This window comes from Arenibacter palladensis, assembly GCF_900129275.1.
GTDB classification, from domain to species: domain Bacteria; phylum Bacteroidota; class Bacteroidia; order Flavobacteriales; family Flavobacteriaceae; genus Arenibacter; species Arenibacter palladensis.
The window spans coordinates 176,808-292,150 of the sequence record NZ_FQUX01000002.1 but is presented as its reverse complement, the minus strand read 5'-3'; the positions used below and the strand labels follow the sequence as shown (position 1 = coordinate 292,150).

General features: G+C 39.0%; 88 protein-coding genes (1 of these 88 only partly in view). 32 read left to right on the top strand and 56 right to left on the bottom strand.

What is annotated here, in order from left to right; all coding sequences use genetic code 11:
* Both BUA60_RS07235 and BUA60_RS07230 read right to left on the bottom strand, forming a co-directional pair.
* Window positions 1-129, bottom strand: partial view of a PaaI family thioesterase gene (locus tag BUA60_RS07235; protein WP_072861092.1) — the 5' portion only. 381 nt of this gene lie to the left of the window's left edge; only the first 129 of its 510 coding nucleotides appear in the window; its start codon is at window positions 127-129; the stop codon falls past the left edge of the window.
* A gap of 103 nt (window positions 130-232) precedes the next feature.
* Window positions 233-829, bottom strand: a complete 597-nt coding sequence (locus tag BUA60_RS07230) for a TetR/AcrR family transcriptional regulator (RefSeq protein ID WP_072861600.1) — start codon at window positions 827-829, stop codon at window positions 233-235.
* Between the two features lie 238 nt (window positions 830-1,067).
* Between BUA60_RS07230 and BUA60_RS07225 the strand changes: the two genes are divergently transcribed.
* Entirely contained in the window at window positions 1,068-2,300 is a 1,233-nt protein-coding gene (locus tag BUA60_RS07225) for an amidohydrolase family protein (protein WP_178346977.1), read from the top strand.
* A 143-nt stretch (window positions 2,301-2,443) separates the two neighbouring features.
* Here BUA60_RS07225 and BUA60_RS07220 read toward each other — a convergent pair whose 3' ends face one another.
* The 3 genes from BUA60_RS07220 to BUA60_RS07210 form a co-directional block, all read right to left on the bottom strand.
* The gene (locus BUA60_RS07220) at window positions 2,444-2,914 is read right to left on the bottom strand and encodes a GNAT family N-acetyltransferase (RefSeq protein WP_072861091.1); all 471 of its coding nucleotides are present in this window, start codon (window positions 2,912-2,914) and stop codon (window positions 2,444-2,446) included.
* 67 nt (window positions 2,915-2,981) lie between these two features.
* A complete protein-coding gene (locus BUA60_RS07215; RefSeq protein ID WP_072861090.1) occupies window positions 2,982-3,878 on the bottom strand; it encodes a PhzF family phenazine biosynthesis protein in 897 nt (298 codons plus the stop codon).
* Between the two features lie 206 nt (window positions 3,879-4,084).
* Window positions 4,085-4,975, bottom strand: a complete 891-nt coding sequence (locus BUA60_RS07210; RefSeq protein ID WP_072861089.1) for a LysR family transcriptional regulator — start codon at window positions 4,973-4,975, stop codon at window positions 4,085-4,087.
* 167 nt (window positions 4,976-5,142) lie between these two features.
* Here BUA60_RS07210 and BUA60_RS07200 point away from each other — a divergent pair, with 167 nt between their 5' ends.
* Window positions 5,143-5,580 (top strand): ester cyclase, encoded by a 438-nt coding sequence (locus tag BUA60_RS07200; RefSeq protein WP_072861087.1) that lies wholly within the window; start codon window positions 5,143-5,145, stop codon window positions 5,578-5,580.
* Window positions 5,581-5,883: 303 nt separating this feature from the next.
* The gene (locus BUA60_RS07195; RefSeq protein ID WP_072861086.1) at window positions 5,884-6,786 is read left to right on the top strand and encodes a helix-turn-helix domain-containing protein; all 903 of its coding nucleotides are present in this window, start codon (window positions 5,884-5,886) and stop codon (window positions 6,784-6,786) included.
* Between the two features lie 75 nt (window positions 6,787-6,861).
* Here the strand turns inward: BUA60_RS07195 and BUA60_RS07190 are convergent, their stop codons facing one another.
* From BUA60_RS07190 to BUA60_RS07165, 6 genes are all read right to left on the bottom strand, one after another.
* A complete protein-coding gene (locus BUA60_RS07190) occupies window positions 6,862-8,010 on the bottom strand; it encodes an MFS transporter (RefSeq protein WP_072861085.1) in 1,149 nt (382 codons plus the stop codon).
* Window positions 8,011-8,145: 135 nt separating this feature from the next.
* Window positions 8,146-8,712 (bottom strand): cysteine hydrolase family protein, encoded by a 567-nt coding sequence (locus tag BUA60_RS07185; RefSeq protein WP_072861084.1) that lies wholly within the window; start codon window positions 8,710-8,712, stop codon window positions 8,146-8,148.
* Between the two features lie 253 nt (window positions 8,713-8,965).
* The gene (locus BUA60_RS07180; protein WP_218587910.1) at window positions 8,966-9,604 is read right to left on the bottom strand and encodes a hypothetical protein; all 639 of its coding nucleotides are present in this window, start codon (window positions 9,602-9,604) and stop codon (window positions 8,966-8,968) included.
* A complete protein-coding gene (locus tag BUA60_RS07175; protein ID WP_218587909.1) occupies window positions 9,594-10,145 on the bottom strand; it encodes a hypothetical protein in 552 nt (183 codons plus the stop codon). Before BUA60_RS07175 ends, BUA60_RS07180 begins: the two co-directional genes overlap by 11 nt.
* A gap of 36 nt (window positions 10,146-10,181) precedes the next feature.
* Complete coding sequence (locus tag BUA60_RS07170) at window positions 10,182-10,763, bottom strand: hypothetical protein (RefSeq protein ID WP_072861082.1); 582 nt, start codon at window positions 10,761-10,763, stop codon at window positions 10,182-10,184.
* Window positions 10,764-11,339: 576 nt separating this feature from the next.
* A complete protein-coding gene (locus tag BUA60_RS07165; RefSeq protein ID WP_072861081.1) occupies window positions 11,340-11,888 on the bottom strand; it encodes a hypothetical protein in 549 nt (182 codons plus the stop codon).
* A gap of 347 nt (window positions 11,889-12,235) precedes the next feature.
* Here BUA60_RS07165 and BUA60_RS07160 point away from each other — a divergent pair, with 347 nt between their 5' ends.
* The 6 genes from BUA60_RS07160 (at window position 12,236) to BUA60_RS07135 (ending at window position 24,200) form a co-directional block, all read left to right on the top strand.
* Window positions 12,236-16,987, top strand: coding sequence for a PAS domain-containing protein (locus BUA60_RS07160; protein WP_072861080.1), 4,752 nt, complete (start codon window positions 12,236-12,238; stop codon window positions 16,985-16,987).
* Window positions 16,988-17,070: 83 nt separating this feature from the next.
* Window positions 17,071-17,505, top strand: a complete 435-nt coding sequence (locus BUA60_RS07155; RefSeq protein WP_072861079.1) for a response regulator — start codon at window positions 17,071-17,073, stop codon at window positions 17,503-17,505.
* Between the two features lie 4 nt (window positions 17,506-17,509).
* Window positions 17,510-18,541: a response regulator gene (locus BUA60_RS07150; protein WP_072861078.1), complete on the top strand. Its 1,032-nt coding sequence runs from the start codon at window positions 17,510-17,512 to the stop codon at window positions 18,539-18,541.
* Entirely contained in the window at window positions 18,531-18,929 is a 399-nt protein-coding gene (locus BUA60_RS07145) for a response regulator (protein ID WP_072861077.1), read from the top strand. The genes BUA60_RS07150 and BUA60_RS07145 overlap by 11 nt, the downstream gene beginning before the upstream one ends.
* Before the next feature lie 466 nt (window positions 18,930-19,395).
* A complete protein-coding gene (locus BUA60_RS07140; RefSeq protein WP_072861076.1) occupies window positions 19,396-19,803 on the top strand; it encodes a response regulator in 408 nt (135 codons plus the stop codon).
* Between the two features lie 308 nt (window positions 19,804-20,111).
* Window positions 20,112-24,200, top strand: coding sequence for a PAS domain S-box protein (locus tag BUA60_RS07135; RefSeq protein WP_084532522.1), 4,089 nt, complete (start codon window positions 20,112-20,114; stop codon window positions 24,198-24,200).
* Between the two features lie 492 nt (window positions 24,201-24,692).
* Here the strand turns inward: BUA60_RS07135 and metE are convergent, their stop codons facing one another.
* Complete coding sequence (gene metE, locus BUA60_RS07130; protein ID WP_072861074.1) at window positions 24,693-27,020, bottom strand: 5-methyltetrahydropteroyltriglutamate--homocysteine S-methyltransferase; 2,328 nt, start codon at window positions 27,018-27,020, stop codon at window positions 24,693-24,695.
* Window positions 27,021-27,177: 157 nt separating this feature from the next.
* Here metE and BUA60_RS07125 point away from each other — a divergent pair, with 157 nt between their 5' ends.
* A complete protein-coding gene (locus BUA60_RS07125) occupies window positions 27,178-27,639 on the top strand; it encodes an Lrp/AsnC family transcriptional regulator (RefSeq protein WP_072861073.1) in 462 nt (153 codons plus the stop codon).
* A 481-nt stretch (window positions 27,640-28,120) separates the two neighbouring features.
* On the opposite strand, the gene BUA60_RS07120 is transcribed toward BUA60_RS07125, so the two are convergent.
* Window positions 28,121-28,744 carry an FMN-dependent NADH-azoreductase gene (locus BUA60_RS07120; RefSeq protein WP_072861072.1) on the bottom strand — a complete coding sequence of 208 codons (624 nt, stop codon included), beginning with the start codon at window positions 28,742-28,744 and terminating at the stop codon, window positions 28,121-28,123.
* A 63-nt stretch (window positions 28,745-28,807) separates the two neighbouring features.
* Window positions 28,808-29,389, bottom strand: coding sequence for a Crp/Fnr family transcriptional regulator (locus tag BUA60_RS07115; protein WP_072861071.1), 582 nt, complete (start codon window positions 29,387-29,389; stop codon window positions 28,808-28,810).
* 522 nt (window positions 29,390-29,911) lie between these two features.
* On the opposite strand from BUA60_RS07115, the gene BUA60_RS07110 reads away from it, so the two are divergent.
* Complete coding sequence (locus BUA60_RS07110) at window positions 29,912-30,985, top strand: alkene reductase (protein WP_072861070.1); 1,074 nt, start codon at window positions 29,912-29,914, stop codon at window positions 30,983-30,985.
* Between the two features lie 266 nt (window positions 30,986-31,251).
* Here the strand turns inward: BUA60_RS07110 and BUA60_RS07105 are convergent, their stop codons facing one another.
* From BUA60_RS07105 to BUA60_RS07060, 10 genes are all read right to left on the bottom strand, one after another.
* Window positions 31,252-32,502, bottom strand: a complete 1,251-nt coding sequence (locus tag BUA60_RS07105) for a spondin domain-containing protein (RefSeq protein ID WP_072861069.1) — start codon at window positions 32,500-32,502, stop codon at window positions 31,252-31,254.
* 295 nt (window positions 32,503-32,797) lie between these two features.
* On the bottom strand, window positions 32,798-33,823 hold the full coding sequence (locus BUA60_RS07100; protein ID WP_072861068.1) for a T9SS type B sorting domain-containing protein: 1,026 nt from the start codon (window positions 33,821-33,823) through the stop codon (window positions 32,798-32,800).
* A 115-nt stretch (window positions 33,824-33,938) separates the two neighbouring features.
* Window positions 33,939-34,856 (bottom strand): pyridoxamine 5'-phosphate oxidase family protein, encoded by a 918-nt coding sequence (locus BUA60_RS07095; protein ID WP_072861067.1) that lies wholly within the window; start codon window positions 34,854-34,856, stop codon window positions 33,939-33,941.
* A gap of 88 nt (window positions 34,857-34,944) precedes the next feature.
* Window positions 34,945-35,310 (bottom strand): DsrE family protein, encoded by a 366-nt coding sequence (locus tag BUA60_RS07090; RefSeq protein WP_072861066.1) that lies wholly within the window; start codon window positions 35,308-35,310, stop codon window positions 34,945-34,947.
* Between the two features lie 24 nt (window positions 35,311-35,334).
* The gene (locus BUA60_RS07085; protein WP_072861065.1) at window positions 35,335-35,712 is read right to left on the bottom strand and encodes a DUF302 domain-containing protein; all 378 of its coding nucleotides are present in this window, start codon (window positions 35,710-35,712) and stop codon (window positions 35,335-35,337) included.
* A gap of 65 nt (window positions 35,713-35,777) precedes the next feature.
* On the bottom strand, window positions 35,778-36,659 hold the full coding sequence (locus tag BUA60_RS07080) for a helix-turn-helix domain-containing protein (protein WP_072861064.1): 882 nt from the start codon (window positions 36,657-36,659) through the stop codon (window positions 35,778-35,780).
* A 9-nt stretch (window positions 36,660-36,668) separates the two neighbouring features.
* Entirely contained in the window at window positions 36,669-37,088 is a 420-nt protein-coding gene (locus BUA60_RS07075; RefSeq protein WP_072861597.1) for a nuclear transport factor 2 family protein, read from the bottom strand.
* Window positions 37,089-37,153: 65 nt separating this feature from the next.
* Complete coding sequence (locus BUA60_RS07070; RefSeq protein WP_072861063.1) at window positions 37,154-37,621, bottom strand: YHS domain-containing (seleno)protein; 468 nt, start codon at window positions 37,619-37,621, stop codon at window positions 37,154-37,156.
* 27 nt (window positions 37,622-37,648) lie between these two features.
* On the bottom strand, window positions 37,649-38,197 hold the full coding sequence (locus tag BUA60_RS07065; protein ID WP_072861596.1) for a carboxymuconolactone decarboxylase family protein: 549 nt from the start codon (window positions 38,195-38,197) through the stop codon (window positions 37,649-37,651).
* A 230-nt stretch (window positions 38,198-38,427) separates the two neighbouring features.
* Complete coding sequence (locus BUA60_RS07060) at window positions 38,428-39,165, bottom strand: cysteine hydrolase family protein (RefSeq protein WP_072861062.1); 738 nt, start codon at window positions 39,163-39,165, stop codon at window positions 38,428-38,430.
* 401 nt (window positions 39,166-39,566) lie between these two features.
* On the opposite strand from BUA60_RS07060, the gene BUA60_RS22835 reads away from it, so the two are divergent.
* From BUA60_RS22835 to gap, 3 genes are all read left to right on the top strand, one after another.
* A complete protein-coding gene (locus BUA60_RS22835) occupies window positions 39,567-39,740 on the top strand; it encodes a hypothetical protein (RefSeq protein WP_178346976.1) in 174 nt (57 codons plus the stop codon).
* 95 nt (window positions 39,741-39,835) lie between these two features.
* On the top strand, window positions 39,836-40,717 hold the full coding sequence (locus BUA60_RS07050; protein ID WP_072861060.1) for a PhzF family phenazine biosynthesis protein: 882 nt from the start codon (window positions 39,836-39,838) through the stop codon (window positions 40,715-40,717).
* A gap of 395 nt (window positions 40,718-41,112) precedes the next feature.
* Entirely contained in the window at window positions 41,113-42,102 is a 990-nt protein-coding gene (gene gap, locus BUA60_RS07045; protein WP_072861059.1) for a type I glyceraldehyde-3-phosphate dehydrogenase, read from the top strand.
* Between the two features lie 638 nt (window positions 42,103-42,740).
* Here the strand turns inward: gap and BUA60_RS07040 are convergent.
* The 8 genes from BUA60_RS07040 to BUA60_RS07005 all read right to left on the bottom strand — a co-directional run bounded on the left by BUA60_RS07040 (window position 42,741) and on the right by BUA60_RS07005 (window position 51,513).
* Window positions 42,741-46,328 (bottom strand): ShlB/FhaC/HecB family hemolysin secretion/activation protein, encoded by a 3,588-nt coding sequence (locus BUA60_RS07040; protein WP_143153140.1) that lies wholly within the window; start codon window positions 46,326-46,328, stop codon window positions 42,741-42,743.
* Between the two features lie 123 nt (window positions 46,329-46,451).
* Window positions 46,452-46,937 carry a YHS domain-containing (seleno)protein gene (locus tag BUA60_RS07035; protein ID WP_072861057.1) on the bottom strand — a complete coding sequence of 162 codons (486 nt, stop codon included), beginning with the start codon at window positions 46,935-46,937 and terminating at the stop codon, window positions 46,452-46,454.
* Between the two features lie 184 nt (window positions 46,938-47,121).
* Window positions 47,122-47,535, bottom strand: coding sequence for a nuclear transport factor 2 family protein (locus BUA60_RS07030; RefSeq protein ID WP_072861056.1), 414 nt, complete (start codon window positions 47,533-47,535; stop codon window positions 47,122-47,124).
* Window positions 47,536-47,665: 130 nt separating this feature from the next.
* Window positions 47,666-48,232, bottom strand: a complete 567-nt coding sequence (locus tag BUA60_RS07025) for an RNA polymerase sigma factor (RefSeq protein WP_072861055.1) — start codon at window positions 48,230-48,232, stop codon at window positions 47,666-47,668.
* Between the two features lie 31 nt (window positions 48,233-48,263).
* Complete coding sequence (locus tag BUA60_RS07020; RefSeq protein ID WP_072861054.1) at window positions 48,264-48,608, bottom strand: N-acetyltransferase; 345 nt, start codon at window positions 48,606-48,608, stop codon at window positions 48,264-48,266.
* A gap of 149 nt (window positions 48,609-48,757) precedes the next feature.
* A complete protein-coding gene (locus BUA60_RS07015; protein ID WP_072861053.1) occupies window positions 48,758-49,627 on the bottom strand; it encodes a sulfite exporter TauE/SafE family protein in 870 nt (289 codons plus the stop codon).
* A 114-nt stretch (window positions 49,628-49,741) separates the two neighbouring features.
* Window positions 49,742-50,470, bottom strand: coding sequence for a cysteine hydrolase family protein (locus BUA60_RS07010; protein WP_072861052.1), 729 nt, complete (start codon window positions 50,468-50,470; stop codon window positions 49,742-49,744).
* A gap of 401 nt (window positions 50,471-50,871) precedes the next feature.
* Complete coding sequence (locus BUA60_RS07005; RefSeq protein ID WP_072861051.1) at window positions 50,872-51,513, bottom strand: peroxiredoxin; 642 nt, start codon at window positions 51,511-51,513, stop codon at window positions 50,872-50,874.
* Between the two features lie 20 nt (window positions 51,514-51,533).
* Between BUA60_RS07005 and BUA60_RS07000 the strand changes: the two genes are divergently transcribed.
* Window positions 51,534-52,358, top strand: coding sequence for a LytR/AlgR family response regulator transcription factor (locus BUA60_RS07000; protein ID WP_084532519.1), 825 nt, complete (start codon window positions 51,534-51,536; stop codon window positions 52,356-52,358).
* Here the strand turns inward: BUA60_RS07000 and BUA60_RS06995 are convergent.
* The gene (locus BUA60_RS06995) at window positions 52,350-53,396 is read right to left on the bottom strand and encodes a response regulator (protein WP_072861050.1); all 1,047 of its coding nucleotides are present in this window, start codon (window positions 53,394-53,396) and stop codon (window positions 52,350-52,352) included. The two genes, BUA60_RS07000 and BUA60_RS06995, sit on opposite strands and share 9 nt — an antisense overlap.
* Entirely contained in the window at window positions 53,386-59,163 is a 5,778-nt protein-coding gene (locus BUA60_RS06990; protein WP_072861049.1) for an ATP-binding protein, read from the bottom strand. Before BUA60_RS06990 ends, BUA60_RS06995 begins: the two co-directional genes overlap by 11 nt.
* A 410-nt stretch (window positions 59,164-59,573) precedes the next feature.
* On the opposite strand from BUA60_RS06990, the gene BUA60_RS06985 reads away from it, so the two are divergent.
* From BUA60_RS06985 to BUA60_RS06980, 3 genes are all read left to right on the top strand, one after another.
* The gene (locus BUA60_RS06985) at window positions 59,574-60,356 is read left to right on the top strand and encodes a helix-turn-helix domain-containing protein (RefSeq protein ID WP_072861048.1); all 783 of its coding nucleotides are present in this window, start codon (window positions 59,574-59,576) and stop codon (window positions 60,354-60,356) included.
* A 130-nt stretch (window positions 60,357-60,486) separates the two neighbouring features.
* Window positions 60,487-60,639: a hypothetical protein gene (locus tag BUA60_RS23000; RefSeq protein WP_178346975.1), complete on the top strand. Its 153-nt coding sequence runs from the start codon at window positions 60,487-60,489 to the stop codon at window positions 60,637-60,639.
* Between the two features lie 107 nt (window positions 60,640-60,746).
* Window positions 60,747-61,481, top strand: coding sequence for a cysteine hydrolase family protein (locus tag BUA60_RS06980; protein WP_084532518.1), 735 nt, complete (start codon window positions 60,747-60,749; stop codon window positions 61,479-61,481).
* A gap of 577 nt (window positions 61,482-62,058) precedes the next feature.
* On the opposite strand, the gene BUA60_RS22995 is transcribed toward BUA60_RS06980, so the two are convergent.
* The 6 genes from BUA60_RS22995 to BUA60_RS06955 form a co-directional block, all read right to left on the bottom strand.
* Window positions 62,059-62,217, bottom strand: coding sequence for a hypothetical protein (locus tag BUA60_RS22995; RefSeq protein WP_178346974.1), 159 nt, complete (start codon window positions 62,215-62,217; stop codon window positions 62,059-62,061).
* 11 nt (window positions 62,218-62,228) lie between these two features.
* Complete coding sequence (gene trxA / locus BUA60_RS06975) at window positions 62,229-62,546, bottom strand: thioredoxin (protein ID WP_072861047.1); 318 nt, start codon at window positions 62,544-62,546, stop codon at window positions 62,229-62,231.
* Between the two features lie 550 nt (window positions 62,547-63,096).
* Window positions 63,097-64,587: a S10 family peptidase gene (locus BUA60_RS06970; protein ID WP_072861593.1), complete on the bottom strand. Its 1,491-nt coding sequence runs from the start codon at window positions 64,585-64,587 to the stop codon at window positions 63,097-63,099.
* A gap of 186 nt (window positions 64,588-64,773) precedes the next feature.
* Window positions 64,774-65,181, bottom strand: a complete 408-nt coding sequence (locus BUA60_RS06965; RefSeq protein ID WP_072861046.1) for a DUF1398 domain-containing protein — start codon at window positions 65,179-65,181, stop codon at window positions 64,774-64,776.
* Window positions 65,182-65,252: 71 nt separating this feature from the next.
* On the bottom strand, window positions 65,253-66,065 hold the full coding sequence (locus tag BUA60_RS06960; protein WP_218587908.1) for a helix-turn-helix domain-containing protein: 813 nt from the start codon (window positions 66,063-66,065) through the stop codon (window positions 65,253-65,255).
* Window positions 66,066-66,379: 314 nt separating this feature from the next.
* A complete protein-coding gene (locus BUA60_RS06955) occupies window positions 66,380-66,973 on the bottom strand; it encodes a YceI family protein (protein WP_245802506.1) in 594 nt (197 codons plus the stop codon).
* A gap of 373 nt (window positions 66,974-67,346) precedes the next feature.
* On the opposite strand from BUA60_RS06955, the gene BUA60_RS06950 reads away from it, so the two are divergent.
* The 6 genes from BUA60_RS06950 to BUA60_RS06925 all read left to right on the top strand — a co-directional run bounded on the left by BUA60_RS06950 (window position 67,347) and on the right by BUA60_RS06925 (window position 74,487).
* Window positions 67,347-68,039 (top strand): LytR/AlgR family response regulator transcription factor, encoded by a 693-nt coding sequence (locus BUA60_RS06950; protein WP_072861045.1) that lies wholly within the window; start codon window positions 67,347-67,349, stop codon window positions 68,037-68,039.
* 818 nt (window positions 68,040-68,857) lie between these two features.
* Window positions 68,858-71,287 carry a phosphoenolpyruvate synthase gene (gene ppsA / locus BUA60_RS06940; RefSeq protein WP_072861044.1) on the top strand — a complete coding sequence of 810 codons (2,430 nt, stop codon included), beginning with the start codon at window positions 68,858-68,860 and terminating at the stop codon, window positions 71,285-71,287.
* Window positions 71,288-71,290: 3 nt separating this feature from the next.
* Window positions 71,291-71,446, top strand: coding sequence for a hypothetical protein (locus BUA60_RS22990; protein ID WP_178346973.1), 156 nt, complete (start codon window positions 71,291-71,293; stop codon window positions 71,444-71,446).
* A gap of 238 nt (window positions 71,447-71,684) precedes the next feature.
* Complete coding sequence (locus tag BUA60_RS06935; RefSeq protein ID WP_072861043.1) at window positions 71,685-72,296, top strand: flavin reductase; 612 nt, start codon at window positions 71,685-71,687, stop codon at window positions 72,294-72,296.
* Complete coding sequence (locus BUA60_RS06930) at window positions 72,293-73,465, top strand: M20 family metallopeptidase (RefSeq protein ID WP_072861042.1); 1,173 nt, start codon at window positions 72,293-72,295, stop codon at window positions 73,463-73,465. The genes BUA60_RS06935 and BUA60_RS06930 overlap by 4 nt, the downstream gene beginning before the upstream one ends.
* Before the next feature lie 2 nt (window positions 73,466-73,467).
* The gene (locus BUA60_RS06925) at window positions 73,468-74,487 is read left to right on the top strand and encodes a hypothetical protein (protein ID WP_072861041.1); all 1,020 of its coding nucleotides are present in this window, start codon (window positions 73,468-73,470) and stop codon (window positions 74,485-74,487) included.
* A gap of 79 nt (window positions 74,488-74,566) precedes the next feature.
* On the opposite strand, the gene BUA60_RS06920 is transcribed toward BUA60_RS06925, so the two are convergent.
* Complete coding sequence (locus BUA60_RS06920) at window positions 74,567-75,523, bottom strand: helix-turn-helix transcriptional regulator (RefSeq protein WP_072861590.1); 957 nt, start codon at window positions 75,521-75,523, stop codon at window positions 74,567-74,569.
* Window positions 75,524-75,847: 324 nt separating this feature from the next.
* On the opposite strand from BUA60_RS06920, the gene BUA60_RS06915 reads away from it, so the two are divergent.
* A complete protein-coding gene (locus BUA60_RS06915) occupies window positions 75,848-76,336 on the top strand; it encodes a DinB family protein (RefSeq protein WP_072861040.1) in 489 nt (162 codons plus the stop codon).
* 12 nt (window positions 76,337-76,348) lie between these two features.
* A complete protein-coding gene (locus BUA60_RS06910) occupies window positions 76,349-76,567 on the top strand; it encodes a hypothetical protein (protein ID WP_072861039.1) in 219 nt (72 codons plus the stop codon).
* Window positions 76,568-76,870: 303 nt separating this feature from the next.
* On the opposite strand, the gene BUA60_RS06905 is transcribed toward BUA60_RS06910, so the two are convergent.
* From BUA60_RS06905 to BUA60_RS06890, 4 genes are all read right to left on the bottom strand, one after another.
* Window positions 76,871-78,469 (bottom strand): amidase, encoded by a 1,599-nt coding sequence (locus tag BUA60_RS06905; RefSeq protein WP_143153139.1) that lies wholly within the window; start codon window positions 78,467-78,469, stop codon window positions 76,871-76,873.
* Between the two features lie 418 nt (window positions 78,470-78,887).
* Window positions 78,888-80,567 (bottom strand): sulfatase family protein, encoded by a 1,680-nt coding sequence (locus BUA60_RS06900; protein WP_072861037.1) that lies wholly within the window; start codon window positions 80,565-80,567, stop codon window positions 78,888-78,890.
* A 287-nt stretch (window positions 80,568-80,854) separates the two neighbouring features.
* The gene (locus BUA60_RS06895; protein ID WP_072861036.1) at window positions 80,855-81,853 is read right to left on the bottom strand and encodes a PorP/SprF family type IX secretion system membrane protein; all 999 of its coding nucleotides are present in this window, start codon (window positions 81,851-81,853) and stop codon (window positions 80,855-80,857) included.
* Window positions 81,854-81,855: 2 nt separating this feature from the next.
* On the bottom strand, window positions 81,856-89,388 hold the full coding sequence (locus BUA60_RS06890) for a T9SS type B sorting domain-containing protein (protein WP_072861035.1): 7,533 nt from the start codon (window positions 89,386-89,388) through the stop codon (window positions 81,856-81,858).
* 330 nt (window positions 89,389-89,718) lie between these two features.
* Here BUA60_RS06890 and BUA60_RS06885 point away from each other — a divergent pair, with 330 nt between their 5' ends.
* Window positions 89,719-91,371, top strand: coding sequence for an ArnT family glycosyltransferase (locus BUA60_RS06885; protein WP_072861034.1), 1,653 nt, complete (start codon window positions 89,719-89,721; stop codon window positions 91,369-91,371).
* A gap of 138 nt (window positions 91,372-91,509) precedes the next feature.
* Here BUA60_RS06885 and BUA60_RS06880 read toward each other — a convergent pair whose 3' ends face one another.
* The 6 genes from BUA60_RS06880 to cobA form a co-directional block, all read right to left on the bottom strand.
* Window positions 91,510-92,946, bottom strand: coding sequence for a rubredoxin (locus BUA60_RS06880; protein WP_072861033.1), 1,437 nt, complete (start codon window positions 92,944-92,946; stop codon window positions 91,510-91,512).
* Window positions 92,947-92,957: 11 nt separating this feature from the next.
* Window positions 92,958-96,491 (bottom strand): nitrate reductase, encoded by a 3,534-nt coding sequence (locus BUA60_RS06875; RefSeq protein ID WP_072861032.1) that lies wholly within the window; start codon window positions 96,489-96,491, stop codon window positions 92,958-92,960.
* A gap of 207 nt (window positions 96,492-96,698) precedes the next feature.
* The gene (locus BUA60_RS06870) at window positions 96,699-97,370 is read right to left on the bottom strand and encodes a response regulator transcription factor (RefSeq protein WP_072861031.1); all 672 of its coding nucleotides are present in this window, start codon (window positions 97,368-97,370) and stop codon (window positions 96,699-96,701) included.
* Between the two features lie 274 nt (window positions 97,371-97,644).
* Window positions 97,645-98,928 carry an alginate export family protein gene (locus BUA60_RS06865; RefSeq protein ID WP_072861030.1) on the bottom strand — a complete coding sequence of 428 codons (1,284 nt, stop codon included), beginning with the start codon at window positions 98,926-98,928 and terminating at the stop codon, window positions 97,645-97,647.
* 224 nt (window positions 98,929-99,152) lie between these two features.
* A complete protein-coding gene (locus tag BUA60_RS06860; protein WP_072861029.1) occupies window positions 99,153-100,571 on the bottom strand; it encodes an MFS transporter in 1,419 nt (472 codons plus the stop codon).
* Between the two features lie 206 nt (window positions 100,572-100,777).
* Complete coding sequence (gene cobA, locus BUA60_RS06855; RefSeq protein ID WP_072861028.1) at window positions 100,778-101,545, bottom strand: uroporphyrinogen-III C-methyltransferase; 768 nt, start codon at window positions 101,543-101,545, stop codon at window positions 100,778-100,780.
* Window positions 101,546-101,671: 126 nt separating this feature from the next.
* Between cobA and nirB the strand changes: the two genes are divergently transcribed.
* The 5 genes from nirB (at window position 101,672) to BUA60_RS06830 (ending at window position 107,622) form a co-directional block, all read left to right on the top strand.
* Window positions 101,672-104,188 (top strand): nitrite reductase large subunit NirB, encoded by a 2,517-nt coding sequence (nirB, locus tag BUA60_RS06850; RefSeq protein WP_072861027.1) that lies wholly within the window; start codon window positions 101,672-101,674, stop codon window positions 104,186-104,188.
* A 91-nt stretch (window positions 104,189-104,279) separates the two neighbouring features.
* Window positions 104,280-104,657, top strand: a complete 378-nt coding sequence (nirD, locus tag BUA60_RS06845; RefSeq protein ID WP_072861026.1) for a nitrite reductase small subunit NirD — start codon at window positions 104,280-104,282, stop codon at window positions 104,655-104,657.
* A 24-nt stretch (window positions 104,658-104,681) separates the two neighbouring features.
* Window positions 104,682-105,269: a DUF4202 domain-containing protein gene (locus tag BUA60_RS06840; protein WP_072861025.1), complete on the top strand. Its 588-nt coding sequence runs from the start codon at window positions 104,682-104,684 to the stop codon at window positions 105,267-105,269.
* 30 nt (window positions 105,270-105,299) lie between these two features.
* Window positions 105,300-107,147, top strand: a complete 1,848-nt coding sequence (locus tag BUA60_RS06835) for a sensor histidine kinase (protein ID WP_072861024.1) — start codon at window positions 105,300-105,302, stop codon at window positions 107,145-107,147.
* Between the two features lie 100 nt (window positions 107,148-107,247).
* Window positions 107,248-107,622 carry a DUF7009 family protein gene (locus BUA60_RS06830; RefSeq protein ID WP_072861023.1) on the top strand — a complete coding sequence of 125 codons (375 nt, stop codon included), beginning with the start codon at window positions 107,248-107,250 and terminating at the stop codon, window positions 107,620-107,622.
* A gap of 140 nt (window positions 107,623-107,762) precedes the next feature.
* Here BUA60_RS06830 and BUA60_RS06825 read toward each other — a convergent pair whose 3' ends face one another.
* From BUA60_RS06825 to BUA60_RS06805, 5 genes are all read right to left on the bottom strand, one after another.
* Window positions 107,763-109,226 (bottom strand): potassium/proton antiporter, encoded by a 1,464-nt coding sequence (locus BUA60_RS06825; RefSeq protein ID WP_072861022.1) that lies wholly within the window; start codon window positions 109,224-109,226, stop codon window positions 107,763-107,765.
* A gap of 175 nt (window positions 109,227-109,401) precedes the next feature.
* Entirely contained in the window at window positions 109,402-112,743 is a 3,342-nt protein-coding gene (locus tag BUA60_RS06820) for a PVC-type heme-binding CxxCH protein (protein ID WP_084532517.1), read from the bottom strand.
* 79 nt (window positions 112,744-112,822) lie between these two features.
* Window positions 112,823-113,233 carry a cupin domain-containing protein gene (locus tag BUA60_RS06815; RefSeq protein WP_072861020.1) on the bottom strand — a complete coding sequence of 137 codons (411 nt, stop codon included), beginning with the start codon at window positions 113,231-113,233 and terminating at the stop codon, window positions 112,823-112,825.
* A 7-nt stretch (window positions 113,234-113,240) separates the two neighbouring features.
* The gene (locus tag BUA60_RS06810; RefSeq protein ID WP_072861019.1) at window positions 113,241-114,101 is read right to left on the bottom strand and encodes a phosphoenolpyruvate hydrolase family protein; all 861 of its coding nucleotides are present in this window, start codon (window positions 114,099-114,101) and stop codon (window positions 113,241-113,243) included.
* A gap of 41 nt (window positions 114,102-114,142) precedes the next feature.
* On the bottom strand, window positions 114,143-115,282 hold the full coding sequence (locus BUA60_RS06805) for a glycerate kinase (protein WP_072861018.1): 1,140 nt from the start codon (window positions 115,280-115,282) through the stop codon (window positions 114,143-114,145).
* Window positions 115,283-115,343 lie beyond the last annotated feature (61 nt).

Below are 115,343 nucleotides of genomic sequence, written 5' to 3'. Positions count from 1 at the left end.
TTGATATTGAAATACAAGATTTCCTTTTTTCGCACTAATAATAGTTGGATTCAGCCAGCGCATTAATGGTGAGGGTGAAACCCTGAATTCTTGGCCAATGAAAGATTTTAGCAATTCTAATTGACTCATAATTTCCAGTATTAAATCTTATTAATTAATTTACAATTATTTCTATGTTTTTATGAGAATAGTATCAAAAATATACATATAGGTATATTTTTAGACAAAAAAATTATAACATTATCTCATTTTCAATTATCGTTTCTATCCTTTTAAAGGCAACATTTAAATAGTCACGATTGTCCATGGTCTTAGCCAATAGTATACCGCCCTCAATTAGTATGACCATAGTTGAAGCCAAGTGCTTAACGTTCAAATCTTCTTTAAATACTTTTTCAGCCATACCTTCCAAGATAATGCTCTCGAACATTTTGAAAAATCCCATAAATGACCTTCTTACGTCTACAACCAACTTGGGCAAAGTGTCATCGACCTCTGTAGCCGCATTTAACAATGGGCAACCTCCTGCCTTTCTAAAATCTTCCCAGTTGTCCCTATAATAATCCAATATTCCAATAAGCTTTTCTTTGGCCCCTCCTTCAGTAATTCTGGAAGCATTTAATAACTGATTTCCTATATTTTTGGCATTATACCGGTATACTGCCTGCGCCACTTCCTCCTTATTTTCAAAATTGCCATATATACTACCCTTGGTCAATCCTGTCAATTCTGTAATATCTCTCAAGGAAGTCCCAGTATAACCCTTTTTATTAAAGTGTTCTGCGGACTTTTTAATAATATATCTCTTGGTTCTTTCAGCTTTTGACATTATAAGTTCGTTTTTTTTGGCAAATATAATAAAATAATACCTATGTGTATAAAAAGAAGGTTTTTTTATACTTTTGTTAATAGTGTTATCAAAACCCATTAATATTTAAGTTTCTTTTAATTGGCTTATAATGTATCACATAAGGTTTAGTATTATAGCTGTGGTCATACTGAATTGTTCAATTTCCAATGGGCAATTTTCAGGTGATTTGTGTATTGACAAAGTTAATGTAATCTCCATGTCGAAGGATACAGTATTGTACGACCATCGTGTATGGGTGGAAGACGGTAAAATTGTGTCAATTGAAAAGGCCTCCACTCCTATTGGAAATAAGGAAATTTTTATCATTGATGGGTCCGGTCAGTTCCTTATTCCTGGTCTGGCCGAAATGCATTATCATTATCGAAATGATGATATTGTAAGCGATTTTAAGCTTTTCATAGCCAATGGTATAACCACCGTTAGAAATATGGGCCAATTTTTAGGTCATGATCATATAGACTATAGAAATAGGACTAAATCCGGGAAACTTCTTGTTCCGAATTATTTCACAACAGGGCCTTATTTGACCCAATCAGACCTTAACACGAAATCGGACGTAAACAAGGTTGTGAGCGAGCATGTTATAAAGGGCTTTGATTTTTTAAAAATTGCAGATAATTTGTCTGATAGCATTTATACTAAATTATTAGAGGAGGCACAAAATCATAGATTGCCGATAGTAGGTCATGCACAGCGCCATCTACCATTGGAGTATTCCTTGAGAATGAAATCAATCGAACATATTGAGGAGTTTATTTACCTCAATGACGATATGGATGGAAAACCGCTAATAGAAAAAAATGAATCCGAGCTTCAAGACGTTGCCCGACAAATCCAACAAAGCGGAATTTACTTGGGAACGACATTGGCAGTATTTGAATTTATTAATAATTGTTTGAACGATCAAAAGTTTGAGGCATATAAGACCGACAGATTAACAAAATATATATCTAGAGACCAACGGGAAAATTTTCTAACAGAAAGAAATGATTATAGAAAACTTAAGAGCCGATCATTCAACGGAATAAGTGCACCCAAACTTTTCGAAGATTATAATACTTGGATGACAAACTTTGTAAAAGTTTTGTCCAATAATGGTGTACCATTAATTGCCGGTAGTGATACATATGGAATGGTTGTAGTTGGATTTTCCCTTCATAGGGAATTGGAACTTTTACAACAAGCTGGAATGAGGCCATATGAAATTTTATTGAGTAGCACTGTGAGTCCGGCGCGTTACCTGAATACAATTTCCACAGAGGGTACGATATCGATTGGTAAAAATGCCAATATGGTATTGTTGGATAAGAATCCTTTAGAGGATATAAACCATACCAAAACTATTAATGGCGTAATTGTAAGGGGAAAATGGTTCAGTAAGCAAAGACTAAAGGGAATGTTGGAGGATGTAGCACGGGAATTTAATTAATCGGCGGACTTGTACCACTTGAAATGGTTGATATTCAACTTTTAATGCTGAGATGGATATTATTAAGGTGTAAAAAACCAATTTAAGAATTTCTCACAAAATGGTAACCGAATGAAATGGAACCTAAATAATTTCGGAGTTTTTTATATTAAAGAGATACCCATTTTGATATTTGCTCTTTGATACATACCATCCTCTGAGGGAAGTTCAATAAAGCCCAACTTCCTGTACAATTCCAATGCACGTTCAAGACGGGTGTTGGAATAAAGAATAATTTTTTTAAAGTTCATTTTTTTGGCTTCCGAAATGGCACTGCTGCATAATAGCCTCCCTGCACCCAGTCCTTGCCATTTTCTCCCGACTGCCATTTTTGTTAATTCAACAATTTCATCACTAATCTTCATCAGTGCAACTGTTCCAATTATAGAGCCGTCCAATTCTGCGAACAATATTTTTCCTCCACTCATTATGATGGCCTCTTCAGGATTTTCAAGTACATATTTATCCTTCGGTTCCAAGGAAAAGTCTTTTTCAATCCATTCCTTGTTATATTCTTCAAAATAATGACTATAATCGTGCTTATAATTAAGAATATTTATTTTTTTAGTGTTCATGCTTCAAAATTTATTCAAATATGTGTCATGGAATCTAAAACGCTTATAATTTTGGTTCTGATTGGTTTTAATCATTATTTATCGCCAGGCTAATTTGCTTCTCCATTTTAAGGACTCCTTTTCCACCCGCCATAAGACTTTTTATAATGCCGTTGTCAGTTTCCAAATCTACAATTATCAAACTAGGGGATGGCACTTGCATAAACTCACCCTGTTGGATAAAATATTTATTTTTTTTAATACCTAGAATATCATGGAGGTAGCAGGCCAATGGTCCAGCTGCCATCCCGGTACCTGCCTCCTCAAATATATTGTATCTAGGACCGAACATTCTTGAACTGGCATCCTTACCATTGTTATCGTCATTAAGGGTAAAAGGATATACTCCAATCAAATCGAATTCGTCACTGATTTCTGTAATTAATCCCATATCTGGTTTTAGTTTACCCAATATTGCTCTATTTTTAACTGGGATGAGAATAAAAGAATTGCCTGTATTGACTAGGGTTATTGGAGCATTTTCCATTAGGTCGTTTTTCTCTATGCCCAAGGACTTCAAGATCGTGTTTTCTCTTTTTTTAACATCTATATACTTTGGGGCCAATTGTTCCATAAAGGCCAATTCTCCTTGTATTTTTATTTTTCGAATACCATCAATTGTCTCCTTTGTAACAGTGTCATTATTTAGGATATTCAATTGCCTTAAATATGAAAAAGTAGCTACGGTGGCATGGCCGCAATGGGCTATTTGCCTGTTAGGAGAAAAGAAATCCAGCTTATAGTCCGCAATATTTGATTGCGAAACAAATGCTGTTTCAGAAAAGCCAATTTTGGCAGCTATCTCCTGTTTCGTTTTGTTCGATAGTCCATCGGCATCGAATACGACCCCGGCAGGATTCCCACCTTTATCGTTATCCGTAAATGCATTAAGAATTTGGACTTTAACCAGGTTTTCTTTACTCATCGGTTATATTCTTTTGAGTGGTTGTTAATAAAGTAATATACATGCCATGCCAGATCACGACATTGGGTAAACAATAATGGATAACTTCAATAGTTTCCAGGCTTTTTATCCTCTACATATTGGTTATGTTAATGTTTCTCATTCAAATTGAAAGAATGAACTTCGTGATATTAGGAGCCATGTGTTAAAGGTCCCCATCAACAAAGTCAGTCATAACAGAACTCCTCCTCAAAATTGGATATAAAATCGTTGATGTATTTTTTTTGCCTATCACTCTTTCGAACGGTCAAGAAATGACTTCGTTTTAACCCATGCTCCCCAATGGGTTTTACAACTATGTCCTTAAAGTCTTTAAAGGGTTCCAATGCCCATTTAGGCTTACACATTACTCCCATGTTGGCATTTACCATTTCCAAAGCAATTTCCGTTAAAGGAATGGCTGTAATATTTTCCGGTTCAACGTAATTGGGTTTTAATAAATGCTTATAAATAAAAACGGAGTCCAGGGGGTAGGAATGTATTATAAGATGTGCCTGCCTAAATTGTTCCACTGAGACATACGCCTTGGTATTAAAGAAATGGTCTTTGTGTACAAATGCAAATATTTCGTCTTCAAATAACTCTTTGCAAAATAATACTTCCTCTTTTGGTTTTTCGTGCACTATGGCAATATCAAGCTCATTTTCCAGTATTTTTTTTAACGGATGATTGTCTGGATCAAGAATAATATTAACCTCAATTTCAGGATACAGAACATCCATTTTCTTAATAAAAGTTAGTAGTCGCTGATAGAAAAAATAACACTCCGTACCTATTCTTATAGCACCTTTGGTTCCATTTTTGATATAATCAATTTTTTCAAACCCTTCATTGATGGCATCCAAAACCTTAACTGCCAATGCATGAAGCTCCTGTCCCTCATCGGTTAGTTGCCAAACATTGCGTTTTCGGTAAAACACTTTAAAGCCCAACCTTTCTTCCAATTCACGCAACTGGTGGCTTAAGGCCGACTGAGTTAAAAACAAGCGCCTAGAAGAATTGGCCATATTGCCTTCTTCCGCAATAGTTCTAATGAGTCTAAAGTACTTGATTTCCATAGGTACAAAGATAAAACATATCATATATAATTGAATTTGAAATATTTTCAATGGTCATTGAGGAGGATTCAACTTCAAAATGAATTTTAGCCGAAAACATCATGTAATTTTGATTAACAAAGGTATTTGGGACTATTGTCCCATGATTGCCATAAAATTTTAAAATCATGGAAAAAAGCAACAATACACCACAAGAATTAGTGACTCAATTTTTTGAGAGTGTTTGGCACTCTCCTCATGATTTGGATGCAATAGACAATTTCATGACCGAGGATTATAGGATTACTACTGCCGGAAGTTTAATCAGTGGCAGGGAGAATTTTAAAAATTGGGTTAAAGGTTTTCAACAACTGTTACTGGATGCAAAGACTGAAAGCATAGATTTGATTTTCGACCCGTCCCAATCTAAAGTAGTATCCCGTTGGGTTTGTACAGGTAGAAATAATGGACTATTTGCTCTTAAACCTGATTACAAATTTGTATCATTTACAGGAATCGCAATTTGGACTATACGGGATAATAAACTTGCCGAATGCTGGGTGGAGCGAAGTGCCTATGAACTATTTCAACAATTAAAGGAAAATTCCCAAAATCAATTCGTTTAGATCAAAGGGTATATAATTGGGTTTAATTACTCCCTATTTTAAGGATTCCAGTGAGTACTATAGATCAAAAAATTATCTATTTGGTCTATAGACTAATATTAATTTAAATGGACCAAGGGGCAGATTAAGAAAGTTTGGATGGCCGACCGTTTTAACGGATTGTTAATAAAATACCTTTCCCTTTTTCTTATATAAAGATTATAGGTCAAATAATAATCCATTTAATTTATTGGGTTGAATAATTGACAAATGACTTTGTAGAGAGTGCCTTCGGTTCAATCTTCTAGCCGTAACTGTTTCACCATGATAGTCTCAAAAAAATTTCCGAGCCAGGACATTAAAAATAAGTTGAGGAACTTTGATAAAGACCCCAAGTCCAAGAATATCGTTTGGCCAGATATAACAATTCATACAAAAACCAATAGATATTTTTCAAATGTTAGTGAAAGTTCCTTTTCCGTATTATCAGTAAATGGTGATGGTTTGGCAAATATTACATTGAATAATAAGGAATTAAAAATATGTAAGGATACATTTTTAATCTTAAGTCCTTTCCAAAAATTCGACTATATAATTGACCATGACTCTCCAGTAGAAGTTTTAAATTTTCATCTTGGAATTCAATCTTATCAAGATGCAATAGCTGCATTGTCATTTAGTCAAGAAAAATTACTAAACAATGCCAGGGATCCATCTTACGATTACGATATAATAGGCAATATACATTTTAAGCCTGAATCATTCGGACGTTTATTAAACAATTACGATCAATTAGAGGACGAACTGTATATATTGAATGTTGTACATTATTCTTTAAGTTTAAATGCAGAAGGGAACAAATTGATTAATAATATTCCAGGTACTAGAAATAGTACAAAAAAGGAATTGTTTAAAAGAATGGCCTTAGCAAAGGATTTAATATATAGCCAATATAACCACCCCGAAATGAACCTAGATTATTTAAGTAGGGAGGTATATATGTCGAAGTTCCATTTTCTTCGCGTCTTCAGGCAAACATTTGGAAAAACACCCTATCAAATGATTAGGGATGTAAGGATAAACAAAATATTTCAAATGGTATTGAAGAAAGAATTTGACATTGCAAATATAGCTATGATGACTGGAGTTAGTGAGCCAAATACGGTTTATTCGTTATATAAAGAGGCCTTAGCTCGTCAAAATAATGCTCCTATTTTCAGCAATTAATCATGCCCGTTTTTCATTATTTAATGGGTATAAATACTTTATTCTCCTTATTAACGATCTCCCCGAATTTCTTAATTAATCCAACAATACGCTTCGGGCTTTAGTTTTATAAAGCACCGGAAGCGCAAAGGACATTATGCCATAAATTAAAAAGACCCACATAAATGCAGATTGAAAATTTATGATCATTTTACCGATTAATAGTGACCCCAAACCTATTCCGATTTCCATAAAAATGTATAAAGTGGATAAAGCCTTTCCATCCGCTCCGGAATTTCTGCTTAACACCCACAGATTTAGACTGGGGATAAAAATACCCATTGCTGCGCCGTATAATAGTGAGCCAAGTATAAAGGAAATTTTATGGTTCCAAATAGAAAATGCTACGGAAGCGAAAATTAGCAATATAGTTCCGTAGATTAACAAATGTTTCAATGGCAATGCGTCTATTTTATTTTTAATAATTAGACGAATAAGTATAGTGCTAATGGTGAATAATATAAAGAATATCCCATTGTTTTGAAATCCTAAGGATATTGATTGCAATGACGATGACACCAACAATATTCCAAATCCAAGAAATATCCAGAACATGATCAAAGATTGTCGCCAAATACCAATATCAATCCATGATTTTGAATTTGGAATCGTGTTTATGTCTTGCTTTCTTTTTTCATTTATAGGTAATATTAATAATAATGCCAGCAATCCCATGTAGGCTCCTGCATAAAATACATAGTCCATTCCAAATTCAGCATGGATCCAACTACTAAACATGGGGCCAACAGCCATCCCTGCAGAGTAGAAAGCCGTTTGGATACTTATTGCCTTCCCTAGATTTTTAAAATTGCTCTTCACAAAAAAAGTATAACCTGTTGGAGCAAAACCAGTAGAAAACCCATGGACAAACCGCAATATTAGGAATCCTGATACGAAAGTTACCCATGGGTATAGTAAATTAACCAAAAGTGTAACGGACAGTCCAATATAAATGGTGAATTTGCCCCCTTTTGAATCGCTTAATCTTCCACTTAGAGGTCTAGCCAAAAGAGCCGATAAAGTAAATAGAAAGATGATGAAACCTAAATAGGACTCCCCACCAATACCAATAAGGTATACAGGAAGTTCAGGTAGTAAAATGTTATAACTTGCAGAAAATAGCAGAGAGGATACGCTCAAAAGCCATAAACTATTATTGTTGTTTTTCAATTTGATGATTTCCATTTAGATAAAATACAAGAAGTAATATAGCGTGTACTTAAAGAGATTCTGGACTAAGGGTGAATGGTGGTAGGTCTATAATTATGAATAGGCATCAATTAGAATTTAATAACCTCCATTGTTGGGTGGTTTCCAATTTTATAACTCGCTCATTAATTTCTGACAATTCCAAACAGTGGTAAATTCGCCATTTAGGTTTGCTAAACTGGTAAAGTGTATAAGTTCGGAATCATACTTTTCCCCATTTACCCCAACTCTATCAAACGCCGCCGTTGCATCTGAAATGACATAAGTTTCGTAGCCATAATTACCTGCCATACGGGTTGTGGTTGAAACACAATGGTTTGTTGTAATACCAATGATTACAAGGGTATTAATATTTTCATCGTCCAATTGTTTTTTTAAATCTGTTCCGATAAAGGCACTATTTACGTTTTTCGTAATTATTGGTTCTAGTCCATTGGGCTTTACTTCATCATTAAATTCAAATCCTTCATTTAAATTATATAGCAACGATTTGGGATTCGATGATCTGTGCCTAATATGAAATACGGGTAGTTTTAGATCTCTCCATTTATGTAAGATTGTACCTGCTACCGATTCAGCATTTTTATTGTTCCTATTCCCGCCCCAATAGGCGTCATTTAAAAAAGCCTTTTGAATGTCTACCAATATCAAAGCAGGTTTTTTTTCCCTAAGTGTCATGTTCTAATGATATTTTAATTAAATATAAGTTAAAAACTAATCGTATTTTCTAGTTCAATCAAGTAATACAATTTGAATCAAAGTAATATATAATGAGTCTGTAAATTCTTGATAGAGTGGTTTTATTCTAAGCTTCTTGAACCTTTGAATTAGGAAACGTTCTTAAACCATGACCTACCCAAAGTATTTAAAAAAAGCGTTCATTTTTTTGCAGTTAATATCAAACTAGATTTATCTTCCTTGCTAATCAATATTAGTTTTTTTGTCCGGCCTTTATTGGTTCTTCTGGCTCCAGATTATATGCATAATCTATTAATGTTACACACTCTTTGTTTTTGTCGAATTTAAACCTGAGCCATCCATAATGGCTTGCCTGGTCATTGGAATGTTTAATCGCTACTATCTCTTCCGTTTCATATTGCAAATTCCCTTCATACCAAATAGAACAATTACTTTCTGAATGTCTTAAGACTAGCGTGTTTCTCCCTGGAGTCCATATTTGGTCTTTTTTGAGGTCACAATTGATTAGGTCGAGAAATGTTTCAGATTGAATAAACCCCATATCCAAGTAATAGTTCTCATTGGGAGGACTACTTTTTATCATATTATTTCCTATGGGCTTGATACCGAAATATAAATGATCACCATCTTCATCGGCATAAAGGACTGTAAAGGTCAAATAATCAAGAATACCATCATTATTGATATCCAATTCTATTTGCTCGGGATTACCTGTACATACACTACGACCGTCTACTTTATAATAAATATTATCTGTTATGGGTTGAATATGAATATCTTCATTTTTTTCACATGCTAATAGTCCTATGCATAGAAGCACGCTGAATATTGTTCCAAATTTTATCATGGCTTTTTTTATTTTATTGTTCAAGCTTAAGTTCATTGATCCATCTGCTAGCTAGGATCGGATTATGAAAATAGGCTTCATTGTCTTTTTCAAAAAAAAATTGATACTTGTTAATTTTAGACTTGTCCTGATGTACATGTGCGGCACCCAGGCACCTAATGCCTCTCGTATAAGATAATTTCAAATCGTTCGCCTCTTCGAACAGGTCTAGATATCCTACTCTCCATCCATACTTGGATAGAGTTACTGGGATTATATTTCTAAATTTTTTGTGTGTTTCAACATCCTTTGCCTTAAGTCCGAAAAGGTTTACATATATTTTAAATATGTCGTTATCTTGGATTTCTAACAACGCCTGGTTAAGGGAATTTTCCCACTTTAAGACATCTGACAAATTGACTCTTCCTGAAATGCGAGTAACAAGTAGTTTTTTGCTGTCAAACCATTTACTACTTAAATTACCAATTTTGTTTACTTTGATATATGTTATTGGGATATTCATAGAAGTATATTTTAATTCTATTATTATTTGATGATGCCAACTCCAATATCTATTAATAGACATTTAAAAGTATGTCTGAGCCCCCAAAAGAAGGGCCTCCTAATCAATAGTGGTCGTAAGGGAAGTTGGTGGTGGCACAACATTTTCGATGGGCTTCGTGCTTTTTAAATAGTCAAATATTGCCCTAAGATCATCTTCTTTCAGATCTTTATAAGCTTGCCAAGGCATTGGTGGCAATAATGGTCGTCCATTCTCCAATCCTTTGTATTTTCCTTGAGTAATAGCTCTTTTGAATTGTTCAAATGACCAATTGCCAATTCCAGTTTCATCTGATGAAATGTTGGCAGTATATGAAATTCCCCAAGGACCCACGGCAGCCGTCATATCCCCGCTAAAAAGTACCCATCTTTTAGATGTCTCCAATTCATCGACACTTAATTGTGGGATTTCATTTGTGGAATTAAAACCGGAAAATAAGCGATCATTATCCAAAACCGGTCCATTAGGAGTGAACAACTTTGGAGTATGGCAGGCAGCGCAATCCATTATTCCAACAAGGTATTCTCCCCTTTCGATCGATTCTTGATTGTTGTCATTTTTAGAAATTTCGGTCTCATTGACACCTTTACAAGCACTAAAGAAGGTGGATAATATTAACCCACTAATAATAAATGTTTTCATTTGTATGTTTTAAGTTAATTTATTGATCGACTCCAGATACAAGACCAAATTCAAATTTTCAAGGTCTCTGTTGTAAGTGCAATTGATCTTTCGTTTTTATATTCTCGTTCTAATCTTAGCTAGGGGTATTATTTCTTTGAACTCCTTAACAGCTTAGAACTATGCAAAGAAATAATGGGAATTCTACATACGATTATTCAAAATTGCTATTTTCAGTTTCCAATTAATTCGATACAGGCGTAGCCCTTTGGAATTGGAATATTTATTGGAGTCATGTTTGAAGGTTTAATAAATGAAATTGGACAAAATGAATGTCTGTACTGGCACTAATATTTAGACGGTTCTAGGATATAAATTAGAATGGTTCTATGATGACTTTTGCATTGTAATTACATTGATTAACAATATTGTCATGGGTTTCAAAAATGTCACACCTTTGTCAAAATTTTAATTGGTTAGCGATTATCTTATTGGTGATACAAAAAAAAGTACCCGCCAGAGCATTTCTCTGTCGGGTACTAAAACTAACGAACTGTTCTACTGATTTGAAATTGGAAAAATTGAATCAAATAGTTTTTATTGGCAGCTTACTTTTGGATTCCAATCATAGAATGTCCCTTTTGGATTTTCCAGTTCAGTCCATGCATGTAATGCCCAAATCTGCTGATCTTCATTTTTATGAAATTTTTTAAAAAATAATTCAGGAGCTTCTGCGGTGGAAGGTAGAATGGTGAATGGGACTATATACTCCACTCCTACCAATTGGAGCCCTTCATTGTTTGAACTTGATGCAAATAAAAGTACTTGAGGCTCCTTATGATTAATCCTTCCATCCATATAGTCCATATTTGCAATATGATATCCCATACCTCCTTCGGTTGGATGTTCCACACAATCCGAGAGTTTATTATTCCAACCCAACTTTTCTGCTGACTCTATGGTAGTCAAACTCGAAGTTACCTTTCGAACTTCCTTCAGCATAGTATTGATTTTTTCCTCTTGTGTTGGAGTGTCGTCATTATTACACGAAACCGATAAAAATGCAATAGAAGTAATTCCGAATGTTAATAATACAATTAGATTTTTACGAAAACTGATAATTGATTTTAGCTTAATAATATTCATAATGGTTTATTTTTTCTGCAAAGAAATATGGATCCAACATTATGTGTTCATTGAAAATTGCTAATTTGATTTTATATAGTGATTATTCGTAATCATTGAGAATTAGTTAATGTATTATATTAAGTTTCTTCAATCAGAAGTTGTGGGATTGTAGGTGCGTAAATCGGTGCGTGCCATTCGTTAAATTAATAATTCCAGGACAGCGATTACGAACCCTTGAAATTGCTATTATTGTCATCTGTAATTTGGGGTTGAAGAATCCATAAATTGGAAGAATTATGGGAGATTCCATATTTTTTGAAAGAAATACCTTAACTTTTGGTAATCATTCATAGTGATATTTATATATGAATTCAGTTAAAAAGGAAACCCTACCTGGAAATTCCCCAAATCAAAATAATGGGACCAATAGTTTTATTATTGATAATGATGGAAAAATGTTTTCCATTTTTGATTATAGTCCTATACCCGTTTTGATCTATGATCAGGATACACTAAAATTTGTTCATGTAAACCAGACAGCAATTGACACTTATGGGTACAATTTGGAAGAGTTTTTAAATCTTGGGATCGGGAAAATTCTACCCCAAAATAATGTCAAAAGTTTTATGGAGACCAATGAGGAAATAAGGAATTCTTCAGGGCCCATAAAAGTAGGTGTCCGCTCCCTTATCACGAAGGACGGTTCTATACTGCAAATGGAACTTACGGCTCAGAAAATTCCTGTCAACAATACTCCCTGTGTTTTGGTATCGGGAACAGATGTTACTGAAAAAGAACAAATTAACGCATTGGACAGGCTGGAGCGTGACATTATGGAACGTTCCATGGATCTGGACTATGTACTAACCGATCTTTTATACGATTTCACCAAAGGATTGGAAGATATATTTCCAGGTATGAGAGCTTCGATACTTAAAGTTGATGGCCACAAGGTTTATAACTATGCTTCACCTTCCCTGCCCAAAGTTTTTGTCAAGGCCATTAATGGAGAGGAAATTGGACCAACTGTGGGATCATGTGGGACTGCAGCATTTTTGAAAAAACGAGTGGTGGTAACGGATATTGATAATGACCCGCTTTGGGTGGACTATAGGACTTTGGCAATTCCCAATAATTTAAGGGCCTGTTGGTCAGAACCTATATTTGATGCAAATAAGGAGGTTGTGGCGACTTTCGCCAATTATTATGAAGAAGTCAAGGAACCTACCAAGACCGAATTGAAATTATTTTCCCGTTCCGCATCCCTATTAGGGATCATTCTGGAGAATCGCCGTAAAAGCATGGACCTGATGGCCAGTAATGAACGTTATAATTATGTAAACAAGGCTACGAATGATGCTACGTTTGATTGGGACATTGCCACCGATCAAATTCGATGGGGCCATAGTTTTGCAAGGTTGTTCGGATATACCCAAGAAAGCCAACCAGCCAAACTTAATGATAGGTTAAGGTTGATCCATGGTCTGGACCGTAAACGGATACGTGGTACGATCAAGGATTTATTGACCAATAGTAAGGAGAGCCGACTTAATGTGCAGTACCGCTTTAAAAATTCAAATGGAACTTATCGCTTCGTTGAGGACAAAGCATTTGTAATCAGGGATAGTAAAGGAAAGGGAATGAGAATGATTGGTGTGATAAATGATGTTACCCAACAGGAAACGGAATCCATTTTAATTAAATTAAGAGCGACCATATACCAAATACTTGGGGAGAATTATACCATGACCAAATCCCTTAAGAAAATTGCCAAGTTATTGGCGACCACGGGAAATTATAGCACAACTGAAATTTGGCTCGTGGATATGGATAAATCAAAATTGAACTTTGTTGCCCATTATGGAAACGATCAGCCCGGTAAGACTTTTTATAAAGAAAGTGCTTCAATTAAAAACATGAACTATGCGGAAGGTTTGCCCGGAATAGTATGGAAGACCAAGAAAAATATTTTTTGGAAATCCGTTGCGGAACAGAAAGAATTTAAAAGAGGCGAGGCGGCGATAAAATCTCAAGTCGTTGATATGATCGGTCTACCATTGATCCAGAACAATGACATCATTGGAGTATTGGTATTGGGTACTAGCAAATCAAAAAACAATTTTAAGGAATTACCGGATATAATAGGTGATTTTACCACTCTGCTGGCTACTGAAATTAAAAGAAAACAGGTAGAAATTGAGCTTCAACAGCTTGTCGATACGGCTCCGGATATTATATGTCAATTGGACTTTACTGGAACCTTCAAACGAATGAACGCGGCCGGTTGCAAACTGTTGGGATATAGTGAAGAAGAGCTTCTTCAAATTAAACCCAATGCATTGCTGCATGCGGATGATTTTAATAAGGCTCAAGAATGCCTTATAAAATTGAAAAATGAGAATAGGATTTTGACCACACAAAACAGATATGTCACAAAATCTGGAAATATTTTATGGCTCTCATGGACATATAACCCTTCTAAAGAGGAAGGCCTGATCTATGGAGTTGCCAAAAATATTACAGAGGAAAAATCCCTTGCCAACCTCTTGGACATGGCCACGGAAATGGCAAGAATCGGAAGTTGGGAAATTGATTTGGAAAGTAATAAAGTGTATTGGTCAAAAATAACAAAGGAAATTCACGAGGTAGAGGAAAATTATGAGCCGAACCTAGAAAAGGGAATAAATTTTTATAGGAATGATGCTCGTCCCGTTATAAAAAACCATATTGAAAATAGTATTAAAAACGGAACACCTTGGGATCTTGAATTGCCAATTATTACGGCCAAAGGAAATGAAGTTTGGGTAAGGGCTATAGGTAAAGCGGAATTTAATAATGGTAAGTGTACCAGAATTCATGGTAGTTTCCAGGATATAGATTCTCGTAAAACTATTGAATTGCGTTTGAAGGCCATTTCCAACAACCTTCCAGGTGTAATATTTAAGTACAATTTATTTCCGGATGGAACTGACAAACTAAGCTTTGTAAGTGATGGTTCCTTTGAGGTTTGGGGTTTGTCGCCAGAGGAATGTATGGCCAGTACGGCGAAAATATGGGAGCGAATCGAGGCTGCTGGTGACCTCGAATTGTTAAAACAATCCATTCTTGATTCTGCCGAATACCTTACGCCATGGCAATGTACGTGGCGACATAGAACGGATGATGGTTTAATCCGTTGGAACGAAGGGAAAGGAAAACCCACCAAACTGGCTGACGGAACCGTAGTGTGGGATTCCCTTATAATAGATATTACGGATAGGAAGGTGCTGGAACAAGGCTTGGAACGCGCCACCAACCTGGCTAGGATAGGGAGTTGGGAAATAGATACCGATTTGGATAATACCATTATGTGTTCTCCTATGACGAGGGAATTATTGGAGGTGGATGATCAATATGTGCTGACCTTTCAAAATGTCCTTTCATTTTACCAAGGTTCCGATAGTTCGGAATTTGAAATGGTTTTAAGGGATCTGGTCAAATTTGGAAAAAAGTTTGATTTGGAAGTAGAGATCAAGACTGGGAAAGGAAATATTAAGTGGATCAGGGTCATTGGGGAGGCGGAATACTTGCATGGCAAGACCCATAAGGTTTTTGGTAGTATCCAAGATATACATATTTTAAAGGAAAGTGAACTTCAACTTAAAAGTACACTCAAGGAAAAAAGTGAAATATTGGAAAGAATCGGCGATGGATTTTTTGCGGTGGATAATGATTGGCAGGTCAAATATTGGAATAGGGCCGCTGAGCAATTGACAGAAGTCAGAAAGGACGATATAATTGGGAAAAATTTATGGGATATTTTTTCCGATGCCTTGGATACAAGAATCCATGAGCAATATATTCGGGCTAAGGAAACAGGGATGGCAGTGCATTTTGAAGATTATTTTCAACCACTGGATAAATGGTTCGAAATTTCCGCCCATCCCTCTATTACAGGGCTCTCGGTCTATTTTAAGGATGTAAGCGATCGGAAATTAGCAGATCTTGAGATAAAGAAAGGCTATGAGCGATTTGAAAAGGTAACACAAGCTACCAGCGATGCTATCTGGGATTGGGATATGGTGGAGAATACCCTGTATTGGGGAAAGGGATTTACTACCTTATTCGGATATAATACTGAAAAGGGAAGTCCAACATTGGAATCATGGAGTTCCCATTTGCATCCTGATGATCGGGAAAGGGTCATTGCCAGCTTGGAAAAAATGTTGGTAAGTAAAGAAAACAATCATTGGCATGAGGAATATCGATATTTAAAAGGGGATGGAAACTATAGTGAGGTCATTGATAAAGGAATATTGATTCGGGACGAAAATGGGAAGCCAAACAGAATGGTCGGTGCCATGTCCGATATAACTGCACAAAAGCTTTACGAAAAGTCCTTAAAAGAAATAAACCAAAAATTGGAACAACATGCCAAAAAATTGGCTATCTCGAATGAGGAGTTGGAACAATTTGCCTATATGGCCTCGCATGATTTACAAGAACCCTTGCGAATGGTCACCAGTTTTCTTACACAGCTGGAAAGGAAGTATAGTGACAAACTAGACGAAAAAGCCCATCAATATATCTATTTCGCTGTAGACGGAGCCAAAAGAATGCGAAATATAATTCTGGATTTACTTGAATATTCAAGGGTCGGTAAAGATATACAAAACTTGGAACGGATAGATTTGAACGAAGTGGTAAGTGGCGTCCTCTTTGCCCAACAGCAAGTCATTAACGAAAATCAAATCGAAGTGAAAGTAGCGGAATTACCCACCATACAGGGTTTTAACGCTCCACTTGTTCAAGTTTTTCATAACTTGATAAGTAATGCCATTAAATTCAGGAAAAAGGATATTCCCGCAAAAATAGAAATTGGCTACAAGGAGTTCAATGGGCACTGGGAATTTACAGTTCAGGATAATGGTATAGGTATCGATAAGAATTACTTTCCGAAAATATTCCTTATTTTTCAGAGATTGCACAGTCGTGAGGATTATTCAGGGACCGGTATCGGCCTGTCCATTGTCAAGAAAATAGTGGATAATTTTGGAGGTCAAATATGGGTTGAATCCATTGAAAATAAAGGAAGTAAATTCTATTTCACAATCCCTAAGGAAATTATTGTTGTATAGCGGGTGGTAATTTTTATAAACATCGGTAATATTAACAAGTTTATAATCGTTTAATATTACATTGGAAGACTGACAGGACTACTATGAAAAGAATACATATTTTATTGGCCGAGGATAACTTAGGTGATATCATATTGATCAGGGAAGCCTTTGCCGAACGCAATCTTATTGACAGGATTTCTGTGGTGAAGGATGGAAAACAAGCCCTGGATTTTATATATAAAGATGGAAAATATGCCAACGCGGAGACTCCGGATTTAATTATTTTGGACATTAATCTACCAAAGATCAATGGGTTGGATGTGCTCAAAGAAATAAAAAGAACTAAGGCTATAAAAAGAATCCCTGTTATAATGTTGACCTCCTCTTCCTCTCAAAAGGACATCAATGAATCCTATGATCATTGTGCAAATTGTTTTATTACCAAACCGGATGATGTGGATGATTTTTTGAAAGCGATCAATGGCATTGAAGATTTTTGGATTAATATAGGATCCCTTCCGGTCGTAGAATATTAATTGTATGATTAAAGATAAAACACCATACCACATTTTGGTCATTGAGGATAATCCTGGTGACATCATCTTAATTCAGGATTTTTTGGAAGAATGGATTTTGAACCCTACAATTATCCGGGCCCATAATTACAACGAGGCGAGAATTTTGTTTGAACAGGAGGATTTTGTCTGTCACTGTATTTTATTGGACCTTACCCTTCCCGATAAAAGTGGGGAGGCCTTGATCATTGACATTCTGAGTAACAATATTAAGGTGCCAATTATAGTTTTAACGGGTTTTGACAGCTTTCCGTTTGCTCTAAAATCCCTGTCTTTGGGTATTTCGGATTATTTGTTAAAAGAAGACCTTTCAGCAATTTCTCTTTACAAGAGTATTGTTTATAACATTGAAAAGAAAAAAACACTGATTAGTTTACAGGAATCCGAAGATAGGTACAGTAAGTTATTTCACATTAGTCCATTGCCCATGTGGCTCTTCGATATGGATTCTTTGCGATTTTTGGATGTCAATCAGGCAGCCATGGACAATTATGGTTATGACTTTGATGAATTTATGTCCATGACACTAAAGGACCTGAGGCCCGAAGCCGAGCTGGAGTACTTGGAAGAACTAATTGCCAAAATCAAAGAAAGCAAATCTAAAAACTTCAATGGTATTCTAACTCATAAAAAAAAGAGCAATGAATTGATCCAAGTTGAAATTTTTAGTAGCGTAATGGACGCTGAAAAAAGTGGGGTGAGGCTCGTATTGGCCCATGATATAACGGATAAATTGAAAAGGATTGATGCAATTGAGAAACAAAATAAGAAATTAAAGGAGATCGCCTGGTTGGAGTCGCACGTGGTAAGGGCGCCATTGGCCAGAATTATTGGGCTTGTGAACATGTTGGACAACGAGCTTTTGAATGAGGAAGAAAGATCTACCTTGCTGCAATATATTAAAGAATCGACCCAAGAAATGGATGAAATAGTTAGGGAGGTAGTTCAGAAGGCTGAAGCACTATCTTTGAATAATGGATACACTTATGAAACTTGAAACATTAATAGTAGATGACGACCCAATATTCGTCATGATAGCGAAACGCATAATAGTCTCTACGGGTTTTCATACTTCCCCCCTAACCTTTGTCAATGGTGAATTGGCTATAGAGCATTTACTAAAGGAAAGTGATCCGGAAACCCATTATGCCATTTTTTTGGATATCAACATGCCCATTATGAACGGTTGGGAGTTTCTGGACGCTATCCAACTTAATTCTATGGAAAGTAAAACATACGTTTTTATGATTACCTCCTCCTGTAGTAGTGTGGATAAGGCCAAATCATCTCAATACCCCAATGTGTTGAAATACTTCGAGAAGCCTATTACTAGACAGGATATATTGGAATTGAAGCAAATGGATTTTTTGAAAAAAGAAATTTAACAAAAGAACTCTTAATTCAATTTTACTCCGCCCGATGCAGGTGCCCAGAGCTATTATATTATGTCATATTTGGCTTTGACCTATCCAAAAAGGTGTCTGCTTTTTTTTCTCATGCCCCCTCGTTTCATGTTTCTTCATAAACAGGCTTGTTTGAAACGATTCCATTTTAAATTCTAACATGTTACTTTATAGCAGCTTTTAATTAATTTGAAGCTAGAAACCTGAATTGGCTATTAAAAAGGCCACCCTAAAATGAGCACATCGTTGTTGCGAATCGTGTCCATATATTTCTTAATTCTTAGGGTATTTTTAATCGGAATGTCACCATCCATGACGGTTTTTGAATTATTTCCGATGTATAAATAGAAAAAAAGGTAAATTATTATCAAATAAATAGAATAAATAGTCATATTTGAAGTTAAAGAATCGTACCTAAATCTAATAATATTTTAACCTTTCCCCCGAAATGAATGCAAAAAATGTTTTATTAATAGAGAACAGTATGGTCGATGCCATACTGATTAAAGATTCCCTTCAACAAAATGGGAAGCTTTGTAATATAAATTTATTCGAAGATGGGCCCGAGGCTATCACCTATATCGAAAATATATTACTGAATAATAAAAATGAAATCCCGGATTTAATAATTGCTAATGAAGAGCTGGTTAAATGCAATGGAGTTAACCTCCTTTCAAAAATTGGAGATCTAAATAATTTTTATATCCCGGTGATTATATTGACGTCATCACGATCCTATTTGCAACCTCACTTTAATAGACATACCTGCTGCTACCTTAACAAACCCTTGGATGTAAAGGAATTTTTAAGAGTAGTTAAAGAAATCAAATATTATTGGTTAAGTCTGGTGAATTAATCTGAATCCTTTAATCCCGAAATTTAATGTGATCATTTAATGTTGATGGCATGGATCGGCACAACTATCGGATAATGATATTCCCAGGATTTAGTTACTTCCAAAACACAATTGGCATTTCGTAATCTGATAGTACACCGATCAATGATGTTTCATTTAAATGGTTTCTTTAAATCAAAAAGCAATATGTAGTGTTAAAGAGCAGAATAGAATCACTCCCAACGTTTTCAATATTGGAAATTCCTCGAAGGAACTATAACGAGATTTGCCAATTGGCATCTTTTATACTTGACTCGACAGCTATCGAAATGGCAATTTTGAAGTCACCGATTACATCGGGAATGAATTCTATTGGGAAGTATTCGGGAACAAATTTGGAAAAACAAATTCTGGATCATCTGGAAAATTCGCCGAACACCTTACTGGATATAAAAGGAACTAAGGATAAAGATCAAAGTGAAGGTTCAGCAAACGACCTAAAGGTACCTAACGAACATTTGATTATAGTTCCATTGGTGGATGCCTTTAAAAAGGCAGTGGGAATTATTTGTTTCTTTTCTGATAAGACTATCACGCTCAATAAGCATCAATCAGCACTGATCAAGGCTTTGGCGAATCAGACGGTTCCGTTAATTACTGCACCGGTTGAGAAGGTAAAACCTAAATCCCACCAAGCTTTTTTTGACAATATTAATATCAACCTTGGTAACTACTCGGAAGTCAATGGTACAGCCAGTTGGAAATTTGATGTTACCACCAATAATCTTTGGTTGAGCCCACTGTTCTTTGAAATGCTTGGCTTTAAATCAGATGAGCTGAAATTGTCCACAATCGATAATTGGGTCGACTTGGTCTTTTTCTTGGATCAAGATAAATTAGTTGACATTTGGCGGGAATGGAACAATAATAATTTTCTTCGCAATGAATTGGAATGCAGGGTTGTACATAAATCGGGCGATCTCGTTTTTATTAATATAGAGGTCAGCAATTCTAAAGTCAATGATGATAACGAACTTATTTTCTTTGAAGGTGATATACAGGATATAACGACCCAGAAAAAGGTCTGGCAGCAAATTGAACTCATTGATCCAAAGTATACCTCGGTTATTCAAGCCGGTTATAATTGGATGGCCATAGTGGACCTGAATGGAAATTATTCCTATGTCAATTCAACATTGAAATCCGCTTTGGGTTATTCATCTGAAGAATTAATGGACCAAAGCTTTTTTGGTTTTATCCATGAGGCCGAAAAGGAAAAAATAGCCTATAATTTTTCAAAGTTCTTGACAAATGAACCATTTGTATCCAAACCTTTCCGATTTAAACATAAAAATGGTAATTGGAAATGGATAGAAATTCTATTTATCAATTTGAAAGATGACCCAATGATCCAGGGCATTGTTATTAATGCCAGGGATATTACCGAAAGGGTCCTGCATAATAAAAAAATAAAGGCTTCGGAGGAAAAGCACCGTTTGCTCTTCAATTCCAGTCCCTATCCCAAATATATATTAGAGATTGATAGTTTACTGATTTTGGATGTAAATGAGGCCATGCTTAATTTTTATGGTTACTCAAGGCAAGAGTTCAAGACTATGACCGCCTTGGACCTAAGACCTAAGAATGAGATATCTAAATTGTTGCAAGGGATAAGGGAGTTTCAAATGCAGGATGATACTCTCAATTCTGGAATATATTTACATAAAAAGAAGAACGGTGATCTGGTGAAAATGGAGATTGTCGGGCAGCACGTTACCATTAATGGAGTAAAATGTATCCTCGTCAATTGCACCGATGTAAGCGAGAGGGAACAATATTTGGAAGAGCTAAAGCTATCGGAACAAAAATTAAAAAGGGCCTCGGCCATTGCCAAACTTGGCTATTGGAACCTCGATGATTCAACCTTAACGCTTTCAGAGGAAGTGTACAATATTTGGGAAAGAAACAAGGATTCCAATACACTGGATTATGATTCTTTTTTGGATACTGTTCATCCGGACGATCGTGAAGCCTTTGTTGATCAAAACAAAAGGGCAATAACCGAGAACGTAAATTATGATTTCGTATACAGAATTGTATTGCCCAACAACTCTGTAAAATGGATACATCAACTTGGGCGTCCAATTATTAGTTTGCACCATGGACGTAAAAAATACGAAGGCACCGTACAGGACATTACCCAGCGAAAAAAGGAAGAACAACATTTAAAATTATTGGAATCGGTAGTAACGAATACAAAGGACGCGGTATTGATTACGGAAGCAGAACCATTTGATAGTCCAGGACCTAGGATTCTGTACGTAAATAGCGCCTTTACCAATATGACAGGATATACTTCTGAAGATGTAATTGGTAAATCACCTAGGATTCTTCAGGGACCAAAATCCGATAAGACTGAATTGGAAAGATTGAGCAAGGCCATGAGACGATGGGAGCCATGTGAGATTACTATTATTAATTATAAAAAAAATGGTGAGGAATATTGGGTCAACATGTCCTTGAATCCAGTTGCTGATGAAAAAGGGTGGTTCACACATTGGATAGCCATAGAAAGGGATGTTAGTGATCAAAAAAACAGGGAACTTTTAAACAAATTAATAATAGATATAAGTGTATTGTTCAGTTACGAAAAGGAACTGAAACATTGTTTATTAAGTGTTTTAAGTTACTTGTCCGATTTTGGAGAATATGCCCTCGGTGAAATCTGGCTGCCCAATACCGAGAATACGCAAATAAAATTCTTAGTTCATAATTTAAAAAGCAACCTGAAGGACTTGTCGCCCAATGGTGAACGAAATGAAGCGATTTTTGAATATTCAGAAAGGCTGGCAGATGCCGTATGGCAAAACATGGCTATGGAAATATGGGATGTCAGGGAATTAAATGGAGCTTTGACAAGTTTACCTGGCGTAGATCCTCAAATACTGAGTCTCGTCGGCATACCACTCATTCACAAGGAAAATGTTTTTGGTGTTCTTATTATAGGTCTAGACTCTGAATCAAAGCCCCTAATTTTACAAGAAAGTCACCATCAGGAATTCTCGAATCATCTGGCCGCGGAAATAAATCGTAAACTCCTTGAAAATGAACTCGACCGAATTTTTAGTTTTGCCCCCGATGTATTATGTAAGGCCAGCTATGACGGATATTTCAAAAAAATTAACCCTGCCACTTCAAAACTCTTAGGGTATACCGAGGAAGAATTGCTATCTAAAAAAATTATTGAGTTTGTCCATCCTGAAGATCGTGAAAAAACGAGAAACCAACAATTGTTTTTGTATAAGGGTAATTCCTATAAATACTTTGAAAACCGCTATATAACCAAAAACGGGGAAACTATATGGCTTAGTTGGACGGCAAGACCGATCCCTGAGGAGGATGCAATTTATGCAGTCGCAAAAGATATTACGGAGAACAAGGAACTTAAAAATATACTTAATGAAGTCACGGATCTAGCGGTTATTGGTGCATGGGAGCTCAATTTAAAGAGCGGTCATATCTATTGGTCCGAAATGACAAAAAAAATTCATGAAGTGGATGACAATTATTCTCCTACCATTAACAGCGTACTGGGATATTGCCGAGATAATGAAACCAAGGAAACCATTGTATCCTATATGCACAATGCAGTAAAAAAGGGAGAATCTTGGGATTTGGAATTTGAAATAATTACGGCCCAGGGAAATGAACGATGGGTCAGGATGATAGGGAAGCCTGATTTCATCGATAACGACTGTCTCAGGATTTTTGGAAGTGTCCAGGATATCAATGATCTGAAAACGTCACAGTTAAAAGTGGAATTGGCCAATAATGAAAAACATAGTATTCTGGAAAGTATCGGGGACGCCTTTATTTCTGTCGATAATAACTGGGACGTAACCTATTGGAATAAGGTGGCCGAGGAATTGTTCAATGTTCAAAGAGCGAACATCATTGGCAACAATATTTGGAAAGCACTTGGGAATATTGTCGACCCCGTTTTCTTTTTAAAATATTATAAACCGATTAAGACAGATGGATCTGTATATTTTCAAGAATATTTTTCTGTATTGAATGAATGGCTGGAAATTAGTGTTTATCATTCGGAGAATACTTACTCGCTTTATATTAGGAACATTACCGAAATGAAGGAAAGCCAAATTGCTGTTGAACAGCAAAATGATAAATTGCGGGAAATAGCATGGACTCAATCCCATGTTGTACGTGCCCCATTGGCCCGATTGATGGGGATTATAGACCTGTTCAATGAAAATATGGTGGATGAAACAGAGAAGAATGAATTACTTGATCATGTATACCAATCGGCCACGGAATTGGACGGCATAATTCAGGCAATTGTCCAAAAATCCCAGTCCGTTATTTCTAATCAAAATTCTAGACCCCCCGATAAATTTTAGCCTAATTGGTCATTATCGGTTTTAATGGACCAAGCTCTGAAGTAGGCTATATTTTTAAACGAAGTTTATGGGCTGCTGGACCCATTTTCAAAATTATAATTAGGTGAATTCTCTAATTCATTAAAGGTTTCGATATTCCATTTATTACAAATGTCTAAGTGCTTATAGCTTCCTCTATTTTATTGAGCAGGTCTTCAGGATCAAAAGGTTTGAAAATAAGTGGTTTCGGTTTAACCCCCAATTAATAGAAATGATACAGAGAAGATACTTATGTTCTTAAAGGGGTGTTATATATTTTATTGCATTATTGGATTAAAATGGTCCTTGCCAAAGTCAACTGCCGTGAACCCAGAGAATATTTTTTAATTGGTAATTGGCTTTAGTATTGGAATTCTTTGAAAAATCGGGTTAGTATAGGCTATAAAAGTAAATTCCCCTAAAATAAATTTAGGGGACTTACCAATTTGATTACCGCTAAATATCTTTTGGATGCTATTCTATGAAAGGAGTAGCTATTGATTTGGCCCGCATTTTTTTTGCAACTTTTACTAAATTGATCAAGGCGGATTCAGTTTCAGGCCATTCCCGAGTCTTTAAACCGCAATCCGGATTAACCCATAGATTTTCAATTGGCAAAAGTTTCGTTGCTTTTTGCAATAAATATTCCATTTCCTCCTCGTTGGGAACTCTTGAAGAGTGGATATCGTAAACACCTGGCCCTATTTCATTCGGATATTTGAACTGGACAAATGCATCCAATAGTTCCATTTCCGATCTTGAGGTTTCTATGGTTATTACATCTGCATCCATATCCGAAATGTTTTGTATGATATCATTGAATTCTGAATAACACATATGGGTGTGTATCTGTGTCCTATCCTCTACTCCACATGACGCCAGTCTGAAGCAGTCAACGGCCCAATCCAAATAGAAGCTCCATTGCTCGCGCCTTAGGGGCAACCCTTCCCTTATGGCTGGTTCGTCAATTTGAATGATCTTTATTCCAGCTTTCTCCAAGTCCGCAACTTCGTCCCTTATGGCTAAAGCTATTTGTTTACAGGTCGTGGACCGAGGTTGGTCATCCCTTACAAAAGACCACTGTAAGATGGTGACAGGTCCTGTAAGCATACCTTTTACGGGCTTTTTGGTCAATGATTGTGCAAATGTTGTCCATTTAACCGTCATGAGCTCATCCCTATGGATGTCTCCATATATTATCGGAGGTTTTACACATCGGCTGCCGTAACTTTGTACCCAACCATTACTTGAGAATACAAAACCCTTTAACTTTTCCCCGAAATACTCCACCATGTCGTTTCTTTCAAATTCGCCATGCACTAGGACGTCCAATCCAATATGTTCCTGAAATCGGATGGTGTTTTCAGTTTCTTTTCGAATGAATTCATCATATTCCTCTTGGGTGATAGCATTTCTTTTCAATTTTCCCCGCCAAGCTCTTACCGCTTTAGTTTGGGGAAACGATCCAATGGTGGTCGTGGGAAATAAAGGAAGATTCAATTCCTGTTTTTGTTTCTCTTGACGAATACCAAAGCTATTTTTTCGCTTCATATCTATCTCTGTCAATGATTGCACCCTTTGTTTGGTCAGCGAATGATGAATTAGTGACGAGTTTTGTTTTTCTATAAACTGCCGCCTATTATTTATCAATGCTACAGCTGCTTTTTCTGAGGGAAGATCAGAAGCCAATTGGCTTAAGCTTGCCAACTCCCTAAGTTTCTGTTTGGAGAATGCCATCCACTGTTTAATTTTTGTCGGTAGATTTTCCTCATCCTCCTCTAGGTCCAAATCGTACGGGGTATGTAAAAAGGAACAGGAACCAGCTATCCAAATCTTATCATGGGCAACATGTTTTTTGGCCTTGTCAATTAAGGTCAAAGCTTTATCAAAATTGTTTTTCCAAATGTTTCTGCCGTCGACAACCCCTAAGGAAAGTATCTGTTGTCCTGTGTACAGTTCCGACTCCAAGATATCATTCAATTGTAATGGACATCTTACTAGATCCAAGTGCAGTGCATATACCGGAAGTTGCAGAACTGTTTCCAAATTGTCGCCATAACAATCAAAATAATTGGTTAATATGACATTAAGTTGGGGGAACTTCTGGGCAATATTTAAGTATAATTTTTTTATTGCATTCCTTTCCCTGTCATCAAGATCAAGTGCTAAACAGGGTTCGTCCAATTGAATGTATTTTGCACCGGCAGAGATCAATTGTTCCAATAATTCAAAAAAGATAGGTGTCAAAGAATCCAAAAGGTCCATTCGGTGGAACCCGTCCTCCTTTTCCTTGCCAAGATAAAGATATGTGACAGGGGAAATCAAGACTGGCTTGGTCAAGACTCCCAGTGATAGGGCTTCCTTGAATTCATCAACAGCTTTTGTGGAGTACAGTTCAAAGGATTGGTCCTTTGAAAACTCAGGGACCAGATAATGATAATTTGTATCAAACCATTTGGTCATTTCTAATGCGGTTACATCGTAATTATCTTTTTGTAGCCCCCTTGCCATGGCAAAATAAAGGTCCAAATCCGATTTACTTCTTTTAATTTCTGAGTATCTAGTGGGAATATTACCGTAGGCCATGGTTGCATCCAATACCTGGTCGTATAAAGAAAAATCATTGGATGGAATCAAATCTATTCCCGCTTCTTTGTGCATTAACCAGTTTTCCTTACGAATTGCTTGACCGACTTGATGTAATTCTGTTGCAGTGATTTCCCCTTTCCAATATTTTTCCAAGGCTTTTTTTAACTCTCTCTTGGCGCCAATTCTAGGGTAACCTAATAGGTTTGTTTTCATAAATAATGATTTTTTATAATTCCATACAAAGCTTATACTTTGGATTATAAATTCTAAATTTGATTCAAAATTTAGATGAAATCACTATTTTATATTAATATTTTAGTGTTTTTATCTTTTGAAATTGATTATTAATCAATTAACAGAAAAATATTCTATGAACGATTTGGATAAGATTGATTATCAGATATTGAAATTATTACAGACCAATTCCAATTTAACTACCAAAGAATTGTCGAATAAGGTAAATTTATCCACCACTCCAGTATTTGAGAGGGTAAAGCGCTTGGAGAAAAATGGTTATATAAAAAAATTTGTCGCTGTCCTTGATGCGGAAAAACTGGATAAGGGCCTAATTGTGTTTTGTAATATTACCCTAAAACAGCACACCCGTGAAATTGGTCATAAGTTCGTAAAGGATATCTTAGCAATTAATGAAGTTACAGAATGTTACAATGTTTCCGGAGATTATGATTTTTTATTAAAAGTAATGGTAAAGGATATGAAGCATTATCAAGACTTTGTTCTAAATCACCTAGGTGAAATAGAAAATATAGGAAGTGCCCACAGTACTTTTGTTATGGGCGAAATAAAAAATACCTATTCAGTTCCGATTTAAAGATATATCCTTTTCTTGTTCAAGATTCGCTGGTTATAGAACCAGAATCCTTCTTATCCAACTTGGAGGCCTTAAAAGTGGCTCTGATTCTTGGAATGCCAATATGCGGGGACAGATTTGTACCAAGTATTACAGTAGAGTTTTCCATTGCCCAAGGGATAAAATTTGATTTGTAATCAATAGAAATTAAATAGAACTGCTATAATATAAATCTCCATTGTGCCTTGTTTATGTTCTTAACTAATGAGCGAGGTTCTAATTGGCGGTGCGTAATTAGGTGAGTATTAATGATTTTTAAAATTGTAAGTATTTGATAATAAACATAGTACGCAGAGGGTTGCAGTTCCTCTTTCTCCGCTTAAAAGCCCCGTAGATTAATGTTTACGGGGCTTTGTTTTGTTATTCTACAGCATTATTATTGACAATACAACGGACCAAGAACACCTAACTCCCTATTGCCTGTACACTACAGTAAAAGTTTTTAAATTTGTCCAATCTTTTGGTATATTTTCTTTTTTGAGTTCTCGAATATTTCACCACCAAACTCTTCATTGTCCAATGAAATTATGGAAATGTCTTTTATCCCCATAATCCCGAAAATGAATTTCAAATAGGTTGTTTGGAAATTCATATGCTGGTTTTTCTCGTTTTCCCCATAACCTGTATCTCCACGACTTGACAGTATGAACATTTTCTTGTTTTCAAGAATTCCTACATAATCTCCGTCTGGCTCGCCTGAACGGAATTTCCAAGTTTCATTAATTCTCATAAGTTGGTCGATGTAAGATTTAAGTCCACTTGGAATTGACCAATTATACATTGGCGTTCCCAACACATAAATATTATGCTCCTTGAACTCTTTAATTAATTTATTGCTAACCTCGACACCCGACTGGTTTTCTTTTGTCCTTTCATTTGGTTTGACAAATGCGCTTGCAATCCATTTTTCATTGATAGGAGGGATTTCCTCTAACCCAACTTCTCGATGGGTAAAATTGTCGTTAGGATTTTTCTTTTTCCAGTTATCCACAAAAAGTTGTGTTAGTTTTCTACTGTGCGATTTTTCTTTTCTTACACTTGCGTTGATGATTAATACATTGTTCATAGCCTTATATTTTGATTATGAAACAAAGTTCCGAATTGGGTAAGTAAAAAAAATTGATGTAGTTTAAGATGATTTGAATTTTTTGCGCATTCTACTCAAAAACTCCGGTGTAATCCCCAAATAAGATGCGATTAGATAATTTGGTACTTTGTCTGAAATTTTTGGGTAATTTTTTAAAAAATTCTTATATCGTTGTTCTGCATCAAGAGTGTTATTTAAAATTATTCTCCTCTGTAAACTCCCAAGATAATTTTCGAGGATAATTCTAAAAAAGCGCTCAAGTTTTGGTATTTGCACTAACATTTCTTGAAATGAGTCAAAGCGGATTTGTAGTAGTGTGGTATTTTCAAGGGCTTGAATGTTGTAAATTGAAGGCCTTTGTTTTTGAAAACTTTCAATATCTGTTGCCCACCAATTTTCAATTGCAAAATACAAGATCTCTTCCTTTCCAGTTTCAGGATTTATATAAAAAGCCTTCAAAGTTCCATTGACAATGAAATTATCAGTTCGGCAAGTTTCTCCATTTCTCAAAAGATAATCTCCTTTCTCAAGAGTTTTCTCGGTCCAAAAGGCCTCAATTAAATTTTCTTCTTCAGAACTTAATTTAATGTATTTTGAAATGGTATTAGTAAGTTGCTCTTTCATTAATACAAATTGTTATCTACCATGTTTAGTATGATTACAGTTAAGGGATGATAGTAGTTAATTTTTAGTTTACTACGGACTTATGCAATTATGCACGGATTCATGAGCCCGCCCTGAGTGAAGTTGAAGGGTAATGGAATCCGCCCTAATTGCAATTAACATCTATGTAAAAGCAGTAAGTCGAATATTTTTAAGAAGTATAAAAAATAAAAGATATAAACACTCGATTTACTGCCCCACCTAAGTTATTAATTGGTATCGACATACACAAAAAGTGTTGAGTACAGTCTATAGACATTAGACTAAAACATTGTATTGTGCAATATTCGATATCCATATCACTTTTCCAAAAAGCCAGTTTATATTTTGGACTGGATGTTAGTATTCAAGTTTTTCCGCGTCATAGAATGAGCACAGATATTCTCGAAAAAGATACCATAGCTCGCAAACTAATCACGAATATCTAGGATCATTTTTAAAAGAAGCGAACGGTTTATAATTAATTATTTAAATATAGTAGCAATGCAAGTTTTTGAACCATTTACATTATCAGGATTAGAATTAAAGAACAAAATTGTTATGGCTCCTATGACAAGAAGTAGGGCCATCAACAATATTCCAAATGACTTAATGAAAGAATATTATTCGCAGCGCGCAGACGCAGGCTTAATTCTTTCTGAAGCTACCGGTGTTTCAGCCAATGGAACCGGATACCCTCGAATTCCATCTGCTTATACCCGCCAGCAAATTGAAGGGTGGAAAAATATTGTCGATGGTGTACATTCCAAAGGGGGGAAATTCTTTGTACAGCTTTTCCATACTGGACGCGTTTCATCATCTCTAAATCTTCCTAAAGGAGGAAGAACTGTAGCACCTTCATCTATACCATTAACATCAATGGAAATGTACACCGATCAAGAGGGTATGCAACCGCATGATGTTCCAAAAGAAATGTCGCTTTCTGATATTAAACAGGCGCAAGAGGAATTTGTATCGGCTGCGACCAAACTTATTGAAGCTGGTATTGATGGCATAGAAGTGCATAGTGCAAATGGTTACTTATTGGAACAATTTTTAGACCCAGGTACAAATCAACGAACTGATGAATACGGTGGAAATTTTAAAAATAGAGCAAAGTTCACCTTAGAAACTACACAAAAGGTAGTTGATGCTATTGGGGCTGATAAAGTTGGTATACGGTTTTCCCCATACAGCGTCCTTCACGGCATGACTGGCGACTATCCTGAAATCACAGAAGTATATACCTATTTGGCCCAGGAACTATCAAAAATGGGTATTGTCTATATCCACATTGCAGACCAACGTGCAGCCATGTCCGCCCCCGAATTTGCAACAGAAATCTGGAAAATTATAGGAGAAAACTTTAACGGTACTATGTTAGGAGGTGGTGACGTTTGGAGTGCGGATAAGGCCGAAGAATTATTGAAGGATGGATTTGATCTAGTATATGTAGGTAGGGCATTTATCGCCAACCCCGATTTAATCGAAAAATTTAAAACGGGTAAAGAGCTATCCGCTCCAGATGTTGATAAACTATACACTCCTGGACCAGAAGGTTATACCGATTGGGAATAATAATGTCTTTGGATAAATAGCGACTACATCTATGCAATAATCCTTTACAACGGTATAGTAAACAAACTGGGATGTTCCAGGCATATTTAGTTACTATTGAAAAGGAAGTGCTAACCCAGAAAAACATAATTTTTTATTAAGGATACAAAATCCGTGGTATATTCTTAATCAAAAGAAAACAAAACGGCCATTTATTGGCCGTTTTTTCATTTTCCTAGTATAAAAGTTACTGGCTATATAGCAATTGTATATACTTGATGTCGTTCTTAATTAGGATTAATAGTAACCTTGACCATTTCGGACACATTGGGTACGTGACTTCCGGGATTTGTTTCGACTTCTATTACTCCTTCTTCATTCAGACCTGTATTGTGGCCGGTTTGCCGTACGGGTTGATTATTCCCGGCGCCCGCATATTCGTCGGCTTCGGTTCCCGCATCAAATAATCCTATTAAATTGGTTATATCCCCAGAAACTGGAGTTCCGCTATTGTATAACTGTATGCCTTCGGCACCAACAAACCAGTCATTGGATTGAACCAACATGGTAGCAAAAGATAGCACATCCCCTTCCATTGCCTCAAATTCGAAGGAATAGGAATTACCTGGGAAAATAGGTCCGGGAGAAGTACCACCATCAGGCGTGTTAAAAACAAGTGAAAAGCCAACAGGGCTACCATCCTCGGCTAAACGCTCTAATGCCTCCGTTGAAGCTTCACCTGAGGTGAATACAGCGTCGTTGATTCCAAACGATCCCGGGGCAAATGGTGATACGTAACCGCTATTCGAAGCCAAGGATTCATCCAAAATCGAATTGTTTCCATCTTCAGCAACTCTTTCCAGATCTTCAGTTGCAGCAGTCCCTGCCACAAATAAGGGTTTTTGTCCATCATTATGAACTACCCAAGCTCCGGGTGCCAAGGGGGTAGGAAGTGAGGAGGCTGCCGATACATTTTCAATGGTTGCTGTAAACTTTGACCCACCGTCATGCTCCAGTAAAACCTTTATAACAGCTTCGTCTTCAGGATAGGTAAACCCGTCCACTACATTGCCAATGAGCTCAACTGTACCATTTTCAACCACACCAGTATTTGGACCGCTCTGTCTAGGAGCCTGATTTTCACCAACCCCGGGTTCCTCGTTTACCTCTGTTCCCGCATCCCACAGGTTAAACATTGAAGTTACATCGCCTGTTACAGCATTTCCTTCATCGTCGTATAACGCCAAACCATGATCAGCGGTAGCATAGAATAAATCATTTGATTGAACGAACATGGTAGCAAAGCTCAGAAAATGACCTTTACCCGCTTCAAAGGAAAAAGATTCAGACGTGCCCGGTTGAATTAGGCCGGTAGTCCCGAAGTTAAAATAATCTTTTGCCTCAAAAACATTCTCAATAGTTACCGTAAATCTATTGTTAGGTGCCACAATAATCCTATTGTCATCATCATTATCACAACTTAAGTTGGTCATCAATAGGCTGAGGATAAGTCCTCGAAATAAAAATTTAGTACTCATAATTATATATATTAAAATTAGTTAATAATTCATTCTTGTTTTCCTCCTGTATCGAAAAAGGAGCTGATCACCTAATCTTGCCATAATTTCGACCGGTGGTCTGGTCCTGATTATTATATTATGTACTACCGTACGGCCAGTCCAATGGAAAGCAACACTCGATTTTTCCTGAAGGCCATCAAATACTGAACACGGACCAAATATTTAACATCCTTACTATTTGCTATGTTTATATTGAATGGAATCAAATACCACTACCTAAGGAAAGCTTACCACTATTTTACACTTGTAGGTTTTATTCAATTGATACTATTAGTCGTTCGGCAATTTGTTTGGCTGTAGTAATTTTGGAGAGATCCCTGTACAATTTGCCATCAGCGCCCGAATGATGTCCATGGCCTATTAAATCCATCACGTAGTATTTGGTCGATTCGAAATCTGAAACAGTAACCTCCGCAGCATAAATTAATGACGGTTGTCCTACTTTACCGGAGCCCATATATATTTCGTCATTTGGAAATTTGTCCTTCGAAAAATGCTCATTCCAGTCATATGATTGATTCAACTCTACCAAAACCTTGTAGTTTCCTGGCTCTAGTCGGCCCTTGGTATTTATAATAAAATTCCCAGTGGGTGTGGCTCCGGAATAGGCATCAATATCCTCTGAATTTCCCATGGGCATGTAGAGTCCATCTGCGGCTTGTATACCTCTTTTGTGAGACCAATATGGTAACGATTCTGGTCGCCTAATTAGGGCAGGTTCCCATTTGCCATTGACCTTATTGCCGTAATCAAAGGTACTTGAGGATATAACTCTAGAAATATAAAGGGTCTGTATGTATTCCCCTTCTATATTCTCTATCCAAACCGCAAACAAAGGATATTGGAATGCATCTCCTTTTTGGAGTTCAATACCAATGTTCCTGTCGCCAACAGTGTTGTCCAGGGTTATAATTTGAAAATTAAAGGACTTTTCTACTTTTCCCAATCGCGAATTCCTCATTTCATTGCCAAAAGCATATACATCATTGAGAACACTAATATTGAAATAGAGCCCCAATGTCAAAAGAAAGGCAATTATGGAAAACAATGGAAATTGCAATTTATTAAGTTTTGAAAGTCTTTTTCCGACGATGTAATTTTTCAAGGGTTTTTTATTGTTTACAATATGAAAAACCATTGCCAACATAAAAAGCATAGCAAAAAAGGTGTGTATTGATGCTACTCTTTTATCAAATGGCATTAAATACATTAGCATTCCTGAACCTAGCAATATTAAAAGCAGGATAAGTAAAATATTTCCCAATAATCTCCTGTCCATCAAAATCAAATTTTATTAAATCAATTACTTCCTAGCCCTACTATATAGTCTAGGTTTATTATTGCACTGTTTAACAGTTTCCAAATAGTTAATGAAAAATTTAGCTTAGCGCTAACTAAGGATTAAAAGGTGAATTCCCTATAAATTCCCAATTCAAACCATGTTGATTTTGAGTTATGATCCATTCTGAAACCTTAAATGTCCAAAAGCGACCTGTACCACCTGTTTTTTCTATATCAATTGCTGAGTTTTGGTTAAAAATCAGCTCAGATTTCCCAGTTAGCTGTAACGTCCTTTTATTTGCAAAATCGATAAAAAGCATCCCGGATTTGTTATTTTGAGCGACATTGCCCATAGTATTGAACAAACTGTTGCCTTGATAGTCAGGTACTTTTAAGATGGAATCGTCCAGGACTTCCACAAAACCCTTTTTGCCCCCTCTGTGGGAAGCGTCAAGTCTACCGTCATTACTAATACTTCCCACAAAAAGGGTATCAGAGGAGGAAATCCAGTTTTGTATATCCATACCCAATGAATCCCCATATTTCTTTTTTACTACAACTTGTCTGTGCACATTCGGTTGTTGGATAGTTCTTTGCTGAATATACTTGGGACAATTGGGATATGCCTCTAAAATAGTAATGCTGATCTTATTTCCGTCCAAGGCTATTGTTCCATTAATTCGAAATCTTCTTCTAGTAGCAAGCTCAATAAATAAGGTTCCGATCTGATTGCCATTTACAATGTTCTTATAAAAAATATCCTGCTGATCACTGTGTACTTTCTCCAAGTTGATCGACAAAGAATTGGGATCGGGAACCTCTGCAAAACCAGGTTCACCAACCAAAATGGATGTCCAAACCTGATTGCTATTGTCAACAGAACTCACTATAACCATGGATTGCTTTTCAATAAACTTAATGGCTCCTTTTATGATGGTATCCTTTATCATTCTAGAGTTGGATTCTGCTATTGCTACCTCACCAGTCACTTTCTGTATTTCTATTTCTCCAGAGTGAAATGTCGTGTACATGCTATTTACTTTATTGTGATTATAGTTTTGTAAGTTCAATGTTTATACGATTGGAAAAGCTCCCACTTTAAGAGCGGGAACTTTTAACTTAAAAATTAATAATCGTGTAGCCATCGTTTTGTAGTGCCAGATAACTACTTGAACCTATAGTACCGGGCAAAGGATTATTTTTTATCAGATCAAGCCCTGAAGCATCAGCACCAAAGACATCCGCGCAAGCACAGGAAATCCCTTCTATTTTGTCTTCTATTGCCTTATACAATGCGTTGCCAGGATGATCTTCTTTTTGTAAGATTTCCGGCCATCTAGTTCCTGCCCCTTGAAAAATAATTTTTACTTCCTCATTTGCCTCTTTGAACTCATAAACTGTCCCAAGGGCATTAAATACTCGTCCTAATGCTTCATCAGAACCATCTTTTGGATCCGACAGGACCACGATTGCTGTTTTGCTCATTTCTTTATGATTTTATGGATGTTATTAAAAATTTAGTAATTGATTAATTCGCTTATAGAGGTCATTTAACATTTCTTCATCAAGATTATAATCCCGTAGATTGTCAATGGGATTTTGAAAACTTACCTCGGTATGTCCATTACCTAGATTTCTTAGCACAAATTTTAATGGGATATCATTGATAGCCAATGGATCATTTTCCATTATTTGACCTACATATTTTGGTTCAAAGAACAGTAATTGAATCAATTTTGGAATAATTATACCCTGTTTGGCAACTATATTTTGGGTATTTATTTCATGTAGCAATAAAAACCCGTTTTGTTTTATCCTTTCTTTTATCATTGTATAGGTTTCGTAAAAACTATAACCCAATGTTTTATTTAGAACTGTAGCCTTCATAGAAAAGATTGTTAAACCATTCGCATATTACATACTTGTTCATTTTCATTAAATTAAGCATCATTTTAAGAAACGGCTCTGGCAAAACCTACAGTTTCCCGGTATACGGATGGTGAAATGTCTGCGTTGTTCTTAAAGAAGCGACTAAAATAGTGTTCATCGTCATACCCCAGTTCGAAAGCTATTTCCTTAACCGATTTATCTGTTAGGTATAGCTCACGTTTGGCCTCAATGATTATCCTTTCGGATATGAGGTTGGTCATGGTTTTGTTAAAATGGTTTTTGGTGATCTTGGCAAGGGCCTTTGGGGTAATATTCAACAGTTCCGCATAATCGCTGGCCGAATGCTTGGATTTGAAGTTGGCCTCGATCATGTTCTTGAGTTTCTGGAGGATGAATGGCTCCTTATTATCAGGCATTGCTTCCAACTCCTCAGGTTGTTGTTGAGCTTTGGTTCTTGATGCATTAATAAGGAATATCTTCAGATAAGAAACAAGTAAGTCGTATTGGGCAATATCTGATTTCTGTATACCATTCCGCATTAGGGAAATCAACATCTCAAACTCCTCTTTGGCATTATCCTCTACATTCAACATTGGGGGGTTATAGATATTATTGAAAAGGACACCGTTGCAGGCCACCTGATCGTTATGTTTATGGATACAGAAAAAATCTGGATGAAAATTTAACACCACACCCTCCAATTTTTCCTTTTCATTGAACATAAAGGGTTGATAGGGGGTTAAGGCGAACATTACGTTTTGAGAAAATTCATAGTCGGCAAAATCTATTTTGGCCGTACCACTGCCTTTTTTCACCCAGATCAAGGAATAGTGATTTAGTCTTTTAACCTTGCAGAATTGACCATTGTCCTCAAAGTTCCAAATTCTAAAGGCCATATCCCCTGTATGTTCATTAATGAGGGTGTAGGTGTTAAAAATATCCATAATTAAGTTTTATATTAATTTCCTTTCTTCTTCTAAAATGGGAAGGTCATTGATACTAGCGTACCGTTTTTGAATGAGACCATTTTCGTTGAATTCCCAGTTTTCGTTACCGTACGCCCGGAACCATTGTCCCTCTTGGTTTTGATACTCATACTCAAAGCGTACCGCTATTCTGTTGTCGGAAAATGCCCATAAATACTTACGTAATTTATAGTGTAATTCCGTTTTCCATTTACCGCTCAAAAAGTCAACAACCTCCTTACGTCCATTCACAAATTGGGACCTATTTCTCCATTCAGTGTCTTCTGTATAGGCCTTGGATACTGTAATGGGATCCTTGCTGTTCCAGGCATCCTCTGCCATTTGCACCTTTATTTTGGCAGTTTCCAATGTAAAGGGGGGCAACGGATATTTTTTTTCTTTTTTCATGCTATCTGTTTCCTGAATTATATGGGCAAGCGCCGATCTGGCTGCACCTACCCATATCATCTAGATTATTTACTGTTCTTAACCTTTGGCCAATTGGCATCTGCAGCCTTTTTCAGCTCCGTTGTCCTTTTATTCCAATCCAAGATGGTATTGAACTGTTCCCCATTGAAGGGCGCATTGAAAAACAAGTATAGTTTTCCATCCACAATATCATAGGATTCCGGATCTATTGGAAATTTCGCCGACTTGGCCCCAACACCCCAGGCACAGAAACCATCAAATTGAGGCAGGTACTTTTCAGGGGATTTGTTGAAGGCAGACTTGTTCGCCTTGGTGAAAAAGTAATAAGTAGCTCCATTGTACTTTGCAGAAAAACTTTCAAAGCCTCTTTTTGCTTCTCCAGAAAAATAAGAAACAACATCATACCCTCCAATAGCCACACCATTGTTGTCTACAGGAGCTATTTGGGCCTGTGCGGTATATCCAAAAATAAGGACCGCGCTAAATATAAATATGGATTTTAATGTTCTCATCGTTTTGTAATTTATATGTTAATCAAATTATTGAATAATCGCCGCTGTAACCACTGGAAAATCAATTTCCGTTTCAGCAGTATTGTTGAAATAATTGGTAAGTATATTCAGTGCAACATGGGCTACAATTTCTCCGATGGCCCCATCAGTATACCCGGCCAACTTAATAGCTTCAACATCCGTATTACTTACCCTTCCACCTTTTTGCACCAAGGACTTGGCAAAGATCAGTGCAGCCTCTACTTTGGGATCGTTATTTTTACCTTCCCTAGCCAGCTGCAAAGAATCCGTATCTATATTGGCCAATTTCTCGCCAATAAAGGAGTGGGCAGATAAACAGTAGTTACAGGCATTGTCCTCAGCTACGGCCAAAGCGATCAGCTCTCCCAATTTTCCGCCCAGTGTTCCTTTGCCCAATGCATCGCCAAGATTTAAATATCCTTCCAGTACAGCGGAAGAATTGCCCATAGTTCTCATCATATTGGGAACCATTCCCAATTTGGCTTGTATGCCATCAAATAATTCTTTAGATCTACCAGTTGCTTCCTGTGGATCAAGTGCTTTTAAACGTGTCATAATTTTTAATTTTAAGTTATATGTCATTATTGACATTACAAAGGTCCGTTGATATACCTTGTTAAAAAATGGACTATTCACGCAAGTAGATGGACATTTTTCCCTGGTCATGAAAAGTAAAATTCTTTGGGTTCAACATCCTTTTTGAACCGAAAAGCCAAACAAAAAAAGGGCCGGATACCTAAATATCCAACCCCCTAAACACAATCAACCTAATATTGTATGTGGCCTTACTTTTTCATCATATGATTCCCAAGTTCTTTCACGAGCTCTTGTGTGGAAAAAACTTTGCTGGATACCATTTTATAATTGGTCTGTGCGGCCTGGTTCCCGTCCAAACCGGGTAATTTGGCAGATGCCGTAGCATCGCCTACCACGGCCACCTCAAATCCAGCTTCGATAAGATCCCTCATATGGGATTCGGCACAAAGATTACCGGACATCCCGGCCAAGATCACTTTATCTATTTTTTGTTTCCTCAGCTGTAGGGCAAGATCATTGGACTCGGGACCAAATACTTTATGCGGGCTCGTAACCACCACTCTGTCCTTTTTGATATACTTTTTATATCTGGGCAACCAATCCGCTCCCGATCCTTCAAAACCCTTAACATTCAACTGGTCCCCACGGTCGAACATGGAAATATTGTGCATCAACTTTTCCAAGGTACCCTCAAACTTCCATTGATGGTCGTGCTCATAATAATAATGAGGGGAGACGAAAACGGGGATGTCGTGTTTTTCCCCCAACTTGAAAATCGTTTCCAAGTTTTCAATGGTGTTGTTCTCCTTGACACTTTCACCCACAGCTCCCCATGCCACTCCTTGGGGACTCAAAAAATCGTTCTGTGGATCTGTGATGACTATTGCCGTATTGCCGTCTATTACAAATCCAGGCTCTGGCAATTGGCCAAATAAACTGTTGATTCCAGCAGTAAATACTACTAATGTTTTAAATAAATTTTTCATTGTTTTATTAAATTAAAATGTTAGACTTTATTCTATGAAACAAAGTTGCGACGATATAGTTGGCTAGAAAATGGACTATCCACGCCAGTGAATGGACATTTTTTCCTGAACCAGGAATTTCCCAAGAAGTAATAGGTTTACGTAAAAATAATTATAGTGGCGGTAGTATTTTCATCCAAATGGCCATATAGGCTTGACTATTCATAATACCCTAAAAACAAATTTCTAACTAAAATTGTGTATTGAAATGTTAGGTATAACCCAAAATCGATACTAAGTGAATGGAGTGCAACGCCAAATTTGAATCGCATCGGTGCAATTGGATAAAGAGGCCATCCACCTTGATAATAGGGCAAAATATCTGCTGGATGCATTTGTTATATACAAACAGAGAAACCAAAATGATGAACGCTGAAATTAATACCATCTGGATTGACCTAAACGAAGAACTTTACCATTTCATTTTAAGCAAAGTGAAAGATGAACAAACTTCAAAAGATATTCGTCAAGAGGTTTTTTTAAAAATTGAAACCAAAATCGATCAACCAAAACATACCTCGAAACTAATCGGATAGAACAGGTAAACTACTGGATTACATAAATAATTAAAATTAACTACGTCTTTTTCCAAATAGTAACGTCCGACTTATATAACATAAAAAAAATAAAAATGGATAGTTCAAAAAAAACAGTTACCGTACAAATCCTTAACGCTTTTGCAGAAAACGGAAAAGGTGGAAACCCAGCAGGTGTTGTCCTAAACGCAGATGCTTTGTCCAATGAAAACAAGCTTGAGATTGCCAAAAAAGTAGGTTTGTCAGAAACCGCTTTTGTTTCAAAATCTAAAACTGAAGATTTTAAATTGGACTTCTTTACACCAAATAAACAAATAGCACATTGTGGACACGCTACGGTAGCCACATTTTCATATTTAAAACAAATAGGTTCTCTAAAAAATGACAGTTCTTCAAAAGAAACCATTGATGGAAAACGGCAAATAGAAATAATTGGGGATTTGGCATTTATGGAACAATTGGCTCCAAAATATACAGACGTAAGTCATAAGGAAACTTTAATTCTAAAATCCTTGGGATTAAAAAAGACCGACCTTATATCCAATGCTCCCATACAAATAGTAAATACGGGAAATTCATTTATACTAGTTCCTATTAAAAACAATGAAATTCTGAAAAATTTAACCCCTGATTTTGAATTGATAAGCCTAATTAGTGATGAATTCGATTTAATTGGGTATTACGTGTTTTCTACCAATACGGAGTATGACGCTACTACTAGGATGTTTGGTCCACGTTATGGAATACTGGAAGAATCGGGAACAGGCATGGCAGCTGGACCACTCGGATGTTATCTATTTGACATTTTGGACATTAAGCAAAAAAAATTTCAAATTCAACAAGGAAAATATATGAAAGAACCTTCACCAAGTTTGATTATCGTCGAATTGCGAATTGAAAATGAAGAAATAAAAAGTTTAATGGCCGGTGGGAAAGGAATACTCAACAGGCAAATGGAAATAGAAATAGATAAATGAAAGCCTTTAGATTTAGCCTGTCACCCCTTGGTGAAATTGCAAGAGCACCAATGTGGCGCTAGATAAATCCGGGCTCTTAGGAAAAAGGTAGAGGTTAAAAGACCTTTCCGAAACTCATAGGCATTATAGTTTCTCTTGGCTTATCCTTGTAGGACAATCGCAAACATATAGGGAAGCTAGACCTGAACATAGAAATAATGGGGTTGATAGCCTCCTGAACTTTATCGGACTTTGGGTACACAGAGGTGATCTAATTTTTATTAGAGGCCAAGGCGGTGTCCTTGAATTGTCTGCAGAACATGGTATAAAGAATATATCCGAAAATAATCACCGTGACACAGTGCTACAGCCAACATGCAAAAAAGAATTGAATTAAGAACTAAATAAATATAAAAATGAAAAAAGTAGCTATTAACGGGATGGGCCGAATTGGCAGGGCCTCCCTCAAAGTAATCTTGGACTCAAAAGATTTGGACCTAGTGGCAGTAAACGACATTCTACCTATAGAAAACCTTGCCTATCTGCTCAGATATGATTCCACCTATGGCCCTTACCATAAAGATGTTTCGTTTTCTGAAAATTCCTTAATAGTGGATGGTCAAAAGATTCACTATTACAGTGAAAGAAATCCTAAGGACCTTCCGTGGAAGGAAAATGATATTGATGTAGTTATCGAAAGTACTGGTGTTTTCACTCAATCTGAAGATGCTGCATTGCATTTGCAAGCCGGAGCCAGGACCGTTGTAATTTCTGCACCTACCAAAAGCCAAGATGCTCCCACCGTCGTGCACGGTGTAAATTTTTCAGTGGGGAAAACCCACATTTATTCATGTGCCAGCTGTACCACAAACAACATCAGTCCTATTGTTGAATTACTGGGGCGTACCGTGGGCATCCAAAAGGCCATAATGACAACCATTCATGCCTATACGGCCTCTCAAAGTCTTATGGACAATGCATCACCAAAAAATCTCCGGATGGGAAGAGCTGCGTCTGATAACTTGGTACCCACCAGTACGGGGGCAGCCATTGCCACTACCAAGGCGCTTCCAGAATTTGTTGGCAAGTTTGATGGGGTTGCAGTACGGGTTCCTGTAAAGGTAGGTTCCATATCAGATATGACCTTCGTTACAAAACGCCCAGTGACCACTAATGAAATTAATGAAATACTGGAATTGGAATCCAACGGAGAGCGTTACAAAGAAGTACTTTCAACTACCCGGGAAGCTTTGGTATCATCCGATATCATCGGTAGTCCCTATGCGGCTATAGTGGACCTTAATATGACCAGGGTCGTGGATGGTGACCTTTTAAAGGTTATGGCGTGGTATGACAATGAATGGGGATTTACCCATCAAATGATTCGATTGATCGAGAATTTATAGAAAACATCCATTATTGGTTCGAAACAAACATGACTTTAAGGGTAGATAATAATTGCTTCTAAAACATTTAACCAAGCCTTTAGAACAATTTTATGTTATAAGTTTAAGCTACAGTAGGGTTAATAGTTACGACCCCAAAAAATTGCAAACCATGATAGAACTAGAAGTTACTCCTACCTATATATAAAAATCCTTGGATAAACAATCCAATGGAGCCAAAGGTGAAGTGCCCAGTTCCAGTGAGCTTAATAGAAATTTATAGGAAACCTCTGTTGCAAAAGAATATGGGTTTGCAATAGGGGCTTACTCTATATGTTTTTCACTCATTCTTACCAAGGCTTGCAATTTCGTGGTACCAATGTAACTGGAGTTCCAAAAATAGTAATCAATAAGGGAAAGTTTACAATTCCCGGATAAACCTCTCGCATCCGATCACATAAGAGAAAATCATTTATATACATATGAAATATACCGCACTAGCCCAGCTAACTCAAAGTCTATATGTTAGAAACAGTGTTATAGTATAGTTCCTAAAAATTATCATTATGGGATAAATCATACCAATTGCAAAAAGACAATTAGCGCCGAGTATATCCCTTCATTAGCCCACTTTGGTTGATAGCTATAAGAATATTTCACTAGAAAGGCACGGATAGACCCACCACCAATCGCCCTCCCTCGATGGAATTAAAATAAGCAATATTCCCGGTCAAAAACCCCATCAGGTTAATATATGCTCCCCCTCCGGAGGAAGTATGCCAATGGTTCGAGCGTTCCTTAGGGTGCCAAACCCTCCCATAATCAAAGCCGCCATATAGGGTAATAGCAGTAGGCAAAATACCTTGGTTTAATTGTCCAATGGCAATACGTAGATCCGTAGTTTGGTAAATTGCACTTTTCCCGGCAAAGCGTTGCTGCCGGAAACCCCTCAACCCTTCAAAGCCTCCCAGGGTGGCTGCCTGATAAAAAGCAAAATGATCGTTACCTATAAGTTGCCCTTTTAATTTGGTGGCCAATACCCAACGGCCGTTTATGTCCAACTTATTAGTAATCTGTAACTCAGGTATTAGATAACTATACCCTAACTTAGTGTCCGGATTCACCGTAAAACCTACTGTAATCCCATAACCTAATCCTAATCGGGGTTGCAGGGCGCTATCAAAATTTTCATAGTAGTAATTCGCTGCTGCCCCAAAGAAATGGTTTCCTCCAAATAGTTCTTCGGAAATGGTTCCGTTAGAGATAAAACGCCTTGGAGAACGTTCTACTTTATAATAGTCGTAGATGGCTGACAAGGATAGTTTACTGTTTTTGAATCCTTGCCGTATTAGTTTAGGTTCTAGATGAACGCGTCGAATTCTGACCTGATTATATTCCACTCCTAATTGTTCCTCAGGATTTATGGATTGATTGCCAAAACCAAAGAAATTTAGAATATGATTGGGGCTGGAGTAGCCAGCGTCGATTCCAAAATTTAGTTTTGGTAGAACCTCGGTAAATTCACCCGAATAGTCCAAGGCAGCCCCAGATGTTCCCGAAAAATAGCGTGTGCTAAACTTATGATGAGAGGTAAAGGGTTCTCTGTACAAGGACCGATATGTGGCACTGTACTGAAAGCCAAGGGTTAACTTATTATCCCTTTCATAGGCAAGTATGGGGCTTGTAAATCCAATTGTACGTGGATGTTTTTTGAAATGATAGGTATTTAGGTCATAACGATCTGAAAGTTTCCGTCTCACGGATCCTTGTATGCTATTGGGTTCGGAAAGATAGTCGTATATACGTAACCCTCGTTTATTTGTTGCCTTATAAGAATCCTGACCATTGCCTCCAATAATCCGGACCATTATGTTGCCTTTACCAGATCCTGATATTTCAAACAGATCCTCCCCTTCTAGACCATAAACCCAGATTTCACGGGTCACTTTTGGATCATAGGTCTGCTGCCAAAAGGGTTGCCGTCCTTTTTCGTCTTTACTATTGCCCTTTATAAACACCGAACCGTCCGCATTACGCACAATGGCAAAGGTGTCGTTACCTTTTGTTCCGGTAATGAGAACATTTCGGGAGAGGTTATTATAAAGTTCTACGGCTAGTGACTCTACTTTTTCAATTCGCATCTTCAAAGTCAGCTTCACCTTTTCTGCTCTGGTCTCGTCCACTTCTTTTGGCAGTTGGTCAAATGCTCTTGATATTACCGTATCGGTCAAATGTTGTTTAATAAATAAGGCTTCCCTTAGCCAATCCTCCAGATTGTGAGCGTCCAATACAGCCAGATCCAAGTCGTCTCCAGCATCGTTGAACCACTTTATGTGCTTATAGTCCGAACCGTATTTTTGCATGAAACGAAGTGGAGGGGCAAGAAGGGTCAATGTCCTTAAAACTATCCCTTCAAAGTTGGAATAGGCCTGATCCCTATCACGCGGAATAGGACGATAGTAATCCAATCCATCGGCTTTTCTATAGCGGGCCCACCGCCATTGATCTGCATGCCGATCCCAGTCCCCTATTAAATTATCAAATATACGGTTCCGAATGTACAGTGATTTGTCAATGGTCACCCGATTCCGACTTTTGAGTTTTTTTAACAACTTAAAACTACTTATGATTTCATCGCTATATCCAAGCTTCTCCACATCTCCATGTCCATCCGAAAGATGTTCTTCAAAATAATATAACTTATTCCCAAAATCTTCATTAAACTTGCCCAATGCTGGCTGACTTGGAACGAAATAAAGGGATGGGGAAGGGTGTAGTATGGCCAAGGCGTCCGATAACTCCGCAATGGTTAAAACCCCATATGGGTTAGCGGTGGTCCAATATTCTTGAAGCATCCGGAGCAAATAGGTTTCCTGGTATTCCGGACTCAGGTAATGTGTCTTATAGATAAAGTGTTGAACAAAACGTAAGGCGTTCTTTTCCAATGACCTTAGGGTATATTGCCGTTCTTGTTTATCCATTAAACGGAGGGACTGGGTTTGGTGTCCTCCTCCTTTTCGTATAACCTTCAACCCTCCCTTCAAGGTATCTAGATTAACTGCCCTTACGCCTATTGAAGTAATATAATCCTGCATATAGTTGCTGCCAAACATGGTTCTATTAATGGTATTATCGACCAAGGGTTTATGTGCGTATATCGATGTCCTTACAAGGGAATCCGAAAAGATCTCGGTTGTTAGATTCTGTTGTTCATACCCTGATTGAATTTCCTGTTTGTATACAGGTTTGGCAAAGCCATTGTCTTTGGCGAAAAATTCTGCCCATACAGTTCCGTTGCCATATACTGAAACACGTAGAAATCCAGGAGAGGCCAGAGCAAAATCTTCATCTGAATTTGACCTACGTACCTTCGTGACCCTACTAGCAGATCCACTCACAAACATTGGGGATTGATCCATAAACTGTACCTGAAGGCTTTGTTCATGGGCCGCAACGAAAATTACGTTAGGCCATTGTTTGGCTATGGTGCCCACGCGTTCCCTAAAATATCGGTAATCAGGGTCATTGAGACTGTTGGGGTTAAGCCCAAATCCCCTAGGACTCCCATTTGGCCCTAAACTGACCAATGGGTGGTGCATGCCAACAATCAGGGTTTTTCCCTGACTTTTGACTATTTCATCTTCTATTTCAATGTAAAAATCCTCTCGTGATTGGATTTCACATCCGGAATTTATTCCTGGCATTGTATCCCAACTCATCATGGCCCAATACGAATCGATCAACAATAAATCAACCTTCGTGTTCACCTTCCGCTTCTCAATGGGGCACCCATGACGGGGCAGGAATATTTCTTTGCTTGATAATTCTTGCTCTAGCTCTTGCTGAAGGTGCTTAAATCCATTCAATCCAAAACTCCACTCTGAAACTCCTGGGAGATAGTGCACACTGAAACCTTTCTTAAACAAGCCTTTAGTTTGGTTTAAGATTTTACCAGTAGGTATACCTATATTCACACCGTGTTTATTCAGACGACGATTATTAAGTGGAACACTGTTTCCCAAAAATATAACTGTACCTGGACTATGCTCCGCGTTTTTGTAAAGCCCTCCAATTACCTCATCCAATTGTTTTGGATCCCCTATTCCCGAGTTTCCCAGAAAATAAAAATCATGTCGGAGGTCTGCATCCAAAGTGGAATTTATAGACTTCATCCCTTGGCTGAAGACCTCACCTTCAGCCAACAAAACAAACATTGAGATTAAAAGCAAATTGATTTTTCGAAACATGGGCTTGGTATTTAAATAGGATCTTTGATTGCATGTAAAAGCCGCTTTACTGGATTTGATCGGAGAGAGGAGATGTGATGTCAGTTGAAGCGGCTCTTGTAGTATTTTATGACTTAATAATCATCAAGGAGTAAAAGTTTTGAACTTTGCCATATTTTCCCAGTTCTTGTTGGCTTGTGCAATGTGCTTCTCCTTGCCTTCTTTTTCCCAAACCTTAACAAAGTCCCCTTCTACATTAATGGTAAACAGATATAGCTTTCCATCAATAACGCGAAAACTTTTGGGTTCTGGGCGGAATTTTCCTCCTAAAGAAACTGCAAACGCACACCAGCCCCCATATTGTGGTTTGTATTTGGCTGGATTTGCCTTAAACTTTTCCAATTGCTGTTTATTAATAAAGTAATAGGTAAGCCCATCATAGGTGGCCTTGTACTCTTTCTTTCCCAATTGCGCCTTACCATCTTCAATATAGGATACCGAGCTGTAGCCATTAAGTGCAATCATGCTGTCATCGGTGCTGTAACTGTGTGACTGAGCCATGAGTGAACCTATCCCAAGGATCAGTGAACAGGTTAAGGTTAATAGCCACTTGTAATTCGTTGCATTCATAATATTTGTTTTTAAAATTTGTAATTAATATTTATAGATTAGTTTCAAAATTAGCCTGATGGAAGATGGGGTATTTTAGTAATCTTTGCAGGATGTCTGAAAATTGCTATTCCCGTACAGGTACGAAACTTCTACAAGAGTCCCGCCTTAATTTGGAACATGCTATTTCCATTAGGTCTATATCCTACAAATGGCGATCGTTTTCCTGTATAGGTAAATCATTAATACTTGCGTATCGCTTACGCATCAGTCCATTTTCATTGAATTCCCAATTCTCATTGCCATAAGCCCTAAACCATTGGCCGGATTTATTTCGATACTCATACTCAAACCGCACGGCAATTCTATTATCGGAATGTGCCCAATATTCCTTTTTTAACTGGTAGTCAAGTTCATTTTGCCATTTATCCTTCAGGAATTTCTGAATTTCGACACGACCTGTAATGAATTGTGAACGGTTTCGCCATTCGCTATCTACCGTATAGGCTAAGGAAACTGCAATGGGATCTTGACTGTTCCAAGCATCTTCTGCCAGTTTTATTTTAATTTTGGCCGATTCCTCTGTAAAGGGAGGTATAGGCAATTTTTGGTCACTCATAATTCTGTATTTTTTGTTCAGTATTTTCCCGATATTTATACATATACTGCCTATATAAGTCTAGGCAGGCTATGCCCATACGGCATAAGATCAATTGTATGTCTAGCCAAAAATGTTTCATGGAATTGATTTAAGCAACATCATACCAATTACTATTGAGGTAAAGTCTCATCTTCTTACGTGCACGGCTCAATGCTACCCAACTATTTAACTTGCTTATATCCAATGCACTACATATTTCCTCGGTGCTGCACCCTTTAATTTTCATGCTAAGAACTTTTCGTTCCTGTTTGCACAATAGCTCAAGGCCAGAATTTAGCACCGTATCCAACTCACTCGCATAAATAAATTTCATTACATCATTGTCATCCCGGCTGTTGGATGGGCTTTTTAGGTCCCACCAGGTCGGGTAATCGGAAAGACGTATGGCGGTTTGCCAAAGTTTACCTTGTTGAGTGTTGGCCTTACGATAATGGTCCGTGATCTTGTTGTTCAAAATTGCGGTAAGCCAAACACGTTCACTAGAGTGCCCTCTAAAACGTGGTGCGGCCTTTAAGGCTGCCAGAAAAGTATCTTGTACAATATCCTCAACCAAGTCACTCGGAAGTTTACGGCGAGCCATTGTGGAAAGATAATCCTTGTGTCGAACGGACCACATTTGAGGTTCCAATCGATTTGAATTTGTTATTGCTTCCATATTATTAGTTATTAATTTTTTATTGTTTATTTTAAGCCACTGGCTTGGTATGGCGGTTTGATGGGCCGTCATAAGCCACCAATTTTTGGTAACGGGAGTTTTTTTTGAGATATTTTTTTACCTCTAGGTCTATTGGAACGACCTTGAAATCTGCTTGATATACATATTCCAACACCCGTTCGATCAGAGCGCTGCCAACCTCAACCTGGTTGAGATATTTGGATATTTCAAGTCTGGTTAAAACTATTTTACTCTTCTCTTTCATGTAGTATTCAAGTGAAGCCAGTTGGCCATTTAAGTGGAACTGAAAATAGTTTTTGCCGGCATCAGTCTTGAACACTAATGGTAAGCGATTTATATTGCTATCTGAAAACATAATTTCATGGTTTTTAGGAAAGAAAATACCTTCCTGATTTGAAATATTTTATAAAATCTCCCGAATGAAACGGTTACAATATTTATTATAAAAATCATGAATTTATGACTGGTATTTTTTTTGGTAATTGCCTGATTTTATTAAAATTGCTATATCTTGGTATGTACGAGTTGAACCCCGAGCATCAACAAGCCTATCAGCATAAACAAAACAGACAACCCTAATCTTAGATAGGTTTCTGGAAGCACTTTTTGTAATCGAGGACCCAATTGCCCACCTATGAGAACACCTGGTATTGTAAATAATATGACGCCTGTAATTTCTGATAAAACGCCTATTGGAGCGTGAAAAAAGAATTGATAAAAATGACCTGTGGAAGCAATCAATACAGTCAATACTACTGTAAATACTGCTGTTGCCACTGCTATTGGTGTTGGAATATTGCAACGCGTAACTAGATGATAGTCTATTAATTCACCCAATCCCACTGAGATAAATCCAACAAATATTCCTCCAAGGAACCCAAAGAATCTGGCCGTAGGTTTATTACAATAGGTATATTGGAATTTCCGCTGCCAGCGATCAACAAGAAAAGTGCTATTAGTATATCTATCGTCCTTAATTGCCTGATGTGACGAGGAGACATCTTTATAATGTGCCCTTAAGATCTGAATTCCGATATACGCAACCCCTATCCCAAAAATAATCTTAAGAAAACCAGCAGGCACGAGTGGTGAAATTAAGGATCCAATTATAGCTGCCGGTATAGAGTATTTTAATATATCCAGTCCTAATTTGAAATCAATTAATCTACTTCTAAAATAAGCTATAACCCCAGAGGTGAAGCCAAACAATTCCGTCAAAAGTGCCGTTCCTATTGCAACTTGAGCTTCTAAGCCCAGAACAAACATAAATAGAGGTGAAAAAAACAGTGCTCCTCCAACACCTGATGCCATGGCAGTAGTTGATACAGCTATAGAAACAGGAAAAAGATACCACAAATCGCAATTAAATTCCATATTTTATCTTTTAAAAGAAGGGAGGTATAATTAAAATTACCTCCCTTCCAAACCAAACTAATCAACACCAATAAGATGTTATCGTAAAAATGTGTCCACCCAAAAATTCTTTTACTATTCCTCTGAGAGAATCTTTCGAGATTCCAGCACTATTTCTAATAGACTCGTCGTATAAACCTCGCTTGCCATCATCACAAAATTGGTTTGGGCCGCTTGGTCACCATCAAGATTTGGAAGCTTGGCAGAACCTGTGGCATCACCAACTACTGCCACTTCGAATCCACATTCCAAAAGTTCTCTCATGTGAGATTCTACACATAGATTGCCGGACATTCCTGCAAGTATTATCTTGTCTATCTTTTGTTTGCGTAATTGCAGAACTAAATCGTTGTTTTCAGGTCCAAATACCTTATGTGGACTTACAACGGTGACCCTTTCTTTATCATTTATATAAGGCTTATATCTTTCTAGCCAATCTGCACCCGAGTCCTCAAAGCCTTCAACGTTTAACTGATCTCCCCTATCGAACATTTTTATATGGTGCATCAACTTTTCCAGGGTACCCTCAAACTGCCATCCATGGTCGTGTTCATAGTAATAATGCGGAGAGACAAAAACATGTATTCCATTTTCTGCTGCCAGTCGAAACAAGGTTTCAATATTTTCTATTGTATTATTTTCAGTTACACTTTCTCCAACAGCACCCCATGCAACGCCATTTGTGCTCAAAAAGTCATTTTGAGGATCCACAATTACGAAAGCCGTATGTCGGTCTATTTCAAATCCCGATATTGGTAACTGTGCTGATTTTTTTCCTTGATTTGCTTTTTCGGTAGAATTCATAATAGTTCCTTTTTATATAAATGTTTAGTTTTTGTTTATTGATATTGTAAAATTCCCATAACTATGAGTCCCATATTTTTTCTTATTTGCCATAATGTTTCCAATTTGCTTATTATATGTTTAGCATTTACAAATAGAAGTGGCTAGGCCAATTGAGGAAGTTAAATTCAATTGGGCATAAAGGAAAATTAAATACTGGTATTGAAGGAGTTATATTTTTTTAGAAGATTATGACCTGATTTTAATGGAATGCAATAGACGTCTTTTTATCGGGTTGTTGTCAGGAATTAATTGCAGTATAGGCTATCGCCACATGACGACCTTGCATTATTAGTGATTTGGATGGGTAATGAATAAATAGAAGTAATGTGGCCCTAAATAATGCGGATTGAAATGGAAAATTATTTTTCCACGGAGGGATCCTCTGAAAATTTAAGATATGGAACGCCCTGGATTTTGTATTTTGGATAGGTAGAATGAACTGTATTTGACGTTATTTTTGGATCCATCAATATATCCTCCTTAGGCTTCCAATTTGCAGGGGTTAGTACTTGGTGTTCGGCGTGTAATTGAAGGGCATCGACAGCACGCAAAATTTCATCGAAATTTCTACCTATAGCCATGGGATAGGTAAGTTGAAGTTGTATGTCTTTATGTGGACCAATTATAAAAACGGAACGAACTGTATGTTTACTGGAGACGCCTTCATGAATCATTCCATATAGCTTAGCAATTGTCCCGTCCTCATCTGCAATGATCGGGAAACGGACAGATACATTCATGGAATTTTCAATATCCTCTTTCCAACCCAGGTGGGAATCCAAGCTGTCCACACTTAAAGCTATGGCTTTCACATCCCGTTTGGAAAATTCCATTTCCAATTGCGCTACCACCCCTAGTTCAGTTGTACATACAGGTGTATAGTCCTCTGGATGGGAAAACAGTAAACCCCATGAATCTCCAAGCCATCGGTGGAAACAAATCTCCCCTTCCGTTGTTACAGCCTCGAAATCCGGTGCTAAACTACCTATACCCAAAAGCATCTGTAAACATTTGATTATGAATGCAAAATAAAGATATTTATGTTAAAATCTATATATTTAGGCGTTTAATTGTAATTTCAAATGCAATGACCGTTCAAATTCGAGCAATTTTAGTAGATGATGAACAAAGGCATCATGATATATTGGGAAAGATGTTGGTAACGTTTTGTCCCAATGTAAGTTTGATCGGTCATGCCTTTTCTATTAACGAAGCTGTTTCCCTAATCAAGGTGGAGAAGCCAGAGCTAGTCTTTCTGGACATAGAAATGCCTGATGGGAACGGATTTACTCTTTTTGATTATTTTGAAGAACCTCCCTTTGAGGTAATCTTCACTACAGCACATGATCTATATGCGATTAACGCTATTAAATATGCAGCTTTGGATTATCTCTTAAAGCCAATAAACATCCAAGAATTGAAACAATCGGTGGAACGTGCCGGTAAAATATTGGCCAAACAGGCTCCTTCCCGTGAAGGTGAATACCAAGTACTCAAGGATAATATGCGTATACAGGATAGAAAATTCACTAAAATCGCTCTGCGCTCATCTGAGGGGATCGATTTCGTGGAAGCCAATCAATTACTACATGTAGAGGCCAATCACGTTTATTCTAATTTCTATCTTGTTAACGGCAAGAAGATAATGGTCTCAAAACCTTTGGGAGACTTTGAACCATTGTTGGAATCTTGTAATTTTTTCAGGGTACATAAATCACATATGGTGAATCTGGATCATATCAAAAAATATGTCAAGGGTAAAGGTGGTTACCTGATCTTAACAGATGGGTCACATGTGGACGTATCGATTAGAAAAAAAGAGGAACTTCTCAAAAGATTAATGTAGATCATTGGGCAACGATAGTTTTACTACAGTGCCTGCGGGCTCCTCTCCGTTCCATAAATCTGTCACTGAAACACTGAATTCATCACCTCCAAATTCCATCTTCAATAGCTCTAGCCGCGCTTCAATATTTGACATGGCAACGGATCTATGATGTTGTCCTTTGATTGTTGAAGCCTTTGTCCTTCCTATTCCATTGTCCTGAATTGTACAGCAGATCAAGTTCTTGGTTTCGACAATTTCTAGAATGAGGTGACCAGGTTTGGTCGATTTGCGCAACCCGTGAATGATGGCATTTTCCAGATAAGGCTGGATAAGCATGGGTGGAATCATTAAATTTTCCGGGGTAGTAACCTTTATTCGGACCTCATAGGTAAATATATGATTAAACCGAGCTTTTTCAAGTTTTAAATAGGTATTCAAAAACTGAATTTCATTTGACAGCGTAATATGCGAGACCATGGAGTTTTCTAGATTTTGCCGCATTAGACCGGCAAATTCGGAGAGAAAGTCCAGCACCTTTTCTGTTTCGTTTGCCAAGACGAATTCCTGAATGGAGGAAAGTGAATTGAAAATAAAATGAGGATTCATTTGGGAAGATAACATTTTCATACGCGCTCTTAGGGCCTCCTGTCGTCGACTATTTATTTCGTTTTGATGGAACCGCGATGCAGATATCACCGATCTTACCCGAGCCTTTAGTATCTCATGATATATTGGTTTTCTGATATAGTCGTTCGCCCCTAAATCGAAACATTTGGAAAGCGTTTCATCGCCTTCTTCCGCGCTAATAATAATTACTGGAAGTGTCTTGTATTTGGGGTTTGTTCTAATCTGCCTCAATAACTCATAGCCATTAAGCCCTGGAAGGTTAACATCCAGGAGCACCAGGTCAAATTGTTGGCTGGAAAGCCGCTGGAAGAGGAACTGCCCCTTAGGGATAAAGGAAATATTATACCCAGCGTCTGCCAGAACGTGATTGACCTGTTCCAGAACCTGGCGATTGTCGTCCACAATAAGAATAGAGGCACTATCTTGCATCTAAAGCATTAGTTAAAAATTCCTGTAGTGCCAAATCATCACCCGTGTAAATGGCATCCTCCAATTCACTATACACATTTGGTGGTAGAATATCACTCAAAGTACCTGCTACCGCTACCAACTTTTCGGTTTCGAAAATTGGCAGGCTTCTTATGGTCTCGAGGGCACTGATTTTCTGCTCCAATAGTTTTTCGTTCAGCACCTCTACCCTATTTGAAGGCTGTCCAGTTTCTGGCAGGTAACGTTTAAGTAGTTCTACCAATTGCCCCAATTTGATAGGCTTGGTAAGGTATGCCGAAAAACCTGCCTTAAGTGCCGCATCTTGATGTTCTTTGAAGGCATCAGCGGACAATCCTATTATTGGTACCTTAGGATTAAACCTACGTATTTTTACCAACGTTTCAAATCCGTCTATCTTAGGCATATGGATATCCATAAAAATAATATCCGGATTAAAGCGTCTTGCAATAGAAATGCCCTCCTTCCCGTTACTTGCCACAAGGATTTCCGATCCCAGTTCGGCAAAAAGCGCACGAATCATCTCTTGATTCAAGGAATGGTCCTCTACCACCAAAATCTTTCTGCTTAAAGGCACCCGGTAATTGGCAAACAATATTTCAGGATACTCAGCTTGGCAGGAGGAAGCTAAGTCATAAGGGATACGTATGGTAAAGCAAGTTCCCTTTCCCTCCTCACTTTCCACACTTAAACTCCCTTTTAGTATTTCAATCAAGCTCTTGGTTATGGCCAGTCCAAGACCGGTCCCTCCATATTTTCTATCTGTTCCTGCATCGGCTTGGGTAAAAGGCTCAAAAATCCTTTCCAAATCCGAGGAAGGGATGCCAATCCCCTGATCTGAAACCTTAAATACCAAAAAACCCTCTTCAACATGCAGGTTAAGCCTCACACATTTTGTGGGAGGGGTGAATTTAATGGCATTACCAATAATGTTCATCAAGATTTGTTTGATTTTGCTCCTATCCGAGTTTATATAACGTGGGGTACCCGGAGCCAGGTCGTAAACCACTTTCACTTCCTTGGCTTTGGCAAGACTATTCTGAATACGGTAAACAGACATGAACAATTGCCTAAGATCCATATCCTCGAGAGAGATTGCCATTTTACCTGCCTCTATCTTGGACAGATCCAGAATATCCTGGATTATTTCGGAAAGTGATTCAGCACTTTGATAAATATTACTTAGGTAACGACGAAAGGAATACGTTAAATCAAGGGATTTACTCTGGTTAGCCAAAATTTGTGCAAATCCTACTATGGCATTGAGAGGGGTTCGTATTTCATGGCTCATATTCGCAAGGAACTGTGATTTTGCCCTATTGGCATTGTCCGCATCGTCCTTGGCAAAAATAAGGTCTCGCTCAGCTTCCTTCCTCATCTCTATTTCATGTCGTAGATGCTGCGTACGTTCCTTAATCTTCCCTTCAAGAGCCTGGTTGAGTTTTGCCAATTCTTTTTGGGAAGTAGCCAACTCCTGGTTTAATTTTATGGCTTGTTCATACAAAATGGAATTGGCAATCGAGATGGCCGCTTGGGAGGCTATTACCCTCAACACTTCCAGTCCTCCTTCGGTAAACATCCCTGTCATTTGGCTATTGGAAATATATAACACTCCAATTAGGTCGTTCTGCTTAATTAGAGGTAATAGTAATAAGGAACCCTTTGTATTGGCCCCAGAAAATTCCGAGCTAATATAGTACTCAGCTAGATCGTCTATACACAATTCCTTTTTGCTTAAAATCACATGTTCGATCAAACTAATTGGCAAAGATGTAGATCTACTTAATCTACAAGCCGAAAATGATTCATTGGAAGTATCGGCCAAATCAATCATAGCAGCTACAATGGGTTCGGAATCATTAAGCAAAACCAATGCGCCCTTATCTGCCCCTGCATTCTCCATTACAACCTGTAAAAGGTATTGAACAAGTTCGTCCTGATTAACTTGTGCGGAAATCGCCTGAGTAGCTTTTATTAGGCTTTGGAAATCAAAGCCAAGTGCCTGACTGCTATAAATTTCCGAAGTCAAGTGAGGAAGTTTCTCATCTTCCATGTTCTCGAGTTTCACCCCCCACGATGCAAATACCCCAACAGCTTCATTCTTCAGAGCCTTCTTAAAAAATCCAAAGCGTTCCGTGGGCAAAGCCCTTTGCAGGACATCTGTCAATAAAGCCCTTGCAGCTACATGATTACTGTTTTCTGTAAATTTAAGAGCCTCCTCGATCTTTTCGGATAAGTTATGAAAATCTCCCAATTTACATGCCATTATGAGTTCTACCATCCGATACTCTGCCCAAAAATTATCGGGTGAGGTTTCTGCCCAATTCTTTAGGTATTGCTGCCTAGATGCAACGCGGTCCAAGACCTTTTCATCGGGACTTTCCATTAACATTAGTTCACAAACTGACTGCAGGATGCGGTATCTAAAAAACTGTGGTTCTGAGGTAGCGTATTGCAAAATAGCCCCATGTTTTTCATAATATTGGTCCGCCTTTTCATAGTTTCCCCTTAAACAATACACCCACCCCACAAGTACATGGTAACTTGCCAATGAGGCTTGGCAATTGCATTCTTCCATATATAGTAATGCCTTTTTCTTGTCCTGGGCATAAAGTTTTGAACTGTACCCTCCCAGCATAAGTCCTATGGTCTTTAGCAAACATACCTGGGCAGTAAAACCTTTATGGGAATTTAGTCCCAATGTGTCCCGGGATTCATCACACAAACTAAGAAATCCATTGATTTCTGCACCATACAACAATTGGTTCCGAATTTTAGCATACATTAGATTGTTTGCTCCTTGAGCATCACCCCGTTCAATACAATACGCTGTTCCTTCATCCAACTCCTTCTCCAGTACCTTGAACGTTTCCCGGAAGGGACTCATTGAAATTTGGTATACGGACAATGTTCGTGTATAAAACTTATGAGAGACAGTGGCACTCAACATTTTCAACCCCAAATCACCCAATTCCAAACCTTTGGCATATGCCCCGTATCTATAACAAAGCAGGGAACCTAAATGAATTAGAGCAAAGGGTGCCGAATCAATTGACCCATACTGAAACATTAAGTTTCCTAGCCTAAGTAGAATCAAAGCATACAAGTCTTGATTGGAGCGATGGGCAGAGGTACACATATTTATAAGAACAACCATGGTATAGCGATGTATTTCAGGAGGGACATTGTCTATATTCCTAAAACCTTGGAGGCACTCGGGTATAACATTCCGAAATTTCTCATACTCCTGGTCAATGATTTCAGAAAGTTCCATGTCGTCATCTGCCTTTCCCAATGGGGCATCCAATACCTGGAGAGCGCATAAACCTTCTTCCGTGTTATCATCGTATCGCGAATAGGCCTCATAGAACTTCATATTCAAAAGATACACCTCGTAACGCTGCTTAATGGACGAAGCAGCTTCCAGGGCACGTTTTGCGTATGCCTTCCCTTCGTCCATGGATTTCATAAGATAATAGGCCTTTGCGAGTCCAAATAGCACCTCAAAGGCCAAGGTGTCCAAATTGAATTTTTCCTGCAATTCCAGCGCAAAATCCAAATACTTTCGCGCCGTTACCGGTGAATTGGAGTCGTTGGCCAATTGCCCGGCTTGCAATATGTAGCCAAGTGTGCGGACGACGGTTTCCCGTTTCAACAGACTGCGGGACTGAAGCAAATGTTCCATACATTGATTCAACACAATGGAATCATCAAATTTTTCCTTTTTTAGATGGTACATGGCCAAGGCGTAGTGCAAAGCTTCATGCGTAATATCAAAACCTGGTATTTTCAGGTTTAAGGCCGCCTGTTGTATTCCTTTATGGTTAAAGGCGTATGAAACATTGCCGCCATCCGTCCTTGAAAGCTGGCCGGCCTCGGTCGATAATTCCAAAAAAAGAACTACGATCGATTCTGGAAAATTACAGACAGAGGCCAACAGAGGAACATCAAACCGACCGTTGTTATAAGCCGCCACCTTTAGTAAAATTTGGGCCTGATAGGATTGCGTAAGTAATTGCTTTGCATATACGGCCACCACGTTTTCTGCCACTTCCTGCCGTTTCACCCTTTCCAAATTGTATTGCCAGCAGTGTCCGACATTATCGTAGGTCAACACGTTGTCATCCTGAAGTGATTGAAGAAAATGTTGAATGTAATACGGATTCCCATTTGTTTTTTTATAAACTACCCTCGCAAGATTACCGATATATCCATTAACTTCGGATAAGGAATCTACCACTATTTGTTGTGTGGCATCTTGGCTCAAAGGCTGCAAACGAATGATCGGAAGGAATTTATTGGCATTTTGTAGTCTACGTTGAAACTGCCTTAAATCGTGATTCTTGGACATACCATCCGGATTGTAGGCAAGTACAAACATTACACGTGATATTGGAGCTAATGCCATATACTCCAACAGTTTTATTGACGAAGGATCACACCAATGAACATCGTCTAAAAAGACGACGCGCTTTAACCCAATACCATCCAAGGTGCGGCAATAACGGGCGAAGCAGTTCATAAAGCGATCCCCTGTTTCCAATGGTCCAAGTTCCTCCGGTGGCGGGATACTTCCTGTAAGTTCCTTTAAGTCGGGTATTAATTCGAACAGGACAGACAAATCTGATTTCAGTCCGGAAATTAAGATATCCCGGATTTCGGAATGACTTCGGCCCGACTTAAGTAAAATTCTTTGCGCAACATTTTGGAAAGCCCGTTGGATGGCACGATATGGTGTGGAGTGGGCCTGATCGAACCCTCCCATTGAAAAAAGTACGTCCTTTTCCGCTATGGTAGATTCAAAGGCTTTGCCCAAACGTGTTTTACCTACACCAGATGAACCCTCCACGAATACCACAGCAGATGCCCCTTCACGCACCTCATAATATTTTTCCAGCAACTTTTGGAGCGCATCTTCCCTTTCAAGAAGTATCTGGGAAACATTAATTACCCCTGGGTTGTAGGTAGTACTCAATTTGGAAATGTTCTTAAATTCTCCTTTACTAAGCCGAAATTGTAGATTAGTCAAATCCTTCAAAATTCCATGCGCAGATTGGTACCGATCGGCTAGTTTTTTTTCCAAAAGCCCCCCAATTATGGAATATATACCTGTATGCTTCCAGGCAGCGTCACCTTCTCCCGCTTGATAAGGTTCCGTTAAGTGCTTATAAAAAACTTCCTGCTTATCACTTGCTTTTATAAAATGCTCTCCTGTAAGCCAATAATGAAGTAGTACCCCCAAACCATAAAAGTCGGCCCGGTGGTCTGGTTTTACATTACTTCGCTTGCTATATTCGGGAGCAAGAAAATGAAAATAATGATCTTGGTATTTAGCTAAATCATTTTTCAAATATTCCTTTTGGAGTAGTGAAAGACCAAGAACAATTAGCTCTCCGTTACGATCGATCATAATACGGTCGTCACTAAGAATGCCAAAACAATATTTGGCTTGGTGAACCGCAAGCATCGCTTTTGTAAGAACTATGGCTCGATTGAGATAATCTATAAATTCGTTTTTCGTTTTAGGAGCATGGGGAAATTTCCTGGCTGGCAAAGGCACATTGTAAATTACCCGTTCGGGACACATAGAAACCAATTCCCTTATCCCTACACTTTTAAAAAAGGAAGTTTTAACTAAGTTATGAATCAATACCGTTTGGATTTCTGCAGCTGTAGTCTCCTCTATCTGACACATGTCCGAAGACAAACTAAATTTAAGGTCTACACCTTTAATCCTGATCGGTTCCATGAGCTATCTATTTGGAATACAATTTACTAATTTCTGTTTAATTGACTGGAACGATAAGAAGCTAAACGGCTACGTTAAGAAGAATGTTAGTAGGCCAACTAGATTTAAGACCTGAAAAAACGACAAATACGAGCATAGAAAACTATCAAAATGACAAAATTCAACCTTTGCCCGCACTTTGGGAAGAAAATCATCTTCACTGGGAAAAAGTGGCTAGGTAAGCGGTAGGGAGCGTATTACTTTTGAATTGTACTATTTGTGGAACCTGCAGGATACACCTTAATAGCACAGGTTAAAACACAAGTCTAAAAAACTAGTGAACAAACCTAAAGACTCATCGAAACGTTTCCAACAAACCGGTACTATGGGACGTTTCAAAAACAATTTGCAAACCGTCAAAAAAAGAAATCATGAAATACGTAAGCCATATCCACCAGGGAATATTAGACAGGAAATCTATCAAAAATCTTGTACACAAATACCCAATTATCCTATTTATAATAAAAGATGGGCAAAAATCAAAGGAAGCATCGGTGTCCGGTGAGAAATACCAATTTATCTATACTTTGCATCCTATGCCCAATTTCAAGCCTAATACTCCTCTAGTGTTGGGTTCGTATAACGGTGTTTTTGGATCGATGACACCTGAAATGGAAACCGAGAATTTCCAACCTTTACCTATTCTGGATAGTCCCTTAAGCAATCAACTTGCCCTCTATCTGGTACAGGAACTACTATTATGTCCAAATGAAGATAAGTCCTATCTGGAAAATATGATTGCTACCATGGCAGACCTATTGGTAAAAAGGTACTATTTGCAGAAAGAGATAAGTTGTAACTTACAAATGGGATTGACGCCTTTTATTATTCAGAAAATACAACATTATGTTATAAAACATATAGATCGTCCAATTCTTACCTCTGAATTAGCTAAAGTGGCCCGATTGAGCATACACCATTTTATAAGAGTGTTCAAAAAAACAACTGGAGAAACTCCCCACCAATTCATAATGAGGCTAAAATTGGAACAAGCAAAAAAACTTCTCATTTCAACAGAAGAAAGTATTATCCAAATAGGAATGGGTGTTGGATGCGATAATCCAAGTCACTTCTCCCAATTATTCAAAACAAATTTTGGCGTACCCCCATTAAAATTTAGAAAAGCCTATCAAATTGGCATGTTATCCGCATGAACTTTTTAATACACTTTTTAAAGATATATCAAATACGACTTACCTCAATTTGATAATAGAAAACCAATTAACAAAGTAAAAGGGTACAAAATGCTGTACACAGCAACTTAATCATAAAAAAATAAATACCATGAACTTAAAAAACAACATAAAATTACTATTAAAAATGGCCAACAAGCAAAAGACAAAGATTGTGATTTCGGATGATTGTGAAAAAGAAAAACCTTATGAAAACCTTGCTGACATGCAGGAAGTTTGCGATGACACAGGGTTATTTATATAGTACGAGCGTATAATACCCGTGAGAACGTCAACTTATTAATTAGTAGTAGCGATTGATATGCTCTTCATTTCAAATACAAATACATTTTAATCTTTAATACATATATTATGCAAACTACATTTTTTAAATCAATTTTATTACTAGCGTTTTTAATAACGTCATTCAATGACTTAATTGCCCAACTACCGGAACCTGGTTTTGTGATCGACGGGAATACGGCAATTGTAATTACGGATCCACAGAACGATTTTTTGAGCCCTCAGGGAGTGGCTTGGGGAGCCGTGGGAGAAAGCGTAAAGGAGAACAATACCATTGAAAATTTGGAAACAATTTTTAAACTTGGTGAAAAACACGATATCCCCGTTTTTATCTCCCCACATTATTATTATGTGCACGACCATTTATGGAAGTTCGAGGGTGCCTTGGAAAAGTTGATGCACAACATTTCCATGTTCGACCGTGGGGACCAGTTGAACGTAAAGGGTTTCGAGGGGTCTGGAGCGGACTGGCTTCCAAGGTATAAAAAATACATCAAAAAGGATAGGGTGGTTGTTACAAGTCCCCATAAGGTATTTGGTCCCGAGTCCAATGATCTGGCCCTGCAGTTAAGGAAGCAAAAAATAGACAAGGTGATCTTGGCCGGGATGTCCGGGAACCTTTGTGCCGAATCCCATATGAGGGACCTTATCGAGGCTGGTTTTGAGGTAGCAGTGGTGGGCGATGCCACAGGTTCTGCCAAATTACCTGGCTTGGACGGGAACCAGGCCGCCCAGACCAATTACAAAATGGTTTCCAGCAAAGTTTTTACCACACAAGAACTTGAACAGTTGCTTAACAAATAAAAGAATTCGCATTAAGATATAGGGAAAATAGTAGGTATAATTCTTACCCTAATTGTTTTTTAAATTTATTTCAATTGTAAATCTATATAAGATCAATTTAGGTTAGAATTATGTTCTTTACTTAAACCAATATATTATTTTCCAAACAAGGTTCTTATTAGACAATAGTTTTATTATGCAAAATGTGGTTTGAAAATAAAAGTAGATGACCTCTATGTTTCGAACCACATTTTTTTATTGCCCACTAAAACCCAAATTTATATTGGACTATTTTTTATTTCCTGTGTTTTATGAATTCCATGTTCATTCTGGCACAAATTAAAATTGATTCTAAAGTCTTTCTAATATCTATAAGTGGACCAAAGAACCACATTTGCATTGCATATATAAAGTCTTAATAACTTAACTCTACAAACCAACTAATTCCAACGTATTGGAACTACTGGCCTAATACCAAATACAGGTATGGAATATTGAAAACTGATTTATATTTGAGTAAGGAATTGTGTCTCTAAACAACTCCTTACCCAACTCTGATTTAAATATTATCGGATTCTAATCTATATTCTCATCTACGTTAATCTACTAAAACATAGGACATTTTGTCTGGACAATAAAAATCATGATGTGCCTGTCCATCACAATACTTCTTAGTATCATTGGAATCATGTATTATTTCCTCTTTTAGATTCAATACTCCTAATAACAATAATTTCAAATGGCTAACTTTCTTCATATAACTTGCTTTTAATTAATGATTTTCGTTAATTTTTCCCTTAATACACTATCAGAGGTTAATCCAATTACTCGATCTACTATTTCTTCATTCTTGATAAAGAATAATGCGGGAATACTTCTCACTTGAAATTGTGACGCTAATTCCTTGTTTTCATCGATATTTACTTTTTGAATTTCAACACTTCCTTTATACTCTTCTGAGAGTTTTTCGACGATAGGTAATAGTGCCTGACATGGAGGACACCAGTCTGCGTAAAAATCCAACAACACGGGTTTTTTCTGGGCTATTAAATTATCATAATCCTTCTTGTTTTCTACTTTTTTCATAATTAAATATTTAAGATTAAAGAGCAAATTTATGAGAAGGGATAGGACGAAGGTTAGGCAAGAAATCCCCCTTAATTGGCAAAACTTCCCTATTGGAATAAATAAATGGACATTAAGGAAAATAGCGTAGTTTAAAGCCCCGTGTTGCGGCAGTTACGAATCTACAAGCACCCTTACAATGCTTTGTTAGAGTAATAACTAACCAGTTTTTATTTTATGCGATATTGGGAAACGTTAAAGGTTGTAATGCCAATATCTCCGCAAAAGGAAACCCACAACGAAAGTTGAGGGTTTTTTGTTTTCCGGAGCCTCGGAAGTTTATTTCTAATAGGCGTAAGGAAACCATAACAAGAGCCAGATTGTTATGGTTTCCATTTTTGTCTAAGTTAGTCTTACTTGGACACAACACCGAAGTGCAGTGAATTTTTAGGACTAGCCCAAACCATTGGTCAACAAATCGTTAAACCGATTTATCGTTGATAGTATAAGAGTCTTATGCTTGTGTAACGCTATTATCATAGGTACTGATTTCTGCCCAAAAAACGTGTAATTAATATTTAGCCGATTGCCCATTTGGCAAACTTTTTTTGATAAACTCCCTTATATCATCATTGGCGGTTTTTAGATCTGCCTTACGTAAATACATCATATGTCCACTTCTATACCCTTTAAAACTTAAACGATCTTTCATTTTTCCGCTTGGGTCTATTTGCCACATGGTATATTTAGAGGTGAAATATGTGGTAGCACCATCAAAATAGCCTGTCTGAAACAGCACATTCAGATATGGGTTAACGGCCATTGCTTTTCTTAAATTCTCCCTGGTATTATTGTTTTTATCGTCCCAAGGGTGTACAGCTCCAAACATATTGTATTTTATGTCGGTTTTGAATTTTAAGTTCTCCCGAATGTAAAAATTGATGGCCGGTGTAAAGGAGTGCAACCATGAGGTAAGTTCCGCATTGTAATCGGGCTCTGTGCCAGCCTCTGCCCTATCCAGACCCAAATAGCGTGAATCCAATCTACCGATAGTGTTGCCAGTTTTATCCCGTAACAATTCTTTCCAGAAAAAATTTGTAGGTACATCTAGATTGTGCTGCAATATGGATTTTTCAGAAAGGCCTGAGTAGTAGGCCATCTTTGCCGCTATTTTTTGTTTTTCGGCTATAGGTAGAGAACCTCCCCTGGCCAATGCTGGCATTAAGGTGTTTAGAGTAAATTCTTCGGCTTCGGGCAATATATCCAATAGGTCCTTTTGTTGTAGGGTAACCGGAAGAGCTTTATGGTACCATGCGGCAGCAGTAAAATACGGCAGATTAAAAGATGATGAAATTGGGCTGTCAGATTTAAATACCTTATAATCTGCAGGAGAAACCATTATTACACCGTTGAGATACATCCATTGCTTTTCCTGTAATTCCAATGCCAGTCCTGCTACTCTAGTACCACCATAACTTTCTCCAATAATATATTTAGGGGAAGTCCATCGTTCATTTCGGGTAATGAAGGTGTTCAACCATTCGGCCAAATATTGTATGTCTGCATTTATCCCAAAAAACTTATCTCTTTTTACTTCATCCCCGCTGGCTGGAATTGTTCTGGAATACCCTGTATTTACTGGATTTACATAGACTATGTCCGCAACATCCAAAATGGAATTGGGGTTTTCACGAACCCCGTAAGGTTGAACGGGGTATCCTTCGTCATCGATATTCAACACTTTTGGACCAGTGTAGGCAATATGCATCCAAACAGAAGCTGAACCGGGCCCTCCATTGAATGAGATTAATAAAGGACGGCGATCAAGGTTTTCGCCGGTCGATTTTTTGTAATAAGTATAGAAAAGCGTAGCGATTGGTTTTCCTGATTCATCCCAAACGGGCTGCATCCCTGTTGTTGCAGTATATGCTATTTTAGCGCCATTAATTGTTGCGGTGTGGGCAGTTATTACAGTGGTGTCCACAGCAATATTTCTATCCTGCGCATTTACTATAAGAGTACAAAGCAATAATCCGACAATTAAAAAAGTAACATTTTTCATAGTATCTAATTCTCTTTCTATAAAGGTTAACAGTGTTTTGGCCATCCATGATGCCAAGGAGTGTAAAAGATTGGTTACAAATTTTATATTGTTTCCTTACCCTTAGGGACTGCCCGTAAATATAAAAAAGCGACTTTGAAAAAGTACCAAAGCCGCTTTTATTTTTATAAAATGTTGTTACCGGTTTTATTTCGGAATTTGCTCTACCAATATTCTATTAACTGCTTTATCGTAATATGTACAGGTCATTTTGGCCATATGAACAGCCCATTTTTTAATACCCGATTTTGCACAGTCTTTGCAAAAAGTTGGATAATCTGTTTTACCTTCCTGATGAAGTTTTAAGTCCGTTTGAAATTGTTTTTTATTTGATGTTTCTGTAATGGGTAAGTTTGAGTACTTAGGGGCAGATGTTATTTTGTGGCCATTGTAGCCAAAATAATCCGTATGTCCGTCCTCCACAAAGGTTTCATAATGGGTAACCCCTAATTCTTTTAGGTCCTGAATGTATGCAGGAAAGTCTGCACCCGATTTTACTTTGCCATGTGCTTCACTAATTTGATCTCCTGTAAAAAGAAGTTGTTGATTTCTCATTGTCATTAAATTAAGATTACAGTTCAAAGGTGCAACGACCAAAATCAATCTAATTGTAAAAAATCGTTTATCTACAAGAATCGCTTAAAGTTTTCAGGAGTATCCCCGGTAAATTGCTTAAAATTTTTGATGAAATGGGCTTGATCAAAAAAACTATTTTCATAACAGATTTTAGTAAGCGATTCGGTTTTCCCAAGACTTTCAAGAACTGCATTGAAACGCACTATGGAAGTAAATTTTTTTGGTGTTGTTCCAACTACTTTTCTGAAACGTTTTTCAAATGGGCTTTGACTGATGAAAAGCCTTTCGTTTAAGTCCTTTATTCTGATTGTTCCTTTACTCTGGTAAATAATTTTGACCGCCTCTTCTATAAGCAGGTCCCTTTTAATGTCCTTCAGTTGGGATAACAAAAATTCCTCAACGATTTGGACACGTTGTATATCCGTTGTAGCAAGAACCAATTTTTCCATAACTTCCATTGTCTTGTTCTTATCAAAAACATCCTCAAGCGGAAGGCTTAAGTTGAACAATTCGTTTGCCGGATGTGAATTAAAATGACAAAATCCAAATTCGGTGAAATACACCAATACTGTTCCTATATCCGCGGAATTCTTAAAGGTTTTATAGCTGTCCGAAATTCCTGTTATTCCCGTGCTGCGGAGTTTGTTTTCCACATTTTCCTTTAGCGTTGAAAGCTGTCCTTTATATTGAAATCCGACGACTAAACCAGTAGACGGAAAAACTTTATATGCACTTGGCATTTCATTTTCTGATATTACGTAACGTAGGATAAAGGGTTTTAAAATATCCATCGGTGAATATATATCGAACTTCATAGCTATACCGTCTATTGAGGTTTTTTGTCTTGATGCTAGTAATGGCATATGATTATTTCTATGCTATAACAAAGAATAACAAATATTTTAAAAGGATATTGAACATACTAATAAACCTAATGCCTGCAATTTCCTAAAATGGAACTATATCTTATGGCCCAAATTAGGTTCAGGATATGCTGTGGAGGAAGTAGCGGTAAAGATAATTAATATTTTGCCTATAGTTTTGGAATTAAATCACAATAACTGGGATGCACTCCATGAAGCTGTGAGCAATCCCATAATTGAAAAGTCTCTTAAAGCAAACGGACTGAAATTATTCCAGCTATTTTAGGCCATTGTTTGGTTCATATATATGAATTTTAGTTTTCCTTTAGAACTGCATCCACACTTAAGTCATGTTCGTCATTAACTTGTATAAATACTATGCTTGGGCGCTCTAAACCATAGTCGGTAATTAACAATGACCAGGAAGCTTTTAATTGAATTGTACCTTCAGAAACAAGTACTAATTCTAAAGGAACGCTTATTTGTCTAGTAGTTCCGGCTAGGGTGAAATCGCCACTGACCTTGACCGTCTGATTACCCTTTTTATCAAAGTTAAAATCATCCATAAGTTTCCCATCAAAAAGTACATTGGGATTTTTTTCCACCTCCAGCAGCTCGTACATGTGTTCATCCCGTTTGTCCTTATCTGTCTTAATGGATTTTACAGACAGCTTAAATGCAACTTTTCCAGTTTCGAAATTGATGCTCCCCTGTAATTGGTCCGACTTGCCCATATAGGTGTTAAGTGGCATTTTTGCATGGAAATTGGCGTGACCATCTGTGGTGGAGTATACCTGTGCATTGGAGGTATTGCTACTCAGGAAAAGTAGCAGGATAGATACTTGAAAAATCAGGTTTTTGCACTGAAAAAAAATCCCTTCACTTTCAACTTTCATAAATTTCTTCATAAGACTATGTTTTACTTTAAACTGTTTTTTAATCCCAATATGGCCAATACATATTAATTGGACTGGTTGCACGTCTTCATAGAGATTTTGAGCCCCTGCTACCCTTCTGCGACTGATTAAGGGCGATGTTAACCTATGTTTTCTAGTTCATAAATTGTTATTGAACAAATATGGTATAAGAACCCCAAAGGTTTTTGGCCAATACGTACCTGAATCTGAATTGGCCGTTTTATAGGTAGCAAATAGAACCAATTGCCTAGACCACAAATATCACCATTTACACAACATCTAAAGTGGTGTTCACATCATTTTTGAGGGTTTGGGTAGCTATTTAAGTATTTTCAACTCGATTTAAACCCACGAGAGACACGTTATGAAATTAAGAAGTATAATTGTAGACGATTCGTCTATGCAGCGCATGGCCGTAGCCCAATTAGTGAACAAGCATCCCAACCTTGCATTGGTAGCCCAGTACAGCAATGCCATTGAAGCCAATAACGGGATTAAAAATAATGAAATAGACCTTATTTTTCTCGATGTAGAAATGCCCATCATTAATGGTTTCGATCTTTTGGAATCTTTGGAAAATCCACCACAAGTAATTTTGATCACCGGTAAGCCCGATTATGCCCTAAAGGCATTTGATTACGACGTAACCGACTATTTGTACAAGCCAATTTCCTACTCCCGTTTTGAAGCATCCATAAAAAGAGCCTTGGCCAGACATGAACAGACTCAGAACGTAAGCGCGGAAGAAGAATATATCTTCGTAAAAAGCAACCTAAAGAAGCGCAAAGTTGTTCTGAATGATATAAAATGGGTAGAAGCTCTTGGCGACTATATTAAAGTGGTAACCAATGAAGGCAATATCGTTATTCTTTCTACCATGAAATCTTTTGAAAAGCAGTTGCCACAGGAAAAATTCTTAAGGATTCACAAATCCTATATCGTTAATCTGGAAAAAGTTGAAAAGTTCAATAGTAAAAATATTGAAGTGGAAGGACGACAGGTACCATTGAGCAGAAACAAAAAGAATGAATTGATGGAGGCCCTGTACAACGTATAAAAATTGCTCTCGGCGTTTAATTCCCTAACATCAGCATTGGTGGCTCCTTTATACTTGGTTCCCCTTCTTTAAATTCCAAGAATTTTGTTTATATAGGTTTTCGGGGCCCACCACTTGTCCAACAATTTGGGAGTTGTCCAGGCTTGCCAAATCCATTCCAGGTTTGCATCAAATTCGCTTTTTACATGAATGGTTTTATTTACCTTATTTACTTAAAAATCAAAAAATAGTTTACTATTCATTTTTCTTGTTTTTAAAAGTTGATAGTAAAGTATCCCATGGGTCGAAACGATCTTCCTAATTTTTTGGAATTGCTCCAACCATATATCGACTTCTTTCATATTGTCAATTTTCAATTGATAATAGACCTCTCGGCCTTGTTGATTATACCAGTATAACCCTCCTTGTTGGATCCGAAATTACTTGAAAAATATCTATTCTAATTTCAATAAGAAGGCATTTGACTAGGTATTTTTTTGCATAATACAGTAGGTCTCCATTTTAAGCATGTAGAAATTTAGAGATTGATTTTAAAATCGATCCTATTCTTACCTCATCCATTTTACCTAATTCCAAAACCTAGTTATGTTTGTTGACATCCATTTTGACTAGGGTCAAAAAACGCGTACATGAGCAATACTTATTAGTACTAAAATTTCAATATTTATAAATGATTTAATATATGAGCACAAAAAGTATTGTTATTTGATTGAAAATTGGTTGTGAAGGTCCCATAATTGATGAAATTTTGTACTGTAATAATTTTTTTTGTCAATCTACGAAAACGATTGCGTAAAATCACTAACCAGACTAGTGCCATGAAAAATAAAAAAGAGTGCATCCAAAAATTAAGCGAAGTTGGAATGGAAGATCTGCCAAGAGTTGGGGGCAAGAATGCTTCCCTTGGTGAAATGATCCAAAACCTCACCTCCCAAAACATTAAAGTGCCCAATGGTTTTGCCGTTACCGTGGACGCCTATGATGCGTTTATAGAGGAGAACCATTTAAAGGAAAAGATTAGTGCGGCCTTGGAGGGATTGGATACGACTGACATTATTCAATTACGTAAAACCGGTTCCAATATTCGGAAATTGATTTCCAACGGAAAATTCCCTGTATCCGTAGAAAAGGCAATACTGGAATACTATTACGTCCTATCCGAAGAATACAGTCAGGACGCCACCGATGTTGCTGTGCGCTCTTCCGCAACGGCCGAGGATCTGCCGGACGCTTCCTTTGCGGGGCAACAATCCACTTATTTGAATATTCGCGGTGGGGAAATGCTATTAACGGCCATTAGAAGCTGTTTTGCCTCCCTGTATACGGACAGGGCCATTTCTTATCGTTCTTCAAGGAACTTTGACCATTTTACAATTAAACTATCGGTCTGTGTTCAAAAAATGGTACGTTCCGATCTAGGTTCTTCAGGAGTAGCTTTTTCCTTGGATACAGAAAGTGGGTTCAAGGATGTGGTCCTGATCAACGGTGCATATGGATTGGGGGAACTTGTTGTGGGCGGGGAAATTTCTCCTGACGAATTTATAGTATTCAAACCTACCTTGGAACAAGGGTTTAATGCCATTATAGATAAAAAACTAGGCAAGAAAACACATAAAATGGTGTATGGCAACAAACCGTTTGAAACTGTAAAACAGGTACCTGTAGATCAAAAGATACAAGATTCCTTTTGTTTAAAGGATCCACAAATAATCCAACTTGCCCAATGGGTACAGAAAATTGAAAATTATTACAGTTCTGTAAGAGGCTCCTGGTGCCCTATGGATATAGAATGGGCCATAGACGGACTTTCCAATGAACTGTATATTGTTCAGGCCCGGCCGGAGACGATCCATTCCCAGGAACAGACAGAAAGTATAAAAGAATATGAAATTGAAGATGAGGATCAATTGGCGGATAAACTTATTCTGGAAGGGGTGGCTGTGGGAGACAAGATCGGAAACGGGAAGGTATATCGCATTTTTACCTTGGATGGTAGGGATGGCAGTGCCGATGAAATAGATTTTAAGGAAGGCGATGTGCTGGTTACGGAAATGACAGATCCGGATTGGGAGCCACTCATGAAAAAGGCATCGGCCATCATTACCGAAAAGGGGGGTAGAACCTGTCATGCCGCTATTGTAGCTCGTGAAATTGGCGTCCCTGCCATTGTGGGTGCTGCCCATGCCACTACCCTATTAGAGAACGGTCAGGATATTACAGTTTCATGTGCAGAAGGCAATGTTGGCAAGGTGTACCAAGGAAAAATAAAATACAAGCTCCACGAAACCGCATACACGGAATTTCCGAAGACCAAAACCCCTGTCCTAATGAATATAGGTTCGCCGGAACTGGCCTTTCAGTATAGGAAAATCCCAAATGCCGGAGTTGGTCTGGCCAGGGAAGAGTTTATCATCAACAATTATATAAAAGTGCACCCTTTGGCTTTGTTGAAGCATAAGACCTTGAACGATCCTGCCCTTTCCGTGGCCATTGCCGAATTGATCAAGGGATATGAATCCGAGGAGGCCTTTTTTATCAATAAACTGGCACAGGGCATCGGTAAGATCGGGGCTGCGTTTTACCCTAATCGAGTTATTACCAGATTGTCCGACTTCAAGACCAACGAATATTTCAACCTTTTGGGAGGGAATCATTTTGAACCTCGGGAAGAAAATCCAATGATCGGTTGGAGGGGAGCTTCGCGTTATTATTCGGAAGCTTTTAGGGAGGCCTTTGTAATGGAATGTAAAGCCCTGAAAAAAGTAAGGGATGAATTTGGCCTGGAAAACATTACCATCATGATCCCATTTTGTAGGACTCCCCAAGAATTAACCAAAGTATTGAAGATCATGGAAGACCATGGACTTAAGAGGGGTGAAAGAGGGTTGGAAATTTATTTGATGGCAGAATTGCCTTCCAATGTAATTTTGGCCGATGAGTTTGCACCTATGATAGACGGTTTTTCTATCGGATCCAATGATCTTACCCAATTGGTCCTTGGCTTGGATAGGGATTCCAGCTTGGTGGCCCATTTGTACGACGAGCGTAATTGTGCGGTAAAAGGGATGATCAAAACCTTGATCTCCTCGGCCAAAAAACATAAGACCAAGGTGGGAATATGTGGTCAGGGACCTTCGGATTTTCCGGATTTCTCCAAATTCCTAATCGAGGAAGGTATAGATACCATTTCCGTAACCCCCGATTCCATGCTAAAAACATTAAAAGTAATTCAAGAAATAGAAAACTAGATTATGAGCAATACTATAGAAGATATCCTTTTCGATGCCCACAAACACAACAAAAGAGAAGAATTATTGGCCTTTTTGGAAAAGATCCGTCAGAAGAATCCGGATAAGGAATTAACAGATCTATACCAGATGGCCTATGATAAGATAATTAGGCCCTAAAGCTGATATGATAATTGGCGGAAAGGTCTCCCCTTTCCGCTATATCTATATGATGTGAATTTAATTATACGATATTGGTTATACCCCTATTCCAACGGCATTTCCTATCGATGTTGGGAGACCACCTTAGGACCTGTCCCATACCTTAAAGGTATTGTTTAAGGGCTGTCCTTATCACCAATGTCAGTTGAATTTTGCACTGTCCTTTGTAAATTTGGTTAGAACCTAGCGTTTTAACATGGAAAAGCAGTTACAGGATAATTACGTGCAAATATCGACCAATAGGCCTATTTGGGATCATTTCTTTACGGTTGCTCCCTTAATTATTGTAGGTACCAAGGAAGGTGATGGTTATGACATGGCACCCAAACATATGGCAACACCTTTGGGACCGTCCAATTATTTTGGTTTTCTGTGCACCCCAAATCATTCCACCTATCACAATGTAAAGGAAACCAAGGAATTTTCTATAAGCTTTCCTATACCCGATCAAGTTTTGTTGGCATCATTAGGTGCTTCACCACGAAACCCGGACTTGGAAAAATCGGTTCAAATTATCGGATCGTTGCCAACAGTTAAGACTACCACCATAGATGCCCTGTTTATTAAGGATTCCTATTTATATATGGAATGCCAGTTGTTCAAAATAATTGATGGGTTTGATGACCATAGTTTTATAACAGGGAAAATCAAGACTGCCTTTGTGCATAAAGACTATTTAAGGGTTTCCGAAATGGATGAACAACAACAAATCAATGAATTTCCCTTATTAGCGTACTTACCGCCCGGAAGGTTCGCCTCTATTGACCAGACCTATAATTTTCCATTCCCCAAAGGTTTTAAAAAATGATAGCGCAAAAAGAAATAGCGATCCAAATAAGGAAATACTTAGAGGCCCATCATGACCAGATAATTCAGTTTCTAAGGGATTTGGTTGCTTTGGAATCGCCTTCCAGAGAAAAAGAAAAGCAACATATAATCCTCGATTTTTTAAAAACCAAATTTGAAGTTATTGGCTACCATGTTATTCTAGTTCCAGGCAAGAATACTGGGGGTTATCTTTATGCAAGACCCAAAGTCAGGAATAAAAGTCTACCAGTACAGCTGATAATAGGACATTGCGATACAGTTTGGCCAACGGATACAATAAAGGATATGCCCATATCTTACGAAAATGGTATGTTAAAAGGGCCTGGTATATATGACATGAAGGCCGGTCTTACCCAATTATATTTTGCCTTATTGGCTCTCAAAGCTATACCGGAGGCTCCCTTACTAGTAACGCCGATCATACTAATAAATTCGGACGAGGAAATAGGAAGTAGGGAATCTACCAATGCCATTAAAAGATTGGCGAAAATCTCAAACCGTGCCTATGTGCTGGAGCCACCACTTGGCCTGGATGGAAAACTAAAGACTGCAAGGAAGGGTTTGGGTCGCTTTACCTTGACCGTTACTGGAAAAGCGGCACATGCAGGCTTGGATCCGGAAAAGGGGATCAACGCCATAGTGGAGCTGTCCCATCAGGTACAGCAATTATATGCGATGAACGATTTCGAAAAAGGCATCACCGTTAATGTAGGTATGATCGAAGGTGGTATATCGCCCAACGTAGTAGCCCCAGAAAGTAAAGCAGTGGTGGATGTCCGCGTTTTAAACGAGGCCGATGGAGAACTGATTACCAATAAAATAAAGGGATTGAAACCCTTCTTGCCAAATGTACAGTTGACCATTGAAGGTGGTATAGGACGCCCTCCCATGGAAAAGACGCCACGTAATCAGGAGCTATGGAAAATAGCAGAACAACACGGGAAGGTGCTAGGGGTTCATTTGGAGCAAGCTACCTCTGGAGGAGGCTCCGATGCCAATACTACCAGTATTTTCACTGCTACCTTGGATGGGCTTGGAACCCCGGGAGACGGTGCTCATGCCCCTCATGAGTATGTTTTTGAAAACAAGTTAATTGAACGCACGTCTTTATTGACGCTATTGCTCCTGACAGAACCATTAAACAGATAAGCATGAAAAATCTATTTATATATACTTCCCTTACCCGGATTTCCGATTTGGAGGAAAAAGATTTTAATGTAATACTAATGCCTAGGGATCAATGGCAGACTGGCGATTATGTGGTCTGCAAGATTTTGGACCCTGGAAGTAGCTCCCTACTTCTGGAGCTTTCCAATGGAAGGATGCGAGGTGTAATCGGAGGAGAGTCAATAGTTGGTGCCTTGGGCGAACGCTATGCAACACTAGAAGCTACCGGTACCTGGCGAAAAGTTGGGGAAGACCTTAAAATGAATGTACTTACAGGGGCAGGACTCCTTGGTAAATTGACCTCCAAATCTGCTTTTATGCCCAATATGATGGAGTTGGAATATATAGGTCACACCCATAGGAACGATAAGGCGTTAAACATGCAGGATTTTGTTAAGCCTTCTTTAAATATTCCTTTTACTACCCCGGTCGTTCTTTTTGTAGGTACTTCTATGTCTGCTGGAAAGACTACCTCTGCCCGAATTGTTACCAATCTGTTTAAAGCGGCAGGCCACAAAGTAGTTGGTGCAAAACTAACTGGAGCCGGACGTTATAAGGATATATTGGCGATTAAGGATGTAGGTGCAGATGCAGTGATGGATTTTGTTGACGTAGGCCTACCCTCTTCCATCTATCCCAAGGATGCCTTTAAGAATAAATTGCAGCAGCTGTTGAGTAAAATGGAACATCAAATGGCAGATGTAGCCATTGTTGAGATTGGAGCTTCACCCTTGGAGCCTTACAATGGGGATATTGCTATAGATGCCATTAGGGAGCAAATTAAATGTATCATATTAGCGGCCTCCGATCCCTACGCCGATTATGGACTAATGAAGGCTTTTGACCTGAAACCTGATATAGTAACGGGGATTGCCTCCAATACGATGGCCGGTAAGGAAATGGTGGAGAAACTTTGTAAAGTAAAGGCATTGAACAATATAGATGCTTCCACTACAGAAGAACTTAAAAGTATTCTATCCGAAAAAACGGGCTTTGCATTATAGGCCAAGTGGCCGTTCAGCCCCCGACCATTATAATTTATTAGAAAAGTATACAGCCTTACCCATACAATTCAGAAACTTCTTAAAGTTTGGAAACCGTTTTTTCCAAGATAGCCCTAACACGATGCTTTAGAATTTCGGGCTCTATAATCTCGGCATAATCTCCAAACATGAGATACCACCTAGGGAATCCATGTTCTACATTCGAAGTCATAAATGTCATTTCCACTTGGTTGCCCCTCACCTTTTCGGAAATAAAGCCGTAGTGTTTCCTATCGCCATTAATAAATCTGGCGATATTTTTATCCACCAATATTCTTACCTTGGTTTTTTGAACATTCTGATCTTTACTTAAATGCTCATCCAAACTTCCATGATCTTTAATGAAGGAAAGAGGGGTTCTTGCAATGCCCAACATCCTGTCCGTTCTAAATTGTCGATAATCATTTCTATAATGACAATATCCCAGAACATACCAAAAATTGTTTTCATGGAATAAACCTACTGGTTCAATATGCCTATCTGAAGGGTGCTCGCTCTGCATGGAGTGATACTTTAAGTATACCTGTTTTTTTTCGGCAATACTTTCAAAAAGTATTTCAAGTGCATTGGGCAGGTCTTCATTGAACAACTGTTGTGATGGGTCCACGGATATTTGGGACTCCAGGGCAGAAATCCAGTCTTTTTCACTTCCCCTTAAAATCGACTTTAGTTTGAACATTGCAGATTGATGATAGCTGCCAAGGGACTTGTCCACAAACTTCTGCATTAGTTTTTCAGCAGCCACAAAGCTGCCTGCTTCCTCACGGGTAAACATGACCGGTGGTAGCCGATAGCCTTCCATAATGGAATAGCCAACGCCCGCTTCACTTATAATGGGGACACCAGAGGCTTCCAGGGTTCTAATATCCCTATAGATAGTTCGTAAACTTACCTCAAATCGGTCTGCCAACTCTTGCGCCTTTACAATACGCTTGGATTGTAACTGCACCAAGATCGCCACTATACGATCAAATCGATTTACCGTATCTCTACCCATAATAGACTGACATATATCCCAAAGATAGGATTTCAAATAAAAGTATAATTCAAAAATTGACTTTGTTTTGTCCATATGGTTACAGGATTAACGATGCTAAACTTTCACGTACCGATATTTTCAAAATCAGTTTACAAATTAAAGGAGGCCAAGTGACAACCTTATGTCAACATAGGTCTTCTGATTTGTACGAATGACTGTAATGGTTTGATAATAAGATTCTTAAATAATTTTTTGTAAATATTTTTTTACTACTGACACAGGGCTGTCACTACCCATATTTAATTTTGACCATGAAATATTAACCAATAAAAATTTAGAACTATGCACACTACATTGAACAAGACCCCACAAGTTATTTCATCACAAGAATTGCTGGATCATTGGCAAGGACATAGGACGCTGACACGTAGGACTATTGAAGTTTTTCCCGAAGAGGCCTTTTTTAGCCATACTATTGGGGGTATGCGCACATTTGCCGAAATGGTTATGGAGCTGTTGGGAATTGCCGGACCCGGTATAAAGGAAATTGCCACTGGTAAGTCAGCTCCCCTTAACGAGCATTTGGATCACGGTAATAAAAAGGATAGACTGCTGGAACTTTGGGATGAGGCTACCACGGAAATCAATTCTTATTGGGCCCAGATAAAGGAGGAGCAATTTCAACAAAACATCAAAATCTTTGGTCAATATGAAGGTACGGTAAGGTCTTCCATCTTTTACTTTATAGACAATGAAATTCACCATCGGGGACAGGCTTACGTTTATCTAAGGTCTTTGGGAATAGAACCACCTGCTTTTTACGAACGCTAATAGAATTGAAACATGAAAGAAGTTTTGGTATTTAAGACATCAATTAACAGTAAACGGGAAGTAAAAGTCTTGAAACCGGATTTGAACAAATTAATAGCCAATAATGGCTACTGGAATTTTGACCTGGAGGATTGCGACAATATCCTCCGGGTCGAAACCCAGAGGGTCACGGCAACCACTATAACAAGTTTGTTGAAAAATCATGGTTTTTTCTGTGAGGAATTGTATTGATTAAGGGGTGGATTTGTTTTTAATTGTTAAAGAGTTGATTCGGGTTGTGTAAGCAGATAGACCGAGTACCCTTTCGGGTTCCCGATATAGCTATTGGGAGAGAAATCACAAATATTAGGCGTGCAGTTCAGTAATGGTGATCTTTTGTCTTTGCGATTTTAGTGACCTGGTACTTTACCTGCAGAGTTTTGTTGAGCCGCAAGTTTAATTTAGTTCATGTAATATTTATTCTACTGCTGTTCGTGAACCTTCGGTTGCTCTAGTATTCTCTCGTTGGTCGAAATGACCGACTTTAATCCAAAATTACTCTGGAGTAAGAAACTTAGGAGCTTTACGATGTTTAGTTCCTTGTTCGTAGGCATAGGCTATTTCCAATAAAACAGGCTCACTCCAGGCGCGGCCAAAAAAAGATATACCAACAGGTAACTCATCAACGTAGCCCATAGGTACCGTTATATTGGGGTATCCTGCTCTTGCTGCGGGTGAAGAACTTCCCAACTGAAAGCTATCTCCGTTTATCAGATCAGTTTTCCAGGCAGGGCTTCCAGTGGGTGCTATTATGGCATCCAGTTGATGTAAATTCATAATCCTGTCTATTCCTTCTTCCCTACTCCATTTTAGCATGTTGGCCAAAGCTTCCTGGTAAGCACCATCGGTTAGGTCTCCCTTTTCCTGGGCCATCTCCAGGTATCTCTGATTATAAAATTTTAATTCTATGGAATCCTTTCGATTAAATGCGATAAGCTCTTCTAAACTTTTGATAGCTGCATTTGGTCCCAGAGATCGAAAATATTTGTTCAATCCGTCTTTGTATTCATATAACATAACTTGAAATGAATAACCACCAACGTCGGCACTTGATATTTCATTTATATCAATGATTTCTGCGCCCTGACGCTTCATAAAAGCTACCGCTTTAGACATCAAGGTATCCACCTTATAATTTTTACCTAGCGGTATTTGGTATAGCCCAATTCTCTTGCCCCTTAATCCGTCCTCTTTTAGGAATTGTGTATAATCCTTATAAAATTTCTCCTGGCCTGCCAATGTTTTTTCATCGGCCGGGTCAATCCCTGTAAGTACTCCCAAACAAATGGCAGCGTCCAATACAGTCCGAGCCATAGGTCCGGGGGTATCTTGGGTAAAGGAAATGGGAATTACTCCAGAGCGGCTAACAAGGCCCACCGTTGGCTTAATGCCCACGATACCATTGTTATTGGAAGGACAGACAATGGAGCCATTGGTTTCAGTGCCTATTGCCAACATGCTTAGATTGGCAGAAACGGCAACGGCAGAACCGGAGCTAGAGCCACATGGATTACGATCTAAAACGTATGGATTTTTAGTTTGCCCACCAACACCACTCCAACCACTTGAAGATAATTCACCTCGGAAATTTGCCCACTCGCTCAAATTGGCTTTTCCAATGATAATGGCTCCGCCTTCTTTCAATTGTTTGGCAACATGGCTATCCTGTAAGGGGTAAGAATTTAGCAGTGCCCTAGAACCTGAGGTAGTTGCCATTTTATCATGGGTGTCGATATTATCCTTTAGTAAAATGGGGATTCCATGCAGCGGTCCCCTGATGTTTCCCTGAGCCATCTCCAAATCCAACTGTTCCGCATTTTTAATGGCGTCAGGATTTATTTGAATTATAGCATTAAGCGTGGGGCCACTTCTATCTATCTCTTCAATCCTTTTTAAATAGGCTTCCACCACCTCCTTGATGGTGTAGGTACCGTCCTTAAATCCCTGTTGTAATTCAGCTATGCCTAGTTCCATAAATCTGAAATTTTCAGTTTCAGCTGCCTGCTTTTTTTCAGAAGAAACCTGACAGGAGAATTGTAATAGCAAGAGTATGAAAAAGACATTTTTGAACTTATTGAAGAAGATATTACCCATTTTATTCATTTTTGGTTAATGTCAGATGCTACTGCAGTGCAGGAGCAAACCAGCGTTTGCTTTCAGCCAAGCACATAGTGAAATCTTTTGCTTTTGTTTTTTCATTTTTACAGTCCAACCTTTTAGGGCTTTAATGTAATATGTGCCAAGCCGCTAATTAAGGCAGCAAGGTGCTACGGGGAAGTAGGTCTAATTTAGTATAAATAATAGAGTTCCTACATTTTTAAAGGGAGACTCGTTAGCAATGTTATAAACATTTGGCAAGTGCTGAGTATTGATTGTCGGTGACGCAGACCTTAGAACCCAAGCGCCTACCTTACAAAAGACTTGAATGTCTTAGTTGCCTCAACTCGGTAGAAATTACATAGTATATAGCTTTAAATACACACTATACACTTTAATACCAATAGCCAAATTTTCAATCGTTCCAATGAGCGTCAATTACCTTTTGGATGTGCGGATATTTTGCATCGGTCTCGTTGATGTCTTCCCTCAATTTGATTAGTTGATCCTTTAAACCTGCGATTATATCTTTATATTTTGGGTCACTATAGGCATTGTTCATTTCCTTAGGATCTTGTTTAAGATCATAAAACTCCCAGGCTGGTGGAGTGTGGTTGCTGAAGTCGTTGCCCCAGCTCTCTTTATTCCATGTGGCATTGGGATCATCGGTATCCACCCAATATTTCCCGTAGTAAAATATTAATTTATGGTCCTTTGTCCTAATACCAAAGTGGGCGGGGTTTTGATGGCGATGTGCCATATGCATCCAATAACGGTAGTAGGTGGCCTGTTGCCAACCTTCCGGCTCCTGTCCGGTTTCCAAAATGGTTTTAAAACTATGGCCCTGCATGTAATCTGGGGTCTTCCCCCCTGCCAATTCAATCAAGGTGGGAGCAAAATCAGTGTTGTTTATTATGGCATCGGTACGTGTTCCTGCTGCAATGGATTTAGGATATCTCACAAAAAATGGCATACGCATGGATTCTTCGTACATCCATCTTTTGTCTATATAATCGTGTTCGCCCAACATAAACCCTTGGTCCCCGGTATAGACAATAATGGTATTGTCCAAAAGATTCTCCGCTTCCAAATAGTCCAACAAACGCTTTACATTATCATCCACACCCTTGACGCATCTCAGGTACTTCTTTAAATAATCCTGGTAGACTTTACTGGTATAATCCCTTTCTTCCGGTGTCATTTCCCATTTTACATATTCGGATGGGGCTATATCTTGTGCATTTCTATATTTTTTATAAACGGTGGTATCGTTCCAATAGATATTGTTGGCCTGATGGCGAATTAGGTTACGGTGCGAGACCGAGGACCCTATTATCCTGGTAAGGGAATCGTTTTTGCCCCTAGTGGCTATGGAACCGTTGTTTCCATTTTGGTAGAGGCTTTCTGGCTCGGGAATAAAAGTATCGGCCAAATAGTCCTCATATCTTGGGGCATATTCAAAATCGTCATGCGGAGCCTTAAAATGGTGCATTAAGAAAAAAGGCTTGTTGGGATCCCTTTTATTTTTTAGATAATCCAAGGTAATATCCATGATGTTATCCGAGGAATGGCCCTTGGTCTTTACCACATTATCCGGCCATGATTTTTCACCCCTAACTAGAAATTCAGGATCAAAATAGTCTCCTTGTCCGGGCAATACCTTATAGTAATCAAAAGCTGCGGGCTCGTCATGAAGGTGCCATTTACCCACAATGGCCGTTTGGTATCCCAGTTTTTTCATCTCTTTTGGTAGATACTGCCTTTCAACCCCAATAACACCTTCCAGGTCCAAAACTCCGTTGGTCTGTGGGTATTGTCCAGAAATAATAGAAGCCCTGCTGGGAGTACAGATGGAATTGTTTACAAAACAGTTGTCAAAAATAATTCCCTCATTGGCAATCTTGTCCAATGTAGGGGTAGGATTTAAACCGGCCAATCTACTCCCATATATACCAAAGCCTTGGGTAGTATGGTCATCGGACATGATGTAGATAATATTGGGTTTTTGGGTTATCTGAGTTTGTTTCTCACTACAGGACGAAATGGATAGTGCTATAAGCAACAAATAAAATAGACTGTTTTTAAAATGGTACATTAGTCAAAAGGCTTTATGGTGGTTGGATTATTTACTACAGGAAAAATACATATATCTTTTCAATTATTGGTCAAAGTATGATGAATTGACCATTAGGAATCATTATAATGCATACCTATAATTTGTATTTAACTTCTCAGGATATATAAGGTATTGAATTTATTAAAAAAATCTATAACTAAGAAGCCGTATCAAGAACCAATTTCGCAATTGTTGGCAAGCCTATTTTTCATAAAAACAAAACCCCCAACATTTGTTGGGGGTTTTACAATATTATTGGGTCAGTGTTAATAAAACCTGCTGTAGTCAGATCTTCTTCTTTCCTTAAACCTAGAAATGTCGAATACTAAAAATAATTCAAGTGAATTGGGAATGTATTGTTTGGCCTCACCACCGAATGGCAATCTATAGTTGAGTCCAAATTCGAAAGTTTCCAAGGTAAGACTGGTAGCAAAACCTATTTCGGAAAAAGAGGCATTTTCCAAATAGCTGAGATGTTCGTTTATACCAATACTAAAGTTGCCCAGGGTAACATCCTGATAAAAATCCAATCTGGTATTTGGTCCTTGAATAGACACCGCATTAAATAAATATAAATAGGAATGCTCCGGTAATTTGGCCTGACCATATTTGTTGATATCCATTTCATATCCAAATTGCCCGGAAATAAGCATGTTTAAATTCACGTTATTTTCACTTTGTTTGGAGGATATTGTTGGCTGATTCAAATGTTTTAGGGACAGTCCAAAAAGCGTATTGATATCGTTATGGATCAAAACCGAGGCCCCCATATCCAAATAGCCTACATTTTCAGAGGCTGTAATGGGATCTATGGTATTGGCACTAATTTGGCCTGTAAAGATGTTTATCTGATCCTGAAAGGTAAGATTGTTAAAATCGTACCTGTAATTGCTATACGCCGCAGTAATTCCGGGATATAGGATCCAATCGTTCTTTAAAACCAATTTATACATATAGCTCAAGGCCGCAGAAGTATAATTAAACCCTGAATTGTTCAGGTTATTGTTGAACAGATCTACGCCCAGTTGAAAATTGTATTCTTCAAAGGCCGTTGAGCCAAAGGCATATTTATGCTGGGATTGGTTACCTTGGCTTTGACTGGCAAATTCGGCCAAGACCCCTATCCTGGTTTTATCCTTAAAGGCATGAAAACTGGGGTTTAAGGAAGCCGGTACCTTGCTTAGGTTGTTCACAAATTTTTCCTGAGCGTTGGCCCCCAACGTAATAAGAATAATTAGTAGGGTTATTAGATTAAGTTTCTTCATCTCTATCTTAATATTGAGGCTTCGCCAGTTTTGGTTATTTGGTTGTTATCTCTTGTGGTTCCTACAAATAGATATCTGAAGGAAGTGTTTTTGTATGGTTTTCCCGAACTGTAGTTTCCGTTCCAACCCCAGTTTGTAGGCATGCTCTCATAGTCATAGGCAACGCTGTACACCAAGGAGCCCCACATATCATAAATTTGAAAGGTAAACGAGGCCATACCGGTAAACTCGCCTTGGAAGTAATCGTTAATTCCATCGGCATTGGCAGAGAATACATTGGGGAACATTACGTCATAACCGTTACCCACCTGTACGTCCTGTTGAACTGTTTTACTACAACCTTCTGCGTTATATAAAGTTAGAGTGGTAGTAAAAATGCCAGGGTAACTGTAATTATGAGTGGTCATAATACCGTCTACCTCCGGATCCACATTTACTATTGGACTTCCATCTCCAAAATCCCATGAAGCGTTGCCATATCCTGCCTCACTGGTTATGCTGAAACGAATATCTTCCTTGGCCATTAAAAGGCCCGTAATTTCATATTCGTCCGAGCTATAGGTAAACGAAGGATCTGTTACCCCAGAACTTATAGGCATCGTAATTCCACATCCCTGATCATTTACTACATTAAGGGTGGCGTTGTCCAACGGATTTCCAATTTGAACGGAATACGTATTGGTTCCCGTTTTTACGGAAGGCACTAGGGCACCTTCATAATAAAAACTCAAATCTCCAGGTTGACTATTGAAAACCGATACGGAAATACTTCCGGGATTGCCCAAACAAAGTGATTGATCCAAAAATGGTCCGTCTATTAGTTGAAGCGATTCCGCCTTATTAATAGTAATGATCTCTTGGTAATAATATGCTGGATCTGAATTGGTACAACCATTTATGTTACTTGTAATGGTAAGCCTCAACCTTCCTTCTTCAAGTCCGCTCAATTGGGTTATGTTTTGACCGTAAGAAGTAAACACTGGATCTGGATTGTTTGCTGTACCCGCCGTTTCTTTTTCCCATCTAATACTGTATGGTCTAAGGCCTCCACTTACTGTAATGGAAATGGCTCCGTCGTTGGTAGCACCACAACTTACCGGAGTAATGGTTTTGTTAACAACAATTGGTTGATATGTGGTACTAAAGGTAAATTCAATTTCCTCCGAAGAACAGTCATTACTATCGGTTATGGTCAACCAATATGAGCCAGGAACCGCATCAAAACTAGTAATGTCCTGGGCCACAAAATTATTGGGACCTCTCCAATCATAAAAGTAGTATGGGTTGTTACTTCCGTCTACAAAAGGTTTCCCGCCAGTAATTAAATTGGTATTCATGCTAAATGCGAAATTGGATTCACATGGTGGAATGGTGTAAGCTTTCGCGCCGGTATAATCCATGGCCTCATAACTTTCCATAGTAAACGTTTGTACAACACATTGGTTGGCATCGGTTACCTCTATAACATGACTGTCATTGGAAAGCGAGCTTATTGTGGTTTGGGTATTGGTGAATATTACAGGAGTACCTCCATCCAAAGAATACTGGAAAGGCGACGTACCTCCCTGTACCCTAAAGGTAAAATCCCTTCCGGTATTGGCATCCACACAACTCGTATTTCCATTGGTTACCTCGGTAGCGCTAAATACGGTTGGAGCAGTAATGACAAATGTCTGTCTAACGGTACATGGAGTATTGGCATCACTATTGGTGTCAATGATCACTACCTCATAGCTACCTCCTCCCAAATTGGTAAGACTGGTGTTGTTGGTAGAATAACTGGTTCCATTTTTATACCAGTTTATTTGTAACTGACTGCTAGGATCAGAACTTATCTGTATGCTAATTTCTGCATTGGCATCACCTGCACATTGCAATTGCTGGTTGATAACCTGTACACTACTGATTTCCAATTGCGCTTTTGAAGCTACATTAGCAGTATATGTTGCTGAACAACCAAGTTGGTCCGTTACGGATAGTACATACACCCCAGGTGCCAAGTTGCTGATATTTTCTGTGGTAAAGTTGGCATTATTGGGGCCGGTCCAACTGAAGTTATAGGGAGGATATCCCCCAGTTACTGTTGTAGCTCCAATGTTTAAACTAATGCTGCCATCATTTTGGCCATAACAAGTGGCGTTTTCAACCACCACGGAAGCTTGATCAAATTGTAGCCCCATTGGCAAGGTTACGGATTGAGATTTCTGTATCCCACAAGAGGCATCCTGTACACTTATATTGTAAATAGCGCCACCGGTTAAATTGGTATAGGTAATATTTGGATTGTTGGAGGTCTGTACCAAAGTCGTGTTGTCAGGCCTTGTAAGCGTAAAGGTAAAAGGTGCTATTCCTCCTGTACTATAGGCGGTAATGGCCGTATTACAGGTATCCCCGATATTTAGGGTCAACACCTCGGGTTCCGATACTATAAACGGAGTCGACGTGGTTCCACAGAATTCGTTGTAAACCGTTAATTGGTAGGCTCCGGCAGTAAGATTGCTTATGCTTAAGGTAGAGGCCGTAAAGCTATTATCCCCTATTTTGGACCATACATAAGTATTTGCAACCGAATTTGGTTGTGTTATTACGTTGGATGAGCTCACATTGGCGTCGGATCCAGTACTAACATATGCCGTAAACCCAATACCTGCAACTTTAGCGGTCAAGGTAATTTCATTGAAATTGCTTGTGGCCACTACAGAGCTCAAATTAGGTCCGGTTGCCGTATTGATTTTCTGAACTAGTGCGGCAGCCACCTCATTATTATCCTGTGGCTGATTAATGCCGTTCAGGGTAACTTGGTGATCATAGATCTTCCCATCAATTAGAATACTATAGGTATTGCCAAAAGTTGGAGTGCCGAAAAGTGCAATAGTATTGATTTGCTTTTGCGCGGTATTACCTCCAGTGATTCTGGAGTTGGGGATTACAATACTACCATCATTTCCTCCATTACAGCTGACGTTGGTAATGTCATTGGCAATAATAGCATCATTATTTATGATGGCGTATGGAATTACGGTTACAATTTTTGGCGAAGTTTCATCCGCACAGGCTACGCCGTTCACCGTACTGGTAACCACTCTTTTAAAGTAGGTAGAGGCAGTAAGGGTACTTGGAGGGGTATAATTTGGCTGCGTGGCACCAGCAACGGCAGTATAAGTCTGATTGTCCGGGGAAGACCACCACTGATAGGTGAGTACACCTGCGCCTGTTGCGGATTCCTGTTCCACAATGGCCAAAGGCTGACTTCCCTGGCAAACCGATTGATTGTCCGTTATTTTACCGGCATAAACATGGTTAAGGGTAACTTTTATAGGGTTGGTCTCTACAACACAGGTTTGGTCCACCAAACTTGTTCTTGTAATAGTCCTCTTGTAATACATAGTAGAGGTTGGGACTGGCGGTGTATAAGAAGCAGAATGTACGGCCAGATCTGTCCATACGCTACCATTAGTGGAAGCATACCAGTCATAGGTCTGATCTACATAGGTGCTGCCACCGGTTACCGTCAAGGCGCCAGGTACAACCCCTTCACAGATGGTTTGGTCGTTGGTCAGTGTTCCTGGCAATAGTGGTTCTGTAACCTGAACTACTATAGTATTGCTATCTTCCGTACAAACAACACCGTTAAAAGTTGAGGAGGCTGTTCTTTTAAAATAGGTTGTTGGGTAGCTACCGGCAATGGGGTCATAGGTACTGTTAACAGCCCTGTTGATTATTCCCCAATTGGTGTTATCCGTTGAGGAATACCATTGATACTTCAATACTCCTTCGGCAGTTCCGTCTACGGTGTTCCCTAAAACGGAAGGATCATCCCCGTAACATATTTTTTGATCACCTGAAATAGTACCTCCGTCCACATCATTGACAAAAATTCCAATCACATTACTTGGAGTATAGGAAGGTTCACAGGCTATACCCTCCACTGTGGCCAAGTAATCCCTACGGTAATATTTATCTGCGGTCAATGGAGCGGCAGGAGTATAGGTTTCACTAGTTGCTCCTATTATTTGAGTAAATGTACTACCATCATTGGATTCGAACCACTTAAAAGTTAAATATGGAAGTCCTTCAATGGCGCTAGGGTTGCCCAAGGTTGGGGCCATGGTATTATAACAGAGGGTGATATTATTTCCAAGATTGTCCGCTTGGGGTACCAAAACCGTTACAGGGTTACTGTCCACTACACATTCCACCCCGGAAATATCCGTACTGGTGGTGGTTCTAATATAAGTGGTGGTACTGTTTACTATACTGGTTGGAGTATAGTTTATTCCGGTTGCATTAAGTATAGGAGTTCCATTGGCGTACCATTGATAAGTTAAAGTTGCCCCGGTTGAGGCTGTTAATTGCACAATTTCACTTGGAATGTCCCCCTTACAAATTACTTCCAAGTTGGTACTTGGAGATACACCATTAGGATTGGTAGTGCCGATAGTACCACCAGTGGCATTTCCTCCATTTATGATGGTCAGTACATTGCTGGTTACACTGCAGGAGAGACTATTTAAGGTAGAAGTAGTAATTCTTCTATAGTAGTTGTCCTGGGTTACGGCAGGAGGATCGTAAGTTGCCGAGGTAGCTCCTCCAATATCTGTATATGATATATTATCACTGGATATCTGCCATTGGTAGCTTACCGTTCCGGAGGCGATCAACGGAAAATTGGTGCTAAAAGCCTGTGGGTCTCCACCATTACACACTTCCGTAGTTCCGGTTGCCCCGGAAGAAAAAGTGATTCTATGGCTAGATGCATTGTCAAATTTATTTACGTAAACTATTACCGGAGTGGTTATGGCTTCACAAGTGACGCTTTGCAATGTTGAACTAGCCTTTCTTCTATAGTAGGTTTGTAAATCCCCGGTATTTGTAGGCGTGTACGTAGCTTGATTGGTATTGGCAATATCCGTCCAGTTGCTCCCATCTGGAGAACTCTGCCAGATATAGCTTATAGCGCCATTGGAACTTGCATCGGCCGAACTGGTAATGGGAGCCACAAGACTAGAGCCACAAACGGTCTGGGTTTGTGAAATAGTCCCTTCGTTTAAGGTTATTAGGGTGACCAAGGTTGGAAGGCTTGAAGCCTCACAAGTATTGCCATTGTTGGTATTGGTAACGTTTCTCCTAAAATAGGTCGATGTTGTCAATCCTGTAGAGAAATTTAATTCTTCACCAGTTTCCCCGCTCATTAAAGTGTAATTGACATTATCGGTGGACGAATACCACTGGAAATTAATCCCTGTACCTGCAGGCGTGCCGTTGGAAACTGTAATGGTTGATGGGGTATCACCTTCACAAATGGCTTGGTCCGCAGACCCTTCACCCCCGGAAATAGCACCAGCCACAATTATGGAGACTTCGTTGGTGTAACCAGTACATACCTTACCGTTTAAGGTGGTCGTATCCAGTCTTCTGTATTTGGTAGATGTTGCAAGTATACCAGGGGTATAGGTAGAACCAGTAGCGGAAGCTATCGGGCTCCAGCTTACCCCATTATCGGTCGAGGCTTCCCAAGCATATGTTAGGTTGCCGGCGGCGGTCGTATTTCCTATATTGATAATGGTGCTAGGAGCCTGTCCTGCACAAACATTTTGGTTGTTGCCAATTGTTCCCAAGTTAAGGCTGTTTACATAAACAGTGCTTACAGTAGAATTTTGAAAACATACTTTGGAGTTATTGGAAACTATGGTTTGTCTTCTATATCTTGTAGTAACAGCTGGTGCCCCGGCAAAATTATAAACTGCATTGGTTTCCCCGCTTATATTTGTAAAACTACCTGTGGTTGCCGATTGCCATTGGTAGCTAATGTTGGGACCTGCTGCTGTGGCATTGTTAATAGTTATTGCATTGGGTGTTTCCCCTGCACAAATAGTCTGGTCGGCACTGGCCGTTCCTCCGTTAATTTGACCAAGAACAGTGATTTCTATTTCATTGGTATAATCCGAACATGTATAACCGTTTAGGAGAATACTATCCTGTCTTCTAAAGGTAGTTGTCTGGGTAAGGACACTAGGCTGATAATCTGCGTTATTGGCTCCGGAAATTGCGGCCCACGAACTACCGTCAAATCGTTCCCATTGATATGAGATGGTACCCGTTCCCGTGGCATTGGTGTCCGATGTTATGGTGGCTGGAGCTTCATTGTAACAAACAGTTTCCGTACCTGTAATACTTCCTTCTGCAAAATTGGTATAGGTAATGGTAGCCACTGTACTAACTCCTTGGCAACTTGCCCCAGAAACCGTGGTAACCCTTCTAAATTGCTCTACTCCGGGATTTAGGTTGGCACTGGCGTTGTAGTTGCTCTGAGTGGCACCACTAATGTTTATCCAGTTACTGCCGTCGTATTTCTGCCATTGATAAGTTCCATTATTTTCGCCATTGTTGATCGTTAACAATTGCAATTCGCTTAAGGAACATATATTTTGATTGGCGGCGGTACCTCCCAATACGGCAGAATTCACAATTATGGAAACCGCAGGGGTTTCTTTATAACAACTAAACCCGTTTAACACGTTAGTGACCCTTCTTTTGAAAGAAGTGGTTTTGGATAAAGCACTTGGTTGATAAAAATTGTCAGTTGCTCCAGAAATTAGTTCCCAAGGGCCGGAATCATTTTTGTACCATTGATAAGTTGTGGTTCCTGAAGGCGTTACAGCCACATCGCCCGAAGTACTTAGCTGCTCGGGTATTTGGGTGGCACATACATTTTGGCCTGTCCCTTCGGTAATAGTTCCGGCATATATTTCGTTTACGGTAATGGTTGCAGTAGTACTGATCTGGGTACATGATTCCCCGTTCAGCATAAAGGTGGTTAACCGACGAAACCTACTTATCCCGTTTGGGAAAGAGGGTTTGTCCACTACCAGAATTTCGGTATTGGAATTGGCAATGGCTGTCCATGTTCCGTTAACGTCCTTTTCCCATGCAAAAGTTCTGCTCTGGGTTATATTGGAGCCTGTAATACTAATGTTCTGTACATCGTTCTTGGCACAGACCTGTTGGTTAACGCCTGTTCCTCCGGTTAGGGCAGTGAAAGAGACGTTGGCAAGGGTCTGATTGTCGGCAAGTCCGTTTATCTTATTGGCATTACCGCCCAATACATATCTTAGTAAACCATTTGTGGTTGTTGAACCGGGTATAAGTTGAATCCTTATATTTTCTATGGTAAATACATCCAAGGAACCTTGGGCGTTGGTCGTTATGGTTACAGCCAATCTTGAGGCGTTGCCAGGGTCCTGGGCAACGGAAGCACTGGTAATATCGGTTCCCGTTTCGGAGTAGGAAGTGGCCCTAATCTCAAAATTAGAGGGTGCCTGTATGTAGAAGGTAAAGGTACCCGATCCGAAATCCGTGGCCAATGTCTCGGACAGTACCAGGTTTCCAAGGTTTAGTTCAGTCTGCGGTAGATTGCTGCCACAGGAATTGAAATTGGTATTCTGCGCACTGGTAGAAACCTGAGCGATGCTATACCAAGCATTAAAACTAAACAACAAAATTAGCAGCAGTAGTTTTTTGGTCGATTTTATCATGATTTTGCCCCTTAATATTATAATACAAGTGAATTGATCCACTTTGTAGGAAAGACCCTATAACGAGACATTGCTTGGATATATTGCGGTTTTTTATACCCATTAATACCTATAACAATGGTTTTGTTGTGAAACTGCATTTTATTGTGGTGTACAGCAGGTTTGGACAATGAATGGTGTAGAAATTCAGCCCGGAAAAAGGGACTTATAAATGGGTTCTAAATACCCTTGTTGAGCGCGTGAAAAAACATGTCCATATAGGTATTTTATGGGATAGATTTTGAATTTCCTTATTAAAGATTCGTATTTTTACTATTCAAAACGGTAATAATGTTATCCAAAGGGGTCAACAATAAACATTATCTGTTATTCTTGGTCGTTGCATTGGCTATATTGCTCCCAGGTGTGGGTTCTTATGGATTTACGGAGACCAGTGAAGCCAGATACGCCGAAATCAGCAAGGAAATGCTAAGCACCCAGGACTTTATCAATCCAAAGCTCCTCGGCATTTTTCACTTTCATAAGCCACCCATAACCTACTATATCACCACTTTGGGCTACCGTATTTTCGGCATCAATGAGTTTGGCGCTAGGTTCTTTCTTCAAATTGCCATTGTGCTTCAAATGGCATTGGTCTTTGGTATGGTCCAGTTGCTTTATAATGACAGAAAAATAGCCATTACTTCCAGTCTTGTATATTTTGCTATGCCCCTAGTACTGATTTCTAGTCGTAACTTAACAACGGATGCCTATCTCACTACTTTTATTCTTGGGGCCATATATTGTTGGCAGTACTATACTACCAAGGGCAAAATTGTTGGTGTTTACTTATTTTATCTATTGGTGGCATTGGCCTTGCTTACCAAGGGACCCGTAGCACTTTTGTTTATTCTGACCTATATTATAATTTATAAGATAATTTTCAAGCGAAATTCAAAAATCAACATTCATCATGTCCTGGGATTTGGGTTATGTTTTTTTCTTGCTTCAAGCTGGTATATTTTGGTAGTAATCAACAATCCTGGCTTATGGGATTATTTCGTAACGGATCAACTTATATCACGGATAACATCGCATTCCTTTAATCGTTCAAAACCTTTTTGGTTTTATATTCCATTAATTATTGGTCTAACGCTTCCATGGTGGTGGATTATTTCCCGAAATTTTAAAAGAAAGGCCGGTATATTCCTAAATGTTGGAAGGGAAGACCGGTTATTGTTGATTTCAAGTGTTTTTCTGTTCTTGATTTTTTCGGTCTTCAAAACTAAAATGGTGCTGTATATTCTTCCCATGTTTTGGATGTTGGCCATATTGATTGCGGTACAATTGTATAAGGTCAACGTATCTATTCGCAATACCTTGAACCTGGCGTATGCAATTCTGATGGGTTGTTTGTTTTTGGGGATTCTTGGATTATGGTTTTGGAAACCGCAATTTATCCAGATTTCCAATGCAACTTTAATAATTGGTATTGTTTTCGTGATCCTTGTAGTATCCTTACTTTTTTACATTGATAATGATGTGCCGGAAAAACCGGCTATTATGGGAGCAAGTTTTGGTGCCGCCTTAATTTTACTGTCAACTTCGATAATGGCGCACAATGGAGCAACCTTCAACTCTACTAAGGAAATGATTGGCTTCATCAATAATGTTACCCCAACTAAGAATAAGACCATTGTAGTTTATGATTACCTTTTGTCCTCCATACCCATGTATTCAGGGGACAATCCTATCACTTTAAAATTAAGGAACAACACCACCGATCGGGAAGTGCAGTTTCAAAAGAATGAAGACTGGAAAGAAGAGCTATGGGATATCAATGATGATGTAATGGTTTCCCGCTTGGATTCGCTATCCTATAGTCCCAATACCTATCTAATTATTGATAAAAAAAGAGGTTTTAAGGCCGATTTAAAATATTTGGAACCTCATTTCAAAAACCGACGGGAATTTGTTAAATGGATGGTATTGTACAATAAATAGGGGTCTTCAAATTCCTGCCAAAATATCCATTCTTCCTAGATAACTTCTGAGGTTGTTAAGGCTTATCCGACCTTATTTTCCATGTCCTTAAACCATTTTCATTCTTTCCTAACTATCATCAGGTGAACATTTAATGCATCACAATATTTGTAGTTTCATTTTTTCAAAGCCCGATTTTGGGGCAGAACAAACCGGACAACAGTAATCCTCTGAAAGGTCCGTAAATGGGGTTCCGGCAGCTACCTGTGATTTTTCATCGCCGTAGGTTTCATCGTACACGGTAAAACAAGAACTGCATTGATATACTTCCTTCAAAATATCAACATTGGTATTCTTAGGGGGTTCCGGTTTGGGCATTGCCCTTCCCAATTGGTCAAAATAATGTTTACTCAATTCCATTAATAGGCCTGGCAACTCTATCTTATCCACATCTTGGGCGTATACCTTGTATTCTTGGGTATTGGGATCAAAATTTTTAAAATGCAAAACGTTGTAGGTTGGCCTTACTGCAAAATCCTTGACTATGGTGGGTGGGGTGTTCTTTTCAATTATCACCGAGGAAAAATGGGTACGCTTTCCGGTTTCATTACTTATGCCAAAGGTTAGCCCATAAGTGCTTATATCGTTCTGGTCAAAACTCAGGACCAAGAATTTTTTTAATTCCAATGCTTCCGAATCATCCACCGGGAGGTGCCAGTTCATTTCCAATTGGGAATGGCGTATATTGATTCCTTTCTGTCCTAGAAAACGTTCCAGTTCGGGCCTACTGGAGCTTTTTATTCCCTTTATGATGAAAGACTTCCATGGTGTTATACATATTTTTCCAATGCTATTGTCCAGACAAAAGCCACATAATTTTTTTAGAAAATCAAGATCATATCTATTGTTGCGCCAATAAAGTCCAAGCCAATATTGATCCAGACCCATCCTATTCATTCCTTCGTAATAGGGAAATTTAATGTAGGGAACCACCAGCTCCTTTTCTATGGTTCTGTTATTGGTGTCCAATTTTTTATTGAGAATAAAAAATAGTTCATCTATATCGGCAATGTCCTGGTAAATTTCCTCAATAGCCTTTGCCACAACATGGATGTCCCAACTATAAATTAAGACCGGGTAGTAAACCGATTTGGTCCAGTGCGGAAGTATTATGTTCAGGTACCAATAATCCTCACTTTCCGAAGCAATAAAGTTAAGGTTGCCATTAAAAATTGGGACTAAGCGCTGCTTGGGATCGGTGATGTTGATTTTTAGTTTGGGTAGGTAATCAAAACCTTCCAAAATGTAGAGATAGGTGGACCCCTTGAGCCAATTGGTCATATCAAAGATATCGGCGGATACGTAGGACGTTACGATATTTTGGTAACTTCTATCGCTAACGATATCGGTGTTGAATTTTGAGATTTGTTCCAATTGTTCCTCCTTGGCATTTTGCAAAGGGAACAATAGATCTTGGCGTGACCCAAAAAACACCTCTTTCAAGCCTCCTGCCTCCAACATGGCTATGATATCCTTTAATTCCCCAGGGGAGGTTACCCCTCCTTTGATCAATATTCGATGTAAATCATCATTCATAACGTTCTGTTTTAGGAAGCCACTGTTTGTAATTGTTTGCGCAAAATATCCTGTATTTCAGGTTTGCAACTTCCACAACCAAGCCCAGCTCCAGTTTCTGAGCATAGTTTTGAGAAGTCTTCACATCCGCCATTAATTGTTTCTATTAGATTGCCCTCGCCTACCTGACTGCACGAGCAAACCAATTTTCCTTTCAAAGGAACAGAGTTTGATTGCCCCCTAAGCAGCTCGTTGCGCTTTTCCGATAGTTCAATTTCCTCTTCTATTATTCTTTTAAATTCGGCAAACTCGTTCTTATCGCCCATTAGGATAGCACCTTTTAGGGTATCATCCTTTACGATACATTTTTTGTAGTATTTCTTGCTGACGTCCATAAGGATAATTTCCTCATAACTATTGTCATCCACGGGGGCATTCACCATACCCAGACTACAGAGGTCCAAGTTTTCGAACTTTAAAATGTTCATGAGGATAGACCCATTGTAGATACTGCTAAAATCGCCCAAAATATATTTTGCCGCGGTATCGGCCTGTTGCTCGGCGGCCGAAGTTATGCCAAACAGGGCATTTCTGAATTCTGCAATTTCACCAAGGGCAAAAATATTGGGATCACTGGTCTGCAAATATTCATTGACTACCACTCCCCTGCCAGTCTTTAGTTCGGAATGCTTTGCCAACTCAATATTCGGACGGGTACCAATGGCATAAACAATGGCATTACATTTTACCGTCCTTCCCGTTTTTAAGGTAATTGAAAGGGAGTTTTTGTCATCCCTTTCCTCAAATACGGTACTTACCTCATTATCAAAATAAACCTTAATTCCCCGATCATTGACATCCTCGGCCAAAAGTCGACTTGCAATTCTATCCAACTGCCTTTCCATTAATCTAGGGGCACGTTGAATGATACTGATATTGACATTTCTGTTCTTAAGGGCTGCCGCCAACTCCAATCCCAAAAGGCCTCCTCCAACAATAACTACATGTTGTTCTTCAGAGGGTAGGCCGGTGTCCTCTAAATATTTACGCAATTTATCGGCATCCCCACGCTCTCTCATTGTAAAACGGCCCGGCATGTTTATTTGTACTTCACTTGGTACAAAGGCCCTGCTCCCTGTGGCCATTACAAGTATATCGTAGGCATGTTCAAAACCATTGTCGTCCATGATGGTTTTATTTTTCCTATCTATTTGGGTTACCCCCAAGCCTGGATGTAGGGTGATATCCAATTTTTCGAGCTCCCCTTTTTTTAATTTTTCCAAGGCTTCCCATGAGAGTTCCTCACTTACATATTCGGGGAGTAACACCCTATTGTAGAAGGGGTCCTTTTCTTTGGAGAAAACATGAAGTTCATCGGTTTCATTCTTCTCTCTATAGGTCTGGATAAATCTATAAGCTGCTGCTCCGGCCCCGATAATCACAATTTTCTGTTTGGGTTTTACGTACTTTGCCACCTCTACCGCACAATATTTAAAATCGGGTTCCTTGGATACTGGATCAACCAAGTCATTCGTCAAATTATTGGCCCTTCCAAAATCATTATTGAGCACCTTGCCCCAATGCATAGGAAGGAAGACCACTTTTTCCCGTATGTCAAAATTCACCTTCACTTTTACGCGGACCGTTCCTCTTCTACTTTTTACCACTGCAATATCCCCATCCTTTATTTTTCGCAAATAGGCATCCACTTTGTTCATTTCCAAATATGGATCCGGAATATGGGTAAGCAGGCGCTTAACCTTTCCAGTTTTGGTTCGGGTATGCCATTGGTCCCTTACCCTTCCTGTATTTAGAATTAAGGGATACTCGGGATTTGTTAATTCCGATTTATTGTAGAGTGTATAGGGCGCATTGAAGTGCGATTTCTTATCGTTGGTAAAGAATTGATAGTCCGTAAACAGTCTTGGGGTGCCTTTATGGGTGGCATGGGGTACAGGCCACTGAAAGCTTCCTTCGTTCTTTAGTCGCTCATAGGACAATCCGGATATATCTATTTCGGTTCCCTTTGTTAAAAGGCAATGTTCGTCATATACCTCACTGGCATTTTTATAGTCAAATCCATGATAGCCCATTTTTTGCGCGAACTTCCATAAAATTTCAGCGTCCGGTAAAGCCTCTCCCGGCGCATCAATCACTTTGGGAAGATAACTTATCCGCCTTTCTGAATTGGTCATCGTCCCTTCCTTTTCCAACCAGCCTGCAGCAGGTAATAGCAGGTCAGCATATTTGGTGGTTTCGGAATTATGGGAAATATCCTGAACCACCACAAAATTGGCATTTTTTAATGCCTTTTCCGCCTTGTGAACATTGGGCATACTCACAATTGGGTTGGTACAGATAATCCACACCGCCTTCATTTTGCCACTTTCCAATGCGTCGAACATTTCTGTGGCGGTATAACCCGGTTCGGATTTAATTTCTTTTCCTCCCCAAAAATCCGATACTTCCTTGCGGTGTTTGGGATTGCCCAATTCCCTATGGGCAGCCAGTAAACTGGCCATTCCACCTACTTCCCTGCCCCCCATAGCGTTGGGCTGTCCGGTAAGTGAAAATGGTCCGGCACCAGGTTTCCCTATTTGTCCGGTTAGGAGTGACAGATTCATTAATGCCACATTTTTGGAAACACCAATGACACTTTGGTTTAGCCCCATGGTCCACATACTAATAAAAGCATTGGCATTGCCTATATACATGGCTGCTTTCTTGATATCCTCTATAGGAATTCCGCAAAGCTCAGCGGCCTTTTTCATGGAAAGTTGAAAGGCACTCTCTTTAACCGCATCAAAATTTACGGTATGCTTTTTAATGAAGTTTTTGTCTATTTTTTTCTTTTCAATCAACCAGCGGGCCATGGCATTGAATAGAATAACATCCGTCCCGGGTAATATTTGCAAATGAAGATCGGCCGCAGCGCAGGTCTGGGTTTTCCTGGGGTCTACTACTATTATTTTTACATTCGGATTGTTTTCCTTGTGATTTTCTATTCTTCTAAAGAGAATGGGGTGGCACCAAGCAGGATTTGCCCCTGCGATAAGAAAACAATCGGATAACTCAATGTCATCATAGGAAATAGGCACAGAATCCTCCCCCAGCATTTTTTTATAACCCACCACGGCAGAACTCATACAGAGCCTGGAATTGGTATCAATATTATTGGTGCCTATAAATCCTTTGGTCAATTTATTTACCAAATAATATTCTTCTGTAAGACACTGGCCAGAAACATAAAACCCTACACTATCCGGACCGTGTTTTTCAATAATGCTTCTGAAAACGGCAGCGGCCCTATCAAAGGCCGTATCCCAGGAAACCCTTTGTAAAGGATGATTTCTGCTCCATCTCATTTCTGGATATAAAATCCGGTCACTGGTATCTTGGGCCACATAGTTCAGGTTCTTTCCTTTGGAACAAAGCATGCCTTTGTTTACGGGATAGTCTTGATCTCCTTCAACACTAATATTGCCCTTGGAGTCCTGTTCCACTACAATTCCACATCCAACCCCACAGTAGGAGCAAATAGTTTTATGTTCGTTCTTTTTCTGCATAAAATCCTTGAATTAAAAGAAACCAATTAAATATGATCTAAAATTATCAAATTAAGTATAAATACGTAGTATTTTATTGATAATAGTTAGGCAGAATATTGACGAAAAGACAATAAAATTGCTCTTTCGTTGGCTATTACAGAATGTGTCATGTCTTAAAAAACGATAAACAGCTGTAAATCAACTAAAAAAAAGAGTTATTATGGATTAAATTAGTTTATATTCCTGTGCCTTTCGGGCTAGGTCCATAAGATTATTAACGCCCATTTTTCGCATTAGATTGAAGCGATGTGTTTCAATGGTTCGTTTGCTTTTTTGAAGTTTTTCAGAAATTTGTTTGTTGGTAAGCCCTGAAAGGACGAGTTCCAGAATTTGTAGTTCCTTGCTAGTAATGCCAAAAGAGTTACTTCCATTTTTTGTTTTTGGCTTACTTTCCTGCTTTGTTTGTCCTTGACTCAACAGATTGTTTACCAAAACATTGGAAATGTCACCGCTAAAATATTTTCCACCTTGTTCAACCGTGGAAATGGCCTTAAGAAATTCGCTTTTCCCAGTGTCCTTAAGGAGGTATCCGCTGGCACCGGCATTTACCGATTTCAGGATGTATTCCTCGGAATCGTGCATGGAGAGTATAATACATTTGGTAGGCGAAGAATGTTTCTTGAGTTCCTCTACGGCCTCAATGCCATTCATTTCCGGCATTCGGATATCAATAATCAACAGGTCGGGTTTTTTGTCCAATACCATTTGAACCGCCTCCTTGCCATTGGAGACCTCGCCGATTACCATGTAATTATCATCTTCTTCCAATAAGGCTCTAATACCATCCCTTACAAGGGAATGGTCATCGGCCAATACAATACGCGTTGTTTTATCCACAATAGTCTATTCTTTCCCAACAAATATAGGATAAAATTAAAACTAAGTATTCATACGGTAAAAATAGATACTGTATTTTTGATTATTGGCCTTATGTGCAAGGGCGCAATGACTATGGTTTTGGTACGGAACGGGGTTTTATGCACAAGGTTTTTGAAGATATTTGCTAGGTACGGGGTTAAAACCAATTACCTCAGTAAAAGCGCCCTAGCATTCAAATCTCATTTATTGAGTAAAAAGCCCCGACAAATGCGGGGCTTTGATGATAATTGGATTATTTGGTGGTGTTCAGAAATTTTGGTTTTATGACCAACATGGCCCATGCCCAGTTTTGACTACTGGCAGACGCATCCTCGGAGATGCCTTTTAATTCGTACATGCCATCATTGGCAAACATTTGGGAATAGCCCAGCTGTAGGGAATAGCCATTAAACGCCTGCGAAAATACGAGATCCAATTCTGTCCCTAGCGATTTTTCCCCGCTGGGCAATGCTTGTTCCCCTCTAAAGTTCAATGCTTTTACCAAGAGGCTGGATTTTTCACCAAGTTTAAAATTGGCACTCACATGAACATCCAATAGGCCTACTGAATTGGCATGATTGCCTACGTAGAAATAATCCATAAATCCATTGAATTTATGATTGGTACCATAAAGGGGGAAAAAGGCCTCTGTTTTATCGCTGGTACTGGTATCATTACCACTAATGATTTCCACACCCGCACCAAGACTTACTTTGGCTGTGGCATTATAGTTCAAATCCAGTCCCAACAGATAAGCTCCTCCTACATCGAGGGCACCTTGTCTTTCCCCTGTTTGAAGAAAAGCGTTCAAAGCGGCTCCAAAACTTCCTTTTTTATAGTCCAAATGTGTCCCAAAGGTTTGTAGATTGCTTATACCGTCGGGTGTGGTCCCATCGGTTTCAAAGTTTTGGAAACCATTGTTCAAAAGCAAAAGGCTTCCGTTTAAGTTTTTCCAATTTTCCTTTAAATAAAGGTATTGCATGGTTTTGTAGGAGAAGAAGCCTGTAGTGTTATAAGCATTACCTACCGATTGAAAACCACTGGGATTGTCATAATCCTGGCTGTAAGCCAATCCAAGATCCATTTGGAATTTCTCTTTGGCGTATTTTAAAATGGCGGCGTCATGATTACGTGCCTGTTGTGTCCATCCAACACTGCCCATTATACGTTGGTCGTCGTAATCCAAGGTCTGTCTTCCCAATTTGGCAGAAAAACCACTACCAAGATTTATATCGGCCCAAGCCTCAAAGACAGCAAATGAATTATTTTCGTCATCAGGTAGAAGCTGTCTGTTTTCTCCCCAAACCATAACGTCTTGAAGGCTTACATAAAATTGATAGGCATCTATGGTGTATCCTGCATTTAGCCGCAAACGGGTGGAAACGCCAAAACCGGCATCTGCATCATCGGCGATTAGACTACCAAAACCGTGACGCAGTTCGGTACGAGGTCTAAATTCTCCATCCAATGTAAATTGTGCATAGGCCATTGATCCATAAAAGGCGATTATGGTAAATAAAAGAGATATTCTTTTCATCTTTTGATAGGTATTTATTTTTTAGTAGTCTAAGCCGTAAATATAGGGAGTAATTTACCATTAATCCCTCCGGTTCATGGGAGGAATTAATGTGGCTTACTTCATATTTGGTTTGGAATTACGGAATGAAATAATAGCTATTATCCATTCCGTATTCCGTATTGATTTTTAGTGTTTGGGTTTGGGTAAAAGTGTTACAAGGAGCAAATTTGTTTACTTCCCATTTATTTATCTACTCCTGACAGCAAAAGTTCGGCCTTGGTTTCCTCAACAACAGCTTTTTCCTCGGCAGTTGCGAACCTAATGGCCAATGATAGTATGGCAGCACTTACTATAAATCCTCCGATAACAAAAAATCCACTGGAAACCGCAGAAGCCGCAGCGGTAGTCTGGGCAGCCTTTACGGCCTGTTCACCCAATTCGCTATTGGCCGCAATGGCAGCACTTTCGGCCACGGCCGATTTGGATTTTAATAACATGGCGGCCAAGAATGCCCCCACGTTTCCTCCAGCCCCAACTATTCCGGAAATAGATCCTATGGCTTTCTTATTAATAAACGGCACCACTGAGAAAGTGGCTCCTTCTGCCATTTGTACGGTAAGGCTAAAAGCAATCAAAAATATCATACCAAATACCAAACTAGTGGTCACTGAAAAGATGGAAAGCATTAGTCCTTCCGTTGCCAAGATCAGGGCAAGAAAAATTACCCTGCCGCGCAAGCCACGAAACTTACCGAACAGGTCTCCGAAATAGCCACCCAATGTCCTTGCAAAAATATTCATAAGGGCAAACGACAATACCAAATTGCCCGCGGTAGATCGATCCAGGCCAAATCTATTCTGAAGATAATCGTCCATAGTACCATAAACCGTTAGTTCTATTCCAAAACAGGCTGCATAAACCAAGAACAATATCCAGACCCTATAATCCTTTAATGTACTCAAAAAGGATACTTCATCTTTCTTTAAATTCGGCATTTTGCCTGCTAACTTCAGTTCGTTAAAATTACCTTCAGGGGTATCCTTGGTAAAGAAATAATATATAAGTCCCATAGAGAAGCAAATTACCCCCGCAATTACCATGGAATATCTCCAGGCTACTTCATCGGCAATTCCAAAACTAACAACTCCGGCTGCGATCAATGGCATTCCCAAGCGGTTGGCCCCTCCTCCCAGGTTTCCCCAACCTGCAGATGTAGCGTTGGCCGTACCTACTATATTAGGCGCAAACATTATGGAGGTATGGAATTGGGTTATTACGAACGATGCGCCTATAAAACCAATAAACAATCTACATATCAGAAATTGAAGCGGTGTTTGTACAAAACCTAGAAGTATAACGGGAATGGCCCCTAGAATCAATAAATAAGTATAACATAATCTGGGTCCGTACTTGTCACATAACTTACCAATTAGCAATCTGGCAAATACTGTTCCGGAAACCGCCAAAATGATGGAGTTCCACTTTTGGGTGGGAGTCAATCCCAAGTCCTTGACAACATCGGGCATAAAAGGAACGATACCGAACCATGCAAAGAAACAAATGAAAAAGGCAATGGAGGTAATCCAAAAGGTACGTATTGGTACACTCCTCAAGTTTAAAAGTTCTAATTTCGTAGCTTTAGCAGAGACAAATTCTTTCATAACTGAATTGTTTATAGGATTAGTTATTTCGTTTAACAATTCAAAAATACGTATTTCTACGTATTATTACTTATAATTATTACGTAATACTGAAAATAAGTAGTGTTTTTATGAAGGTGGGAAAATATGAAGCCTGCGATTATGAAATTACAATTATAGACCTGCTCCTATTGCAATATTGAAAATGTTTGGTTTAGTTTGGTTGTTTAATAGTTAAGTGCCCTTTGGATTTCCTCTTCAAAAAAGGACGGATGCTCTGTTACTACTTCCCCGACCACTATTATTCCTGGTTGTGTAATATCTATTTGGTCTACAAGTGACCTTGCGTCTTTAAGAAGTCCTGTTATACAGGATTCATTCTCTATAGTTCCATTCTGTATAATTGCAAATGGGGTTAGTCCATTTCTATGTTGAACAATTTTATCCGCGATTTCCAAAAATCTACGTACCCCCATTAATATGACCATTGTGGCAGATGACTTGGCTGCCAGTTCCAGATCTTCAGAAAAGGAACCATCGCGTTTAGTGGCCGTCATTACCCAAAAGCTGCTGCTTATTCCCCGTCTGGTTACCGGAATTCCCTGACTGGCCGGGACAGCTATCGCGCTGGTTACCCCTGGTACAACAGTAACCGGTATTCCGAAGGATTCCACGTATTCCAATTCTTCACTGGCTCTACCGAATACAAATGGATCTCCTCCCTTTAATCGCACTACATGACCATATTTAAAAGCATTTTCCACTATTAATTTATTAATTTCTTCCTGGGTAAGGGAATGCTCCCCACATCTCTTGCCCACATAGATTTTCGGAATGTTGGGATTTAGATCCTTGAGCAAATCCGTACTTACCAAAGCATCATATAAAATGATATCGGCATCTTCCAATGTTCTGTATCCTCTAAGGGTTATAAGGTCGCTACTTCCTGGGCCGGCACCGACTAAACTAACTTTCGGGTCTTTGGATATACTCATGATTTCTGCTTTTAAAGGTGTGCAATTAAGAATTTCGCAACAAAATTACGTATTTATTTTCATAAAAACACAAATTTATTACGTAATTATACGTAATATTGCTACGTAACATTTAATAGTATACGTATGAAGACCGTAATTGTAGTTGGAAATGGAATGGTTGGATACAAATTCTGTGAGAAATTTGTCGCCAAAGTAGACCAAGGCTCCTTTAAACTAATTGTTTTCGGAGAAGAACCAAGAGTTGCCTATGATAGGGTGCATTTAAGCGAGTATTTTGAAAATGGTGATGCAGAACGTTTATCCATGGCTCCAAGGGAATGGTATCGGGAAAATAACATTGAACTGTATACCAATGAGAGGGTAACGGATATTCATAGAAACTCAAAAACTATAACCACTCTTAGTGAAAAGACCTATAATTATGACTATTTGGTATTGGCAACGGGCTCTAGTCCGTTCGTACCACAAATAAATGGAGTAGATAAGGAAGGCGTGTTTGTATATAGGACCATAGAGGACTTGGAAGATACGTTGGCCTATGCGGACAAAATAAAGAAAACAGTTCAAAAACCAAAAGCTGCCATATTGGGGGGTGGACTATTGGGTCTGGAAGCGGCCAAGGCCGTTATGGATATGGGAATGGAGCCTCACGTGGTAGAGTTTGCCCCTAAATTAATGCCCAGACAGTTGGACACTAGAAGTAGCAAGGTGCTTCAGGTGAAATTGGAATCTATGGGGATCAATATTCATTTAAGTAAAGCTACAAATCAGATACTAGGCAATGGCCATGTAATAGGGATGGAATTTGGCGAAGATGACGTCCTAAATGTGGACATGTTGGTTATATCCGCAGGAATAAGACCAAGGGACGAATTAGGTAAAAGTTGCGGACTTAAAATGGGCACCAGAGGAGGCATAGTAGTGGATAATACAATGAGAACCTCAGATCAAAGTATTTTTGCCATTGGTGAAATTGCCCTTTACAACCAAATGATCTATGGTCTAGTTGCCCCTGGATATGAAATGGCAGGTGTAGCCGTAGACCAGATTCTAGGTATAGAGGAGACTGTCATGGCAGCGGAGATAGATATGTCTACCAAACTTAAATTGATAGGTGTGGACGTAGCGAGTTTTGGAACTCCGTTTATGCCCGCCGAAAAAGGCCACTCCATTATTTTTGAAAACAAAACGGAGAGTCTTTATAAAAGAATTAATGTAAGCCATGACGGTAAAAGGCTACTGGGGGGAATCCTGGTAGGAGATGCCAAAGATTACAACATGCTCTTGCAGATGTATCTCAATGAAATGCCCTTGCCCAAAAATCCTGAAAATCTAATTTTGGGAAGTCGTGGTGGAGAGGATGTGTCATTCGGCAGTGCCATGGACCTGCCGGATACCGCTGTAGTGTGTTCCTGTGAAGCGGTCACGAAAGGACAAATATGTTGCTCGGTCAAGGATGATGGCAACGATAGTGTTAAGGCAATTTCCAAAGCCACCAAGGCTACCACAGGATGTGGTGGGTGCAAACCAATGGTTGAAGACCTAGTAAAGGAAACGCTTAAATCTCTAGGAAAAGTAGTCAAGGAATCCATTTGCGAACATTTTGAATATTCCAGACAGGAACTTTATGATATTGTAAAACTTAGGAAAATTGAGGACTATGATTCTCTGTTGGACGAGGTAGGAAAAGGACATGGGTGTGAAGTTTGCAAGCCTGCAGTGGCTTCCATTTTCGCCAGTATTTACAACGAAACGGCCAATAGGCAAGCAACCATACAGGATACCAATGATAGATATTTGGCCAATATTCAAAGGAACGGGACCTACTCGGTCGTTCCAAGGGTAGCAGCTGGAGAAATTACCCCAAAGCAGCTTTTGGCCATTGGTAGAATAGCACAAAAATATGATCTGTACACTAAAATTACAGGTGGTCAGCGGATAGACATGTTTGGGGCGCAATTGCATGAATTACCACTGATATGGGAAGAATTGATCGCAGAAGGATTTGAAACGGGACAGGCCTATGGTAAATCGCTGCGTACGGTTAAAAGCTGTGTAGGTTCTACTTGGTGTCGATACGGGATGGATGAAAGTGTAACTTTTGCCATCGATATAGAGAACCGCTATAAGGGCATACGTTCCCCACATAAAATTAAGGGAGGTGTTTCTGGATGTATCAGGGAATGTGCTGAGGCCAGAAATAAGGATTTTGGTTTTATAGCCGTTGAAGGTGGATGGAACGTTTATATCTGTGGAAATGGTGGGGCTAACCCACAACATGCCCAATTGCTAGCTGAAAAGGTGGACAAGATAACAGCTACCAAATATGTAGACCGATTTTTAATGTACTACATACAAACCGCTCCTCCCCTAACCCGTACAGCCGCTTGGTTGGATAAATTAGAAGGCGGTATAGATTATGTGAAAGATGTTGTTATAAATGATTGTCTAGGTATTGCGGAACAGTTGGACAGCGAAATGCAATACTTGGTAGATACTTACAAGTGCGAATGGAAAGAGGCGGTAGAAAATCCGGAAATAAGATCAAGGTACACTCATTTTGTAAATGCCGAAGAAACCGATGACAACATTGAGTTTGTTTCCTTAAGGGAACAAAAAATGCCCAAAGCATGGGTTTAACTATTATGTTGGGACTTTATGATCCTGACCAAGTATAATATATGTTCAACAAATGGTCAAACAGCATTACGACCTTTAAAAATATAGACAGATGATTTCAATTTTAAACACTTACGAAGCAGTGGAGCCAGAAAAAGTGAGTCTTTGGTTTAAGGCTGCCCCGGTAGAAAAATTTCCCAAAAATGGTGGCGCCTGTGTTAAATATAAGGGAATGCAAATTGCGGTTTTTAACTTCACAAGGGAAGGCACCTGGTATGCCTGCCAGAATTTATGCCCCCATAAAATGGAAATGGTGCTTTCCAGGGGAATGATAGGGGAAGATCAAGGAGAACCTAAGGTTGCCTGTCCGCTGCATAAAAATTCTTTTTCCTTAAAAACGGGAAAGCATCTCAATGGGGATTTGAGCAGCATAGCAACATATCCGGTTAAAATAGAGGACGACTTTGTTTATATTGGTTTTTCTGAATAGCTTTGGGAAAAACCAAAGATAAATATGGCCTCAGATAAATTAAAAAGAGCCTTCCCGTTATTTGACGAAGCAAATGCGAATGATCCCAATATAGAAGTTTGGCAGGGAAAGGAGTATCCCAAGGAACTGTTGTACGCCATGAGAATGACAGAAAAGTTGAATGCATTTGATCCCGAGGCTCCAGAATCCTTACAGCTTACAGCAAGGTGTCAGCATATTTGTAGGTGGGAAATTCCTAGGGAGTCCTATGAAATGAACAGGACAGGCTATTTAAAATGGAGGAAGGATCTTAAAAAATTTCATGCAAAAAAGGCTAGTGCCATTCTCAGGGAAGTGGGTTATGATCAAGAAATGATAGATATGGTAGCCTTTTTGTTGGAAAAGAAACAACTTAAAAAAAAGGCGGAGACACAGACCTTGGAAGATGTAATTTGCCTCGTATTCCTCGAATTTTATTTTGAACCATTTTCGCATAAATATCCTGAAGAAAAATTAATTGATATCCTGCAAAAAACTTGGCGTAAAATGTCCAAGAAAGGTCATGATGCAGCGTTAAAACTACCCTTGTCAAAGGATTCCCTGGAGTTGATAGGCAAAGCACTAGAGGCATAGGGTCTTATTTTAAGCAACACCATTTGGGAAATGAACGACAATAAATACCTTCCACCCTTGGATACTACCACCTTTCAAAGGATCCGGAAGTGGTATTTATTTGCATTGGCTACTATAGCCTTAAGTATTATTGTTGCCCAGATATTAATTCAGCACCATTTAAATTCCCAACTGGACGACTCAAAGGTAATCAACGTTGCGGGTAGGCAAAGGGCCTATAGTCAAAAATTGACCAAGGAAGTACTGCTATTAAAGGAAATATCCGATCCTGAGGAGAGAAATCAAATATTTGCAGAATTAGGGGAAACCTTGACCGTTTGGAAAGAATCCCATCAAGCACTTCAACAGAGTGATGTGGCTATGGGTATTTCGAAGGCAGAGAATGAGGAAGTCCAAGTGCTCTTTCAGAATATAAACCCTCATTATAATGCCATGGTAGGTGCTGTGGAAGATATTATATCCGATTTTAAGGATTCAGGGAAATCAAATCCCGACCAGTCGTATGTTGATATACTTTTGGAAAATGAGCGTTCTTTTTTGAAGATGATGGACACCATTGTCAATAAATACGATGTCCTAAGTAAAACACATTTACAGAATTTAAAGTACAAGGAATATTTATTGTTGGCCATATCGCTCCTTATATTGGTTTTGGAGATATTGTTCATATTTAAACCACTTTCCCTTCAAATTAGAAACACCATCAAGAATTTAATTGTCGCGCAAAGAAAATCAGATGACAGTGCCAAGGAGATTAAAAAACTCTTTCAAGAAAAGGAAAAATCCTTACAGGAATTACAGGAGCTCAATTTTGTTATAGATAATGCAGCACTTTTCGCCAGTACCAAGCAAGATGGAAATGTTGTTTTTATCAGTAAAAAGTTCAATGAACTTTTAGGCCGTAACGACCAAGATATAAACAGGCCGTTATACGAAATATTGACAACGGATGAAGGGCAACAGCAATACTTGGCGGAAGTATTAAAGAGCAATCGGAAAAATATCAGGACCGAAGAGATAAGGATAAAGACGGCCAAAGGGGAGTCGCTCTGGTTGGATATGTCCATTATCCCAATGCACCAGTCAAGTGCCCAGCAGTCTATTTTAATATTGTGCTCGGATATAACCGAACGAAAGCAGAACGAACAGAAAGTAGCACAGTTGACCCAGGCCAATTACGAAGAGACCATGAGGCAAAAGCAGTTGCAGGCCAGCCAGATTGTTGAAGGTCAGGAGGAAGAGCGCAAAAGGATTGCCAAGGATATCCACGATGGCATAGGGCAAATGTTAACGGCATTGAAGTTTAATATAGAATCGATAAATCTATCCAATAAGGAAAAAACGGCCGAGAAAATAGAATATATTAAAAGTCTTGCCAGCGATTTGATTAAAGGGGTGCGCACCGCAACCTTTAACCTGACCCCTCCTGAACTTAGTGATCATGGTATTTTTCCCGCATTGCACAAAATGACCCATGAACTCTCCAAGCTTACCGGTAAAAATATACTCTTTGAAAATAAGACCGATGAGAACATTCGTTTTAATTCCTTGGCAGAAACCAATATTTATAGGGTAGTACAGGAAGCGGTAAATAATGCCATTAAGTATGCCGAGGCCAATTTTATTTTAGTGACCATTAACTATAATGACAATATTTTAAGTGTTGTCATTGATGATGACGGTAAGGGTTTTGACGATTCTATTTTGGGGAAGGTTCCAAAAAATACAAGCGAAGGAGGTATGGGGCTTTTCTTTATGAAGGAGAGGATGAACTATATCAACGGACGTCTTTTTATTAATTCCATTCCTGGTAAAGGTACTAGGGTTACCATTAATTACAAGACGGATGGCCAGGAATATATTGATAGGCAGGAATAGTTTTCCATATATGGATTTTGTTCTGTATCGAAGTGACTTCACATTAAAGCATGGCAATAGCATCTTTGGAAGGAGGTTGATGATTTAAGTTAGATTGAAAATGAAAATAAGGATAAAAGGAAATTCAATTCGCTATAGACTTACCAAGACGGAGGTAGAAACCTTTAGCAAAGTGGGGTTTTATGAGGAGAAGACAGAATTTAAGGACCACATCTTTAAATATGTCTTGCAGAGCAAGGAACATATTAGCCACTTGGAAGCCGATTTTAAAAACGACACTATCAGCATGTACCTGCCAGAAAAGGATAAATTGGCCTGGGCCAATAGTGATCGTGTTGGGTTTCAAAACACCATTGCCTTGGGGAACGGGAAGGAGCTATTTCTACTTTTGGAAAAGGATTTTGTCTGTTTAGATGAAACTATAGAAGATCAATCCGATAATTACCCCAATCCCTTGATGAATAAAAGGAAATAGTACTAATCGCTTAGAGCTAAGTAAATACACAAAACAATATTCTACATTCCCACATCAGTTTCCTACTAAGTTTGTTAAGTTATTATTTGTGACGAAACATATCATTAGAAGCTAGTGTGAAATAATTTAAAGAATCTTTACTATTCTATCCTTAGTGTTTTATAAACCTCGTCTATGATTCTCTGTTGGTCAGCTAGGACAATTAAGGTGTCATCACTTTCAATTTCCGTGGATCCGTTTGGGGTAATATACTTGTCCCCTCTTTTGATCATGGCAATTATAGCGTTCTTGGGGAAACCCAATTCTACAATTTTTTTATTTGCCGCATAGCAATCAGTGCCTACAGCAATTTCTCTCATAATGGTCTTAGGATTTTCTGCAAATAGTAAATCAGTAGTTGTTAACCTTTTGGCTTTTTCCGGTATGGCCACTCCCAACCATTTGGCTACAATGGAGAGTGTGGTTCCTTGAATCAATATAGAGGTTACCGAGATAAAAAATACAATATTGAAAATCATATTTGCCTTGTCAATTCCTGCCAAAAGAGGATAAGTCGCAAATACAATAGGAACCGCTCCACGCAGACCTACCCACGAAATATAAAATCGCCTTTTCATTCGCATTTTGAAAAAAATCAGGCTAAGAAATACGCTAACGGGTCTTGCAACCAGAATAAGGAATAATGAAATAAGTAGGCCTATCCCTATGTACGGAATAATTTGCGAAGGAAATACCAATAAGCCCAAGGTTAGGAATAGAACAATTTGCATTAACCACGCCAAACCATCGAACATTTTTAGGATGGTTTTTTTATGTATCAAATCCTGATTGCCAAGATATACGGCACATATATAGATGGCCAGGAATCCATTACCACCTACAAAATCGGTTGCAGAAAATGTAATAAACATTAGCGCTATAGCCAATACCGGATAAAGCCCTTCAAAATCAAGTTTAATGCTATTGATTATATATTTGCTCAGTTTTCCAAAACCAAAACCTGCCGCCCCGCCCAAAATCATTTGTTGTAAAAATAAAGGTATAATGGAAAAAACGCTCTGATCCTGATGAACTACCAGTGTCAAAAAAGCGATTGTCAATACATAGGCCATGGGGTCGTTACTACCACTCTCCAATTCCAGAGTGGGTCTAAGATTGGTTTTTAAGGCCAGACTCTTGGATCGCAAAATGGAAAATACGGCAGCAGCGTCGGTAGAAGAAACAATGGAACCTAGCAACATACTTTCGTATATGGTGAAGTCGGTTATAAGCCAGACAAAGGTGCCCAAGGACAGGGCGGTCAACAAGACACCCAATGTGGAAAGGACCAAGCCTTCCTTTATAATGGGCTTAACGGCTTCCCAGTTGGTGTCGAGACCACCCGAGAACAATATGAAATTTAGGGATACAATACCAATAAATTGTGCTATTTTGGGGTCATCAAAACGTATTCCACCAATGCCATCGGAACCAGCCAACATTCCAATGGCCAAAAAGAGCAACAACGTAGGGACCCCAAATTTATAGGAAGTCTTACCAACAACAATACTTATGAAAAGTAGTATTGATCCGACCAGAACAATATTTTCTATGGTTAAATTCATTATGCGGAACTAAATTGTATTTCCGTAAAAATAAGGGTTCTTATTCAAGATTTTAATTAAAATCCGAATATTGGTTTAATTACACAGCATAAATGATTTTACCTAAAATATTCTTCCTTGCCCTTGAACCCTCCTTTAGTTCATGATGATGTCTAAATTGCAATACCGTCCTAAACTAGTCTTCTACCCAATCCACACTATTTTTTAAAATAGTTTGGTAGGCCTTATGCCCATGTGCCCTTTCATCGTGACCTAGAGTATTCCCTACAATTTTCGCCTTGGGATGTTTTACGACCCAGACCGTAGGGTATTCTTCCCCGGATTTTAAGCCCCTACTTACCGCTAGAACTTCTATCTCCGCTTCAGGGTCCTTTTCCCATCGGTACAATTCGTCCACGATCCTGAATTTGGAGGGAACGCCTTTCATTATGGGGTGATCTGGTTTAACCACCCTTACTTCAAATTCCTGAAGGTCTTCATGGGACCTGGAGCCCCCACCAACCAAGGTCTTATTGTATTCCGGCCAGTCCTCCCAATTGTACCAAGTACTTGGATGGTAGATAAGCATATTCATTTTCCCCTCGTTTACACGGGACATAATGGCATTTCTGGTAATTTTGTCCAAAGGTTTGTTGTTGCTCAATACCAGTACATCAGTCGTCGGGAGCAAGGTTCCCAATTCCATTGAATTTTCCGTGTACATAAACGTGTTCTTGCCACCTTCACTGAGAATCTTTCCATCCGTGATGCCAAAAAACTTTAGGAAGTCATGGGAACCGCCCCCGCCCATTGCAGCTATTTTTAGGGCTTCCTTATTCTCGGAAATATAGGATCCCGGGGCCGTTACTATGATCACCCCTTGCATCATTCGCCAATGCCCGGGAAAAGTACAGACATAGGGATATATACCGGGAGTATCCGGAAGTTTGAACACTACAGACCCTGTTACGCCCGGGGTCAACATATCCGTTGCTCCAAGTACATATCTCGATTTGGGCACATAGCCCATTTTTTCCGCTTCAGGATTCTTTAGGAACCCATCTACCATGGCCCCAAAAGTATCCAAACTGCCAGGTTGGATGACCACTAAGTTATGGGACATTTGATCTTTATTGTTCAAGACGATCTCTACGGTCTGACCCGCTGTGGCATGAAGTGTCTTTTTATCAAAGGCCATCTCCTGATTTACGGTATTGAGGACAAAGGTTACATCGGCCTTTATCTTGCCTACCTTGCCAATGCCCATGTCAATGTGTTGATTTCCACCGGTATTCACACAGTGGACAGCAATTAGGTTCTTTCCTTGTTTAAACAGATCACCTTTGTCGCTATCGAGCTTTATATACTTGTAAGTCTCGCTGGAACCCGCTTCCGATATCAAAAGTTGACCATTTACAAAAACTTCATAATCGTCGTCATGGGCTATTTTGATTACAGGTTCCGATATTTCATCAGCAATGATCACTTCTTGTCGCATCCAAATATCAGAGCTGCTCCAAAGGGTGTTCACCTGTTTCATGTTATTACCTCCAAACTTGGCTGCTCCTTTTTTCCAATCGGAATCATCGAATTCCAATTTCGTCCAGTTATCGGAAGGCTTGTCGGTAGTATATTTCCATGTAGATTTTTTTTCTTCGGCCGAGGGTACTATCATGACTACTGTAGATGGGTCTACCTCCTGGAAGTTCAATTCCCTGAAATAGATTTTTAATGCGGCATTGAGCCATTTGTCCGAGGTGATGACATCGTCTTTGGATAATTTTTCTATTTCGGTGTAGAGTGCGTTGGATTCCGGTAATTCCCCTGCACGCAATACCGCGGCAAGCTTGATCTGCGGGTCCGGACTACTTAACAGGCCGGATTGCGCCAAGATTTCACTACTTTCTTTGGTAGCAGGCAACAAAGCCAGTGCAGCTCGTTTTACGCCATAGGAACTATTGGTCAATGCTTTCTGGACCACCTCGTTGGCTTGTGCATTGGAACCATTGAGTGCGCCCAGGCCTTTTAAAGTCCATAGGGCGTGCAGGGCACCGGCATTCAGTCCACTTTGATCAATATTGTTATTGTCACCCGCCAATTTGATCAAATCCGGGATAAGCGATACTTTCTTATTCTCCACAATCAAACGTTGAGCCGTAGTTCTCCAGAACATATTATCGCTTTTTAGGGCTTTTAGTAGTTCTTTGTCATCCTCCGGATTTAAGGAAGTGATCTCCGAATCATCAGCATCTTCATGGGTAATAACGTAGATCCTACCGTGTCCATAATCGCGCAATGGATTATTATGGGCGTTGCCTTCTCCCTTGTCCGCGTTCCAGATCTGGTTGTCCATTCCCCGTTTGTCAGGGTTGTGCTGGATTACGGGATTGTACCAATCCGCCACCCATAAATTTCCATCGGGTCCGGTTTCTGCAAAGACCGGTGCGGTCCATGCATCGGTACTGGCAAAAATATTGCCGCCATCGACCTCCTTGTACCCTGCCCCATCATTGACTATTTTGGCAATATGCACCAGATGTCCGGTAGGCTCACAAACATACATTTGATTTCTATATTCTTCCGGATAGTTTCGCGCGGTATAGAAATTGGCACCGGCAGCGGCCGTATACCCTCCTCGTACATCTACTTGCTGTAGGGGAATGGTATCTACTGGACTAATTTCATAGTGACCTTGGATAAAATCGGCATTGACCGCCCAGGAAGGCATTTTTTTTAAATACTCATAGTGTTTCAAAGGAATCCCTACATAACAACAGTGGTTGTTGTTGGCGGTAGATCCAAATATTTCAAAATTCTCGTTAAAACCAAGTCCCCAGGTATTGTTGTTGAATTGGCCCACCGGTTCAAAATAGGAACCATCCTTGGCAAATTTGTAAACGCCCATCTTAAATTCTATCGGTTTTCCCTGAAACTGATTTTCAAACCCTGAATACCCAACGGAACCCCAGATCATGTTATCCAGCCCATAGCGCAGGTTGGATGGCCCTGCATGGGTGTCCCAGGTTCCGAAACCATTGAACAGCACAGTGCTTTTGTCCATCTTGTCGTCCCCATCGGTGTCTTCCAAAAAGACCATATTGGGAGCTTGGGAAACAATGGCCCCGCCTTTTACCAAGGTGATTCCCGTTGTTAGATTTTGCTCGGTGGCGTAATCCGTAAATTTATCGGCCCTGCCATCCCCATTAGTATCCTCGCAAATAGTGATCCTATCACCTCCAACATCGTTGGCCAGTCCGTGAGGATAGTCCTTGGATTGTACCACCCAAAGTCTGCCCCTTTCGTCCCAGGTAAAGGCTATTGGGTTGATAATATTGGGCTCAGCGGCATATAGCTCCGCTTTAAATCCTTCCGGAAGTTGGATATGCTTTTGGGAATCCTCCGGACTTAAAGGATTCTGGACCCTTGGGTTCTCTCCCGTATAGGTCAGTGGAGGGGGCGGCTCTTTTTCCCCTGAACAGCTGGATAAAAGTGCCATTCCACATAATAGCATTGAAAGATAAGCGGTTATATTTTTCATTTTTTACATTTTATTTTTATTGTTCAGTAGGGATATTTATGAGTCCATGGTTTATCGTAACAAAGAATGTAATACTCTATCAAATCCGTGGTCGATATTCCGAATAAGGTGTATTTTCGCTTACATCCACGGTGCCGGCTTCCCAACCCTCTGGAGGTGACAGGATGGCCAAAAATTCCAATTCCCCCTCTCCAGCGTTAAAAGTGCCATGGGCAACATTGGCACCGATATAGACCGAGTCACCCTCCTCCAATAGCTGCATCTCATCCTCTATCCATTGTTCGGCCGTACCCTTGAGTACATAAAGAATTTCATGCATTTCGGGATGAACGTGAAAGTTGTGTCCGCCGCCTTCCGGCATCACCACCTTTACCATATAGGAGTCGGCCTGTTTTATGGTCTCGGGATGATAATGCCAATGATGGTCCCGACCAAAGGCCTTTTCGAACATTTGGTCTTTTTCCTTGACAAATTTCCAATTCCTTTCCATACTCGAGCTATAGGGTCAATGCCTTGAATTCCTTGGTCAAATTGGTCAAGGATTGTTCTATGCCCATTCTTTCCAAGGACGATGCCCCCACAAAGCCGTGCAGGCCGTTGCAATGTTCTATCACGTATTTTACATCGGCTGGAGTATTGATCGGTCCGCCGTGGGCCAATAAAAATGCATTCGGATTGGCCTTCTTTACGGCATCCACAATTTTTTGTGTACGCTCCAACGCATCGTCCATGGAGGCGGTGGCACTGGTAACCCCAATGGATCCCCCGACGGTTGTTCCTACATGGGCAATAATGGCATCGGCACCCACATCGGCCATTTGTACGGCCTCTTCCGGTTTGCCCACATATACAATGGAAAACAAGTCCATTTTGGTAGCCAGATCCACCATATCCACTTCTTTTTGAAAACTCATTCCGGTTTCTTCAAGGACATTTCTAAAATGGCCATCGATTATGGAATGTGTTGGGAAGTTATTTACCCCTGAGAATCCCATATCCTTTACTTTTCCCAAGAAATGCCACATCCTTCTTCGTGGGTCGCTTCCGTGCACACCGCAGATAACGGGAATTTCCTCCACTACGGGCAAAACTTCGAACTCGCCGATCTCCATGGCCACGGCGTTGGCATCCCCATAGGCCATCATACCGGCAGTGGAACCGTGTCCGGACATTCTAAACCTGCCCGAGTTGTAAATTATTATTAAATCCGCGCCACCTTTCTCTATGAATTTGGCACTGATCCCGGTTCCGGCACCGGCCGCAATAATGGCTTTTTTTTGATTTACTACTGCTTGTAATCTATCTCTAACTTCTTGTTTTGTGTAGGGGTTTCCTTTCCCCGTCCATGGATTCGGCATAATTGTTTTATTTAATTACTTTTTTTATAAATATTTTGATATTAATTCTTGTTGGTGCACATAATCGCGGCCATTATATTTTTAGAACAATTCCTAATTAACTCCGGGGCTTGGTCCATAGCCTGTCTTAACTCCATAGGCTGATTTACTATGGAAAACACGGCATTGACGCCTAGATTGTATATTTCTTCAATTCCGTCCCCTATTTTTCCAGTAATTACGATTACAGGTACTTTGTGCTTTTTTGACATTGCCGCAATTCCTGAAATAGTTTTGCCATGCAGGGTCTGCCCATCTATCTTACCTTCGCCGGTAAAGACTAGGTCGGCTTGTTTTATAAATTCTTCTATTTTAATGGTCTGCAGAATTAATTCTATTCCATTTACCAGTTTTCCCTCCAAAAAGGCCATTAAACCCGCGCCAGTACCACCTGCTGCCCCTGCCCCTGGAATGTGGGAGATGTCGATACCAAGGTTGGCCTTAATCCTATTGGCATAATGGGCAAGGTTACTATCCAAGAATTCCAAATCTTGCTTACTACCACCTTTTTGGCCACCATAAACCATGGAAGCGCCTTTTTCCCCGGTAAGGGGATTGGATACATCACAGGCAACTACTACCTCGCAATTTTGAATTCTTTTATCAAAATTGGACAGATCTAGGGTCTTCAATCTTTCCAAGCCTCCACCTCCCTCTGGGATTTCTTCTCCCTTATCATCCAAGAATTTAGCTCCCAACGCCCTGACCATCCCTGCACCACCGTCATTGGTAGCACTCCCTCCAATACCGATAATGATTTTAGTACAACCCTTATCTAATGCATCCTTGATCAATTGTCCAGTACCAAAGGTTGTAGTCAATAAAGGATTTTTTTCATGTTCCTTGAGCAATTCCAATCCAGAGGCTTTGGCCATCTCGATAACAGCTGTTTTTTCATCCTTTAAAATACCGTATTCGGCCTTTATTTGACGCATAAGGGGATCCATTACTGAAACTGATATTCTACGGCCCCCCACCCCATTTATAAGCGCTTCAAGTACACCTTCACCACCATCCGATATAGGGATTTCGTAGATTTCAGCATTAGGGACTATATTCCGAATTCCTGAGGCAATATGGCTGGCCACTTCCTGTGCTGATAGACATTCCTTAAAAGAATCGGGGGCAATTACGATTTTCATTATAGTTTGATTGGCTCCGGGTTATTTTTTTAATTCATAAATACAAGGGAATAATGTACAA

What these genes read in the sequence shown, in the direction of transcription:
- BUA60_RS07230 (WP_072861600.1), bottom strand. Translation starts at nt 829, where the DNA reads ATGTCAAAAGCTGAAAGAACCAAGAGATATATTATTAAAAAGTCCGCA.
- BUA60_RS07225 (WP_178346977.1), top strand. Translation starts at nt 1,068, where the DNA reads ATGTCGAAGGATACAGTATTGTACGACCATCGTGTATGGGTGGAAGAC.
- BUA60_RS07220 (WP_072861091.1), bottom strand. Translation starts at nt 2,914, where the DNA reads ATGAACACTAAAAAAATAAATATTCTTAATTATAAGCACGATTATAGT.
- BUA60_RS07215 (WP_072861090.1), bottom strand. Translation starts at nt 3,878, where the DNA reads ATGAGTAAAGAAAACCTGGTTAAAGTCCAAATTCTTAATGCATTTACG.
- BUA60_RS07210 (WP_072861089.1), bottom strand. Translation starts at nt 4,975, where the DNA reads ATGGAAATCAAGTACTTTAGACTCATTAGAACTATTGCGGAAGAAGGC.
- BUA60_RS07200 (WP_072861087.1), top strand. Translation starts at nt 5,143, where the DNA reads ATGGAAAAAAGCAACAATACACCACAAGAATTAGTGACTCAATTTTTT.
- BUA60_RS07195 (WP_072861086.1), top strand. Translation starts at nt 5,884, where the DNA reads ATGATAGTCTCAAAAAAATTTCCGAGCCAGGACATTAAAAATAAGTTG.
- BUA60_RS07190 (WP_072861085.1), bottom strand. Translation starts at nt 8,010, where the DNA reads ATGGAAATCATCAAATTGAAAAACAACAATAATAGTTTATGGCTTTTG.
- BUA60_RS07185 (WP_072861084.1), bottom strand. Translation starts at nt 8,712, where the DNA reads ATGACACTTAGGGAAAAAAAACCTGCTTTGATATTGGTAGACATTCAA.
- BUA60_RS07175 (WP_218587909.1), bottom strand. Translation starts at nt 10,145, where the DNA reads ATGTCTATTAATAGATATTGGAGTTGGCATCATCAAATAATAATAGAA.
- BUA60_RS07170 (WP_072861082.1), bottom strand. Translation starts at nt 10,763, where the DNA reads ATGAAAACATTTATTATTAGTGGGTTAATATTATCCACCTTCTTTAGT.
- BUA60_RS07165 (WP_072861081.1), bottom strand. Translation starts at nt 11,888, where the DNA reads ATGAATATTATTAAGCTAAAATCAATTATCAGTTTTCGTAAAAATCTA.
- BUA60_RS07160 (WP_072861080.1), top strand. Translation starts at nt 12,236, where the DNA reads ATGAATTCAGTTAAAAAGGAAACCCTACCTGGAAATTCCCCAAATCAA.
- BUA60_RS07155 (WP_072861079.1), top strand. Translation starts at nt 17,071, where the DNA reads ATGAAAAGAATACATATTTTATTGGCCGAGGATAACTTAGGTGATATC.
- BUA60_RS07150 (WP_072861078.1), top strand. Translation starts at nt 17,510, where the DNA reads ATGATTAAAGATAAAACACCATACCACATTTTGGTCATTGAGGATAAT.
- BUA60_RS07145 (WP_072861077.1), top strand. Translation starts at nt 18,531, where the DNA reads ATGAAACTTGAAACATTAATAGTAGATGACGACCCAATATTCGTCATG.
- BUA60_RS07140 (WP_072861076.1), top strand. Translation starts at nt 19,396, where the DNA reads ATGAATGCAAAAAATGTTTTATTAATAGAGAACAGTATGGTCGATGCC.
- BUA60_RS07135 (WP_084532522.1), top strand. Translation starts at nt 20,112, where the DNA reads ATGGCAATTTTGAAGTCACCGATTACATCGGGAATGAATTCTATTGGG.
- metE (WP_072861074.1), bottom strand. Translation starts at nt 27,020, where the DNA reads ATGAAAACAAACCTATTAGGTTACCCTAGAATTGGCGCCAAGAGAGAG.
- BUA60_RS07125 (WP_072861073.1), top strand. Translation starts at nt 27,178, where the DNA reads ATGAACGATTTGGATAAGATTGATTATCAGATATTGAAATTATTACAG.
- BUA60_RS07120 (WP_072861072.1), bottom strand. Translation starts at nt 28,744, where the DNA reads ATGAACAATGTATTAATCATCAACGCAAGTGTAAGAAAAGAAAAATCG.
- BUA60_RS07115 (WP_072861071.1), bottom strand. Translation starts at nt 29,389, where the DNA reads ATGAAAGAGCAACTTACTAATACCATTTCAAAATACATTAAATTAAGT.
- BUA60_RS07110 (WP_072861070.1), top strand. Translation starts at nt 29,912, where the DNA reads ATGCAAGTTTTTGAACCATTTACATTATCAGGATTAGAATTAAAGAAC.
- BUA60_RS07105 (WP_072861069.1), bottom strand. Translation starts at nt 32,502, where the DNA reads ATGAGTACTAAATTTTTATTTCGAGGACTTATCCTCAGCCTATTGATG.
- BUA60_RS07100 (WP_072861068.1), bottom strand. Translation starts at nt 33,823, where the DNA reads ATGGACAGGAGATTATTGGGAAATATTTTACTTATCCTGCTTTTAATA.
- BUA60_RS07095 (WP_072861067.1), bottom strand. Translation starts at nt 34,856, where the DNA reads ATGTACACGACATTTCACTCTGGAGAAATAGAAATACAGAAAGTGACT.
- BUA60_RS07090 (WP_072861066.1), bottom strand. Translation starts at nt 35,310, where the DNA reads ATGAGCAAAACAGCAATCGTGGTCCTGTCGGATCCAAAAGATGGTTCT.
- BUA60_RS07085 (WP_072861065.1), bottom strand. Translation starts at nt 35,712, where the DNA reads ATGAAGGCTACAGTTCTAAATAAAACATTGGGTTATAGTTTTTACGAA.
- BUA60_RS07080 (WP_072861064.1), bottom strand. Translation starts at nt 36,659, where the DNA reads ATGGATATTTTTAACACCTACACCCTCATTAATGAACATACAGGGGAT.
- BUA60_RS07075 (WP_072861597.1), bottom strand. Translation starts at nt 37,088, where the DNA reads ATGAAAAAAGAAAAAAAATATCCGTTGCCCCCCTTTACATTGGAAACT.
- BUA60_RS07070 (WP_072861063.1), bottom strand. Translation starts at nt 37,621, where the DNA reads ATGAGAACATTAAAATCCATATTTATATTTAGCGCGGTCCTTATTTTT.
- BUA60_RS07065 (WP_072861596.1), bottom strand. Translation starts at nt 38,197, where the DNA reads ATGACACGTTTAAAAGCACTTGATCCACAGGAAGCAACTGGTAGATCT.
- BUA60_RS07060 (WP_072861062.1), bottom strand. Translation starts at nt 39,165, where the DNA reads ATGAAAAATTTATTTAAAACATTAGTAGTATTTACTGCTGGAATCAAC.
- BUA60_RS22835 (WP_178346976.1), top strand. Translation starts at nt 39,567, where the DNA reads ATGATGAACGCTGAAATTAATACCATCTGGATTGACCTAAACGAAGAA.
- BUA60_RS07050 (WP_072861060.1), top strand. Translation starts at nt 39,836, where the DNA reads ATGGATAGTTCAAAAAAAACAGTTACCGTACAAATCCTTAACGCTTTT.
- gap (WP_072861059.1), top strand. Translation starts at nt 41,113, where the DNA reads ATGAAAAAAGTAGCTATTAACGGGATGGGCCGAATTGGCAGGGCCTCC.
- BUA60_RS07040 (WP_143153140.1), bottom strand. Translation starts at nt 46,328, where the DNA reads ATGTTTCGAAAAATCAATTTGCTTTTAATCTCAATGTTTGTTTTGTTG.
- BUA60_RS07035 (WP_072861057.1), bottom strand. Translation starts at nt 46,937, where the DNA reads ATGAATGCAACGAATTACAAGTGGCTATTAACCTTAACCTGTTCACTG.
- BUA60_RS07030 (WP_072861056.1), bottom strand. Translation starts at nt 47,535, where the DNA reads ATGAGTGACCAAAAATTGCCTATACCTCCCTTTACAGAGGAATCGGCC.
- BUA60_RS07025 (WP_072861055.1), bottom strand. Translation starts at nt 48,232, where the DNA reads ATGGAAGCAATAACAAATTCAAATCGATTGGAACCTCAAATGTGGTCC.
- BUA60_RS07020 (WP_072861054.1), bottom strand. Translation starts at nt 48,608, where the DNA reads ATGTTTTCAGATAGCAATATAAATCGCTTACCATTAGTGTTCAAGACT.
- BUA60_RS07015 (WP_072861053.1), bottom strand. Translation starts at nt 49,627, where the DNA reads ATGGAATTTAATTGCGATTTGTGGTATCTTTTTCCTGTTTCTATAGCT.
- BUA60_RS07010 (WP_072861052.1), bottom strand. Translation starts at nt 50,470, where the DNA reads ATGAATTCTACCGAAAAAGCAAATCAAGGAAAAAAATCAGCACAGTTA.
- BUA60_RS07005 (WP_072861051.1), bottom strand. Translation starts at nt 51,513, where the DNA reads ATGCTTTTGGGTATAGGTAGTTTAGCACCGGATTTCGAGGCTGTAACA.
- BUA60_RS07000 (WP_084532519.1), top strand. Translation starts at nt 51,534, where the DNA reads ATGCAAAATAAAGATATTTATGTTAAAATCTATATATTTAGGCGTTTA.
- BUA60_RS06995 (WP_072861050.1), bottom strand. Translation starts at nt 53,396, where the DNA reads ATGCAAGATAGTGCCTCTATTCTTATTGTGGACGACAATCGCCAGGTT.
- BUA60_RS06990 (WP_072861049.1), bottom strand. Translation starts at nt 59,163, where the DNA reads ATGGAACCGATCAGGATTAAAGGTGTAGACCTTAAATTTAGTTTGTCT.
- BUA60_RS06985 (WP_072861048.1), top strand. Translation starts at nt 59,574, where the DNA reads ATGAAATACGTAAGCCATATCCACCAGGGAATATTAGACAGGAAATCT.
- BUA60_RS23000 (WP_178346975.1), top strand. Translation starts at nt 60,487, where the DNA reads ATGAACTTAAAAAACAACATAAAATTACTATTAAAAATGGCCAACAAG.
- BUA60_RS06980 (WP_084532518.1), top strand. Translation starts at nt 60,747, where the DNA reads ATGCAAACTACATTTTTTAAATCAATTTTATTACTAGCGTTTTTAATA.
- BUA60_RS22995 (WP_178346974.1), bottom strand. Translation starts at nt 62,217, where the DNA reads ATGAAGAAAGTTAGCCATTTGAAATTATTGTTATTAGGAGTATTGAAT.
- trxA (WP_072861047.1), bottom strand. Translation starts at nt 62,546, where the DNA reads ATGAAAAAAGTAGAAAACAAGAAGGATTATGATAATTTAATAGCCCAG.
- BUA60_RS06970 (WP_072861593.1), bottom strand. Translation starts at nt 64,587, where the DNA reads ATGAAAAATGTTACTTTTTTAATTGTCGGATTATTGCTTTGTACTCTT.
- BUA60_RS06965 (WP_072861046.1), bottom strand. Translation starts at nt 65,181, where the DNA reads ATGAGAAATCAACAACTTCTTTTTACAGGAGATCAAATTAGTGAAGCA.
- BUA60_RS06960 (WP_218587908.1), bottom strand. Translation starts at nt 66,065, where the DNA reads ATGCCATTACTAGCATCAAGACAAAAAACCTCAATAGACGGTATAGCT.
- BUA60_RS06955 (WP_245802506.1), bottom strand. Translation starts at nt 66,973, where the DNA reads ATGAAGAAATTTATGAAAGTTGAAAGTGAAGGGATTTTTTTTCAGTGC.
- BUA60_RS06950 (WP_072861045.1), top strand. Translation starts at nt 67,347, where the DNA reads ATGAAATTAAGAAGTATAATTGTAGACGATTCGTCTATGCAGCGCATG.
- ppsA (WP_072861044.1), top strand. Translation starts at nt 68,858, where the DNA reads ATGAAAAATAAAAAAGAGTGCATCCAAAAATTAAGCGAAGTTGGAATG.
- BUA60_RS22990 (WP_178346973.1), top strand. Translation starts at nt 71,291, where the DNA reads ATGAGCAATACTATAGAAGATATCCTTTTCGATGCCCACAAACACAAC.
- BUA60_RS06935 (WP_072861043.1), top strand. Translation starts at nt 71,685, where the DNA reads ATGGAAAAGCAGTTACAGGATAATTACGTGCAAATATCGACCAATAGG.
- BUA60_RS06930 (WP_072861042.1), top strand. Translation starts at nt 72,293, where the DNA reads ATGATAGCGCAAAAAGAAATAGCGATCCAAATAAGGAAATACTTAGAG.
- BUA60_RS06925 (WP_072861041.1), top strand. Translation starts at nt 73,468, where the DNA reads ATGAAAAATCTATTTATATATACTTCCCTTACCCGGATTTCCGATTTG.
- BUA60_RS06920 (WP_072861590.1), bottom strand. Translation starts at nt 75,523, where the DNA reads ATGGGTAGAGATACGGTAAATCGATTTGATCGTATAGTGGCGATCTTG.
- BUA60_RS06915 (WP_072861040.1), top strand. Translation starts at nt 75,848, where the DNA reads ATGCACACTACATTGAACAAGACCCCACAAGTTATTTCATCACAAGAA.
- BUA60_RS06910 (WP_072861039.1), top strand. Translation starts at nt 76,349, where the DNA reads ATGAAAGAAGTTTTGGTATTTAAGACATCAATTAACAGTAAACGGGAA.
- BUA60_RS06905 (WP_143153139.1), bottom strand. Translation starts at nt 78,469, where the DNA reads ATGGGTAATATCTTCTTCAATAAGTTCAAAAATGTCTTTTTCATACTC.
- BUA60_RS06900 (WP_072861037.1), bottom strand. Translation starts at nt 80,567, where the DNA reads ATGTACCATTTTAAAAACAGTCTATTTTATTTGTTGCTTATAGCACTA.
- BUA60_RS06895 (WP_072861036.1), bottom strand. Translation starts at nt 81,853, where the DNA reads ATGAAGAAACTTAATCTAATAACCCTACTAATTATTCTTATTACGTTG.
- BUA60_RS06890 (WP_072861035.1), bottom strand. Translation starts at nt 89,388, where the DNA reads ATGATAAAATCGACCAAAAAACTACTGCTGCTAATTTTGTTGTTTAGT.
- BUA60_RS06885 (WP_072861034.1), top strand. Translation starts at nt 89,719, where the DNA reads ATGTTATCCAAAGGGGTCAACAATAAACATTATCTGTTATTCTTGGTC.
- BUA60_RS06880 (WP_072861033.1), bottom strand. Translation starts at nt 92,946, where the DNA reads ATGAATGATGATTTACATCGAATATTGATCAAAGGAGGGGTAACCTCC.
- BUA60_RS06875 (WP_072861032.1), bottom strand. Translation starts at nt 96,491, where the DNA reads ATGCAGAAAAAGAACGAACATAAAACTATTTGCTCCTACTGTGGGGTT.
- BUA60_RS06865 (WP_072861030.1), bottom strand. Translation starts at nt 98,928, where the DNA reads ATGAAAAGAATATCTCTTTTATTTACCATAATCGCCTTTTATGGATCA.
- BUA60_RS06860 (WP_072861029.1), bottom strand. Translation starts at nt 100,571, where the DNA reads ATGAAAGAATTTGTCTCTGCTAAAGCTACGAAATTAGAACTTTTAAAC.
- cobA (WP_072861028.1), bottom strand. Translation starts at nt 101,545, where the DNA reads ATGAGTATATCCAAAGACCCGAAAGTTAGTTTAGTCGGTGCCGGCCCA.
- nirB (WP_072861027.1), top strand. Translation starts at nt 101,672, where the DNA reads ATGAAGACCGTAATTGTAGTTGGAAATGGAATGGTTGGATACAAATTC.
- nirD (WP_072861026.1), top strand. Translation starts at nt 104,280, where the DNA reads ATGATTTCAATTTTAAACACTTACGAAGCAGTGGAGCCAGAAAAAGTG.
- BUA60_RS06840 (WP_072861025.1), top strand. Translation starts at nt 104,682, where the DNA reads ATGGCCTCAGATAAATTAAAAAGAGCCTTCCCGTTATTTGACGAAGCA.
- BUA60_RS06835 (WP_072861024.1), top strand. Translation starts at nt 105,300, where the DNA reads ATGAACGACAATAAATACCTTCCACCCTTGGATACTACCACCTTTCAA.
- BUA60_RS06830 (WP_072861023.1), top strand. Translation starts at nt 107,248, where the DNA reads ATGAAAATAAGGATAAAAGGAAATTCAATTCGCTATAGACTTACCAAG.
- BUA60_RS06825 (WP_072861022.1), bottom strand. Translation starts at nt 109,226, where the DNA reads ATGAATTTAACCATAGAAAATATTGTTCTGGTCGGATCAATACTACTT.
- BUA60_RS06820 (WP_084532517.1), bottom strand. Translation starts at nt 112,743, where the DNA reads ATGAAAAATATAACCGCTTATCTTTCAATGCTATTATGTGGAATGGCA.
- BUA60_RS06815 (WP_072861020.1), bottom strand. Translation starts at nt 113,233, where the DNA reads ATGGAAAGGAATTGGAAATTTGTCAAGGAAAAAGACCAAATGTTCGAA.
- BUA60_RS06810 (WP_072861019.1), bottom strand. Translation starts at nt 114,101, where the DNA reads ATGCCGAATCCATGGACGGGGAAAGGAAACCCCTACACAAAACAAGAA.
- BUA60_RS06805 (WP_072861018.1), bottom strand. Translation starts at nt 115,282, where the DNA reads ATGAAAATCGTAATTGCCCCCGATTCTTTTAAGGAATGTCTATCAGCA.